The following is a 114,108-nucleotide window of genomic DNA, read 5'->3' as shown; positions in this document are numbered from 1 at the left end:
GGGAGGCGCCGCGGCTGCTGGCGCCCGGCGGCGTCCTGCTGCTCGTGCACTCGGCGCTCAGCGGTACCGAACCCACGCTGCGGATGCTGCGGGAGGCGGGGCTGGACGCCGTCGCGGTCGAGCACCGCTGTGTGCCGTTCGGGCCGGTCCTGCGGTCGCGGCAGGGCTGGCTGCACGGCCAGGGCCTGGTGGCACCCGACGAGGAGAAGGAAGAGCTGGTGGTGATCCGTGCCGAGCGAAGCGTCTGAACCGGCGGACCCCCGCGCCGTACGCCGCCTCACCCTCGAGAAGGACGGGCCGCTCCTGGTGGAGGGCCCGGTCGAGGTGCGGCTGGAGGACGGCACCGTCGTCTCCTCCGACCGCTTCTGCGTGGCCCTGTGCAGGTGCCGGCGCAGCAAGCGCTACCCCTGGTGCGACACCAGCCACCGGCGCCGCACGCGGCGCTGAAGGCACTGAAGCCACCGGCGCCGCACGCGGCGCTGACGCGCGTGCGGCGCCGGTGGCCGGCCGGCGGTCCTGTAACCCCCGGGTCAGATGCCGGACAGGAGCCCGGTCAGCGGCGCAGCGGCGGCCGGTTGCGGTGCCGGTGCGCGCCGACCGCCTCGATGAATGCCTGCGCGAACTGCTCGCTCGCCGGGCCCACCGGGTGGTGGGTGACGACGCCCTCGTCGGAGACGGTGTGCTCGTGCTCGTCGGCGGTCCGCAGCCGGGCCGGCTCCAGCATCTTCAGCACGTCGATGCCGGTGCCCAGCGCGGCGATCGCCTTGCCGTGCCGGTAGGAGTCCCGTACGAACTTCAGCACTGCCGGGTCCTGGGCCGTGCGGGGCACGGAGGAGGGGTCACCGGGCAGCACGACCGCGTCGTAGAGGACCGAGGCCACGGTGGGCAGCGCCCGGTCCACGGGGTGGGTGACGCCGTCGGAGCCGGTGAACTCGCCGTCGTGCGGCGCGAGGACCTCGACGTTCGCGCCCTGCGCCGTGAGCGCGGAGCGGATCGTGTCGACCTGGTCGGCGTCCACGCCGTCCGCGACGAGCACGGCGATCTGGCGGGTGGCGATCGAGCCGTCGCCGCGGTTGTTCTCGAAGCTCAGCGCGGGGGAGGGCGTCACGTCCGGGGTCTCCTGGCGCTCCGGCGGGGCCACGCCGACGCCCTCGGCGACCGCGACGGCCAGCGACTGGTCCACGTGTGCGAGCTGCTCGACGACCCGCGCGCGGACCTCCTTCGCGTTCACCTTGCCCAGCTCGAAGCGGTACGCCTCGACGATGTGCTGCTGCTCCCACTCGGTCATGCTGTGCCAGAACATCGCGGCCTGGCTGTAGTGGTTCTGGAAGCTGTCGCTGCGCTTGCGGATCTTGTGTCCGGAGACCGCCTCGGTCAGGTGCCGGAAGGCCGACTCGTCGGCACCGGCCACCGCGGGGCAGCCGCCGGCCAGGGAGTTCTTGGTGTAGCTGGTGGTGCCGCGGTGGATCTTGCTCTGGTGGAAGCCGTCGCGCTGGTTGGTGCGCACCGGTGCCACCGGCTGGTTGACCGGGATCTGCGCGAAGTTCGGGCCGCCCAGCCGGAGGAGCTGGGTGTCCAGGTAGGAGAAGTTACGGGCCTGGAGCAGCGGGTCGTTGGTGAAGTCGATACCGGGGACGACATTGGCCGTGTGGAAGGCGACCTGCTCGGTCTCGGCGAAGAAATTGTCGGGGTTGCGGTTGAGCACCATCCGCCCGATCGGCCGGACCGGCACCTGCTCCTCGGGGATGATCTTCGTGGCGTCGAGCAGGTCGAAGTCGAAGCTGTGCTCGTCCTCCTCCGGTACGAGCTGCACGCCCAGCTCGTACTCCGGGTAGTCACCGGCCTCGATGCAGTCCCACAGGTCGCGGCGGTTGAAGTCCGGGTCGCGGCCCATCGTCTCCTGCGCCTCGTCCCACACCAGCGAATGCACGCCGAGCTTGGGCTTCCAGTGGAACTTCACGAACGTGCCCTTGCCCTGGGCGTTCACGAAGCGGAAGGTGTGCACACCGAAGCCCTGCATCATACGGTAGCTGCGCGGGATCGCGCGGTCCGACATCAGCCACATGATCGTGTGCAGCGTCTCGGGCTGCAGCGAGACGAAGTCCCACAGCGTGTCGTGGGCCGACGCGCCGGTGGGCATCTCGTTGTGCGGCTCCATCTTCACCGCGTGCACGAAGTCGGGGAACTTGATGCCGTCCTGGATGAAGAAGACCGGGAAGTTGTTGCCGACCAGGTCGTAGTTGCCCTCGGAGGTGTAGAACTTCGTCGCGAATCCGCGCACGTCCCGCACCGTGTCGGCCGAGCCGCGCGGCCCCTGGACGGTGGAGAAGCGGACGAACACCGGCGTCTTGACGTCCGGGTCCTGCAGGAACGCGGCCCGGGTGAACTCCGCGCAGGACCGGTAGGGCTGGAAGTAGCCGTACGCGCCCGAGCCACGCGCGTGCACCACGCGCTCCGGGATCCGCTCGTGGTCGAAACGCGTGATCTTCTCGCGGAAGTGGAAGTCCTCCATGAGCGTGGGCCCGCGTTCGCCCGCCTGCAGGGAGTCATCGGTGTGGTCGACCGGCACGCCCTGGTCGGTGGTCAGTGGCCCGTCACTCGGGTCGTCCGCGTAGAACCGCTCCCGTTGCTCCTGCTTCTTGTCCGCCATCTCCGACATCTCCGGAGGCTCCTTCCCGCTCCGCGCCGTGCTGGAGTCGCCGACGAGGGCGCCTGGGGGCATGTGTCTCGGCTCGCCAGGTAACCGTTATCCGAGGCGGAGAAACCTCGGCTGGCCCAGAAGGGCGAGCCGCGAAATCCCCGTGATTCCGGGGCTGTGGCGGCCCTGGAGAGGCCCGTCGGACCGGCGCGGTGCAGCAAAGATGAACTGCATGAACTGTGGCAAAGGGGGCACCCCGAAGAGTGATGGCACCACCGCATCGGCCACCGCTTCAGCCACTGCGGCGACGACGCCCCTGAAGAGCGGAATACCACGGCCTGCGAAGCCCTCTTCGAGGCCCGTACCTGGTGATCGCCCCATTCCGAGGAGGAAGCGCCATGCGACTCTCGCTCCTGCAACCGCTCATCGAACGACCGGGACCCTGGGCGTCCGTCTACGCCGATGTCTCGCACGGCACGGAGGACGCGGCCAAGCAGCAGGAGCTGTCGGCGCAGTACGCGGCCGACCAGCTGTCGGACCAGGGCGCCGACGCCGTCACCTGCCGCGCCGTGCACGACGCCCTGATCACGCTCCGCAGGCCCGGCGAATCGCTGGCCCACGCGGGCCGCGCCGTCTTCGCCACCGGCGGCGAGGTCGTCCTGGACACCCCGCTCGCCGGGCCGCCCACGATGCGGGGCGCCACCTGGTCCCCCGTGCCCCGGCTGGCCCCCCTGCTGGACGCGCTGGGCGAGAACCCCGTCTGCCTCGTGGTGTACGTGGACCGGACCGGGGCCGACTTCGAGCTGCGCAGCGACACCGCGCACGAGAGGGCGGGCCAGGTCAGCGGCGCCGACTACCCGGTGCACCGGACGACCTCCAGCGACTGGTCCGAGCGGCACTTCCAGCTCAAGGTCGAGAACACCTGGGAGCAGAACGCCGCGGAGATCGCCGAGGCCGCGGGCCAGGCGTTCGAGCACGCCGGCGCCGACCTCCTCCTGCTGGTCGGCGACGTCCGCGAGCGCCGCGCGGTGCGCGACCGGCTCCCCGACCGGCTGCGCGGCGTCGCCTACGAGAGCGAGCACGGCGGCCGGGCCTCCGGCGCCGACAGCACACGGCTGGACCGGGACATCGCCCAGGTACGCGCCGGGCTCGAACAGGACCACGTTCTCGACGCCGTGCAGCGCTTCCAGACCGGTGAGGGCCGCAGCGACGGCCAGTCCTCGGTGACCTCCGGCGTGCCCTCCCTGATCGAGGCGGCCCGCGAACACCGCATCGACACGCTGCTGATCAGCCCCGACGGCGGCGACGCGGGCCGCGAGGTCTGGGTCGGTCCCGACCCCGACCAGCTCGCCGTGCGCGGCACGGAGATGCAGTACCTGGGTGAGGTGCACCCCGCGCCCGCCCGCGCCGACGACGCCCTGCTGCGGTCCGCCGTGGCCACGGGCGCGCAGGCCGTACTGCTGCATCACAGCGACCCGGTGCCGCCCGGCGGCCTCGGCGCGGTGCTGCGCTGGTCGACGCCCGTGACCCACTGAGCGTCCGGATCCGCCCGGACGGACTGCCGCCCCGGCGTTATCCGGAGGCTCCGGCGGGCACCCGTGGAGTGCCGGCGGGTCGGCGGGCAGGCGCACTGCCCCCGCCCCCGCCCAGGCGCTCGGCCGCCCGCACCACGCACCCCTCCCTGGAGGACCCGTGACCACGCCGCAGCCGCCGGGACGCCCCGGCACCCCGCACCCCGATCCGGTGCCGCCGACGCCGGGGCCGGGCCCGGGATCGCCCGGTCCCGAACCGGGTCCGGGGCCCGGCCCGGTGCCCGCGCCCGGACCCGACCCGGTGCCTCCGGCGCCGAACCCGCGGCCCGAGCCGGATCCGGTACCGCCCAACCCGGCACCCCCGACGCCGGGCCCGGCGCCCGGCCCCGCACCCGACCCCGTAACGCCGCCGCACACCCCCGAGGAGTCCGGCCCGGCCGGCTGACCGGCCGGGCGGGTTTCCTCGGGGGACCCGTCCGAGGAGACCGCCGATGAGCCAGACCGTCGTCGTCACCGGAGCGAGCGCGGGCGTCGGCCGCGCCGTCGTCCGGGAATTCGCCCGCCGGGGCGCCAGCATCGGGCTGCTGGCCCGCGGTCAGGCCGGCCTCGACGCGGCCGCCGGCGAGGTCGCGGCGGCCGGCGGCCGGGCCCTGGCGGTGCCCACCGACGTCGCCGACCCGGCGCAGGTCGAGGCCGCGGCCGACGCGGTCGAGGCACAGTTCGGGCCCATCGACGTCTGGGTCAACTGCGCCTTCGCCGGGGTCTTCGCGCCCTTCACCGAGGTGCGCCCGGCGGAGTTCAAACGGGTGACGGAGGTGACGTACCTCGGCTTCGTGCACGGTACGCAGACGGCGCTGGCCCGGATGGTGCCGCGCGACGCGGGCACGATCGTGCAGGCCGGCTCCGCGCTGGGCGAGCGGTCCATCCCGCTGCAGTCCGCGTACTGCGGTGCCAAGCACGCGATCCTGGGCTTCACCTCCTCGGTGCGCACGGAACTGATGCACGACAAGAGCAACGTACGGATCACCGTCGTCCAATTGCCCGCCCTCAACACCCCGCAGTTCTCCTGGGTGCTCTCCCGGCTGCCGCGGCGGCCGCAGCCGGTCCCGCCCATCTACCAGCCGGAGGTCGCCGCGCGCGGCATCGTGTACGCCGCCGACCACCCCCGGCGCAAGCAGTACTGCGTGGGCGGCTCCACCACGGCGACGGTGCTCGCCAACCGGCTCGTCCCCGGCCTGCTCGACCGCTATCTGGCGCGTACCGGCTTCGACTCGCAGCAGACGGACGAGGAAGCCACGCCACCGGCCCCGGACAACCTCTGGAAGCCGGTCGACGGCATGGACGGCCGGGACCACGGGGCCCACGGCTCCTTCGGCGACGCGTCGCACGGGCGCTCCTGCCAGCTGTGGGCCACCGAGCACGCCCGCGCCCTGGCCGTGGCCGCGGCCGCCGGGGCGCTGGCCGCCGCCGGCCTCGCGCGGCGGACCAGGACCTGATGAGGAGCTTTGATGACGGAGTACGGCTATTTCCTCTCCTGCGAGGAGCACGACCCGCGCGCACTGGTGGAACAGGCACGCATGGCGGAACAGGCCGGATTCACTTCTTTGTGGATCTCCGACCATTTCCATCCGTGGAATGACGAACAGGGGCAGGCGCCCTTCGTCTGGTCGGTGATCGGGGCGCTCGCCGAGGCCACGTCGCTGCCCGTCGAGACCGCCGTGACCTGCCCGACCAAGCGGCTGCACCCGGTGATCACGGCACAGGCGGCGGCCACCAGCGCGGTACTTCTGAACGGCCGTTTCCGGCTCGGCGTGGGCAGCGGAGAAGCGCTCAACGAGCAAGTCGTGGGCGGCGAATGGCCGCAGACCTCGGTCCGGCTGGAAATGCTGGAAGAAGCGATACAGGTGATGCGGTCGCTCTTCGAGGGAAAGGAAGTGAGCCACCACGGAAAGCACTACACCGTGCAGAACGCGCGGCTCTACACCGTTCCCGAGGAGCCGGTGCGGATCGATGTCTCCGGCTTCGGACCGACCGCCACGGAACTGGCCGCGCGGATCGGCGACGGATTCATCACCGTCGCGCCCGACGCGGACGCGATCGAGCGCTTCCGGCGGGGCGGCGGCGGGGGCAAGCCGGTGCACGGCGGCCTGAAGGTCTGTTACGGGACCGACCGCGAGGAAGCCGTGCGCACCGCGCACCGGCTGTGGGCGAATGAACAACTGCCGGGCGAACTGGGACAGGTACTCCCGACCCCGCGCCATTTCGAGCAGGCTTCGACCCTTGTCACTCGCGAGCAGGTAGCGTCCGCCGTGACCTGCGGCGACGACGTGGAGGCACATGTCGCGGCGGTGCAGGAGTACGCGGATGCCGGATTCGACACCGTCTATGTGAACCAGATCGGCCAGGACCAGCGCGGTTTCTTCGACTTCTATCGCACAAAGGTATTGCCTCAGCTCAAGGACTGAACACACCGGCCACCGGGAAGAAAACCCGCGGGGCGCATACGCAGCGAATGCAGTGCGGCGGGTCCTGCGGTGGCGGGGCATCGGCCCGCCGCCCTACCGTGGAATTTCCCCGAGCCCGAGTGACCGGATATCCGAACGGCACGTCAATGCTGCGGACCACGTGACGGGCACATGAATTCCCCGCCGGTGCGACGTGCCGGCCCGGCCGTTCAGGAGAAGCGATGTCCAGTCCTCCCCGGAGCCCCTCGTGCACTCAGTCGGGCGGCGGAGCCGTGGTGCTCCGCCCGCCGGAGTTCGACTGTGCCCGCGTCACCCAGGCCCGCGAGGAGATGCTGATCCTCCTCAACCGGGGCGCCGCGAGCCTCCTGGTGGACCTCGGCGCCTGCTCCACGGTGTGCGCGTGCTGCGGCGTGCCCGCGCTGGTCCGGGTCTTCCGGCGGGCCCGGGCCCTGGGCACGGCCTTCCACGTCATCGCGCCGCGGAGCGCGCAGGCCCGCAGGCCGCTGGAGGACGCGCAGCGGGTGAGCCGGGAGCCGTTCCCCCTGGTGACCGCGAGCGAGGCATAGGCCGGACGCCGGAACGAGAGCCGGGGCGCACACGACATCGTGCGCGCCCCGGTTCGCTGCTATGCGCCCAACGGCGGATCGAGGGCGGATCAGTACGGCTTCGCCCGCTCCCGGAACTCCTTCGCCGGCCGGGCCGACCCCGACTCCGGATAGGAGACGCGGTCCGGATCGCCGTCCGAGGTGTACCGCGCCACCGCCCCGTCGCGCAGCTCGTCCAGCCAGTGCGCGGAGCCGAATTGGGCGTCCTGGTCGTGCGCGCCCGCCGAGCGGATGCGGGGTATGCCGACCGGGTCGAAGGCGGTGGCGTACGGCGAGGGGGCCGGGCCCGCGCCGACCAGGTAGGCACCGTCGTACGCGTACCGCTCCCCGTCCGCCGCGCCCTTGACGTCCAGGCCGGGCGGATTGGGCTGAACGCCGAACGGCAGGGCCAGTGAGGTCACCTTCGCGTCCGGCACGCTCTCCTCGATGACCCGCTGGCCGGCGGCTATCTGATGCTGCGCCTCTCCTGCCGGGATGTCACGGAGGTTGGCGTGGTCCCGGGTGTGATTGCCGACCTCGAAGCCGTGGCCGTGCAGCCAGCGCAGCGCCTTCTTCGTCCCCGTCGCGGGGAACGCGCCACCGTTCACGAAGAGGGTGGCGGCCGGCTTGAAGCCCGGGTGCCGCCGGGCCACGTCGCGCAGGATGCCGACCGCGGAGTCCGCGACCGGCCGGCCGTCGTCCCCGAGCGCGAACTGGCTGTCGGTGGAGTCGTCGAAGGTGAGCACCACCGGGTGGCGCCCGGCCGGTATGTCGATCTTCCCCGCGCTGTACGCGCCCGCGGTCACCGGCACATAGCCCTCCTTCGCCAGCCGCTCCAGCTCGGCGCGGAAGTCGGCGGGCCTGCGGTCGTACGCGCTGCGCGGCTTGTCCACGATCTGGTGGTACATCAGCACCGGCACCGCACCGAGCTCGTTGGCGTGCACCGAGGCCGGGGAGTTGGGCCGTGACGGGTGTTCGGGCCGGGCCGAGGGGGAATCCTGCCGACCACTGGCAGTTTTCGGAGCCGAGGGTTCCGGCGGTGGCGCGCCACCGCGGGACTCGGCGCAGGAGACGGCCGACGCGGCCAGCGTCAGCAGGGACAGGACGACGAGGCCGGGCCGGCGGAGAGGGACCGGACGCGAGCGACGGAGATGCACGAGACCTCCCGGAAAGGGCGTGCCAATGCGGCTCAACTGGAAGACGCTTTTCTTGAATCCCTCGGATTCCTCTGCTTCCACTGATTCCACTGATTCCTCCCGTACTCGTTCCCCGCGCAGAGCGCTCGTCATTCTTCTGGCCGGTGTCCTGGCCATGGCCCTGGTCGTCGGCGGCGTGTTCCTCGTACGGCAGTACCGCGCGCCCGACGTCCGGCTGGCAGGGCTGCCCGCGGGCGGCGTGGTGAACGCCGCCGCGCTGGACAAGGGCGGGGTGGCGGTGACCGCGCCGGAGGGGGAGCGGCTGCGCGGCGCCGAGGTCACCGTGGACGGCAAGCGGGTGCCGGTGCGGGGCGCAGGGCGAGAGCTGACGGTGGGTCTGGACGGCCTCGGGGACGGCACGCACGAGCTGAAGGTCGCCACCGAGGGCTCGATGCTCGGGGGCGGCTCCGAGCTCACGCGTGAGCTGACCGTCGACACGACGCCGCCGAAGCTCGCGGTGGCCGACCCCGAGGGCCGCAGCCTGCGCGGCCCGGTCACGGTCAGGGGCCGGGCGCAGGGCGCCACTGACGTGACGGTCGCGGGCCGGAATGCGGACGTGGGCAAGGACGGCCGCTTCGCCGTCAAGCTGCCGCGGCCGCCCGCGAAGGCCACCGCCGTCGCCACCGACGCGGCCGGGAACACCGCACGGGAGGACGCGGTGGTGACGGTACGGCGGCCGCTGCTGCGCGCGGTGCACGTCAGCGGCCAGGCATGGGCCTCGGACCAGCTCCGCGAGCCGGTGCTGAAGCTGCTCGAGGAGGGCAAGCTGAACGCCGTCCAGCTCGACATCAAGGACGAGCTCGGCGAGATCGGCTACGACTCGAAGGTGCCGCTCGCGAAGCGGACCGGCGCGGCCAAGGGCTACTACGACGCGAAGAAGGCCATCAAGGAGATCCACGCGGCCGGCGGCGCGGTCGTCGGCCGCATCGTTGCCTTCCGCGACCCGATCCTCGCCTCCGCCTCCTGGAAGGACGGCCACCGCGACCGCGTCGTCCGCACCCCCGACGGCGGCCCGTACGGCGCGGGCTCCAAGTACGGCTCCCTCTCCTTCACCAACTTCGCGAACAAGGACGTCCGCCAGTACCACCTCGACCTCGCCGCCGAGGCCGCGAAGCTCGGCTTCGACGACATCCTCTACGACTACATCCGCCGCCCCGACGGCAAGCTGAGCGGCATGTCCTTCCCCGGCCTCGGCAAGACCTCGCCGGAGGACTCGATAACCGGCCTGGTCGCACAGACCCGGGCGGTCGCCCGTGAACACGGCGCCTTCCTCGGCGTCTCCGTCTTCGGCATAGCGGTCACCCGCCCGAAGGAGATAGCCCAGGACATCGGCGCGCTCGCGAAGCAGTGCGACTACATCGCGCCGATGATCTACCCCTCGCACTGGGCCGCCGGCGAGTACGGCGTCTCCGACCCGAACTCCCACCCATACCCCATCACCAAGAAGTCCCTCGCCGACTTCGTGAAGAAGACCCGCCACACCGACGCCCAGATCGTCCCCTGGATCCAGGACTTCTCCCTCGGCGTCTCCTACGGCGACGCCGAAGTAGCCGCCCAGATCCGCGCAGCGGCAGACGACGGCATCCACTCCTTCCTCCTGTGGAATCCGGGCGTGCGGTATCACGGCGGGGCGCTGAAGCCGATGCAGTGACCTCCCGACCGTCCGCCCGGGACATGGTTCCGGGCGGACGGTGGAGCGGTTCGGGGCGCTGTTAGGCTGCGGAGGTGTCCCGTGGGGGAAGTCCGGTGAGAGTCCGGCGCTGACCCGCAACGGTGTGCGTGGGTGTGTCGGACGGGCCTGTCGTAGGGGTCCGGGCGGGGTGCTTGCGTGAGTCCGATGACCCGCGGGGTGGCATATCTCCCGACTGCTCGCCGCGGACTGCGAGAGGGATGACGCAACGGAGCCCGCCCGGCGCCGGGGCGCCGCTCCCTGTGTGCACGGACGCGGCCCGAGGCGAAGGACGCCCGCCCTTGTCCGCCATCACCACCGCCGCGGCCGGACCGCCCGCGCTACGTCGGCTGCCGGTTCCCGCATCCGCTGCCGTGCTTGTTCTGTTCCTGCTCGTTTCGCTGGTGTGCGGGGTCGGGCTGGGCGCGTCCGGGGTGACGTGGGGCGAGACGCTGCACTTCCTGGGGGCCGGGCTGACCGGCGGGACGATACGGGGCGACGAGGCCGGTGCGTACGCCATCGTCTGGGAGATACGGCTGCCGCGCGCCGTCCTCGCGGCCGTGGTCGGCGCGGGGCTCGCCTCGGTCGGCGTGGCCGTGCAGGCCATGGTGCGCAACGCGCTCGCCGACCCCTTCGTGCTCGGCGTCTCCTCCGGCGCCGCGGTCGGTGCCAACGCGGTACTGCTCCTCGGCGCGTTCGCCGCGCTGGGAGTGTGGGCGCTGTCGGTGTCCGCGTTCGTCTCGGCTCTCGCGGCGATGGTGCTCGTCTACCTGGCGGCGCGTACCGCGTACGGGCTGACGCCGCTGCGGCTCGTCCTCGCCGGTACCGCGCTGTCGTACGGGTTCTCCGCCCTCACCACGCTGATGGTCTTCCGGGCCGAGCGCGGCGAGGCGGCCAGGGCCGCGATGATGTGGCTGCTCGGCAGCCTGGGCGGGGCGACCTGGGGGTCGGTGCCGCTCGCCGCCGTCACCGTGCTGGCCGGCATTCTGTACCTCGGCGCGCGGGCGGGCCGGTTGAACGCGCTGGCGATGGGGGACGAGACCGCGGCGGCCCTCGGCGTGCGCCCGGGCCGGCTGCGGACCGAGCTGTTCGTGGTGACCGCGGCCGTCACCGCCGCGGTCGTCGCCGTGTCGGGCGCGATCGGGTTCGTCGGGCTGATGGTGCCGCACGTCGTGCGGATGCTCGTCGGCGCCGACCACCGGCGGGTGCTGGTCCTCGCGCCGCTCGCCGGGGCCGTGCTGCTGGTCTGGGCGGACATCGTCTCGCGGCTGCTGCTCGCACCCGCCGAGATACCGGTCGGCGTGGTCACCGCCGTGCTCGGCGTGCCGTGCTTCCTGCTGCTGATGCGGCGCGGTGGCTACGCGTTCGGGGGCGGCCGCTGATGCGCGTCGACGTGGAGGGGGTGACGGTCGAGCTTGCGGGGGCGCGGATCGTCGAGGACATCGCGCTGCGGGCCGACAGCGGGCAGGTCGTGGGGGTGGTCGGGCCGAACGGCAGCGGCAAGTCCACGCTGCTGCGGTGCACCTACCGGGCGCTGCGGCCCGCCGCCGGCACGGTACGGCTGGACGGCGACGACCTGCACGCGATGGACGCGCGGGCGGGCGCGCGCAGACTCGCCGCACTGCCCCAGGAGTCCGCCGCCGAATTCGACTTCACCGCGGCCGAGGTGGTGGCGATGGGCCGGCTGCCGCACCAGCGCGGCGGCACCCTCCTCACCGGCCGCGCCTCCGCCGCCGACGCCGCGCTCTGCGCCGAGGCGCTGGACCGGGTGGGCGCTGCCCACCTCGCCGGGCGCGGCTTCCGCTCGCTCTCCGGCGGCGAGAAACAGCGCGTCCTGATCGCCCGCGCCCTCGCCCAGCAGCCCCGCGTCCTCGTCCTCGACGAGCCGACCAACCACCTGGACATCGCCCACCAGTTGGAGGTGCTGTCCCTGGTGCGCCGCAGCGGCCTCACCGTCCTCGCCGCGCTGCACGACCTGAACCTCGCCGCGAGCCACTGCGACCTGCTGTACGTGCTCGATGGCGGCCGCGTGGTCGCCTCCGGCCCGCCGCGCGACGTACTGCGACCCCGGCTGTTGGCCGAGGTGTTCGGCGTACGGGCGCATCGCGTCACGCACCCGGTGACCGGCGCCGTCCAACTGCTCTTCGACCGCATCGACCAGGAGTGACCATGCCCGTACGACGCCCGGCGGCCGCGTTCGCCGCCCTCCTCGCACTGACCCTGACCGGGTGCGGCGCGCAGGTGGAACAGGCCGCACCGGATGATCGCGGGACCGCGGTCACCATCGAGAACTGCGGCAAGAAGGTCACCTTCGACAAGGTGCCCGAACGGGTGGTCACCAACGACGTCGGCATCACCGAGATCATGTTCGCGCTGGGCCTGGAGGACCGGATGGCCGGGTTCGTCATGCCGGACGACAAGGGGGAGCTGAGCGGCGTGCCCTGGAAGGACGGGTACGAGAAGGCGAAGTGGCTGTCGAAGGACCGGATCACCAAGGAGCTGGCCGTCGACGCACGCGCCGACCTGGTCTTCGCGGGCTGGAACTACGGCTTCGGCGAGGACGGCCTCACCCCGGAGTCCCTGCACAAGCTCGGCATCGACTCGTACGTCCTCACCGAGTCCTGTCACAACGGGCGCGGCTCGGCACGCGGCATCATGCCGCCGCTGGAGGCGCTCTACACCGACCTCACCCAGCTCGGGAAGCTCTTCGGGGTGGAGGACCGGGCACGGAAGCTGATCGCGGACTTCAAGGCGCGGGTCGCGGAGGTGCGGAGGAAGGCGCCGAAGGGCGCGGACCGGCCGGACGTGTTCCTGTACGACAGCGGTCAGGACAAACCGTTCACGGCAGGGCGGTACGCGGCGCCCGACGACATCATCGCCAAGGCGGGCGGCCGCAGCATCACCCACGACCTCGCCGACTCCTGGACCACGATCGGCTGGGAGACCGTCGTCGAGCGGAACCCGGAGACCATCGTGATCTGCGATTACGGCGACACGACCGCCGAGCAGAAGAAGCGGTTCCTGCTGAACTACAAGCCGCTGGCGAACGTCTCCGCGATCAAGCACAAGCGCATCGTCACGCTGGACTACGCGGACCTGGTGGAAAGCCCGCGCAATGCGTCGGCGGTCGAGCGCCTGGGCGCGTACCTGCGGTAGCAGGGGCGCGGGGCGTGTCGATATGCGGCTCCGCCGCGTGGGCGCGACCAGCCACGACGGCGGGTGCGTGAGGGAACAACCGTCACGCACCCCGACCGTCGATCAGCCGTCCGCCTCGGCGGACACCGGCTTAGGAATCAGGAAGGACGTCCCGATCGCCGCAGCGATGATGACCATCCCCGCGACCATCCCGGCGGTGTAATCCGACGGCGAGGACGGATCCGCCGGTACAGCCGCCGTCTTCACGGCGTAAAGCACCGCGAAGCTCAGCCCCGCGCCCAGGTTGAACGCGCCCGCGTTCAGGCCGGGCAGGAAGCCGGGGTTCTCGCGCGGGGACAGCACGATGCCGAGCCCGTTGAGCACGATGTTCGCCACGCCCGCGTACGTGATGCCGACCAGCAGCGACATGACCAGGAGCAGCACCCGCGAGTGGCTGCCGAGGGTGAGGATCATCAGGACGACGGTCACCACCGAGCCGATCAGGCCGAACCGCAGGACGCGGCCGTACCCGAACGTCGCGGCGAGCCGGCCCGCCACCGGGCCCATCGCGAGGCCGGCGAGGGCGTACGGCGTCAGGGTCCACCACGCCGACGCCTCGGCCGACATGCCCAGGCCCGCGTGGGCGTCCTGCGCGAAGGCCGGGATCAGCCCGTTCATGACGGCGAAGACGCCGGTCATGGTGAGGACCGTGGTCAGCAGCAGGGCCCAGGTCGAGCGCTGCTTGAGGTGGTGGGTGGCGACCAGCGGGTGGCCGCTGCGGCTCTCCGTACGCCAGAACAGCGCGAAGGCAATCGCGGCGATCACGACGAGCACGCCGATCAGCGGCCAGTTCGCGGCGGCCAGCTTGCCCGCCTCGTTGAACGCGGTCAGCAGGGTGCCGACCGAGATGACGAGGAGGAGCACGCCGGGCCAGTCCATCCGGCTCTTCACGGGCGCGGTGGATTCGCGGGTCATCGTGGTGACCAGGACCGCGGCGAGCGCCGCGACGACGGCCATCGCCCAGAAGACCGCGCCGAAGCCGTACTGGTCGGCGAGGTAGCCGCCCGCGAGCGAGTCCACGCCCGCGATGCCGCCGTTGACCGCGGTGATCACGCCGAGCAGGGTGCCGTACTTCTTCGGCTCGGTGACCTCGACCCGCAGCATGATCAGGCACAGCGGTACGGTCGGGCCGCTCACGCCCTGGAGGACGCGGCCCGCGAAGAGCATCGGCACGCTCGTCGCCAGCGCGGCGACGATGCAGCCGATGACCATCAGGGCCATCATCCCGGCCAGCACCTTGCGGCGGCCGATCACGTCGCCGAGCCGCGGCAGGAAGAGCGAGAAGAGCGCCGCCGAGGTGAAGAACGCGGTCTGGGTGAGGCCGATCTCCGCCGAGGTGGCGTGCAGGCTGTCCTCGATGCTCTTCAGCGCGGGGCTGAGCATGCTCGCGTTGAGCTGGAAGGCGAAGCACGCCGCCAGCAGCGCGGTGAGCAGGACACCGACCCGGACGCCGGGTCTCTCCGTCAGGCCGCCGGGGGGCTGCCCCGTCGTGGTGGATGCGCTCATGCCAGTACGTCTCCGGGCTTCTGTGGGTTCTCGCCGATCAGCTCGGGGTCGCCCATCCGCTCCAGGGCGTCCACGACCAGGTCCCAGAAGCGGCCGTGGTCCAGCTTGACCGCGACCTGAGTGCGGCAGTCGGCCGGCGCCGGCGCGCGGAAGTCCGTCACGGTCATGCCCTTGGTCAGGGTGCCGGTCAGCTCGATGTCGACCGGGGCCCGGCGCACGGTCATCACGTCCGGGTCGATCACATACGCGACGGCGCACGGGTCGTGCACCGGCGGCGACTCGAAGCCCTGGTGGTCGCGGTAGGTGGTGCCGAAGAACTCCAGCAGCTCCTCGACGAACTTGGCGGGCTTGGTGCCCAGCGCGGCGATCCGCTCGGCCACCTCGGGCGTCGCGAGCGCCTGGTGGGTGAGGTCCAGGCCGACCATCGTGACCTGCCAGCCCGCGTTGAAGACGATGTGCGCGGCCTCGGGGTCGATGACGATGTTGAACTCGGCGACCGCGCTCCAGTTGCCCTCGTGGTAGCCGCCGCCCATCAGGACGACCTCGCGGACCCGCTCGACGATGCGCGGCTCCTTGCGGGCGGCCAGCGCGATGTTGGTGAGGCCCGCGGTCGGGACGATGGTGATCTCGCCCGGCTCGTGGGACATCACGGTGTCGATGATCAGGTCGACGGCGTGCCGCTCGTCCAGGACGCACGTCGGGTCGGGCAGCACGGGGCCGTCCAGACCGGTCTCGCCGTGGATGTCACCGGCGGTCTCGATGTTCCGTACGAGGGGACGCGGGCAGCCGGCGGCGAAGGGCACGTCGGTGATGCCCGCGATCCGCGCCACGGAGAGCGCGTTGCGGGTGACCTTCTCCAGCGTCTGGTTGCCGACCACGGTCGTCACGGCGACGAGCTCGATGTCGGGGTTGCCGTGGGCCAGGAGCATGGCGATCGCGTCGTCGTGCCCCGGGTCGCAGTCGAGGATGATCTTTCTGGCCAACGGTCGAGCCCCTTTGCCCTGTTGAACGGTGGTGCGGTGAGCCCTCCGGGAGAGCGTGGGAAATCGTTCTCCGAAAGGCCGCGAAGAGTTCACCCGTATACCGGGGTGCTTGTCAATGATTCATCCCACAGTGCCCGGCGGCTGCCCGGTGATAACGTTTGCCCGCCGTTGCCGCAGCGCACGCCGCTCGCAGGCGCGCAGCCGAGCCGAGCGAAGGGCGCCGACCGTGGCCGAAGTCACCTTGAAGGACGTCGCCCGCGCGTCGGGCTGCTCCGTCGCCACCGTCTCCCGCGTGCTCGCCGGCACCCGGCCGGTCGGCGCCGAGACCGCCCGTACGGTACGCGAGGCGGCCACGCGGCTGGGATACCGCCCCAACCACGTCGCCCGCGCGCTGCGCCGCCGGGCCACCGGCACCGTCGGCCTGGTCCTGCCGCAGATCACCAACCCCTTCTTCCCCGCGCTCGTGCGGGAGCTGGAGCACGCGCTGCACGCCGCGGGCCGGGCCCTGCTGCTCGCCGACTGCGACGACGACCCGGCGACCGAGGCGGCCCGGATCGCGGAGTTCCTGGACCGGCAGGTGGACGCGCTGGTGCTGATACCGGTCGACGAGCGGCTCAGCCGGGAAGCGGTCGCGGAGGCCGCGCGTCGGGTGCCGGTGGTGCTGCTGGACCGCGGCTGCGGCCCGGGCGTCGCCGACTCGGTCGCGGTGGACAACGCGGCCGGGATGGCGCTGGTACTGGATCACCTGGCGGCGGCGGGCCGCTGCCGGCCGTGGTTCGTGGGCGCGGCCGGCACGACCTCGACGGCGGCCGAGCGGCGCGCCGCGTACGAGGCGGGCGCGGCGGCCCTGGACCCGCAGGCCCCCGGCCGGGTCGAGCTGGGCGACTTCTCCGTGGCGTGGGGACGGGAGGCGGTCGACCGCATCTGGCCGTCCCGCCCTGACGCGATCGTCTGCGCCAACGACCTCATCGCGGTCGGCGCGCTCCAGCGGCTGCGCCAGCTCGGTGCCGATGTGCCCGCCGAGGTCGCGGTCACCGGCTTCGACGACGTGCCCTTCGCGGGCCTGGCGGACCCGGCGCTGACCACGGTCCGCCAGCCGGTCGGCGAACTGGCGGCGGAGGCCGCGAGATTGCTCGGTGAGCGGTCGGGGGACCGGGCGCCGGGCGTGGGGCCGAGCCGCACGGTCCGGCTCACGCCGGAACTGCTCGTACGGGCATCCGGCTGAGCGCACGCGCTGATTCACCCGCGCACGGGGCCGCGGAAGCACGCACTCCCACGCACCGTTCACGCGCACTCTCACGCATCGTTCACGCACACTCCCGCGCGTCGTTCAAGAGCAGGTTCGGCATCCCGACCCGATAATGTGCATATGACGGACGAAATGCTGGATTCCGTGACATTGGCCGTACGGCCCGTGGTGTGCCCGGTGTGGTGCCGGCGCGTGCACACGGCCGCCGAGGCCGGTGGCCACGACGGGATCATGCATCTGGCGGAACCGGTCGGCTGGAACCTCTCGGCGCAGCCGGAGCGGGGGTTCCCGCAGTTCCACTTCCGGATCATGTGTGAAGAAGGTGCGTCCGGCCGGACGTCGCCGGTGGTCGAGGTCGGCGTGATCGAGGCCGAGGGCCGGCTGCCGTACTCCTGCGACGCGCGCACCGCCGGCGAGCTGGACCGGATCGTCGGCGAGCTGGAGCGGGTGCTGGAGACGCTGCGCGGCTGGCGCGCGGCGCTGCCGGGTGGCGTTTCGGTGCCCTGAGCCCTCGGCGCGCCGAGCTTCCGCGGACGCGGCTGCGGCCGTGAGGTTGAGCCGCGCAGGCGGGTTTCAAAGAATCTGCACATCGCCCGCGCATCGGCGGCACAGTGTGTGCCGTCCGGCGCGCGGCGACGTGCGTGCGTCCGGGGCTTGGCGCGGGTATGTCCGGATGGGCCCGGCGTGCGCGCGCGGTCACCGGCGTGCGGGTAAACGTTCTTGTGAAGGACTCGTCACCAAGCCGTGCATAAAACTGCACGCGATCGTCCGGTGCCGGTGGAATGTGCCGACCGGCCACCGCAAGCGGGTTGGCCCGGCTACCAGTTGGCGTGCTTGGATCATTTCGGCGCGGGAGTTGTGCGAATGCCTCCCCGGTTTCCATTCGGTAAATGACCGATATGGCCGCCGGGCTATGTTCTGCCGCCGACTTCCGTGTTATTCGAGTATGACTCACAGTAATTGAAGGGAAACGCAAGTCATGGACTTCACCCCCCAGGTCGAGACCGCTGAGATCGCCGACGCCGAGCTGGACGCCATCGCCGGTGGCCTCGGCGTCTCGGGCACCGTCAACCAGGTCGTCGGCACCGTCGACGGTCTGACCGGCGGCACCGTCAGCAGCACGCTGGGCCAGGTCAACGGCACCGTGCAGCAGACCACCGGCGTCAACGCCGTGGGCACCGTCGAGGGCCTGACCCAGGGCCTCTGAGTCTCGCCACTGTCGTCGGTCGCACCGCCGCAGGCATGACTCGACCTATCGGTACATGTCCGTACCCATAGGTTTGCCGTGCGCCCCGGAGCATTTGCTCCGGGGCGCACGGATGCCATCGGCCGCCGCCTTCGCCCGTCAAGTGCGGGCTTTTCCGCCTGTGTTACGGTCATGCCTTGGTGTGCCCGAACAGCGGGTATTTTCATGGATCATTGGTGCGCCATGTCGCGCGTGTCCCATTGGGTCGCCTTTTCGTCCGCGCTGCCCTTTGGTGTATGCGTCGGCACCGAATGAGACAAAAGCAGTCGAGGGAAAAGTTCCGTGCAGTTCCGGCAAAAGGCGCTGGCCAAGCTCCAGTCGCCTGAAGAGCTCGACCTGCCCGTGCGCTACGCCCGGCCGCAGGGCGGCCTCGTCCTCGCCGTCACCGTCGTCGTGATGGCCGTCGCCGCCTTCTGGGCGGTCACCGGGTCCGTGTCCTCCAAGCAGACCTCGCCCGGCATCCTCACCCACCCCCAGGGCAGCTACGTCCTGCAGAGCCCGGTCGCCGGCCAGGTCACCGAGGTCTTCGCCAAGGAGGGCCAGCAGCTCCGGGCCGGAGCGCCGGTCCTGAAGGTACGCACCGCACAGGGCGACCGCGCCGTCCGCGCGGTGGCACCGGGCCGGGTCACCAGCCTCGTCGGCAAGATCGGCTCGGTGGTCACCATGGGCGCCGACGTCGCGAGCGTCGAGCGCGTCCAGAGCGCGCACGAACCGCTGGTGGCGATGGTGTACGTACCCAGCCGCAGCGCGGCCACCGTCCCCGTCGGCGCCACCGTCGACCTCACCGTCCAGTCCGTGCCCACGCAGCAGTACGGCGTGCTCCGCGGCAAGGTCAAGGCCGTCGGCCGGGCGCCGCAGAGCAGCCGGCAGATCGCCGGCTTCCTCGGCGACCGCGAGCTCGGCGAGCAGTTCACGGCGGACGGCCAGCCGATCGCCGTCCTGGTGGAGCTGGACCGCGCCGACACCAAGTCCGGTTACAAGTGGTCCACCGCCGACGGCCCGCCGAACGCGATCGGCTCCATGACGCCCGTCACCGGTGCGATCCACCTCACCGCGCAGCGCCCGATCGATTGGCTCCTCCCGTGACCGCGCAGCCCGAAGCCCCGGCACCGCCCCCGCTGCCGCCCGGCGGCCGCGGTCGGCACCGCCCGAACACCAGGCCCGACCGGCGCCGCTCCGGCAGCTCCGGGCCCGCCAAGAGCGCCGGCAAGACGATCCGTACGCCCACCATCCTCCAGATGGAGGCCGTGGAGTGCGGCGCCGCCTCGCTCGCCATGGTCCTCGGCCACTACGGCCGGCACGTCCCGCTGGAGGAGCTGCGCATCGCGTGCGGCGTCTCCCGCGACGGCTCCCGCGCCTCCAACCTCCTCAAGGCGGCCCGTGCCTACGGCCTGAAGGCCAAGGGCATGCAGATGGAGCCGGCCGCGCTCGCCGAGGTCCGGGCTCCGGCCATCCTCTTCTGGGAGTTCAACCACTACGTCGTCTTCGACGGCATGGGCCGCCGCTTCGGCCGCAAGGGCGCGTTCATCAACGACCCCGACCGGGGCCGCCGCTTCGTGCCCGCCGAGGACTTCGACACCAGCTTCACCGGCGTCGTGCTGACCTTCGAGCCCGGCGAGGAGTTCCGCAAGGGCGGCCGCAAGCCCGGCGTCCTCGGCGCCCTGCCGCCCCGGCTGCGCGGCACCTCCGGCACCATGCTCGCCGCTGTCCTCGCCAGCTTCCTGCTGGTCGTGGTCGGCGCGACGGTACCCGCGCTGAGCCGTACGTACATCGACATGTTCCTGATCGGCGACCAGACGTCGCTGCTCGGTGTGCTCTTCGCGTCGATGGGCACCACGCTCGTCCTGACAGCCGCGCTCACCGCGCTGCAACAGGCGAACCTGCTGCGCGGCCGCATCATCTCCTCCACCCTGAGCAGCGCCCGCTTCCTGCGCCACCTGCTCCGGCTGCCGGTCACCTTCTTCGCGCAGCGCAACCCGGCCGACCTCGTCCAGCGCCTGCAGTCCAACGACACCGTCGCCGAGACCCTCGCCAGGGACCTCGCCGCGGCCGGTGTGGACGCGGTCGTCGTCATCCTCTACGCCTTCCTGCTGTGGTCCTACGATCCGCAGCTCACCCTCATCGGCGTGGCCGTCGCGCTGCTCAACGTCGCCGCGATGCGCATCGTCGTACGGCTGCGCGCCACGGGCACCCAGAAGCTGCGCGCCGACTCCGCCCGGCTGACCAACACCTCGTACAGCGGCCTGCAGCTCATCGAGACGATGAAGGCCACCGGCGGCGAGAACGGCTACTTCCGCCGCTGGGCCGGCCAGCACGCGACCACCCTGGACGGGCAGCAGCGGCTCGGCGTGCCCAGCGCCTGGCTCGCCGTCGTCGCGCCCACCCTCGCCGCCCTCAACAGCGCGCTGATCCTGCTCGTCGGCGGTCTCAGCGCGGTCGAAGGCCATATGTCGGTAGGTCTCCTTGTCGCCTTCCAGGCGCTGGTCACCAACTTCACGGCCCCGATCACCCGGCTCAACGGCATGGCGGCCCGGATCCAGGACTTCGCCGCCGACGTGTCCCGCCTGAAGGACGTCGAGTCCTTCCCGGTCGACTCCCTCTACACCCGCCCCGAGCCGGTCGCGTCCACCCGCCGCCTCAAGGGCCACGTGGAGCTGACCAGCATCACCTTCGGCTACAGCCCGCTGGACAAGCCGCTGCTCACCGACTTCTCGCTGACCGTCGGGCCCGGGCAGCAGGTGGCCCTCGTCGGCGGCTCCGGCAGCGGCAAGTCCACCGTCTCCCGCCTGATCTCCGGCCTGTACAGCCCGTGGGAGGGCACCATCCACATCGACGGGCAGCGGCTGGAGGACATCTCCCGCGGCGCGCTCGCCTCCTCGGTCTCCTTCGTCGACCAGGACGTCTTCCTCTTCGAGGGCACCGTCCGCGACAACGTCGCGCTGTGGGACCCCTCGATCCCCGACGAGGCCGTCATCGAGGCGCTGAAGAACGCCGCGGCGTACGACATGGTGGCCCGCCGCCCCGGCGGCATCCACAGCCGCGTCGAGCAGGACGGCCGCAACTTCTCCGGCGGCCAGCGGCAGCGCCTGGAGATCGCCCGGGCCCTGGTCCGGCGCCCCTCCATCCTCGTCCTGGACGAGGTCACCTCCGCCCTGGACGCGGAGACCGAACAGATCATCATGGACAACCTGCGGCGCCTGGGCTGCGCCTGCGTCGTCATCGCACACCGCCTCAGCACGGTGCGCGACAGCGACGAGATCGTGGTCCTGGACCACGGCACGGTCGTCGAGCGCGGGCGGCACGAGGACCTGGTCGCCGCCCAGGGCGCGTACGCAGAGCTGGTCAAGGAGTCCTGAGGTGACAACCCCTCACCCCGCGGCCACCGGCACGGCCGCCGACGACACCGTGCTGCACGCCCTCGGCGGGCTCGGCACCGAAGTCGACTGCACGGGCCTGCGCAGCCTGCCGCTCGAAGGGCCGCACGTGCTGTGGCTGGTCACCGGCGGCGCCATGGACCTCTTCGCGGTCGACGCGGCCCAGCAGGGCCACTGGTACTTCCTCGGCCGGCTCGCCCCGGGCACCCTGCTCCTCGGCCCGGTCGAGGGCCCGCAGCACACCCTCGTCGCCCGGCCCCTGCAGGGCTGCACGGTCCGCCGCATCCAGCTTCGCGAGCTGTTCCGGGCCGAGTACGGCGGCGCGGAGTACGACGCGTACGGCCGGTACGTCGGCCCGGCCTGGGACACCGGCGAATACGCGTACGACAGCGCGCTCAGCCCGCTGGAGGACGCCTTCGCGCGCGGCGTCGGCCGCAGCCAGCGCGTGCTCTTCGAAGCGCCGCTGGACGGCGAGTACGGGGCGGGCGAGACCGACGGGACCGACGGGGCGGCCGACGAGAACATCCTCTGGATGCCCGTCGACCCCGGCAGCCTCCAGTACGGCGCCCACTACAGCGCCGAGGCCGCCGCCGACCTGCTCATCGACGCGACGATGTGGCAGCGGATGGTCGACCAGCAGTTCCGGCTGCTGTCCGCGCTGGACCGCTGGATCGAGCGGCTGGAGCGCGCGCACGAGGACCGCACCGCGGCCGGCATCAAGGCCGGCGAGGCCGCCCGCTCGCAGGCCGACCAGACGCTGCTGTCCTCCATCGGCTCCTCGGGACGCGGCGGCGCGCAGACCGGCGCCACCGACGACGCCACCCTCGCCGTCTGCCGCAAGGTCGCCGACGCCGCCAGGATCACGCTGACCTCGCCCAAGGAGGGCGGCACGGCGAACGACCGGCTCAGCCCCGTCGAGCGGATCGCCGTCAGCTCCCGCATCCGCACCCGCGTCGTCAAGCTCGACGGCCGGTGGTGGCGCGAGAACAGCGGCCCGCTCGTCGGCCACCGCAGCGAGACCGGCGAGCCCGTGGCACTGCTGTGGCGCCGGGGCCGTTACGAAGCGGTCGCCGCCGACGGCACCCGCACCCGGCTCTACCAGGAACAGGCGGCGGTGCTCGAACCGCGCGCCGTCATGCTCTACCCGCCGCTGCCCGACCGCCCGATGGGCGCCCTGCGGCTGATCCGCTTCAGCATGCGCGGCACCCGCCTGGACCTGCGCAACCTCGCCATCGGCGGACTCGTCGCCGTGCTGCTCGGCGCCCTCGTGCCGATCGCCACCGGCAAGGTGCTGGGCGACTACGTCCCCAACGCCGAGCGCGGCCTCATCATCCAGACGGCCGTCGCGCTGATCGTCACCAGCCTGGTCTCCGCCGTCTTCATGCTGCTGGAGAACACCTCCATCCTGCGCGTCGAAGGACGCATCGAATCCACCCTCCAGCCGGCCGTCTGGGACCGGCTGCTGCGGCTGCCCACGAAGTTCTTCAGCGAGCGCTCCACCGGCGAGCTGGCCAGCGCCGCGATGGGCATCAGCGGCATCCGCCGCATCCTGTCCGGCATCGGCTCGGTCGCCGTGCAGGCGGGCACGGTCGGCACGATGAACCTCGTCCTGCTGCTCGTCTACAGCCCCAAGCTGGCCGTCGTCGCGATCGCCATGCTGCTCTGCATCGCCACGGTCTTCCTGCTCCTGGGCCTGTGGCAGCTCCGCTCCCAGCGGCAGCTCATCAAGCTGACCAACAAGCTCAACAACCAGGCGTTCCAGACCCTGCGCGGGCTGCCGAAGCTGCGCGTCGCCGCCGCCGAGAGCTTCGCGTACAGCGCGTGGGCCGGGGAGTTCGCCCGCAGCCGGGAGCTGCAGCAGAAGGTCGGCCGGATCAAGAACCTCACCACCGTGCTCAACGCGGTCTACCTGCCGCTGTGCACCCTCGTGATGTTCATGCTGCTCGCGGGCCCGGCCCGCGGCGTCCTCTCGGCCGGCGCGTTCCTCACCTTCAACACCGCCGTCACGATGATGCTGAGCTCGGTGACCCAGCTCACCGGCGCGTGCCTCCAGGCGTTCGCCGTGCTGCCGATGTTCGAGCAGATCAAGCCGGTCCTCGACGAGCGCCCCGAAGTACGCGGCGGCTCGACCCAGCCCGGCACCCTCAGCGGCGGCATCGAGGCCCGCGGCCTCTCCTTCCGCTACTCCGACGACGGGCCGCTGGTCCTGGACGACGTGTCCTTCGAGGTGCGGCCCGGCGAGTTCGTCGCCGTCGTCGGCGCGAGCGGCTGCGGCAAGTCCACCCTGCTGCGCCTCCTCATCGGCTTCGACCGCCCGGTATCCGGCAGCGTCCTGTACGACGGCCAGGACCTGGCGGCGCTGGACCAGGCCGCCGTGCGCCGCCAGTGCGGTGTGGTGCTGCAGAACGCCCAGCCCTTCAACGGCTCCATCCTCGACTGCATCTGCGGCGCCGAGATGTTCACGCAGGAGGAGGCGTGGGCGGCCGCGGAGATGGCGGGCCTGGCTGAGGACATCAAGCGGATGCCGATGGGCATGCACACGATGCTCTCCGACGGCGGCGGCTCGATCTCCGGCGGCCAGCGGCAGCGGCTGATGATCGCCCAGGCGCTGATCCGGCGGCCGCGCATCCTCTTCTTCGACGAGGCCACCAGCGCGCTGGACAACGAGACGCAGCGGGTGGTCACCGAGAGCACCCGCACGCTCAACGCCACCCGCGTCGTCATCGCCCACCGGCTCTCCACGGTCATGGACGCCGACCGGGTGATCGTCATGTCCGACGGCCGGGTCGCCCAGCAGGGCACCCCCGCCGACCTGCTCGCCGACACCGGCGGCCTCTTCCACGAGCTGGTCCGCCGGCAGATCAGCTAGGGGCGCGGGCGGGCGGCGGGCCCGCAGTGTGGAACGTCATGTTCCGTTCCGCCGTCCGCACGTAAGAATGCCGTGTGCTCCAGCAACTGTTCACGCCCTCCGTCCAGCACACGCTCGACCTGATCGGCATCTTCGTCTTCGCGATCTCCGGCGCGCTGCTCGCCGTGCGCAAGAACTTCGACATCTTCGGCATCGCCGTGCTCGCCGAGGTGACCGCGCTCGGCGGCGGGCTGATCCGCGACCTGATCATCGGTGCCGTGCCGCCGGCCGCCTTCACCGACCTCGGGTACTTCCTCACCCCGCTGGTCGCGGCCGTCCTCGTCTTCTTCCTCCACCCGCAGGTCCAGCGGATCCAGACCGGCGTGAACGTCTTCGACGCAGCCGGGCTCGGCCTCTTCTGCGTCGCGGGGACCACCAAGGCGTACGAGTACGGGCTCGGCCTCACCGCCTCCGCCACCCTGGGCCTCGCCACGGCCGTCGGCGGCGGCGTGCTGCGCGACATCATCGCCAATGAGGTCCCCTCGCTGGTGCGCTGGGACCGTGACCTCTACGCCGTGCCGGCCATCGTCGGCTCCGCCATCGTCGCCCTGTGCATCCGCTTCCAGGCCCTCAACCCGGGCACCAGCGCGGTGGCCGCGCTCGTCGCCTTCGCCGTCCGCCTGCTCGCACTCCGCTACCACTGGCGCGCTCCCCGCGCCTGGAACCGCCGCTCCTCGGCGGTGGAGGTACCGGAGGAGGGATGAGCCCCGCCCGCCCCGCGCCGCGTGGCGCGGTCAGCCGGCCGGCTCGGCCGGCTCCGTGAAGGAGTGCCAGAGGGCCGTGAGAGTGGCGCCGAGCAGCTCGGGCAGCGGGGCGCGCGGCGCCGGGTCGTCCGGTGGGGGAGTGGCGGGCTCGACCCGGGCGCGCAGGCAGAAGCCCTCCAGGACGGCGAGGAGGGAGACGACGAAGTCGGCGACGGTGCGGCCGGGGGCCGGCCGGCGTCCCTCGCGGGCCAGCAGGCGTTCCAGCGCGGTGGCGTAGCCGATGCCGAGCTGCCGGTAGCCGCCCTGGGCGGCCTCGCGGACCTTGGGGTGTTCGCCCAGTACGTAGAAGGTCAGGTAGACGTAGGTGAGGGGGTTGGCGCGGGCGCGTTCGAGGTAGCCGGCGGCGACCGTGGTGAGGATGGCCTCGACCGGTGCCGTGGTCTCCGCCAGCGCCAGCAGCTCGGCCACCGCGTCCCGGTCCTCCGGATACGCGTCAGGTCCGAGCAGGTGGAACATCAGCTCCGTCTGGTACTCGGCCTGGGTGGGCCACAGGGGGTAGATCGCGCCGGTGGTGATCGGCTGCGCGCGGCCGACGCCGGGCTGCCGGTCCGCGGCGATCTCGGTGGCGAGCCGGGCGACCTCGGTGAGCCTGATGTGGGCCAGCGGCCCGGCGAGCGCCTGGTCGGAGGTGTCGGCGGCGTGCCGGCGCACCAGCTCCACGCCCGCTTCGAGCATCAGGGCCCGGGTCTCCTGTGGCGAACGGCGGCTCCGCCGCCCTTTCTTGACGTTTCCTGGCATCGCGGTCTTTCCCGGCATCGTGCTGCTGCCCCCTCCGTCGGCACCGTTGCCCCCATTGTCACCGTAGAAAACCTACCGTAACTTTTCTACGGAGCTTGGTCGTGGAACGCCCCATGAGCGTAGGGAGACCAGCACGATGACGCAGCCGTTGGACGAAACCCGCGCACGCGCCCTGGACGAACTGATCGCCGGGCAGGAGAAGATCCTCACCGACCGCACCGCCGGTTCGGCCCGGCTCCGCGCCGAGGCACGCGAGTCGCTCGCCGGCGGGGTCGCCTCCGCCTGGCAGGACTCCCCGCCCGTCGCCGTCTGGATCGAGGACGGGCACGCCGCGCACGTCCGCGACGTGGACGGCACCGACTACGTCGACCTGCACGGCGGCTTCGGCGTCGGCCTCGCGGGCCACGCCCACCCGGCAATCGTCGCGGCGGTCACCGGACGCGTGCGGCACGGCACCCACTTCGCCCAGCCCACCCGCGACCTGATCCCGGTGACCCGGCTGCTCGCGGAGCGGTTCGGGCTGCCCCAGTGGCGCTTCACCAACTCCGGTACGGAAGCCACGATGGACGCCGTCCATCTGATGCGGGCCGCCACCGGGCGCAAGAAGATCCTCAAGGTCGAGGGCAGTTACCACGGCCACCACGACTCGGTACAGGTCTCCGGCTACGCCCGCGTCGCCGAGGACATCGGCCCCGACGACCGGCCGCGCTCGGTCGCCTACGGCCCGGCGTACCCCACGGAGATCACCGATCTGACGCTCGTCGTGCCGTTCGGCGACCTCGCCGCGGTCGAACGGGTGCTGGCCGAGCACCCCGGAGAGATCGCCGGCATGATCATCGAGCCGGTGATGATGAACATCGGCCTGATCGTCCCGCCCGACGGCTACCACGCCGAACTGAAGGCACTGCTGCACCGGCACGGCGCCCACCTCGCCTACGACGAGGTCAAGACGGGCTTCGCGATCGCCCCCGGCGGCGCCACCGAACTCTTCGGCACCACACCGGACATCGTGTGTCTCGCCAAGGCCATGGGTGGCGGCATCCCGTGCGGCGCCGTCGGCGCCACCCGTGCGCTGATGGACCGCATCGCCGACCACACCTACGAACAGGTCGGCACGTTCAACGGCAACCCCATGATGCTCGCCGCGACCCGCGCGATGCTCACCGAGGTACTGACCGAGGACGCCTACCGCGGCTTCGACGCCCTCCGGTCACGGATGACCGGCGGCGTCGAGGCCGCGCTGCGCCGGTACGGCCTGCCCGGATACGTGGCCGCGCACGGCGCCAAGGGCTCGGTGATCTTCACCGAACGGCTGCGCAACTTCCGGGACTTCCTCGCCTACGACGACCGCTGGGGCCATCTGCACTGGCTGTACCAGCACAACGGCGGCGTCTTCCTGCCGCCCTGGGGCAAGACCGAACAGTGGACGCTCTCGGTGCAGCACACCGCCGAGGACGCCGAGCGCTTCGTCCTCAACTTCGAGCGGTTCGCGGCCGCCGTGCACACCGCACTGGACACCCCGGCCTCATGACCGGCGGCTGCCCGCGTCGGCCGTGTGCTGTGCCGCCAGCCGGACCGTGGCGTTGGCCGCCCCGTACCCCTGATAGCCGCCGCGCCGCTCCACCAGCTCGAAGAAGACCCGGCCGACGGTGACGGTGTAGCAGTGCAGGAACTCCCTGCCATCCGTGTCCCGTTCGTAGAGGACGCCCAGCTCCCGGAAGGCCGCCAGGCTCTCGGGATCGAGGCCGTACCGCGCGTCGAGGTCGTCGTAGTAGTTGTCCGGGATGGGCAGCAGGGCGGCGCCTGCCTCCCGCACCCGGCGCGCGGTCGCGAGCAGGTCGTCGGTGGCCAGTGCGATGTGCTGCGGCCGTACCTCCTGCTCGCCCGGTACGGGAGCGACGTTCAGCGCGACCCGCAGGCTGCCGGTGGCATTGGCGACGGCACGGCTGCGGAAGAGGCCGTACGGGTCGGCGAGGTCCAGGCTCTCGTTCGGCTGCAGGCCCAGCACGCTCGCGTAGAAGAGGGACGCCTCGTCGAAGTGGTGCCAGGGCTGGGTGAGCGCGACATGGTCGATACGGGTGATCCCGGCCGTGCCGCGCTGCGGCGCCGGCGTGCCGAAGTCCGCCGTCCAGCTCGGGTGGTCGTCCCGGTCCGTACGGCAGAAGAACAGCTCGGTGTCGTCCGGCGCGGCCACCGCGTCCAGCGGTACGTCCCCGGGCGCGCGGCGGCGGGGCACGACCGGTGCCCGCAGCGACTCGGCGCGGCGCACCGCGGCGGCCGGCTCCGGGCTCTCCAGCCCGAGCGCGACCAGCCCGGGGCCCTCGCGGCGAGCACCGCTCACGGTGTTGAGCAGTACTCGCGCCTCGTTCTGCTGCCACAGCTCCACCGGCTTGCCGCCGGTGTGCCGGCCCGTGCGCACGAAGCCGAGCGAGCCGAGCAGGGAGCGCAGCGGCTCGGTGTCGGCGGCGGCGAGTTCGGCGAAGGCGAAGCCGTCCGGGACGACCGGCGCGGGCAGGCTGCTGAGCCCGGCGGCCTCCTCCAGGGCGATCAGTGAACGCATCGCGTCGATGGCGGTGCGCCCCGCGTCGGCCTGCCGGAAGACATCGTTGAAGATCTCCAGCGAGAGCGGGCCCGTGTAGCCGGCGCGCAGCACGTGGCCGAGCATCCCGGCGAGGTCGAAGCCGCCCTGGCCGGGGAAGCAGCGGTAGTGCCGGCTCCACTGCAGGACGTCCATGGCCAGCTTGGGCGCGTCGGCGAGCTGCAGGAAGAAGATCTTCTCCCCGGGGATGTCCTCGATGCCCTTGGGGTCCGAGCCGCGCGAGAGGATGTGGAAGCTGTCCAGGCAGGTGCCGAGCGCCGGGTGATCGGCCTGCTCGACGATCCGCCAGGCGTGGTCGTAGGTGTTGACGTGCCGGCCCCAGGCCAGCGCCTCGTACGCGAGGCGGATGCCGTGCTCGGCCGCGCGCTCGGCGAGGGCGCGCAACTGCCGGGCTGCCAGCGCGTCGTCGTCGGCGGCGTCCGGCGAGACGCTGGAGCACACCAGCATCAGATCGGCGCCGAGCCGCTCCATGACGGCGAACTTCCGCTCCGCGCGCCGCATGTTGCGCGCGAAGACCTCGTCCGGGACCGCCTCGAAGTCGCGGAACGGCTGGTAGAGGTCGATGGACAGGCCGAGGTCCGTGGCGCGCAGCTGGATCTCCTCGGGACTGAGCGGGCTGGCCAGCAGGTCGTTCTCGAAGATCTCGACGCCGTCGAACCCGGCCGCTGCGACGGCGCTCAGCTTCTCGGAGAGCGAGCCGCTCAGCGACACCGTGGCGATGGACTTGCGCATCAGGGCCTCCTCAGACCGCGGCCGCGCCGACGAGGTCGGCGAGGTCGGCGAGCATCTCTTCGGCGTGCGGCTCCCGGCCGGTGAAGAGCCGGAAGGCGTCGGCGGCCTGGAAGACGGCCATGCCGCCGCCGTCCAGCGTCCGGCAGCCCAACTCCCTTGCCGTACGAATCAGTTCGGTCTCCAGTGGCCGGTAGACCACCTCGGCGACCCACAGGTCGGCGCGGAGCAGACCGGCCGGGAGCGGAAGGCCGGGGTGGGCTGCCATGCCGGTGGGCGTGGCGTGCACCAGGCCGTCGGCGCCGGGCAGTACGGCGGCTAGCTCGTCCGGGGCGGCGGTGGCGGCGCGGCCGGTGCCGAAGCGGGCGTTCAGCGCGTCGGCGAGCGCCCCGGCCCGTACCGCGTCGGTGTCGACAAGGACGAGCCGGTCGGTGCCGAGCGAGAGCATGGCGTGCGCGACGGCGGAGCCCGCGCCGCCCGCGCCGATCTGGACGACCTCGCGGGTCGCGGCGCCGGGCAGGCCGCGCGCGAAGGACTGGGTGAAGCCGGTGACGTCGGTGTTGTGGCCGATTGTCCGGCCGCCCCGGAAGACGACGGTGTTGACCGCGCCCAGCTCGGCGGTGCCGGGCGAGAGCTCGTCGAGGTGCTCGATCACCAGCTGCTTGCAGGGATGCGTGATGTTGAGTCCATCGAAGCCGAGCGTACGGGCGGCGCTGATCAGCTCGCCGACGGACTCGGCCGGTACGCCCAGCGTGTCGAGGTCGAGCGTCCGGTAGAGCAGCCGCAGGCCGTGCCGGTCGGCCTCCCGCTCGTGCAGGGCCGGGCTCAGCGAGGGGCCGATGCCGGAGCCGATGAGGCCGGTGAGATACGAGGGCGTGGACAACGCGACTCCCTGGTGGTGCGCTATGAACGTACTAGATAGTTAATTATGACGGCGGAGGGCCGCGGAGGAAAAGGGGGACCCGCGGCCCTCCGGGTCGGAAGCCGGCGCGGCTCCGGGACCGGAACCGGTCAGGCGGAGGCCGTGCGGGCCAGGCTGCCGCTGTCCTCGGGCACGCCCGGCTTCTCGCCGAGCAGCGCGGTCGGCACCTTGTGCGTCTCGCGGCCGGTCAGCACGGCGAGGGAGCAGATCACGCAGGTACCGGCGGTGAAGGCGGCGACGCCCAGCCAGTTGTCGCCGCCCGGGCCCGCGATCCGCTCGGCGAAGCTCACTGCGAAGCCCGCGACCGCGAAGCCGATCTGGGTGCCGATGGCCATGCCGGAGAGGCGGACCCGGGTCGGGAACATCTCGCCGTAGAACGAGGGCCAGATGCCGTTGGCGGCGCTGTAGACCACGCCGAAGAAGGCGATGCCGGTGATGAAGACCAGCGGGTAGCTGCCGGTCGAGACGGCCCACAGGTACACGAAGATCATGACGGCCGAGCCGAGCGAGCCGGTCAGGAAGACCGGCTTGCGGCCGATCCGGTCCGACAGCTTGGCCCACAGCGGGATCGCCAGCAGCGCGACCGCGTTGGAGAGCACGCCGACCCAGAGCATCGCCGACTTGTCCAGGCCGACCGCGTCGCTGGTGGCGTACGCCAGGGCCCAGACCGAGAAGATCGTGCTGACGGTGGCGATCAGGGCTGCCGCGATCACGCGCAGCACGTCGACCCAGTGGTTGCGGAGCAGGTCGGCGAGCGGCAGCTTGGCCACCGCGTCGTCGGCCGCGGCCTGCTCGAAGACCGGGGTCTCCGAGAGCTTGCGCCGGATGAGGTACCCGGCGGCCGTGACCACCACGCTGACCAGGAACGGGAGCCGCCAGCCCCAGGTGTAGAGCTGCTCCTCGGGCAGCGCGGCGACGGGGATGAAGACCAGGGTGGCGATGATCTGGCCCGCCTGGGTGCCGTTGAGCGCGAAGCTCGTGTAGTACCCGCGCCGGCCCTCGGGCGCGTGCTCCAATGTCATCGAATTGGCGCTGGCCTGCTCGCCGGCGGCGGAGAGACCCTGCAGGACGCGCATCAGCACCAGCAGGACCGGTGCGGCCGTGCCGACCTGCGCGTAGGTCGGCAGACAGCCGATCAGGAAGGTCGACAGGCCCATCAGCATCAGGGTGAAGACCATGATCTTGCGGCGGCCGAGCCGGTCGCCGAAGTGGCCGAGGAAGAGCGCGCCGATCGGGCGGGCCGCGTAGGCGACACCGAAGGTCGCGAGGGAGATCAGCGTCGCGGTCGCCGGGTCGGACGGGTCGAAGAAGACCTTGGGGAAGACCAGGGCGGCGGCGCTGCCGTAGATGAAGAAGTCGTAGTACTCCAGCGCGCTGCCGATCCAGGCGGCGACGGCGGCTTTGCGGGGCCGGGCGGGGGGCGGGGCCCCGGCCTCGGACGAGAGAGCGGACATGCCTGCTCCACGGGGGGACGGCCACCCGCGTCTTCGACGGGTGGCGGCGGGCTGCGGCTTAACTCACTAGGTAGTTAATTGCAGCGATCCTCAATCCCCCGCAGGACACTGTCAAGACATCTGGGCGAAACAATTTCCGCACGTGGCGGTGGGTGAGGGAACCGTCACCCGATCAGCCGGGAGCGGTTGCCGGCCGGCGGGAGCGGTCGCGCCGTCAGCCGGAGTGGTCGCCCGTCAGGTAGCCGAGCACCATGTCGCCGAGCATCGTGCGGTAGTACTCCCGGCGGTCCGCCGCCGTCAGGTCGCGCGCGAAGAGCGCGCCGAAGGTGTGCCGGTTGGCGACCCGGAAGAAGCAGAACGCGCTGATCATCGCGTGCAGGTCGACCGCGTCCACGTCCGCCGTGAACACGCCCTGCGCGCGGCCCTCGTCCAGGATCCGCCCGATCACCTCGATCGCGGGCGAGTTGAGCCGGCCGATCGTCTCCGAGGCGGTGATGTGCTCCGCCTCGTGGATGTTCTCGATGCTCACCAGGCGGATGAAGTCCGGGTGCGCCTCGTGGTGGTCGAAGGTCAGCTCGGCCAGCCGGCGGATGGCCGCCGCGGGGTCCAGATGCTCGACGTCCAACTGCTGTTCCTGCTGCCTGATGCCCGCGTACGCGTGCTCCAGCACGGCCGTGAACAACTGCTCCTTGCTGCCGAAGTAGTAGTAGATCATCCGCTTCGTGGTGTGAATGCGGGCCGCGATCTCGTCCACCCTGGCGCCCGTGTACCCCTGCCGCGCGAACTCCTCCGTCGCGACCTTGAGGATCTCCGCCCGCGTCCGCGCCGCGTCGCGCTGCCGGCCTGCGCTACGGGCCGGCGGGTGAACGGCGGTCATACGGCTGGCTCCTCGCGAACGGTCCACTGGTCGGCCCAGTCTAGGCAGACCTGCCGAGTGCGTGGCGAGGGCCCCGGACGGCCGCCCGTGACCCGTACGACTGATGCGGCGTCAGCTCGACGTGCACTCGCCACGCAACGTACGTACGGTGTGACGATGAGTGATGTGGCATGGCTGCAGTCCTCCCAGTCGTCCCGGCCGGCACACGTGCCCGACCTACCGGGCGCGGGACCGGATCCGGACCGGCGGCTGGCGTGGCTCGACGCGCTGCGGGGCATCGGGGCGCTGATGGTCGCGCTGCACCACGCGGGCCCGCGCTATCTGCCCGAGCTGTCCGCCACCGTACTGCGGTACGTCAACCCCGGTACGTACGGCGTCATCGTCTTCTTCCTGGTCAGCGGCTACATCATCCCGGCCTCCCTGGAGCGGAGCGGCTCGCTGCGCCGCTTCTGGGTCGGCCGGATCTGCCGCCTCTACCCGCTGCTGTGCGTCGCGCTCGCGGCCACGGCGCTGCTCGTCCTGTGGGGGCCGGGCAAGCTGCGGGAGGGGCTGGGGGAGCGCGATCCGCTGAGCGCCCTGCTCGCGCACGGGACGATGCTGCAGGACCTGCTCGGGGTGCCCAGCGCGATCAATGTGCTGTGGACCCTCTCGTACGAGATGGTGTTCTACTTCCTGGTCGCGGCGCTCTTCGCGCTGCGGCTGCACCGGCGCTCCGCGCCGATGGCCCTGGGCCTGGCCGCGCTCGGCATCGCGGCCGGCGGGGCGCTGCCCGTCGCGGCGCTGACGCGCGGGCTGGGCGGCACCACGGTGATCGCGGCGACCGCGCTCGGGGCGGCCGTCGCGCTGTGTGCCGTGGCCTCGGGGCGGGCGCCGTGGATCCGGGCCGGTGCGCTGCTCGGGGGCGCGCTGGCAAGCGTCCTGATCCTCCTCAACGGCCGCATCCCGCCCTGGCAGGGGCTCGCGCTGCTGTCCCTCATGTTCACCGGGACCGTGCTGTACCGGATGGAGCGCGGGCAGCTCGGCAGGGCCGCCGGGCCGATCGTGGCGGCCACCGTGCTCGCGGGCTGTGTGCTCTCCGCCGCGCTGCACATCGGACCCCGTCCGGACGCGGTCACCGGGGGCGGCGACCCCCGGTCCGCCGTGCGGATCTGGGCGGTCACGGCCGGGCTCGCGCTGCTCACGTTCGGCGTCGCGATGGCCCTGCGGCGGCACCGCGTACCGCGCTGGCTCGCCTTCTGCGGCGTGATCAGTTACTCGCTCTACCTCCTGCACCCGCTCGTCCTGGAGGTGTGCGACCTGGCCGTGCCGTGGCAGCAGCACGACACGCCGCTGCTGATGGCCGCCTACCTCGCGCTGCTGCTGCCGCTGGCCATGCTCGCGCACCGGCTCATCGAACTGCCGGGCCAGCGCGTGGGGCGGGTACTCGCGGGACCGCTGGGCGGCCTTCCGCTGCCCCGGGGGGAGCAGCGTGCGGGAGCGCCCGCCGCGGCGCCCGGCGAGGCCGCCTGACGGGTGGTCACCCGGGCGGCGGCCGTCCGACGGGTGGTCACCCAGCGGCCGTACGAACGTCAGCGCCCGCGCGTCGCCGCGTCCAAGTGCACCCGCAGCGCCGCGTTCACCGCGTCCGGCCGCTCGACGCCCGCCAGATGCGCGGCCCCCGCGACCTCCGCGAGCGCGGCGCCCGGGATGCCGTCGGCGATCTCCCGGGCGTGCGCGGGCGGCGTCGCCGGGTCCTGGCGCCCGGCGACGACGAGCGTGCGCGCGGAAACCGACCACAGCCCGGACCGTACGTCGTAGCCGGCCAGCGCGTCGCAGCAGGCGGCATATCCGGCCCGGTCCGCGGCGGCGAGATCGCCGAGCAGCGCCGTGCCGCGCGGGCCCGCCGCCGTACCGGGATCGGCGAACCAGCGCCCCGGCGTCGGCTGCAGCATCGCCGCCGTACCGTGCTCGCGCACCGAAGCGGCGCGCTCCCGCCAGCCCGCCGGCTCGCCGAAGCGGGCCGAGGAGCAGATCATCGCGAGCGAGGCGAGCCGGTCGGGGTGGTGCACCGCCAGGTACGCGCCGATCGCGCCGCCGAGCGAGATGCCGGCGTAGTGGAAGGTGCGCCAGCCGTGGTGATCGGCCACGTCCAGCACGAGCCGGGCCAGGTGGGCGACGGTCGTGCTGCCTGGCGCGGGGTCGGGCAGCACGCTCACCGGCGTCCCGCCGTGCCCCGGCAGGTCGAAGCGGAGCACGCGGTGGGTGCGGGTGAGTTCGGCCAGCTGCGGCTCCCACACGGCGAGCGAGGTGCCGAGGGACGGCCCGAGGACGAGTGGCGGCGCGCCCTCGGGGCCGTCCAGTACGTGATGGGGCAGCGACGTCACAGGCTCTCCTGAGTGTGCGTCGCGAGAAGCCGTACGGACGCATCCGTACGCGCGACGATCTCCTCCGGCGTGACGCCCGGCGCGGTCTCCACCAGTACGAGACCGTCCTCGGTGACGTCCAGGACGCCGAGGTCGGTGATGATCCGGTGGACGCAAGCCCGGCCGGTCAGCGGCAGCGAGCAGTCCTCGACAATCTTCGGGCTGCCGTCCTTGGCGGTGTGGTCCATGACCACGACCACCCGGCGGGCGCCGTGCACGAGGTCCATCGCGCCGCCCATGCCCTTGACCATCTTCCCCGGGATCATCCAGTTCGCCAGGTCACCGCGGGCGGAGACCTGCATCGCGCCGAGGATCGCGGTGTCGATGTGGCCGCCGCGGATCATCCCGAAGGAGAGCGCGGAGTCGAAGAACGCCGCGCCGGGGAGGACCGTGACGGTCTCCTTGCCCGCGTTGATCAGGTCCGGGTCGACCTCGTCCTCGGCCGGGTACGGGCCGACGCCGAGCAGCCCGTTCTCGGACTGCAGCACCACGTCCACGCCCTCGGGGAGGTAGCTGGGCACCAGCGTGGGCAGCCCGATGCCGAGGTTGACGTAGTCGCCGTCGCGCAGCTCGCACGCGGCCCGCGCGGCCATCTCTTCCCTGGTCCAGCCCATCAGGCGCGCACCGTCCTTCGTTCTACCTTCTTGTCCGCCGCCTGAGCGGGCGTCAGCTCGACCACCCGCTGGACGAACACGCCCGGCAGATGCACCTCGTCCGGGTCCAGCACGCCCGGCTCGACCAGCTCCTCCACCTCCGCGACGGTGACCTTGCCGGCCATCGCCGCGAGCGGATTGAAGTTGCGCGCTGCCTTGTTGAACACGAGGTTGCCGTGCCGGTCGCCCTTCGCGGCCCGGACGAGCGCGAAGTCCGTGGCGATCCCGCGCTCCATCACATACGGCACGCCGTCGAACTCGCGTACCTCCTTGGGCGGCGACGCCTTCGCTACTGAGCCGTCCGCGGCGTACCGCAGCGGCATCCCGCCGTCCGCGACGTCCGTGCCCACCCCGGCCGGGGTGAAGAACGCCGGGATGCCGCAGCCGCCGGCCCGCAGCCGCTCGGCGAGCGTGCCCTGCGGGGTGAGCTCCAGCTCCAGTTCCCCGGCGAGGTACTGGCGGGCGAACTCCTTGTTGTTGCCGACGTAGGAGCCGGTCACCCGGGCGATCCGGCCGGCGGCGAGCAGGATGCCGAGGCCGCCGCCGTCCACGCCGCAGTTGTTGGAGACCACGGCCAGCCCGCCGGCGCCGTTCTCGTACAGCGCCTGGATCAGCACGTCGGGGACGCCGCTGAGCCCGAAACCGCCGACGGCGAGCGAGGCGCCGTCCCGTACGTCCGCCACCGCTTCAGCGGCGGTGGCCACGACCTTGTCCATGAACCGCTCCGTCAGGCGTTGATGTCGGAGGGGTGCACCGCCAGCGGCGTCACCTCGATGGACATGTAGGGGAAGAGCGGCAGGCCCCAGAGGATGTCGTGCAGCTCGTCGTTGGACTCCACGTCGAAGACGCTGAGATTGGAGTACTGGCCGACGCACCGCCAGATGTGGCGCCACTTACCGGACTTCTGCAGCTCCTGCGAGTACGCCTTCTCGCGGGCGATCGTGTCGGCCCGGACGCCGGGATCCAGGTCCGCGGGGATCGCGACGTCCATCTTCACTGCGAACAGCATGTGGTTCAGCTCCGGTCCATCACGAAGTTGTAGGTGACCTCGCTGCCCGTACCGCTCGCGGCAGGGCGCGGGTCGAGGATCAGCTCGGGCTTCACGGCCGAGGCGATGTCGTCCTCGACGTGGCTGCCGCCCTGGAAGTAGAGCTGGGTGGTGATGAGCTGGTGGCCCGGCGCGGACACCTTCAGATGCAGGTGGGCCGGGCGCCAGGCGTGCCACCCGGCCGCGGCGATCAGCTTGCCGCAGGAGCCGTCGGTGGGGATCTGGTACGGCGCGGGCTGGATCGTGTGGATCTTGAAGTTGCCCTGGTCGTCGGCGACGACGGTGCCGCGCAGGTTCCACTCCGGCAGGTTCGGCGCGTACTGCGAGTACAGGCCGTCGTCGTCGGCGTGCCACATCTCCACGTGCGCGCCGGCCAGCGGCTTGCCCTCGACGTCGGTGACCTGGCCCTGGAAGAGGAGCGGGGTGCCCGCCTCGTTCTCGCGCATCGGCAGGGTCGTCTCCGCCTCGTGCTTCGGCGAGTCGGGAACGTAGTAGGGGCCCTCGATGGTGCCCTTGCTGCCCTCGCGGTTCTCGTTCGCGACCTCCTCGACGACGTGCTCGATCCACACGTCGAGGAAGAGCGGCCACTCGCCGTCCTGGCCGACGCCGATCAGCCACGCCTTCAGCGCGTCGTACTCCTCGTACGTCACCTTGTGGCGGCGGATGACGTCGTGGACCGCCGAAATGACCTCGGTGGCAAGGGTGTTGACGCGTTCCTTGCTGCTAATTGCGGTGGATCGCTGCTTCTGCCGGAACGCTTCGGTCGCCGAGGCGCCGGACGCGGCGGCGGTGGCCCGAGTGGTGTCAGTCATGGCTCTGCTCCTCTGGTCGTTCAGGTGTCCTGGCGGTAACGTGCCAGCTTTTCCGGGTCCAGCTCGATGCCGAGCCCCGCGCTCTCGCGGACGCGCAGCGTGCCGTCCTCGATCCGCAGCGGCTCGGCGAGCAGGTCGTCGCTCATGTCGAGGAAGTTGGACAGTTCCCCGGCCCGGCGGGCGGTCAGCTCGTACGCGGATCCGAAGACCGCGGTGCACAACGTGCCGATCTGGCCGTCGATCTGATTGCCCATCACGGCCTCGACGCCCAGCCCCTCGCAGAGGTGGTGCACGCGCTGGGAGTACGTGAAGCCGGTACGGGCGGTCTTGATGCTGATGGCCGTCGCCGAACCGGACAGCAGCTCGCGGGTCACCTCGCCGGGGCGGGTGGCGCTCTCGTCGGCGACGAACGGGATGTCGGTGTGCGAGACCAGCCAGCGGCGGCCCATGACGTCGTCGGCCGGGCACAGCTCCTCGGCGAGCGTCAGGTCCAGGCCGTCCATGGCGCGCAGCGCGCGGGCCGACTCCGACGCCGTCCAGCCGCGGTTGCCGTCGATGTACAGCTCGACATCGTCGCCCAGTCCCTCGCGCAGCGCCCGGCACGCCTCGACGTCGAGCATGAACGGGCGGCGGCCGACCTTCACCTTGAAGGTGGTGATGCCGTACGTGTCGCGGATGCGCTGCGCCTCGGCGACCATCTGCTCCGGCGGCGCGAAGCCCACCATGTGCGAGACCCGCATCCGGTCGGTGAAGCCGCCGAGCAGCTCGGTGACGGAGATGCCGAGCGACTGCCCGATGATGTCCCAAAGGGCCATGTCCACCGCCGACTTGGCGGTGGGGTTGCCGACCGTGCGGTTCAGCCGGGCGTGCACGGCCTCGCGTGCCGTCGGGGCGAGGCCCGTGAGCTGCGGCGCGAAGACCTTGTCGATGACGGCGGTGATCGACGCCTGGGTCTCGCCGTAGGTGAAGGGACGGGGCGGTGCCTCGGCGACGCCCACCGGGCCGTCGTCGGTGTGGACGCGTACGAGGACGTGTTCGGCCGTGTGGACCTCGCCGCTGGCGAACTTCAGCGGCTTCTTGTAGGGGATGGCGAACGGGATCGCCTCGATGGCGGTGATCTTCATCGGTCCTCGATTGCGGTGTTCTTCATCGGTCCTCGCGGTCCGGTACGAATACGTCGTGCGACTCCAGGACGCCGATCAGCGTCTCCAGCAGGGGAGAGGCGTCGTTCTCGCGCCAGGCGAGGGCGAGTCCGACGGTCTCCGCGTCCCGGACGGGCTTGAAGACGACGCCGTCGCGGGAGACCGAGCGGACGGAGTCGGGGAGCAGGGCGATCCCCAGGCCGGCGGCGACGAGCGCCAGCGCGGTCGAGGTCTCGGTGACGTCGTGTGCGCAGTGCGGGTAGTAGCCCGCCGCGAGGCAGCTCCTGGTGACCGCGTCATTGACGACGGAGCGGGAGTTGACCGCGTACATGATGAAGTTCTCGTGGCGGAGCTGGGCGACCTCGGCGCTCTCCGCGTCGCTCAGCCAGTGGTCCTCGGGGACCGCCAGTACCAGCGGCTCCCGGGCGACCTCCCGGCAGACGATGCCCTCCTGGCGGACCGGCGGCCGGAGCATGCCCACGTCGAGACGGTTCTCGGTGAGGGCCAGCTCCTGCGCCGGGGTCAGCAGCTCGGTGTGGATCTCCAGCGCCACTCCCGGCATCTCCTCCTTGACCAGCCGGGCGATCTCCGGGAGCTGCTTGTAGCAGGCGGTTCCGGTGAGCCCCAGCCGCAGAATGCCCTCCGCGCCCTTCGCGAAGCGCCGCACACGGGTGGTGGCCTCGTCGACGGACTGCAGGATGCGCACCGCGTCGGTACGGAAGACCTCGCCGGCCCCGGTCAGGGCCACCTGGCGGGTGGTGCGGGTGAAGAGCTCGACCCCGAGATCCGCCTCGAGCTGCCGGATCGCCTGGGACAGCGGTGGCTGTGCCATGTGCAGGTTCTCCGCGGCCCGGCCGAAATGGCGGGTCTCGGCGACGGCGACGAAATAGCGCAGGTGGCGCAGTTCCATGAGGGCCTCCTTGGCTTCCTGGCCGCCGGATGCGGCTCATCGTAGGCAGCCGTTCTCAGACGAGAGAAATACTCTTTTCCCGCCGATTGATATGCAAGGAATATGGATGAGGCCCTGGGTGAACCCTGGGGAAATGCCCGGGGTGGCGGCGTAACCGCCCTGTCATGGTGCTGAAAAGCGGACGTGAGCCCCAGGACGGGGGCCGTGCACGCAGGTTTGGAGGGACCATGACGCAGACGTCGGCCGGTACCCGGGCGATCCTGGACGACGCCCTGGTGGAGGACGAGGAGAACGGCATCCACCGGGCGCGCCGGAAGATCTTCACGGACGAGGAGATCTTCGAGCTGGAGATGAAGCACATCTTCGAGGGCAACTGGGTGTACCTCGCCCACGAGACGCAGATCCCCGAGGTCGGCGACTACTTCACGACGTACATCGGCCGCCAGCCCGTGGTGATCTCGCGGAGCAAGGACGGCGAGCTGAACGCCCTGATCAACGCCTGCAGCCACCGCGGCGCGATGCTCTGCCGCCGCAAGACGGACAACCGCACCACCTTCACCTGTCCGTTCCACGGCTGGACCTTCAACAACTCCGGCAAGCTGCTGAAGGTCAAGGACGGCCGCGGCGCCGGCTATCCGGAGCAGTTCAACAAGGACGGCTCGCACGACCTGACGAAGGTCGCCCGCTTCGAGAACTACCGCGGTTTCCTCTTCGGCAGCCTCAACCCGGACGTCCTGCCGCTCACCGAGCACCTCGGCGAGGCCACCAAGATCATCGACATGATCGTGGACCAGTCACCGGAGGGCCTGGAGGTGCTGCGCGGCTCCTCCACCTACACCTACGACGGCAACTGGAAGGTCCAGGCGGAGAACGGTGCCGACGGCTACCACGTCTCCGCCACCCACTGGAACTACGCGGCCACCACGGCCCGCCGTTCCTCCGGCGAGTCCGCCAACGACACCAAGAACATGGACGCCGGGAGCTGGGCCCGCCAGAAGGGCGGCTACTACTCCTTCGAACACGGCCACCTGCTGCTGTGGACCCGCTGGGAGGACCCGTCCAACCGCTCGCTGAACGAGCGCCGGGACGAGCTGGTCGCGGAGTTCGGCGAGGACAAGGCCAACTGGATGATCGAGTACTCGCGCAATCTGTGCCTGTACCCGAACGTCTACCTGATGGACCAGTTCAGCTCCCAGATCCGGCACTTCCGCCCGATCTCCGTGGACAGGACCGAGGTCACGATCTACTGCATCGCCCCCAAGGGCGAGAGCGCCGAGGCCCGCGCCAACCGCATCCGCCAGTACGAGGACTTCTTCAACGCCACCGGCATGGCCACCCCGGACGACCTGGAGGAGTTCCGCTCCTGCCAGAAGACGTACCTGGCCGAGGCCGCGCCCTGGAACGACCTCAGTCGCGGCGTCGCGCACAAGATCGAGGGCCCGGACGAGGACGCCAAGAAGCTCGGCATCAACCCCATCGCGAGCGGCGCGCGCACCGAGGACGAGACCCTCTACCCGATCCAGCACGGCTACTGGCTGGACACCATGCGCCGCGCGGTGGCGGCGGAGGACGCAACGGCCCCGCAGCAGGACCGGTAAGGACGGAGCGAGCCATGACCACCACCACAGATGTCACCCCGGATGTCCCGGTCGAGGACATCCGCCAGTTCCTCTACCGCGAGGCCCGCTACCTCGACGACCGCGAGTTCGAGAAGTGGCTGGAGTGCTACCACCCGGACGTCGAGTTCTGGATGCCGGCCTGGGCCGACGACGACGAGCTGACCCGCGACCCGCGGACCGAGATCTCGCTGATCTACTACGCCAACCGCGGCGGCCTGGAGGACCGGGTCTTCCGCATCCGCACGGACCGCTCCAGCGCGACCAGCCTCCCCGAGCCGCGCACCGGCCACCACATCGCCAACGTGGAGGTCGTCGAGCGCCGCGGCGCCGAGATCGACATCCGCTTCAACTGGCACACGCTGTACTACCGCTACCAGAACATCGACCCGTACTTCGGGACGTCGTTCTACACCATCGACTTCTCGGGCGAGACCCCACTGATCAGGAAGAAGAAGGTCGTTCTGAAGAACGACTGCATTCATCACGTGGTCGACATCTACCACATCTGATCATCCGCCCTTCCCCCCGAATCGAGTTCACCATGAGCTACCAGGTCGCCCTGAGCTTCGAGGACGGCATCACCCGCTTCGTCACCTGCGGACCGGACGAAACCGTCGCCGACGCCTCGTACAAGGCACGCATCAACATCCCCCTCGACTGCCGCGACGGCGCCTGCGGCACCTGCAAGTCCCTCTGTGAGAGCGGCAGTTACGACGGCGGGGACTACATCGAGGAGGCGCTGACCGACGAGGAGGCCGCGCAGGGATACGCGCTGCCCTGCCAGATGACCCCGCAGAGCGACCTGGTGCTCCGCATCCCCACCACGTCGGACGCCGCGAAGACGGCCGCCGCCACGTACGGCGCGACCCTGGTCGCCCTGGAGAAGCTGTCGGAGACCACCGTCGCCTTCACCCTGGAGCCGGACGACCGCGCCGCGCCGGCCTTCCTCCCCGGCCAGTACGTCAACGTGGCCGTGCCGGGCACCGACGTCACCCGCTCCTACTCCTTCAGCTCGGGCCCCGCCGCGAGCCAGGTCTCCTTCCTCGTCCGCCTCACCGAGGACGGCACGATGTCGGGCTATCTGCGGGACCGCGCCCAGGTCGGCGACCGCCTCGAATTCACCGGCCCCATGGGCAGCTTCTACCTGCGCGAGAGCCGGCGGCCCGCGCTGCTGCTGGCCGGCGGCACCGGCCTGGCGCCGATGCTGTCCATGCTGGAGAAGATGACCACCGACCCGCCGGCCCACCCGGTTCACCTGGTCTACGGCGTCTCCACCGACGAGGACCTGGTCCGCCTGGAGGCCCTCGCCGACTACGCCGCCGTCATCCCCGGCTTCACCTACGACCACTGCGTCAAGGAGTACGTCACGGCCCGGCTGCGGCCCGAGCACCTGCACGACGGCGAGGTCGACGTGTACGTCTGCGGCCCGCCGCCCATGGTCGAAGGCGTGCGGACCCACCTCCAGGAGCAGGGGATCACCCCCGCCGCCTTCCACCACGAGAAGTTCGCCCCCTCCGGCACCGCTGCCGCCGCCGAACTCGCGGGCGCCGCCCGATGACCCACTTCCCCGGCCGGTTCGCCGGCAAGAAGGCCGTGGTCACCGGCGCCGCCCAGGGCATCGGCGAGTGCGTGGCGCGCCGGCTGGCCGCCGAGGGCGCCGAGGTCGCGCTCGTCGACCGCGCGGAGCTCGTGCACGAGGTGGCGGCGGAGCTGGTCAAGGACGGTGCCACCGCGTACGGGATCACCGCCGACCTGGAGCAGTACGACGGGGCCGAGCAGGCCGTCACCGAGGCGCACCAAGCGCTCGGCGGCCGGATCGACGTCCTGGTCAACAACGTCGGCGGCACCATCTGGGCCAGGCCCTACGAGCACTACACGCCCGAGCAGATCCGGGCCGAGGTGCAGCGCTCGCTCTTCCCGACGCTGTGGACCTGCCACGCGGTGCTCCCGCATCTGATCGCGCAGCGCTCCGGCACGATCGTGAACGTCTCCTCGGTGGCCACCCGCGGCGTCAACCGCGTCCCGTACGCCGCGGCCAAGGGCGGCGTCAACGGCATCACCTCCGCGCTGGCGCTGGAGGCGGCCCCGTACGGCATCCGCGTCGTCGCCACCGCGCCCGGCGGCACCGACGCACCGCCCCGCCGGGTCGCCCGCGGACCCGCCGCGGCCGACGAGCAGGAGCGCGTCTGGTACCAGCAGATCGTCGACCAGACCGTGGAGTCCTCGCTGCTCAAGCGGTACGGGAAGCTGGAGGAGCAGGCCGCCGCGATCTGCTTCCTGGCCTCCGACGAGGCGTCCTACATCACCGGGTCCGTGCTGCCCGTGGCCGGTGGTGACCAGGGGTGACCACCCCCGCGGGAGGGACCCCGCGGGACTAATCTGAGGCGCGATGGACGATCACGACGGCGTGAACACCGAAGAGCACGGCGGGCACGACGAGGCCCCGCGCGGCCCGGCAGGCCGCCAGGCCGAGCTGGCGGCCCTGGACCGCCTGCTGGCCGCCGCCCGCGCCGGACACCCCTCGACCATCCTGGTCGAGGGGGCCTCCGGCATGGGCAAGACCGCTTTGGTCAATCATTTCTTGAGCGAGCAGGCGTCGGTCCGCGTCCACCGCGCGAACGGCGTCCGCTGGGAGAACGGCCTCGACCTCGGGGTCGCGGAACAGCTCGCCAAGGCCGCGGGCGCCACCCTCGCACCGGAACTCGACCCGCCGGCCGCCGGCCACCGACTCCACGAGATCTGGAACGAGCGACGCGGCCAGGACACCCTGGTCGTCGTCATCGACGACGCGCACTGGGCGGACGCCGCCTCGCTGCGCGCCGTCGCCTCCGCCGTCCGCCGCATGTCCACCGAGCAGATCCTGGTCGTCCTGCTGGCCGCCGATGACCGGCTGCACCAGCTCCCTGTCGACGTACTGGACTTCCTCGCCGCGTACCGGGACAGCGCGCTGCGCCTCGGCCCGCTCACCCCCGAGGACGTGCAGGTCCTCGCCTGGAGCGCCGCCCGGATCGACCTCTCGCTCGCCGCGGCGCGCATCCTGTGCCGCCACACCCGCGGCAACCCGCTGCACATCACCGACCTGCTGCAGGAGGTACCGCCCGGCATCTGGCGGGACTGGCAGCCGGCCCTGCCTGCGCCCCGGCGGTACGCCTCCGCCGTACAGCGCCGCCTCGACGGCTGCGGAGCCCAGGCCCGTACCCTCATCGAGGCATGCTCGGCGCTGGGGGAGTCGGTGCCGTTCGCGGAGGCCGCCGAACTCTCCGGCGTCGCGGACCCGCTCGCCGCCGTCGACGAGGCATGCGACGCCGGACTGCTGACCCGCACAGACGGCCCCGGGCTCACCCTCCTCACCTTCCCGCACCCCCTCGTACGGGCCGCCGTGCACGGCGCGCTCGGCCTCGTCGAACGCGGCGACCTGCACCGGCGCGCCGCCGAGACCGTCGAGGACCACGGCCGCCGCCTGATGCACCGCGTCGCCGCGACCCCCGCAGCCGACGCCGAGCTCGCCGACGACCTGGACCGCTTCGCCGCCGACCGGGCCGCCGCGGGCGCCTGGTCCGAGGCGGCCGGCGCGCTGGTCGCCGCCAGCCGGCTCAGCCCGGCCCGCACCACCCGCAGGGACCGGCTGCTGCGCGCCGTGGACGCGCTGGTCGGCGCGGGCGACCGGCCGCAGGCCGAGACGTTCGCCGCCGAGCTGGAGAGCTTCCCGCCCAGCGCCCTGCGCGACTCCGTACTCGGCTACCTCGCGATCACCCGCGGCCGCCCCGAAGAGGCCGAGGTATATCTGACGCACGCCTGGGAACGCTGCGACCCCACCCGCCGCCCCGAGCTCGCCGCCGCCATCTGCCAGCGCCGGGTCCTGCACTCGCTCGGCCGCGCGCACGCCGCCGAACTCGTCCACTGGGCGCGCAAGGCCGTCGACCTGGTCGGCCCCATGGAGCCCTCGGCCGTCGAATCCGAGGCCATCCTCGGCCTCGGACTGGCCGCCATGGGCCACCCCGAGGAGGCCGCGCACGCCTACGACGACGTCCTCGCGCGGATCTCCAGCGGCGCCCAGTCCCAGCGCGTGCAGATGGGCCGCGGCTGGATGGACCTGGCCCTGGACGACCCGGAGGCGGCCCGGCGGGAGCTGGAGGGCGCCGTGCCGACCGGCATCCGCGGCGGCTCGCTGCGCATCTCCCTGTGGGCGCAGGCATGGCTCGCCCGTACCCAGTTCGCGCTCGGCGCCTGGTCCGACGCGCTGCGGACCGCCGACCGGGCCGTCGCCCAGGTCTCCGAGGCCCGCATGGAGCTGCTGCGCCCGCTCGTGCACTGGACGGGCGCCCAGATCCACGCGCTGCGCGGCAACTGGCCCACCGCCTACCACCACGCCCGGCAGGCCACGGCCGACATGCAGCACTACGAGACGATGGTGGTACCCGCCTGCCTCGCCCGCGCCCAGGTCGTCGAGGCCCGCGGCCAGTACGAGCGGGTGACCGCGGCGCTGGAGCCCGTCCTGCGGCTGCGGCAGCGCGCCGGCATCGACGAGCCAGGCTTCTGGCCCTGGCAGGACGTCTACGCCAACGCGCTGGTGATGACCAACCGGGTGCCCGAGGCCGACGCCTTCCTGCGGCCCTTCGAGGAGCTGGCCGCCGACCGCGGCCACCGCTCCACGATGGCCAGGCTCGGCTACGTACGCGGCCGGATCGCCGGCACCGAGGGCGACCTGGACGCGGCGCGCGCCCACTTCGAAGGCGCGCTGGCCCACCTGGAGCACCTGCCCCTCCCGTACGACCGGGCACGGGTGAGCTACGCGTACGGGCAGACGCTGCGCCGCGCGGGCAAGCGCAAGGAGGCGGACGCGCTGCTCCAGAACGCCCGGGACGCGTACGTGCTGCTGGGTGCGCGCACGTATGTCGAGCGCTGCGAGCGGGAGCTGCAGGCGGGCGGGCTGAAACGGGGCGGCGCTGAGGACTTCTCCCGGCTCACCGCACAGGAGCGGGCGGTGGCCCGGCTGGTCGCGCGCGGGATGAGCAACGGGCAGGTCGCGTCGGAGCTGTTCCTGTCGGTGAAGACCGTGCAGTACCACCTCACGCATGTGTACGCGAAGGTCGGGGTGCGGTCGCGGGGCGAGCTGGCGGCCGTGTTCCGCGACTCCTGACTCGTACAGTATTCGTACAAAAATTCGAACACGGCGTAGGCTGAGTACATGCATGTGCAGAGCTCGCTCTTCGCCGCGGCCGACGAGACCGGACTCCGCCCGCTGGACGGCATCGACCGCACGCACCTCGGGCTCGGCGCCTGGATCGACGTCCTGCCGGGCTGGCTGACCGGCGCCGACGCGCTCTTCGACGAACTGGTCGGCACGGTCCCCTGGCACGCCGAGCGGCGCCAGATGTACGAGCGCGTCGTCGACGTACCCCGGCTGCTGTGCCACTACGGCGAGGACGAGGAGCTGCCGCACCCGGTGCTCGCCGAGGCCCGCGACGCGCTCAGCGCCCACTACGCCGCCGAGCTCGGCGAGCCGTTCCGCACGGCAGGACTGTGCTACTACCGCGACGGCGAGGACAGCGTCGCCTGGCACGGCGACCGCATCGGCCGCGGCCGCAGCCAGGACACCATGGTCGCGATCCTCTCCGTCGGCGAGCCCAGGGCGCTGGTCCTGCGCCCCCGGGACGGCGGCGGAGCGACCGTCCGCCGCCCCCTCGGCCACGGCGACCTGATCGTCATGGGCGGCTCCTGCCAGCGCACCTGGGACCACGCCATCCCCAAGACCGCCCGCCCGGTCGGCCCCCGCATCAGCATCCAGTTCCGCCCCCGCGGCGTGCGCTGAGGCCCTGCCCCAAGGGCTCCGCACACATGCTCATGCCGCGTCTTGTGGTCCCGCCCCACATCGGTACCGCACCGCTCGCTGCCTAAGGTGGCGCCCATGAGCGCCACCTCCACACCAGGTACCGACGTCGCAGGCCCCGACCTCGGGGGCCGCACCGCACTCGTCACCGGCGCGGCCAGTGGCATCGGCGCCGCCTGCGCCCTGCGGCTGGCCGCGGCCGGCGCCACCGTCCGCGCGCTCGACCGGGACGCCGACGGGCTCGCCCGCCTCGCGAAGCAGGCCGACGGGCTCCCCGGCACGCTCCAGCAGGTCACCCTCGACCTCACCGACCTCGACGCCGCCGAAAAGACCGCGGCCGGCGCCGACATCCTCGTCAACAACGCGGGAATCCAGCTCGTCCGCCCCATCGAGGAGTTCCCGCCCGACGTCTTCGCGACCGTACTGAAGGTCATGCTGGAAGCCCCCTTCCGCCTCGTACGCGGCGCGCTGCCGCACATGTACGCGCAAGGCTGGGGCCGCATCGTCAACATCTCCTCCGTGCACGGCCTGCGCGCCTCGCCCTACAAGTCCGCCTACGTCGCCGCCAAGCACGGCCTGGAGGGCCTCTCCAAGGTCGCGGCCCTGGAAGGCGCCGAACACGGCGTCACCTCCAACTGCGTCAACCCCGGCTACGTCCGCACCCCGCTCGTCGAGAAGCAGCTCGCCGACCAGGCAGAAGCCCACGGCATTCCCGCCGAGCGAGTGCTCACCGAGGTCCTGCTCGCCGACTCCGCCGTGAAGCGGCTCGTCGAGCCGGCCGAGGTCGCCGACGCCGTCGCCTACCTCTGCAGCCCCCAGGCATCGTTCATCACCGGCACCTCGCTGGCCATGGACGGCGGATGGACGGCGCACTGACCTCGGGGGACGCCGCGACCGGCGGCACGGGCCCGGCGGGTCCCACCGCGGCTGGCGCGCCGCGCCGTACCGGAGGTATCCCTAGGTCCATGCCACCCCAGCAGCCCGCCGAGCCGTCCGCCGAACCGGCCGAGACCCCCTTCCTCGACCTGCTCGCCACCGGCGCGCCCGCCGAGGACTTCGAACGCGCGGTACTGCGCGCCCGCGCCGCCGGCGCCTCCGCCGAGCGGCTGGCAGCGCTGGAACACGCCAAGCTGCTCGCGCTGCGCGTCCGTACCGAGCTGGAGGGCCGGCGGCGCCGCGAGGCCGAGCTGTCCGCGCTGTACGAGACCGCGCACGACCTGGCCGGACTCCGGGACCTGGACGCCGTGCTGCGGGCCATCGTCCAGCGGGCCCGCTCCCTCCTCGGCACCGAGACCGCGTACATGACCCTCAACGACCCCGTCGAGGGCGACACCTACATGCGAGTCACTGACGGCTCCGTCTCGGCCCGCTTCCAGCAGCTCCGGCTGGGCATGGGGGAGGGGCTGGGCGGCCTCGTCGCGCAGACCGCCCGCCCCTACGTCACCGACAGCTACTTCGACGACCCGCGCTTCCAGCACACCCGGGCGATCGACACCGGGGTACGGGACGAGGGGCTGGTCGCGATCCTCGGTGTACCGCTCAAGCTCGGCAGCGGCGTCATCGGCGTACTCTTCGCCGCCGACCGCCGGGTCCGCGTCTTCGACCACGCCGAGATCGCCCTGCTCTCCGCGCACGCCGCGCACGCCGCCGTCGCCATCGACACCGCCAACCTGCTCGCCGAGACCCGCAAAGCGATGACCGAGCTGGAGGCCGCCAACGAGATCATCCGCGACCGCAGCGGCGTCATCGAGCGCGCCTCCGACATCCACGACCGGCTCGCCGAGCTCGTGCTGCGCGGCGGCGGCGTACAGGACGTGGCCGCGGCCGTCGCCGAAGTACTCGACGGCACCGTGGAGTTCACCGACGCCGAGCGGGTACCGGCCGAGGCCCTGGACCGCTCCCGCGCCGACGGCCACGCCGTACGCGACGGCGACGACTGGGTGGCCGCCGTCCGCTCCGGCAGCGAGGTACTCGGCGCGCTCGTACTGCGCGGCCATCCCCGCCTGGACCCCGTCGACCAGCGCACCCTGGAACGCGCCGCCATGGTCACCTCCCTGCTGCTGCTCGCCCGCCGCACCGCGGGCGAGGCCGAGCAGCGGGTACGCGGCGAACTCCTCGACGACCTGCTGGAAGCCCCGGACCGCGACCCGCGGCTGCTGCGCGAGCGCGCGGCGCGGGTCGCCGCCGACCTGGACGTACCGCACGTGGTGTTCGCGGCTCGTATCGAGGACCCTGCCTGCGAGGGGCTGGAGGGGGCGGTCCTGGCCGGGCCGGGGCCGGTCCCGGCCGGTGGCGCCGCTCGGCCCGGTGGCCCTGAAAGCGCTGGGGCCACCGCGCGGCAGCGGCTGTGGTCAGCGGCCTCCCACCTGGCCGCGACCCGGCACGGACTGGCCGCCGCCCGGGACGCGGGCGTGGTCCTGCTGCTGCCGTTGGGCCGGGGTGGCGATGCGGGCGGTGACCAGGACGGCGGCGAGCCGGGCGAGGCCGCCCGGCGGGTCGCCCGCCAGCTCGGCGCCGCCGTGCAGGCGCCGGTCACCGTCGGTGCTTCCGCGCCCGTACCGGCCCCGGCGGCGGAGCCTGCCGCCGTCGCCGCCGCCTACGCGCAGGCCCGCCGCTGCCGCGAGGCGCTGCGGGTCCTCGGCCGCGCCGGACAGGGCGCCGCCGCCGAGGACTTCGGCTTCCTCGGGTTGCTGCTCGCCGACGGCCGGGACGTGGACGGCTTCGTCCGCCGCACGCTCGGCGAGGTCGCCGACTACGACGCGCGCCGCGGCACGGACCTGTTGCGCACGCTGCACGCGTACTTCGACAGCGGGATGAGCCCGGCCCGTACGAAGGACGCCCTCCACGTACACGTCAACACGGTCGCCCAACGCCTGGACCGCATCGGCCGGCTGCTGGGGTCGGACTGGCAGTCGCCGTCGCGGGCGCTGGAGCTGCAACTGGCGCTGCGGCTGCATCAGTTGTCGGCGGCGCTCGGCGACTAGAATTCCTGGCAGGGCCCCTCCCTCTCCCCATCCACTGGGAGAGCTTCCCACCGGTGGCAAGGCCCCTCCCCCACCTCCACCACACACCCCCCGAAGTTAGCGCGCCCCACTAACCCTCGGCCGGTTATCCACAGCCCGGGGGGAGGCCGGTACACATACCGCCCCCCGGGCTCCGCCCCCGGCCCCCACCCCTCAGCCCGTCCCCGCCTCCGCCGCCCGCGCGTCCTCCTTCGCCGCTGAAGGCTCGGGGTCGATCGCCGTCAGGTCCCGCTGGCGGGTCTCCTTGGCCGCGTACAGGGCGATCAGTGTCAGCACCGCCGCGCCCATGACGTACAGGGAGATCGGCGTGGAGCTGCCGTATTCCGCCAGCAGTGCGGTGGCGATCAGCGGCGCCGGGGCGCCGGCCGCGACCGACGAGAACTGGGCGCCGATCGACGCGCCCGAGTACCGCATCCGCGTCGCGAACATCTCCGCGAAGAACGCCGCCTGCGGCGCGTACATCGCCCCGTGGAAGACCAGCCCGACACTCACCGCGAGCAGCAGCAGCCCGAAGTTCCGGCTGTCGACCAGCGCGAAGAAGGGGAAAGCCCAGGCCGCCACGCCCAGCGCCCCGATGAGGTACACCGGGCGCCGCCCGATCCGGTCCGAGAGCGCGCCCCACGCCGGGATCACCGCGAAGTGCAGTACGGAAGCGAGCAGTACGGCGTTCAGCGCGGTCTGCTGGGACACCCCGGAGTGGGTCGTGGCGTAGACCAGGACAAACGCCGTGATCACGTAGTACGAGATGTTCTCGGCCATCCGCGCGCCCATCGCGATCAGCACGTCCCGCCAGTGGTGCCGCAGGACGGCGACGAGCGGCAGCTTCTCGGCCGCGCGCTCCTCGTCCTTGCGCGCCGCCGCCTGCGCCAGCGCCGCCTTGAACACCGGCGACTCGTCCACCGACAGCCGGATCCACAGCCCGAGCAGTACCAGCACGCCCGACAGCAGGAACGGCACCCGCCAGCCCCACGACACGAACGCCGCGTCCGGGAGGAGCGCGGTGAGCGCCGCCAGTACACCGGTCGCCAGTAGCTGTCCGGCCGGCGCGCCCGTCTGTGGCCAGGACGCCCAGAAGCCGCGCCGTCGCGCGTCCCCGTGCTCGCTGACCAGCAGCACGGCGCCGCCCCACTCGCCGCCCAGCGCGAAGCCCTGGATCAGCCGCAGCAGCGTCAGCAGCAGCGGCGCAGCCGAGCCGACCGTGGCGTGCGTGGGCAGCAGCCCGATCGCGAACGTCGCGCCGCCCATCATCAGCAGGCTCAGCACCAGCAGCTTCTTGCGGCCGAGCTTGTCGCCGTAGTGACCAAAGACCAGCGCGCCGATGGGCCGTGCGACGAACCCGACCGCGTACGTCAGGAACGACAGCAGCGTCCCCACCAGCGGATCGGATTCCGGGAAGAACAGCTTGTTGAAGACCAGCGCGGCGGCCGACCCGTAGAGAAAGAAGTCGTACCACTCGACGGTGGTGCCGATCAGGCTCGCGGCGACGATGCGCCGCAGGCCGGCGGGGGTGGGTGGAACGTGCGCTGTGGCGGACATGTCTCACTCCGGACCGGGAACGGGGACGGGGAAGGCGGTGCGATGTCGCCACACGGTAGGAAGGCCTGCCCACGCCGCGTATGTGGCCGCACCCCACACTTCCCGGCCGGGGTGTGCGGCCCGCTGCCATGCCGGGCAGCACGCCCGGGAGCGCGGGGTGTTCGCCCCCGTACCGCTGGGCGAGTGACAATGCAAGGGACACCCGCCCCTTCCGGTCGCACAGGCGATGCCGCGGGGTGAGCCTGGAAGGGGACGGTATCCGCGTACGGCTCGAACAGGAAGGTTGCACAGTGGACAGCGCGCACCAGGAGACGCAGGCGGAACACGCGCAGGAGGTCACGGTCGAGTGCAGCGGATGCAGGCCGGAGGACGCAGCGGCCATCTTCGGCGCACTGCGGACGTCCTTCGCCTCCGACCGCGAGGCCGACGACGTGCCCCACGAGACGGCCGGGGCGGGACCGAGCGTATGGACCGCGACCTTCGAGGTGAAGCGGCCCCGTGACATGCCAGGACCCACCCAGCTCTCCGCCCCCTGCACGATCTCGCTGCAGGGCGGCTACCAGGCGGTGGACGAGCTGCGGAAGGCCCTGTTGCCCGCCTTCGTCGTGTCGGTCGCCGGCACGGCGGCGGGTGATCAGGAGGAGGAGGTCCAGCTGCGCCTGGAGAGCCGCTAGGACCGTGAGAACTGTCAGGACCGTGTCGGCCGGCGGGCGAAGAAGTTCATCGCCGTCAGTGTCATCACCGGTTCGCCCCGCTGGTTGAGCACCTCGATCCCCGTCCGCACGATGCCCCGGTCCGGCTTGGACCGGGACACTCGCGCGTCGAGGATCGTCGTACGGATGGACAACGCGTCCCCCGGCCGCACGGGTTGCACCCACCGCAGCTCGTCCACTCCGGGTGACGCGAGGCTCGCCACCTTGCTCACGAAGTGATCGGCGTAGAGCCGCATCATCACGGCGCTCGTGTGCCAGCCACTGGCGATCAGCCCCTTGAACGGCCCGTCCGCCGCCGCCCCGGGATCCGTGTGAAAGCTCTGCGGATCGAACCGCCGCGCGAAGTCGAGGATTTCCTCCTCGGTGAGCACGACGCTCCCGTACGTATACACAGCGCCCGGCACGTAGTCCTCGAAGTACCGATCCGTGCTCGGCGCTGCAAAGTCCGCCCCACCCGTCACCGTCGTCGTCATGTGAGCACGGTATGACGCTGCTGACGGCCCTGTCAGGCGGGTCGCGTGACAGGGCCGTCAGGTCGACTGCCGCTCACTCCTTGCGGTAGGAGTACGCCTCTCCGGCGGCCGCGGCCACCGCGTCCAGGTCCGCGCCGGCCGACGCGGTGACCACGGCGGCCACCGCGCCCTCCACGAACGGCGCGTCCACCAGGCGGGAGCCTTCGGGCAGTTCGTCGCCCTCCGCGAGCAGCGCCTTGACCGTCAGGACGGCGCTGCCCAGGTCCACCAGGACCGCCACGCCTGCGCCGCGGTCGACCGTGCGGGCCGCCTCGGTGATCAGCTCGGCGCTGGTCCCGAGGCCGCCGTCGGGAGTGCCGCCCGCCGCCGCGACCGGCGCCTTCGCGCCGCCGCCCGACAGTCCCACGGCCAGCTCGGCGACCGACTCGGCCACGGGCCCGCTGTGCGAGACCAGCACGATGCCGACCAGCGCGTCAGCGCCGCCGGCCGCCTCCGCGCTCACGCCGTCACCTCGGCGAGCGCCGCGAACAACAACGCCGAGGACGTCGCCCCCGGGTCCTGGTGCCCCTTGCTGCGCTCGCCCAGGTAACTCGCCCGGCCCTTGCGCGCCTGCAGCGGCGTGGTGTCCACCGCGCCCTTCTCGGCGGCCTCGGCGGCAGCCGCGAACGACGTGGCCAGCGCCTCGACCGCCGGGTCCAGCGCGTCCAGCATCGTCTTGTCGCCCACCGCCGAGCCGCCGAGCTGGGCCACCGCGTCGACCCCGCCGCGCAGCGCGGCGCGCAGTTCCTCGGCGGTCACGCCGGGCGCGTCGCCCAGCGCCTTGCCCGTACGGCGCAGCAGCGTCCCGTACAGCGGCCCCGAGGCGCCGCCCACGGTCGAGATCAACTGCCGCCCCGCGGTGGTCAGTACGGCACCGGGCGTCACCGGCGGCTCCGCTTCCAGGGCCTTGGCGACGGCGGTGAAGCCGCGCTGCAGATTGCTGCCGTGGTCGGCGTCGCCGATGGGGGAGTCCAGCTCGGTGAGGCGCTCGGCCTCCCGGTCCACCAGGGCGGCGGCAGCCTGCATCCAGCGGATGAAGAGCGCGGCGTCAAGGGCCGTTTCGGTCACGTGCTGCTCCTGAGATCGCGGTACGAGTACGGATACGGGTACGAGTACGAGTGCAGGTGAGAGTACGGGTGCGGAGTACGGGAAGTCGTCGGTCGTCCGGCGTCATCGATACGGGCAGGTCAGCGACCCCACCGTAGCCCGGGTGTCTGCACCGGCGCGTCCCACAGGCGCAGCACTTCCTCGTCCGCCTGGCACAGCGTCACCGAGGCGCCCGCCATGTCCAGCGACGTGACGTAGTTGCCGACGAGCGTACGGGCCACCGGCACGCCGCGCTCGCCGAGCACCCGGTGCACCTCCGCGTTGAATCCGTACAGCTCCAGCAGCGGCGTCGCGCCCATCCCGTTGACCAGTGCCAGCACCGGCCCCGCGGGCCGCCAGTCGTCCAGGATCGCGCCCACCGCCGCGTCCGCGATCTCGCCCGAGGTCATCATCGGCCGTCGCTCGCGCCCCGGCTCGCCGTGGATTCCGATCCCCAACTCCAGCTCACCGGCGGGCAGATCGAACGTCGGGCTGCCCTTCGACGGTGTCGTACAGGCGCTCAGCGCGACCCCGAAACTCCGCGAGGTCTCCACCACCTGGCGGGCGACCGCCTCGACCCGCTCCAGCGGCTGGCCCTCCTCGGCCGCCGCGCCGGCCACCTTCTCCACGAACAGCGTCGCTCCTGTCCCGCGCCGCCCCGCCGTGAACGTCGAGTCCGTCACCGCCACGTCGTCGTTGACGAGCACGGTGGCGACCTGCACGCCCTCGTCCTCCGCCAGCTCCGCGGCCATCTGGAAATTCAGCACGTCACCGGTGTAGTTCTTCACGATGAACAGCACGCCCTGGCCGCTGTCCACGGCCGCCGCGGCGCGCACCATCTGATCCGGCACGGGAGAGGTGAACACCTCGCCGGGGCACGCGGCATCCAGCATCCCGGGCCCGACGAACCCCCCGTGCAGCGGCTCGTGCCCGCTCCCACCGCCGGACACCAGCGCGACCTTTCCCGCCACCGGCGCGTCCCGCCGTACGACCACCCGTCCCTCGACATCCACCACCAGCTCCGGATGTGCCGCGCCCATCCCCCGCAAAGCGTCCGCAACCACACTCTCCGGCACATTCATCAGCATCTTCACGGGTACCTCCTGGTGAGACTAAAGCCTGGCCTCTGAGCAGTGTTTCCGCTGGTCGCGGTGGGTATGCCCGGTTCTCGATCTTGGCAGTCCAGGTCGCTCCCGAGCCGCTCAGCCTCAGTATCGACCCCATGGCGATCGAGGTCACGGAGGATGCACTCCAGGCGCGGGCCGGATGCCTCGGACGTCCACCCGTGAAAATCACGTGACGGGGGGACACCCCCACCCCTCGATGCAAAAATATGCGCCTGATGGTATATTCTTGCAATGCTGCACCGCGCCTCATGCACGGGGCAAGGGAGTGGCCCGATCGCTGATCGCGGCCGTCGCCGCGTGGGCCCAGGACAACCAGTGCTGCCGGGTCTACTGGGTCTACTGGGTCACCCACGAGTCCAACGCCACCGCCCGCCACCTCTACGACAAGGTCGCCGACTACCGCGGCTTCCTCCGCTACCAGATCGACCTGGCGAACTAGGGGCGGTCTGCTGCTCGTTGCCAGGCCGTCATCCCGGCATCAGTCGGGGATCAGTACGGCCCGTCCTCTTACCTCTCCGCGTCGGAGCTGAGCGAAGGCGTCGTCGGCGGCCGACAGTGGGAACCGTTGCGTGGAGACACGCAGTGCCCCGGCGCGGGCGAGTGCGATCACCTCGGCCAGCTCCGGCCTGGTGCCCCAGAAGGGCAGGGAGAGGCGGAAGCCCGGCGGGAGGAGGCCCGGCTTGCGCACCGTCAGGTGTCCGCCCGCGCTGCCGACGACGGCGAGTTCGCCACCCGGGCGCAGGACGGCGGTGGCGAGTTCGAGCGTCGACCGGCTGCCGACGAAGTCGAGCACGGCGTCCGCACCCGGACCGCCGCTCTGCGCGGTGAGCGTGCGGGCCGTATCCGCCTGCATCAGGGTCCCGGCGAGCGCACCCGAGCGGTGGGCGAGAGCCAGTGCCTCCTCGCGTACGTCGACAGCGAGCACCCGGCACTGCGTGGTCGCGCGCAGGATCTGGACCGCCAGATGTCCGAGCCCGCCGATCCCGATGACCACGGCGGTGGTCCCCTCGTGGAGCAGGTGCCGTAGTCCCGCCACGGCGTGATACGAGGTCAGTCCGGCGTCGGAGAGCGGAGCCGCCTGTTCGGCGGGCAGGCCGCCGATCGGCAGCAGATGGCGGGCCGACGGAACGAGGACGTGGTCGGCCATGCCACCGTCCCGGCCGAGACCCGCCCCGTGCCAGCCGAGATCGCCGCGCCGGTCACAGTAGTTGTCCCGGCCGTCGGCGCAGCGGGCGCAGGTTCCGCAGCCCCACGGGCCGTAGAGCACTACCCGCTCACCCACCGCCGGGCTGTCGGCCGCGACCTCGGGCCCGAGCCCCGCGATGTGCCCGGCGACCTCATGGCCGAGGGTGAACGGCAGCCGGTAGGGGAGAGCGCCAGGGGCCGCGTCGGCGACATGGAGATCGGAGTGGCACAGTCCGGCCGCTTCCACCCGCACCAGGACTTCGGCCCCCCGGGGCACCGGCTGCTCGACTTCGGTGAGTTCCGGGCCCCGTCCCCAGCTTCTCAGCCGTACCGCTCTCATCGCGTCCTCACGGTCACGTTTACCGCCTCGGGTCTTGCCAGTACGTCGACCGGGACGATAACAGAGGTGAAGTCAGTTCAGTAGAAGGAGAGTGCGATGACGAGTGCGGAGACGAACGGGGCAGCGCGACCCGGCCGGTTCGAGGGGCGGGTCGCGATGGTGACGGGGGCGGGCTCGGGTATCGGCGCCGCCGTCGCCCGGCAGCTGGCCGCGGAGGGGGCGCGCGTGGTGGTCCTCGCCGATATCGACGGGGAGGCCGTGGCCACTGTGGCCAAGGAATGGAGTGGTGGGCAAGCGGTCCGGCTCGACGTGGGCGACGCCGCCGCCGTCGATGCCGCCATCGACGACCTCGTACGCGAACACGGCCGGCTCGACGTCCTGGTGCATGCCGCCGGGGTCGACGACCCCGAGGCCAAGCAGCTCATCGCGGACGCGCTGGTCGAGGGGCGGCCGGCGGAGGTCACCGACCGGCTCGGCGACTCCGCCTGGCGGCGCGTCATGCGGGTCAACCTGGACGGGACCTTCCATGTCCTGCGTGCCGCGGTCCGGGTCATGCGGCCGGTGGGCGCGGGGGCGATCGTCGTCGTCGGGTCCTCGTCGGCCTTCGATGCCCCGATCGGTTATCCGCACTACGCGGCCTCCAAGGCCGGTGTGCACGCGATGAGCCAGGCCGTCGCCAAGGAGGTCGTCGCCGCCGGGATCCGGGTGAACGTGGTCGCGCCGGGGCCGACGGAGACGGGCATGGCGGCCCGGACGCCCGCCGCGCTGCGCACCGGGTTCGCCGACCCGAAGGTGCGCCCGTACGCGTCGCCGGCGGAGATCGCCGACATCGCCCTGTTCCTGGCGAGCGACGCCGCGGCGAATCTGGTCGGCGCGGTGCTGCTCGCCAATGGCGGTCGCTTCACGGCCTGAATGGCGTGACGGGCGCCGAGGCGGAGCGCGCCCAAAACAAGTCGTGCACCGGTATTGCCCGTCGGTCCCCGCGTGCCTACGGTTCATGAATTGAGTTCAGTTCGCAGTGCGCCCGTGGGCGCCGAGGTTGTCGGGTGCGTGGGTGCCCTGTGCGAGGAGACGGTCGACGTGGATCAGCTTCTGCTCGTCCTGGTGAGCGGTCTCGCCAGTGGCGCGGTGTACGGCTTGATGGGCCTCGGCCTGGTGATCATCTATCGGGCGACGGACGTGGTGAACTTCGCCCTCGCCAGCCTGTCGGTCGTCGGGCTGTACGCCGCGCTGACGCTCTACGACAGCGGCCTGCCGCTGCTGCCGGCCGCCCTGGCGGCGATCGCCGTGACCGTGGGCGTCGGCCTCACCGTGCGGGAAACGGTCATCAGGCCGCTCGCGCACGGAGAGCTGCTCTCCGCGCTGGTGATGACCATGGGGATCTCGCTGATCGCGGAGAGCGTCATCAGTACCGTCTGGGACGATCAGCCACGCCTCTTCCCGAGCCTCGTCGAGGGGTCCGTCTCCCTCGGCGGGGCAGCGATCCCGACGCAGAGCCTGCTGACGATCGCCGTGGCGGCGGTCGCCATGGCGCTGGTGGCGTATCTCTTCGGGCGTACGACGATCGGCTCCGCCATGCGCGCCGTCGCGGAGTCCGCCCACACCGCGCAGATCCTCGGCATCGGCTCGCAGCGCATCGCCCGGATCGCCTGGGCGCTCGGACTCGGCCTCGCCGCGCTCGCCGCGTTCTTGTACGCGCCCCGGGCCGGCCTGGTGCCGACCGTGCTGAGCGCGCCCCTGTTCCGCGCCTTCGCGGGGATCTTCCTCGGCGGCCTGACCAGCATGTACGGCGCTGTCATCGGCGGCCTGACAGTGGGTGTCCTGGACAACCTCGCGGCGAGCTATGTCTCGGGTGGCTACCGCGACACCTTCGTCTTCTCGTTCACCATCCTCGTGCTCCTGATCCGCCCACAGGGGCTGTTCGGCGTGCGCACGTTCCAGCGGGTCTGAGGGAGCGGTCCATGTCTTCGCCTGTGTCTGTTTCGGTTTCTGCCCTCGCACGTTCCACCGCGACGAGAGCGGCGCTCGGTCCCCTCGCCGCGCTCGTCCTCGTCCTCGTCATGCATTCCGGGGCCATCCCGCCCTACCAGGCGTACTCCGTGGGCATCGCGGCCGTGTACACCGTCCTCGCGCTGTCCGTCGGGCTGCTCGCGGGCTGGGGCGGCATCTGGTCGATCGCCCATCCCGCGCTCTTCGCGCTCGGTGCGTACTTCGCGGCGTACGGCAGCACCCACGGCTGGTCGGTGGAGGCCGTCGTGCTCGGAGCGGTCGGTTGCGCCGCGGCCCTCGGGGCGTTCCTGGGCGGCGCGGGGGCACGGTTCTCGATGCTGTACGTGGCCCTGCTGACGCTCGCGTTCACCATGGTGTCGCTGGAGGTCATGGGGCAGTGGACCAGCGTGACCGGCGGAGACCAGGGCATCCCCATGGAGAAGCTGGACAGTGCCCTCGGCCTCGGCACGCTGGCCAGCGCCGGCACGCAGGCGCAGTACATCGCCGTGGGCGCCGCCGGAATCGCCCTCGCGGCGGCCGCGCTGGCCCGGCCGAGTGCGCTGCGGATGCGGCTCGTGGCCGCCAAGTCCCATCCGGCGGCGGCCCGTTCGGTCGGGATCGCGCCGGAGGCCCAGTCCGCCCTGGCCTTCGCCGTCAGCGCCGCGTTCGCCGCGCTGGCCGGTGTGCTGCTCGCCCTGGTCGTCGGGTTCGTCAGCCCGGACCCCTTCTCGCTGACGCTGGCCATCTCGCTGATCGCCGCGTGCGTACTCGGCGGCGCGGGCACGCTGGTGGGCGCGGTCGTCGGCGGGGCCTATCTGACCTGGGCGCCCACCGCCGCCGAGAGCGCAGGGGTGCCGCAGCCGATCCTCCAGGGCGTGGTGCTCATCGGTGCGCTCCTGGTCCTGCCCGGCGGCGTGGTGCCGTTTCTGGGACGGGTGCTGCGGCGGCGTTCGACGGCGCAGGATTCGGCCGCCGCGGAGCCTGCCGAGGAGGTTCCGGAGAAGGTTCCCGAGCCGGCCGCGACCGCCGCGGAAGTGCTGCGGCTCGACGAAGTGGGCGTCACCTTCGGTGGCCTCAAGGCGCTCGAAGGCGCCTCGATGTCGGTGCGGGCCGGGGAGACCGTGGCGATCATCGGGCCGAACGGGGCGGGCAAGACGACCCTGCTGAACGTACTGTCGGGGCTCGTCGGGGGCGGACGGGCGGCGGGCAGCGCCGTCTACGGCGGCAGGTCCCTGCTGAAGATCCGCGCCACCGCACGGCACCGGCTCGGCATCGGGCGCACGTTCCAACATGCCGAGACCTTCGCCGAGTTGACGGTCCTGGAGAACGTGCTGTGCACCCGCCGCCGGAACACCGCGCGGCACCGTGCGAGAGCGGTCGAGCTTCTGGAGGGCGTCGGCCTCGCGCATGTCGCGGACCAGCTGCCGGACGAGCTGTCGTTCGGCCTCCACAAGCGCCTCGACCTGGCCAGGGCGCTCGCCGGAGAGCCCGAACTCCTCGTGCTGGACGAGCCGTTCGGTGGCCTCGACGCCCGGGAACGTACGCTCCTCGCCCATCAGATCGTGCGGCAGCAGAAGCGCGGCACGGCCGTCGTGATCATCGACCATGTCCTCGACGACCTGTTCGCCGTGGCTCACCGGGTGGTCGCCTTCGACTTCGGCAGGCCGATCGGCGAGGGCGAACCCGGCAGGATCCTCGACGACCCCCGCGTCCGCTCCTCGTACCTGGGTGAGGGCGGCACCCGCGGTGAGCTCCCGCACAGGGACGGCACCGAGCACGTCGCCGTACGCCTCGAGGAGGTCGACCACCACTACGGCGGAGTCACCGCACTGCGCGGCATCGACCTCACCGTCCCCCAGGGCAGTGTCCTCGGCATCGTCGGTGCCAACGGTGCGGGAAAGAGCACCCTGGGCCGCATCCTGCACGGCTCGCTGTCACCCACACGCGGCCGGCGCACCGCGGCCGCCGAGTTGCGGACGGCACTGGTGCCGGAAGGACGCGCCCTGTTCAAGACGCTCTCGCTCCGGGAGAACCTGGAGGTCGCCGCGTACGCGACGGGCATCAAGGGAGCGGAACTGCGGGCCCGGCTCGAACAGACCGCCCAGTGGCTCCCGCCGAGGCTGCGCGAGCGGATGGGCGTCGCCGCCGGTGGACTGTCCGGCGGCGAGCAGCAGATCCTGGCCGTCGCCCGGGCGCTGATGGCCGGGCCCGACCTGCTGATCGTCGACGAACCGGCGCTCGGCCTGTCCCCGGCGATGGTCGACGAGGTCTACGGCCGCCTCGGCGGGCTCGCCCGCGACGGCATGACGGTCGTCCTTCTCGAACAGTCCCTTGCCCGCGCCGCGGCCGCCGGCCACGAGGTGGTCGTGCTGCACGAGGGCGGTGTCGCCGTCCGCGGCGAGGCCAGCGACCCGCTCTTCCTCGCGCGCGCCGAACATGCCTACTTCGACGGACAGGACGACGCCTCTGTGGCCCCCGCACCGATGTGACCGACCGAACCCGCATTCCCGTCGCCTGACCTGCAGGAAACGAAAGGCCGGAGGAGAGCACGTGGCCACAGGAGATATCGATCTGCTGATCATCGGTGCCGGGATGGCGGGGCTGACCGCCGGGGCCCGCGCCGTCCAGGACGGCCTGTCCGTCGTGATCACCGACACCGCCACGGACGTCGGCGGCTCGGCGCGCTTCGCGGGGTACGCGTGGACCGCCCCGAGCCACGACGTCATGGACGAGCACAACCCGCACGGAGACCGTGCGCTCAAGCGCGCGCTGGTGGACCGGTTCACCGACGGCATCGCCTGGATCCGCTCCCTCGGCGTCGAGGCCAAGGACGCCCAGCGCATCCTCAGCTTCGGCCAAGGCCACCAGTTCGACACCAACCACTACGTCGACACCTGCCGGCGCCTCGTGGCCGAGGGCGGCGGTGAGCTGCTGCTGGGGACCGAGACCGACCGGTTGGTGAAGGAGCGGGGCGCCGTCGTGGGAGCGGATCTGCGGACCGCCGACGGCGCACTCCGGCGGGTCCGGGCCCGCACGACACTGCTGGCGACCGGCGGCTTCCAAGGCGATACGGAGCTGCGCACCGCACATGTGCACCCGCGCGCCGGCCGTATGCAGCTCCGCTCCAACTCCTGCAGCCGGGGCCGTGGTTACCGACTGGCGAGGGATGCGGGCGCGGCCGCCGGTGGTGACGACGCGGGCTTCTACGGGCACCTCGTCCCCACGGGCGTTCCCTTCGCCGACCCGGCCGACTTCGTCGATCTGTCGCTCTATTACAGCGAGCACGCGCTGCTCCTCAACTTGCGCGGCGAACGGTTCACCGACGAGACGCTCGGCGACCACCTCACCGCCATGGCCCTCCTCGACCAGCCCGAGAGCCGCGGCCTGCTCATCGCGGACGCCCGCGTGTTCCGTGACTGGATCGTCGGCAGTTACGTCGCAGGGGCCGTCGCCGTCGACAAGTTCGCGCTGACGAGCAAGCGAGGCGGCCGCGCGGGACTGGCCGAGGACCTCGACGAACTCGCCTTCCTGCCGGCGGAGTGGGGCTACGACGGCCCGACCGTCCGTGACGCTGTCCGGTCCTTCAACGAGTCGGCGGCGACGGCGGAATCCGTACCCGGACGAAAGCGGGACGCCCTGCCGCTGGACGAACCGCCGTACTACGTCATCGAAACGGAGCCGGCCATCACCTTCCCCTTCCACGGCGTACGGATCGACGACCGGGCGCGGGTGCTCGCGGCGGACGGCCGCCCGATCCCGGGGCTGCTCGCCGCCGGATCGGACACGGGCGGCCTGTGGCACCGCGCGTACGCGGGAGGCATCGCCTCCGCCCTTGTCTTCGGGCTCACCGCAGCGGAGACGGCCGGCGCGACGCGTGCCGGGGCCCACCGGCCATGACCTGCCCGTCCGCCTGTCCGCCCCTTGTCTTCCCGGAGGAACGATGACCCCTGTCGACCACAAAGCCTTCTTCATCGACGGAACCTGGCGGGCGGCCACCGGTTCCGACCACTTCGACGTCGTCTCACCCAGGTCCGAGCAGCGCATCGGTCGGGTCCCGGCCGCCACCGAGGGCGACATCGACGCGGCGGTCGCCGCCGCCCGGCGCGCCTTCGACGAGGGGGAGTGGCCCCGGCTCACCCCCGCACAGCGCGCCGACCACCTCACCCGGCTCGCCGAGGGCATCGAACGGCGACGCGATGAGCTCGCCGAGCTCATCACCGAAGAGCTCGGCTGCACGCTGCTCCTGTCGCAGATCTATCAGACGGTCTCTCCCGTCATGAGCCTCAACTACGCCGCCGAGGTCGGACGCACCCTGCGGACCGACGAGGTGCGCGTGAGCGACCTGTCGCCTCTCGCGGGCGCGTCGGCCGGCGGCGGCATCATCCCGATGGCGGGATCGAGCCTCGTCGTCAAGGAACCCGCCGGCGTCGTCGCCTGCTTCCCGGCCTACAACTTCGCGCTCCCGGCGATCGGGCAGAAGGCCGGACCGGCCCTCGTCGCGGGCTGCACCGTCGTCGTCAAGGTCACCGAACCCAACCCCCTCGCGCTCTTCGTCATCGGTGAGATCTGCGCGGAGACCGGCCTGCCGCCCGGCGTCCTCAACATCGTCGCCGCCCGCGCACCCGAGTCCGAGTACCTGGTCCGCCACCCCGGCGTCGACATGGTCACCTTCACCGGCTCGGTCGAGGTGGGCGCCCGGATCGCGGCTGCCTGCGGCGCACTCGTCCGGCCCTGCGTCCTGGAACTCGGCGGCAAGTCCGCGGCCATCGTCCTCGAGGACGCGAGGATCGAGGACGTCGTCCCGACCCTGGTCGGGGCGAGCGTCGGTACCAACTCCGGCCAGAGCTGCGTCGCCCAGACCCGCCTGCTCGTCCCCGAGTCCCAGTACCCGGCCTACGCGGAGGCCCTCGCCGACGCCTTCGCCTCGCTCAAGGTCGGCGATCCCTTCGAAGCCGACACGGCGCTCGGCCCGCTCATCACCTCGGCCCAGCGCGACCGCGTCGAGTACTACGTCGATGTGGCCCGGAAGGAAGGCGCGACCATCGCCTACGGAGGGCGCAGGCCGGCCGGACGCGACCGTGGCTGGTACTACGAGCCGACCCTCGTCACCGACGCGCACAACGACATGCGAGTGTCCCGCGAGGAGATCTTCGGGCCCGTCGCTTCCCTCATCCCGCACCGCGGCGAGGACGACGCCGTCCGGATCGCCAACGACAGCGAACTCGGCCTGTCGGGATCGGTGTTCACGGCGGACACGGCCCACGGCTTCGACGTCGCCCGGCGCGTGCGTACCGGCACGTTCTCCGTCAACACCTTCGCGGCCGACCTGGGTTCGCCGTTCGGCGGCTTCAAGAAGTCCGGGCTCGGGCGCGAGCACGGTCCGGACGCCGTGCAGGAGTTCCTGCTGACAAAGACGGTCTCGACGGATCCGGGCCGTGGCCTTCCGGAGCAGGTCACCCGGGGCGTGCCGCGCGGCGGCGGGCCCGGAGCCCACTGACCGGTCCTGCCGTTGCTCATCGGCCCGCCCGTCTCTCTCTTCGCCCCTGTCCCTTTCCTGGAGCTCCCGTGAACCTTCGCCACCCCGACATCGACCCCCAGCTCCTCTCGGAGACCCACGAGCAGCGTGAACTACGGTCTGTACTACGGGAGTTGTTCGCATCGGCGAGCGGGCCCGAGGACGTACGCAAGCATCAGGCCACCCCGCGCGGGCACGACGAGGCGCTGTGGACGCGGCTCGCCGGTGAGATCGGCGTCCACGGACTTGCGATCCCCGAGGAGCACGGCGGGTCGGGCTTCACCTTCGCCGAACTCGCCGTCGCCTTCGAGGAGTCGGGGCGCGCCCTCTACTGCGGGCCGCTGCTCTCCACCGTCGGCCTCGCCGCGTACGCCCTGCTCGGCAGCGGCGACCGGCAGGCGTGCGAGCGATACCTGCCGCGGATCGCCGACGGCACCTTGACCGCCACCGTGGCCGGATTCGGCGGATGTGGCGTACCCGAGGGCACCGTTCCCGCGGTCCGTGCCGAACGTGGCGCCTCCGGATGGGTGCTGCGGGGCGAAACCGACTTCGTGCTCGACGGTGCGGGTGCCGACCTGATCGTCGTACGGGCGCACACGCCGGAAGGGGCGCGGCTGTTCACGTGCGAAGCGGCCCAGGACACGTGCGTCCGGACGCCGCGCCGTGTCCTCGACGAGACGCGCCGCCAGGCACAGGTGACGTTCCGCGGAGCGCCTGCCACGGCCATGGGGGAGTCGGGCGACGTGGAATTCGCCCTCGACGCCGGGCGGGCAGCGCTCGCCGCCGAGCAACTCGGGGGCAGTGGACACGCACTGGACGCCACCGTTGAATTCGTCTCCCAGCGCGAGCAGTTCGGGCGGCCGATCGGATCCTTCCAGGCGGTCAAGCACCGGCTCGCGGACGTCCTGGTCGCGGTCGAGGCGGCGCGCTCGGCCTCCGCGTACGCGACGGCGTGCGTGGCCGCTGCGCCGGCGCAGCTTCCCGTCGCCGCCAGTGCGGCCGCCGCGGTCTGCTCGGAGACCTTCCGCCTGGCCACGGCCGAGTACGTGCAACTGCACGGCGGCATCGGCTTCACCTGGGAGCACCCGGCGCACCTGTACGTACGCCGGGCGCGCAGCAGCGCGGTGCTGTTCGGAACGGCCGACCGGCACCGGGACCGGATCGCCGGACTCATCGGCCTGGACCGCCGGCCCGCCGCCTGAGCCGGTCGAGCCGGAAGACCTGGAAGAGAGCCGCATGACGTCCCGTACCGGTACGGATACCGCCACCGCCCCCGATCTCGCCGCACCGTTCTCCCTCGGCGCCCTCACCTTGCGGAACCGGCTCGTCGCCACCGCGCACGCCACCGCCGCCGTCGCCGACGGCGCCCCCACCGAGGCCGACGCCGCCTACTGGCGGCGCCTCGCGCAGGGCGGCGCCGCCATGGTGATCACTGGCGGCACGGCCGTGGCCCCCGAATCGACCCTGCCGCAACGGTACTTGACGGAAGCATGGCGCCCCGAGATCAAGGACGCCGTACGCCGCCGCGCCGAGGCCATCACCGACGGCGGTGCCGTCGCCATCGCCCAGCTCGTGCACCTCGGCCGCGAGACGCTCGGCGCGGGCACCTACTACGCGCCGGTCTCCGCCGCGGCCGTACGCTCCCCGCGCGAGGCGAGCGCGCCGCACGCGCTCAGCACCGAAGAGGTGCGCCGGGTCGTCGAAGCGTTCCGCGTCTCGGCGGCCAACAGCGTGGCGGCCGGCTTTCACGGCATCGAACTCCACGCGGGGCACGGCTACTTGCTCGCTCAGTTCCTCTCCGGCGTCAACAACACCCGGGACGACGCATACGGCGACCGCATCGCCCTGCTCGCCCAGGTCATCGAGGCGATCCGCACCGAGATCGGTGAACTGCCGCTCGGCGTAAGGGTGTCGGTGGAGCCGGGGGAGGACTCCGGGCTCGGCCTCGACGACCTCGTCGAGCTGCTGCCGCGCCTCCGCGCCGCCGCGCCCTTCACGTACGCCAATGTCACCACCGGGGTCCGCAACACCTACGTCCCGGACATGGCCACCACCCGGCCGCCGCTCCTCGACTCCGTGACCCGGCTGCGCGCCGCGATCGAAGTCCCCCTGCTGATCAGCCAGGGATTCCGGTCGGCCACCGACATCGGACGGGCCCTGGAGGCGGGGGCCGACCTCGTCGGCATGGCGCGGCCGTTCATCGCCGACCCCGACGTCGCCCACAAGATGGTCGCCGGCGACGAGCGGGCCATCCGCCCCTGCACGGGCTGCAACGAAGGCTGCCGCACCTTCGAACCCACCGGCTCCTGCTCGGTCAACCCCGAACTCGGCCCTCCCGGCGCGCCCGCCCGCCCCGCCGTCCCACTGCTGCTGACCCGGCGCGGCCCGAGGAACGGATCGGTCGCGGTCATCGGGGCGGGCCCGGCCGGAATGGAGTGCGCGATGGGGCTCGCACGGGCGGGCCGCGAGGTGGTCGTCTTCGAGCGCGCCGCGCAGCCGGGCGGCCAGGCGCGCCTCGCCGGCCTCGCCGCACACCGCACCGGCTGGCGGGCGCTCGTCGACTTCCAGTGGGGCCGACTCGCCGACCTCGGGGTTCGCGTACTGCTCGGCACGTCACCGTCCGCGGCCGAGCTCGCTCCGTACGACCAGGTCGTGTACGCCACGGGCGCCGAGGAGGCCGAGGTCCCCATCCCCGGCGACCTGCCGACGCGCACCAGCACGGATTTCCTCGGCCGGTACGCCGACACCGTCCCGGACGCCCGCAGGGTCGCGGTCCTCGACGACGGATTCGGCTGGTGGCAGGGGGTCAGCGCGGTAGAGTCCGCGCTGGCTGCGGGGGCGAGCGAGGTCACCGTCGTCACACCCGGCACCGGATTCGCGACCGGCCTCTCGCCGGAGAACCGCACCCAGTTGATGAACCGGCTCGCCGGTGCGCCGTTGCGGGTCATCCCGATGACGACCGTGTCCTCGACGACAGCCGCCGGCGAACTGCGGCTGAGGAGCGTCCTCGACGGGCACTCGGCCGGCCTCGGCGCCGACCTCCTCGTGACCGTCGGCGAACGCCGCCCGCGCCCGCTCGACCACGTGCCCGTCGACGGGCAGACGGTCCGCGCGGTCGGCGACTGCGTCGTACCGCGCCGTATCGCACACGCCGTCGCGGAGGGACGCGCGGCGGCACAGGACGTGGCGGACGCTGAACGGGTGTCCTGACCCGGGCCGGCCCGCCGTTTCACTCCCTGACGTAAGGAGAAGGCAATGTCACGTCGCATTGTGGTCGTGGGGGGAGGCTCTGCCGGTGGCATCCTGGCCTCCCGGCTGAGCGAAGTCCCCTCGAACACCGTTACATTGATCGAGGCCGGACCCGACTACCGCACGCCCGGGGAAACCGCGCCGGAAGTCCTCGACGCCAACCGGATCGGCTTCACCACCCACGACTGGGGCTATGTCGCGACCGACGACGTCGTCGCGGCCGACGACAGCCCGACGTTCGGCATCGTGGAGCAGGGCGTCGTGCCCGTCCTGCGAGGCAAGGTCATCGGCGGCTCCTCGTCCGTCAACGGTGCCAACGCCCTGCGCCCCACCCCCGAGGACTTCGCCCGCTGGACCGCCCTCGGCAACGACCGCTGGTCCTGGGACGAGGTCCTGCCCTACCTGAAGAAGCTGGAGGACGACCCGGTCGGCGGCGACCTGCACGGCACCGGCGGGCCCGTCCACATCCAGCGCTTCACCGAGGGCGAGGGTCTGCGCCCCGTCATGGCCGCGTTCCTGGACGCGTGCGCGCAGGCCGGGCACCCGGTCCACGAGGACATGAACGGTGCACAGCGGCTCGGCGCCGGCCCCCTCCCGCTGAACCGTCTGGACGGGGTCCGCCAGAGCTCGGCCGTCGCCTATCTGGCCCCGGCACGTGAGCGGGTGAACCTCACCGTCATCGGCGAACAGACTGTCGACCGTGTGGAGTTCACCGAGGACGGGACGGCGGCCCGCGCGGCGGTCCTCGCCGACGGCACCCGCATCGAAGCCGACCTCGTCGTGCTCTCGGCCGGGTCCATCGGCAGCCCGTCGATCCTCATGCGCTCCGGCATCGGACCGCGCGGACTCCTCGACGAGCTGGGCATCCCGGTGGTGCGGGCCCTCGAAGGCGTCGGCAAGAACCTGCGCGACCACCCGATGGTGTACCTGACCTACGAGGTCGACGAGGCAGCGGTCGGCGACCTCACCCCGCCGCTGCAGGCCGTGCTCACCTTCTCCGCGGGTGGGCCCGGCAGCGGGGGCGCGGGCGACGTGGACCTGCACGCTGTGGCCCTGACCATGGAACCCGGGCAGCTCCTGGTCCCGCTCGTCGTCTACCGCCCGTACTCCCTCGGCAGCATGGAGATCGTCTCCCGGGACCCGGAGGCCGCGCCGCGCATCAGCCTCGGGCTGTTCGACCACCCCGACGACCTGCGCCGCATGGTCGCCGGCATCCGGCACATGCGCACGATCATGGAGTCGGGCCCCTTGCAGAAGTACATCAAGGCCGAGACATGGCCGGGCCCCGACGTCACCACCGACGCCGATCTGATCCGCGCGATCCGCGAGGGCAAGAACACCTGCTGCCACGCCGTGGGCACGTGTGCCATGGGCGGTGAGGGCACCGCGACGGCCGTCGTCGACCAGAGCGGAAAGGTGCACGGAGTCGAGGGCCTGTACGTCATCGACGCCTCCGTCATGCCGGACATCCCGGCCGTCCCGACCAACACGACGACCATGATGCTGGCCGAGCGTTGCGCGGACGAACTACGCGGCGGGGTCTGACAGGTGAGCGGCCGGTCCTGTGCGGCCCGGCCGCTCACCGCTCTCGTACGACGCCTTCCTCCATGGCCCGGACCGTGACACCGAGAGCCGACGCCCGATCACGCAGCCAGTCCCGCAACGCGAACTTCTTGATCTTCCCGCTGGGTGTGTACGGGAGCGAGTCGACCAGGAAGAGACTCTCCGGGAACTTCCTGGTCGCCACCTCCCGCGCGGACAGATGCTCCCTGACCTGGGCAAGCGTCAGGTCACACCCCGGCCGGGTCACGACGAACGCGCACCCCCGCTCGCCCGTCCGCTCGTCCGGCCCGGCCACGACGGCGACCTCGGCGACAGCGGGGTGTGCACCGAGGAGGTTCTCCACCTCGTGGGTGCTGATCTTCTCCCCCGAACGGTTGATGATGTCCTTGATCCGCCCCTCGATCCGCAGCGCGCCGTGCGCGTCGAACCGTGCCAGATCGCCGCTGCGGAACCAGCCGTCGGCAGTGAACGCGGCCGCGTTGAGCGTGGCGTCCAGGTAGCCGAGACAGGTGTCGGGGCCGCGCCACAGCACCTCCCCGACGACACCCGGGCCGACGGGCTCGCCCGCGTCGTCCGCGACCACGACCTCGGTGGGGGCGAGCGGTGTTCCGTCGGTGCGGAGACGGACCCCGGCGGGATCCAGGCGGCCCGAGGCGGTCACCGAGGGGCCCTCCGTCGCCCCGTACATCCGGGTCACCAGGCCGAGCCGCCGCGTGGCACGGCGCGCGAGCTCGTCGGGAATGTCCGCGCCGCCGCAGACGAGGTGGCGGACCGTCGGGGTCGTCACGTCCGACGCCTCGGCGACAGCCAGCAGATCGGTCAGGAACGGCGTCGAGAAGATCATGAAGCTCGCCCGCTCGTGCGTGATCTGCCGCAACGCGGTCTTCGGGTCCCACCGGTCGTGCAGGACGACGGGAGCGCCGAGCAGGAACGGCAGGATCAGCGCGCAGTTCACCCCGGTGACATGCGTGACCGGCGAGGGATTGAAGATCACGTCCCGTTCATTGAGCCCGAACTGCTGGACCAGTGAGGCGTTTTCGAAGCCGAGCGTGTTGTGGCTGTGCAGTGCGCCCTTGGGTGCGGCGGTCGTCCCCGACGTGTACAGGAGCAGGCACACCTGATCGGGGTCGGGATCGGGCAGGGCGCGCACGGTGGCGGCCGGGTCGGGGCCGGCCAAGGTCAGGAACTCGTCCCAGGACGTGGTCCCCTCGGCTCCGCTCCCGCCACCGACCACCACCACATCCCGCAGCCCGGGCAGTTCGGTGCGCAGCCTGCGGTACAGCTCCGGGTAGTCGAAACCCCGGTGGTCACCCGGCACGAACGCGATGTTCGTTTGGGCCTGGCCGAGGATGAAGCGCAGCTCGTGCCCGCGGTAGATGGGAACGATCGGGTTGGCGACGGCGCCCACCTTCAGCACCGCCTGGAACAGCACCACCGCTTCGGCGATGTTGGGAAGCTGGAACGAGACGACGTCGTCCTGGCCGATCCCGCGTGCATGCAGGGCCGCCGCCAGCGCCGTCGCCTGACGGTCGACGTCGGCGAACGTGAGCCGCCGGTCGCCGTCGACCACGGCGAGCGCGTCCGGCCACACGGCGGCCGCCCGCGTCAGATACCCGCCGAGCGGACGGTCCCGCCACGCTCCACGCTCCCGATAGCGCGCGGCCGACTCGGGCGCGGGCGGATGAGTGGGCCACATGCTCTCCATCCCCTCCCTCAGGCGTCGTACGTGTAGAACCCGCGCCCGCTCTTGCGCCCCAACTGCCCTGCCGCGACCATCCGTTGCAGCAGCGGGGGAGCGGCGTACAGCGGCTCCTTGAACTCCTCGTACATCGACTCGGCGACGGCCTGCGCCGTGTCCAGGCCGATCAGGTCGAGCAGCCGCAGCGGCCCCATCGGGTGGGCGCAGCCCAGTTCCATGCCGCTGTCGATGTCCTGCGCGCTCGCCATCCCCGACTCGACCATGCGGATCGCGGCCAGCAGATACGGCACGAGCAGCGCGTTGACCACGAAGCCCGAGCGGTCGGGCGCCTGGACGACCTCCTTGCCGAGCCCCTCGGCGGCGAACGCGCGGGCGCGGGCCAGGGCCTCGGCGCCGGTGGTGAGCGCGGGGATCACCTCGACGAGCCGCTGTACGGGGACGGGGTTGAAGAAGTGCAGGCCGACCACCTGGGAGGGCCGGCCGGTGGCGACGGCGAGGTCGACGACCGGGATCGAGGAGGTGTTGGTGGTGAGCACGGCGGCCGGGTCGGTGACCACCTTGTCGAGCCGGCGGAACAGCTCCAGCTTCACCTCCCGGTTCTCGGCCACGGCCTCGATGACGAACTGCCGGTCCGCGAGCTCCTCCAGGTCGTGCGTGAAGGAGAGCCGGGCCAGAGCCTGGTCGCGGTCGGCGGCGGTGAGCTTGCCGCGCCGCAGACCGCGGTCGAGGGACGCGGTGATCCGGCCGCGGCCGGCGGCCGCCAGTTCGGGTGTCGACTCGGCGACGGTGACATCGAGGCCGCGCAGCGCGGCGACCTCGGCGATGCCGGAGCCCATCAGGCCGCAGCCGACGACACCGAGACGGGAAATATCGGACATGAAGGTCCTCTCGTTGCTGCTCAGGAGATGGAAAGTCGGATGGGCCTGCCGGATCCTCATACTGAACCGAAGTAGGTGAAGGACTCAAGGGATTCTATTGAAGTCGGTTCAGTTCGATGGGAGTCTCGGGGCGTCTGGAAGGTCCGGGCGCAAGGTCCGGACGGAACAGCCGAACCCCGGGAGGAACCGTGCTCGCCGCCAGGTTGTACGGAGTGAAGGATCTGCGGATCGAGGACATGCCCGAACCCGAGCCGGGCCCGGGCGAGGTGAAGATCCGCGTGGCGTACGCGGGCATCTGCGGCACCGATGTGCACGAGTACTTCGAAGCGCCGCGCGCCACCCATGTGCCCAACCCGCTGACCGGCGCCACGCTGCCGCAGACGCTGGGGCACGAGTTCGCGGGAACGGTCGTGGGTCGCGGTGCAGGGGTCGACCGGGTGGCGGTGGACGACCGGGTCTGTGTACGCCCGATCCGCACCTGCGGCCAGTGCCCGCGATGCACCTCCGGCCTGTCGCATCTGTGCAGCCGGCTCGCGGCGATCGGGGTGACCTCCCCGGGTGGCGGCCTCGCCGAGTACGTGGTGGTGCCGGCCGGCGCCGTGCACCGCCTGCCCGAGGGGCTGCCGCTGGAACAGGGTGCGCTCGTCGAGCCCATGGCGGTCGGGCTGAACGCGGTGGAGCGGGCCGGAGTCGGGGCCGGCGGGAGTGCGCTGGTCACCGGCGCGGGCGCGGTGGGCATGGGTGCGCTGTTCGCGCTCAAGGCGCACGGCGTCGAGGACGTGACCGTGGTCGAGCCCTCGCCGTCGCGCCGCGCGGCGGCCGAGCGGCACGGCGCCCGGGTGCTCGACCCCGGCGCGGCCGACGTGGCCGAGGAGGTGCTGCGCCGTACCGGTGGCAGGGGAGTGGACGCCGCGATCGAGTGCTCCGGGCGGCCCGACGTGCTGGACGCCGCACTCCGTTCGGTGGCCGCCCGTGCACCCGTCGTCCTGGTCGCCCTGTACCCGGGCCCGGTCGCCCTCGACACCTCGGTCCTGCGGCTGGCCGAACTCGCCCTGCTCGGTGCCGAGGCGTATCCCGACGGCGTCTTCGAGCGGGTCATCGGCCACATGTCCGACGGGCGGTATCCGACGGACGGCTGGCTCGATCACATCCCGCTCACCGAGACGGTCGCGGGGCTGCACGACGTGCGGGACGGGCGGCGGCTCAAGGTGCTCGTCGACGTTGGGGCGAGCGACGTGCTGCTGCATTCCTGAATCAGGTTCAGTTGGAGGGTTGACAGTGGGTCGGCAACTCTCCAAACTCGTAGTGAATTCAGTTCAGTTTCGGAAGTTCGGCAGAACCGGAGGGTTCAGAGATGGCAGTGGAAGACGAGATCCAGTTCGAGCGTGACGGCCACGTCGCCCGCGTCTGGCTCAACCGCCCCTGGAAGAAGAACTGCGTCACCGTGCCGATCCTGGACCGGCTCGACGAGATCATCACCGAGGTCGACGCGGACCCCGAGCTCCGTGTCCTGGTCATCCGTGGCCGCGGCAACACCTTCTGCTCAGGCTTCGACCTCGACAGTCTGAAGGCGGACTTCGTCGGCAAGTCCAACGCCATCGACGTCGCGGTCAAGTCCGCGAAGGTCTGCGACCGCCTCTACTCGATGAAGACCCCCTCGGTCGCCGTCCTGGAGGGCTACGTCACCGCGGGCGGCTTCGAGATCATGATCTCCTGCGACTTCGCGATCGCCGCCGACGACGCCAAGATCGGCGACTTCCACATCAACCGCTCGCTGTTCGGCGGCGCGGGCCCGATCTACCGCGTCCCGCGCATGATCGGCATCCGCAAGACCAAGGAGCTGATGCTCACGGGCAAGCTGCTCTCGGGCGTCGAGGCCGCCGAGTTCGACCTCATCAACAAGTCCGCTCCCGCGGAGAAGCTGGACGAGACGGTCGAGGAGTTCATCAGTCACCTCACCGACAAGAGCCCGTTCACGATGTGGCTCACCAAGATGACCATCGACCGCAGCCTGGACGCCGACACCCAGTCGCTGATGGTCATGGAGCACCTCGCCGTGGGTGTGGCGCTCAACTCCGACGACGCCGCCGAAGGTGTGTCGGCCTTCCTGGAGAAGCGCGAGCCGAAGTGGACGGGGCGCTGACCGCGATGACCACGCCTCCGCGGAGTCCGGCCGCCGGGCTCCAGGGCGCACGCTGCTCCGGCTGCTCGGTGGCCCTCTACCCCGCGGACGTCACCTGCCCGCGCTGTGGAGGGGCGGCCCAGCCGCTGGCCCTCCACGGCGAGGGCACGCTGTGGACCTGGACCGTGCAGCGCTATGCGCCCAAGTCGCCCCCGTACCAGGAACCGCCCGGCGGCTTCCGCCCGTTTGCGCTCGGCTACGTCGAGCTGGTGGACGGCGTCCGAGTGGCGGCGGTCCTCGACGTCGACGACCTCGACGACGTACGGATCGGGATGCCGCTCACGGTGACCGCCGGGGACGGGGTGCCCAGGGCCAGGCCGAACGCCCCTACAGGGGCGAACAGTCCTAGAGAGGAGGGGCCGTGAGTACCGACGTCCTGGTCTGCGGCGCCGGCCGTACGCCCTTCGGCCGCTCCGAGGCGAGCGGCCGGCAGCTTGCCGTGAGCGCGGTGAACGCCGCGCTCGCCGACGCCGGTATCGAGTGGTCCCGGGTACGGGCGGCCTTCGGCGGCAGCGACAGCGCCGGGCTCGCCGACACGCTCGTCGCCCAACTCGGGCTGACCGGTCTGCCGTTCGTGAACGTCAAGAACGGGTGCGCGACCGGCGGCAGCGCACTCGTCTCCGCGGTCAACGCCATCCGCTCGGGCATGGCCGACGTCGTCCTCGCCGTCGGATTCGACAAGCACCCGCGTGGCGCCTTCGACCCGCGCCCCGAGGACTGGGGCCTGGGCGCGGAGTACGGCAGCGACGGGCTGATGGTCACCACCCAGTTCTTCGGCATGAAGATCCAGCGCTATATGCACGACCACGGGATCACACCGCTGACCCTCGCGCGTGTCGCCGAGAAGGCGTACCGGAACGGCGAGCTGACGCCCGAGGCGTGGCGGCGCAAGCCGGTGTCCGCCGGGGAGATCCTGGACTCGGGCATGGTCAGTGACCCGCTCACCCGCTTCATGTTCTGCTCTCCGGGGGCGGGCGCCGCGGCTCTCGTCCTCTGCTCGCCCGATGTCGCCCGCACCCTGGACGGCCCGTCGGTGACGCTGCGTTCGGCGGCCGTACGCACCCGCCGCTACGGCTCGTTCGAAGTGTTCAGCCCGTCGATCCCCGGCGGGGAGCTGACGAGCGTGAGCCGCGACGCGTCCGCCGCCGCCTTCGAAGAAGCGGGCATCGGCCCCGGCGACATCGACCTCTGCCAGCTCCAGGACACCGAGAGCGGCGCCGAGGTCATGCACATGGCCGAGTGCGGCTTCTGCGAGGACGGTGAGCAGGAGCGGCTCATCGCCGCCGGCGCCACGGAGATCGGCGGCGCGCTCCCCGTCAATACCGACGGCGGGTGCATCGCCAACGGCGAGCCCATCGGCGCCTCCGGCCTGCGCCAGGTCTACGAGGTGGTGCAGCAACTGCGCGGCCGGGCCGGCGAGCACCAGGTCCCCGGCGAGCCCAGGGTCGGCTTCACCCACGTGTACGGCGCCCCGGGCGTGAGCGCCTGCACGGTCCTGTCCCGCTGAACGAAGGAGGTGTCCCGGCCCTATGAAGAGCCCCGTGAACAGTGGTGTTCCGGAACCGGAGGAGTTCCGTGCGCAGGCCCGGCGGTGGCTCGCCACGGTCGCCCGGCCGCGGGCCGCCGAAGGGGAGTGGGGCAGCGGCTCCGATTCCGTCGCCGTGTTCGAGAACTGGACCGAGGACGAGGAGCGCGCCCACACCGCCCGCACCCAGGAATGGGAGCGCACCCGCTACGACCAGGGCTGGGGCGCCCTCACCTGGCAGCAGGAGCTCGGCGGACGCGGCCTGCCCGCCTCCTACGAACAGCTCTACCGCACCGAAGAGGCAGCCTTCGACGTCCCCCAGCGCACCGAGATCTTCCCCGTGACCCAGGCGCTCGTCGCCCCCGCGATCGGCATCTGGGGCACCGAGGAGCAGAAGGCCCGCTGGCTGCCTCCCATGCTGCGTACCGACGAACTGGCCTGTCAGCTCTTCTCGGAGACCGAGGCGGGCTCCGACCTCGCGGCGGTGCGCACCCGTGCGGTGCGCGACGGCGAGAACTGGGTGCTGACCGGGCACAAGGTGTGGACCTCCGGCGCCCGCGTCGCCACCTGGGGCGTCGCCGTCTGCCGCACCGACCCGGATGCGCGCAAGCACGCGGGCATCACCGTATTCCTGGTGCGCATGGACGCCCCGGGCGTGACGATCCGCCCCATCCAGCAGATGACCGGCGGCGCCAGCTTCAACGAGGTCTACCTCGACGGCGTCGTCGTCCCCGACTCCGACCGGCTCGGCCCGGTCGGCGCGGGCTGGAAGGTCACGCTCAGCGTGCTCGCCTCCGAACGCCTGGACTCCGGCAACCTCGGGCTCGACAACGCCGACCGGGCCGTCGAGCTGGCCGGCCATCTGCCCCGGCCGCTCACCGGCGGTGAACAGCGCCAGGCCGCCGACCTCTACGTCCGCGCCCTCGTCCAGCGGCTCATCGGACTCCGGGTCACCGGCGCCCTCGTCGCGGGACGCGAACCCGGCGCGGAAGCCTCGGTCGGCAAGCTGTACGCCACCGAGACCATGCGCCGCACCAGCGACCTCGTCTCCGAGCTCCTCGGCCCGCTCCTCGTCGCGGACACCGGCGAGTGGGGCACCTACGCCTGGACCGAACACGTCCTCGGCGCGCCCGGCTACAGCATCGCGGGCGGCACCGACGAGATCCAGCACAACATCCTCGCCGAGCGGGTGCTCGGCCTGCCCAGGGAGCCCGTCCGATGAGCACGGCGATACAGATGACAGCGCTGGCGGAGCGAGTACGCAAACGACTCGGTGTGGCCGAAGGGGAGTTGAGGACGCTCCCTGGTGGTCACTCGGGGCTGACGTACTCGATCGACGCGGGCGGCGCACGGTACGTCGTCAAGGCGGTGCCGCCGGGGCAGCGGCCCGTCGGGCGCAATGACGTACTGCGCCAGGCCCGGGTCCTCGCCGCGCTCGCCGGATCACCGGTGCCCGTGCCGGGCGTCGTCGCGGTCGACGACGAGGAGCCTGGCTGGTTCGCCATGGAGTTCGCGTCCGGCGAGGCGGTCGAGCCGGTCCTCGACGAGCCCGGGATCTCCGTCATGACCGCGCGAGCCCGCATGACCGCGATCGCCCACGTGCTGCGCCGGCTGCACGCCACCGACACCCGCGCGCCCGGCCTCGACGCGCCCGACCCACTCGACGTGGCCGGTGAGCTGGAGCGCTGGAGTCGCACGATGCGCGCCGTGCCGGAGGAACTCCGGCCAGAAGCCGGTGAGTTGATGGCGCGCCTTGCCGATGAAGTGCCGGACGGCCTGCCTCCCGTACTCCTGCACGGCGACTTCCGGCTGGGCAACGTCCTGTGTGTCGGCGCGCGGCCTTCCGCCGTCGTCGACTGGGAGATCTGGAGCGTCGGCGACCCGCGCATCGACCTCGGCTGGTTTCTGCTCTTCGCCGACCACCACAACTTCCCGCAGCTCGGCCGCGCCGTCCCCGGCCTGCCCACCGAGGCCGAACTCCTCGATGCCTATCGCGACGGCGGCCCCGCCCTGCCCGCCATGGACTGGTTCCGCGCCCTGGGGCGCATGAAGATGGCCGCGATCATGGGGCACAACCTGCGCCGCCACCGCGAGGGCAAGCATCACGACCCGGATCAGGAGCGGCTGCCGCCCACCATCGCGGCGATGATCCGCACGGCGCGCGACATCCTCGGCTGACCATTCCGACCACCTGAGAACAGGAGTAACCGTGGACTTCGGACTCTCGCCGCGAGCGAGTGAACTCCAAGGCCGCATACGGTCGTTCATGGAGGAGTACGTCGTCCCGGCGGAGGCCGCGTACGACCGGCAGATCGCCGAGGCCGACGACCCGCACGCGCAACCGCCGGTGATGATCGAACTTCAGGAGAAGGCCCGCGCCGAGGGCCTGTGGAACCTTTTCATGGCGCACGGCGAGTGGGGCGCGGGGCTCACCAACCTCGACTACGCGCCGCTCGCCGAGCTCATGGGCCGCTCCATCATCGGCAACGAGGTGTTCAACTGCTCGGCGCCCGACACCGGCAACATGGAGCTGCTTGCCCTCTACGGCACCCCTGAGCAGCAGGAGCGCTGGCTGAAGCCGCTTCTCGCGGCGGAGATCCGGTCCTGCTTCGCGATGACCGAGCCCGAGGTCGCCAGCTCCGACGCCCGTAACATCCGGACCCTCATCACCCGTGACGGCGACAGCTACGTCGTCAACGGCCGCAAGTGGTACACCTCCGGGATCCTCGACCCCGACTGCAAGCTGATCATCCTGATGGGGAAGACCGACCCGGGCGCGCCCGCCTACCGGCAGCAGAGCATGCTGCTGATCCCACGCGACACCCCGGGCGTCACCGTCGTCCGCGACCTGCCGATGTTCGGCTACACCGACCGTTGCGGGCACGGCGAGGTGCTGTTCGAGAACGTGCGCGTACCCGCCGAGAACATCCTCGTCGGCGAGGGGGAGGGCTTCGCGCTCGCCCAGGGGCGGCTCGGACCGGGCCGGATGCACTACGCGATGCGCGCCGTCGGATTCGCCGAGCGTGCCCTGCAGTTGATGTGCGAACGGGTCACCGCGAGGCAGGCGTTCGGCGGTCCGCTCGCCGACCGAGGTGTCGTACGGGAATGGGTCGCGCGCAGCCGCATCGAGATCGAGCAGCTCCGACTCCTCGTCCTGAAGTCGGCCTGGCTGATGGACACCGTCGGCAACGCCGCCGCCCGCATGGAAGTCGCCGCGATCAAGGTGGCGGCCCTGGATGTCGCCCACAAGGTCGTCGACCGCGCGGTGCAGGCGCACGGCGCGGCGGGCGTCAGCGACGACACCGTCCTGGCCCGGCTCTACGCCATCACGCGGGCGCTGCGCATCGCCGACGGCCCCGACGAAGTGCACTTGCGCACCGTCGCCCGCCAGGAACTCGCCCCGTACAAGCAGAAGTTGCAGGAGAAGAACGACAAGAAGGCAGGTGCGGCAGCATGAGCGCCGACGCGACCAGGACCCCGGCCCCTGTCCTCGACGGCAGGGTCGCCGTCATCACCGGCGGCTCCCGCGGCATCGGCCTCGGCATCGCCACCGCCTACCGGGCGGCCGGCGCGCACGTCGTGATCGCCGCGCGCAAGCCCGCGGGACTCGCCGAGGCGCGCGAGGAACTGCTCCGCGTCAAGGGCGACGGCGACGTCCACACGGTCGTCGCCAACGCCGGCGAACCCGACCAGGCCGAGGCATGCGTCGACGAGACCATGGCGCGCTTCGGCCGCCTCGACATCCTCGTCAACAACGCGGCGACCAACCCGTACAACGGCGACCTGCTCGACCTGGACCTGCCGCGCGCGGAGAAGACCGTCCGCGTCAACCAGTACGGGATGATCGCCTGGACGCGCTGCGCCTGGCGGGCCTGGATGGCCGAGCACGGGGGAGCGGTCGTCAACATCGCCTCCGTCGGCGGCCTCATCGTGGACCCGCACATCGGCTACTACAACGCCACCAAGGCCGCCATGCTCCACATGACGCGGCAGCTCGCCTACGAACTCGGGCCGCGGGCCCGCGTCAACGCCATCGCTCCCGGGCTCATCAAGACCGAACTGGCCCGCGCCGTATGGGAAGTCCGCGAACCCGTCCTCACCGCCAAGCTGCCGATGCGCCGCCTCGGCACGGTCGAGGACGTCGCGCACGCCGCCCTCTTCCTGGCCTCGGACGCCTCCTCCTGGATGACAGGACAGACCCTCGTCCTCGACGGCGGCGCGACCGCCCTGCCGATCGGGGTGGAGGAATGAGCGCGCCCCGCCCGGTGGCCGAGCTCTTCTCCCTGGAGGGCAGGACGGCGATCGTCACCGGCGCCTCCGCGGGCCTCGGCGCGCGCTTCACGTCCGTCCTCGCGCAGGCCGGCGCGACGGTCTTCGCCGCCGCGCGCCGCATCGACCGGCTGAAGGACCTCGCCGACTCCCACGCGCGCATCCACCCGGTGGCGTGCGACGTCTCGCAGGAGGCCGATCGGCTGCGCCTCACGGACACCGCGCTCGCTGCCACCGGCCGCATCGACATCCTGGTCAACAACGCGGCCACGTCGGGCGAGACGCGCGCCGAGGACGAAACGCCGGAGGACTTCGCCGACGTCCTCGGGGTGAACCTCGTCGCGCCCTTCCACCTCGCCCGGCTCGTCGCCGAGTCCCCTGACGCCGGAGGCACCGGCAAGAGCGTCATCAACGTCTCCTCCATCCTCGGCCTGGTCTCCGCCGCCCCGCTCGGCGGCGCGAGCTACTCGGCGTCCAAGGCCGGACTGATCGGTCTGACCAGGGAACTGGCCGGGCAATGGGGAGGTGCCGGGGTGCGGGTGAACGCCCTCGCTCCCGGCTGGTTCCGCACCGAGATGACCGCCGAGCTGTTCGGTGACGAGCGCTCGCGACGCTGGGTCGAGCGCAACACGCTGCTGCGACGCGGCGGCGACGGCCACGAGCTCGACGGCGCACTGCTCTACCTCGCCTCGGACGCCTCCACGTACTGCACCGGACAGGTCCTGACCGTCGACGGCGGATGGACGGCGCGATGACGGCCGTACGTACCGAGATCGACGCGGGCGGCCTGGCGCGGGTGACCCTGTGCCGGGGCGAGGCGGGCAACGCCATCGGCCTGGAGACGGCCCGCGGGCTCCTCGACGCCGCCCGCGCGTGCGAGCGCGGCGCCGTACGGGCCGTGCTGCTCACCGGCGCGGGCACGGCCTTCTGCGTCGGCGGTGACCTGCGCGAATTCGCCCGGCTCGAAGGCGAGGCGCTGCACAAGCACCTCATCGCGGTCACCGACGCGCTGCACGAGGCCCTGTGCGTCTTCGCGGCGCTCGACGCGCCCATGGTGGCCGCCGTCCAGGGAGCCGTGGCGGGTGCGGGCATCGGGCTCGCGGCCGCCGCCGATGTGACGCTCGCCGCCGACACCGCCGCTTTCACCGCCGCGTACACCGGCATCGGCTACTCACCCGACGCGGGAGTCAGCCGGTCTCTGCCCCGCCTCGTCGGCCCCAAGCGGGCCCTGGACCTGCTCCTCACCAACCGGCGCGTACCGGCGGCCGAGGCCGCGGCGATCGGACTGGTCAGCCGCGTCGTCCCCGCCGCAGAGCTGTCGGACGAGGCGGAGCGCACCGCCGAAGCCCTGCGCCGGGGGCCGACCGGCGCCTTCGGCGCCACCCGCCGGCTCGTCGCCGCCGGGCAGAGTGCCGACCTGGCCGCGCACCTGGACCGTGAGGCCCGCGCGCTCGCCGCCGCGGCCGCGTCCGACGAAGGCCGTGAGGGCGTCGCCGCCTTCCTCGGTAAGCGGGCGCCCGAGTTCACCCGCATCCCCCGCGCCTGAAGTCCCCTTACTTCACCACCTCTTGGAGCCTCCCATGACGGAAGCCTTCATCGTCGGAGCCGTCCGTACCCCGGTCGGCCGCCGCAAAGGCACGCTTCAAGGCGTGCACCCCGCCGATCTCGGCGCCCATGTGCTGCGCGCCCTGCTGGAGCGAGCGGGCGTGGACCCGGGCGCGGTCGACGACGTGTACTTCGGGTGCGTCGGCCAGATCGGCGCCCAGACCGGGAACGTGGCCCGCACCGCATGGCTGTCCGCGGGCCTGCCGCAGCACGTCCCCGGCACCACCATCGACCGGCAGTGCGGCTCCTCCCAGCAGGCCGTGCACTTCGCCGCGCAGGCCGTCGGCTCCGGCGCCGCCGATCTCGTGGTCGCGGGCGGCGTGGAAGTGATGAGCCTCGTGCCGATCGCGAGCCCGATGCTCGTCGGTGAGCAGGCCGGTCTCGGCAGCCCCTACGCGGGCGACGGCTGGCGCGAGCACTTCGGGGACCAGGAGGTCTCGCAGTTCCGCGGCGCTGAGCTGATCGCCGAGAAGTGGGGCGTCTCGCGCGAGGAGATGGAACGGTACGCGCTCACCAGCCACCGTCGGGCCCTCGCCGCCCAGGCCGACGGCGTCTTCGACGACGAGATCGTGCCGTCCTTCGGGCTCACGGTGGACGAGGGCCCGCGCGCCGACACCACGCTGGAGAAGATGGCGGGCCTGAAGCCGCTCACCGAGGACGGACGGCTCACCGCCGCCGTCTCCAGCCAGATCTCCGACGGCGCGGCCGCACTCCTGATCGCTTCGGAGGAAGCCGTACGCCGCCACGGACTGACTCCGCTCGCCCGCGTCCACACCATGGCCGTCGTCGGGTCCGACCCGATCCACATGCTGACCGGCCCGATCCCCGCCACCGAGAAGGTCCTCGACAAGGCGGGCCTGACCATCGGCGACATCGACCTGGTCGAGATCAACGAGGCGTTCGCCTCCGTCGTCCTGGCCTGGCAGCGGGAGATCGGCGCCGACCCGAAGCGGGTCAACGCCTTCGGCGGCGCGATCGCGCTCGGCCACCCGCTCGGCGCCACCGGCGCGCGCCTGATGACCACACTCGTTCACCAGCTTCACCGGACCGGTGGGCGCTACGGTCTGCAGACGATGTGCGAAGGCGGCGGCATGGCCAACGCGACCGTGATCGAGACGCTCTGAGCCGACGGTGCGGTCGCCGGGGTGTCCGACCGATTGGCAACTGAGTTCAGCTTGGGTCTACCCTCGGTGGGCAGGCGTCGGGTGACGGTGCTGGACGGCAGCGCCGGGTAAGGACCAGGGTGGAGTCATGACGAGGATCGTTGAGCCGGAGGCGGGACCGCGGTCCAAGCGTGCGGCCATCCTCACGGCCGCGGTGGACTGCTTCGGCGAGGCCGGCTTCGACGCCACGAAGTGGTCGACCGTGGCCGAGCGGGTCGGTATCGGACAGACGGCCCTCTACCACTACTTCGAGTCGAAGACCCACTGCCTGCTGACCATCATGCGGCTCGAACTGGAGCGCTCACACGACCGGTTCGTCGAGGCCACCAAGGGAGCGGAGGACCCCGTCGAGGCGCTGCGGGCCGCGGTCCGGGCGGCGTACGACGTCTCCCCGCAGGAAGTACTGCAGATGCGCATCCTGCAGAACCACATGGACCTGCTGTCCGGCACGCGCCGGTCCAAGCGCGAGGAGGCCGAGCGCGTCGCGGCCCGCCAGCTCGTCCAGGTCGTCGAGCGCGACTGGACGAACCTGCTGGTGAAGGGCATGTCCCAGGGTGCCTTCCCGCTGCGGGACGCGCAGCTTCTCGGCAGCAGCGTGCTGGGTCTGATCGTCAGCGTGTGGCGCTGGTACCGCCCGTCGGGGCCCACGCCACTGGCCGAGATCAGCGAACTGATCGAGGGCGCGTGCGTGCGGATGGTCGCCACCTGACCCGCCCGGCCTGACCCGAGCCGGCGCGCCGGGCGTCATCGCGTACGCGCCTCACGGCCCCCTGACGGATGTCTTCCGTCAGGGGGCCGTTTCGTCGTCCGTGCCGTGCTGACAGGGAACGTCACCGACCATTGCCAGGCGTGTTTCCGCAGCATTAAGATCCCTCTGAACCAAACTGAACTGAACTCAGGTTGAGGTGAGGAGAGGGCATGCGACGGCTCAGGACGCGCGCGCTCATCGCCGCAAGCGTCGCGATGCTCGCCCTGGTGGCGAGTGCCTGCGGGACCGGTGACCCCGCGGCGGTGCGCGACGGCAAGGTCATCAGAATCGGTGCCTGGCACCCACTCACCGGAGCCCTCGCCTCCTTCGGCATTCCTGAACGGGCTGGGGCCGACGCGTACTTCAAGTACGTGAACGCGCACGGCGGGATCAACGGCCGCAAGATCGACTGGGTCGTCAAGGACAACGCCTCCGATCCGCAGCAGACGGTCCAGATCGCCCGCCGGCTCGTCGACCAGGACGGCGTCGCGGCGATCGTCGCGACGAACGGGACCGCCCAGACGCAGGCCACGTTCCCCTTCGTGCTGGAGCAGTCGAAGGTGCCGATCCTGAACACCCTCGGTGGCGACGCGTCGTGGTACAGCCCGTCCCGCGACGGACTGTACGGGCTGCAGACCCTGTACGAGGACCAGGCGGCCGCGCTGGGGAACTGGGTCGTGCGCGACGGAGCGAAGAAGGTCGTGGTCGTGCACAGCGACCCGGCCGCCTTCGTCAACGTGTCCAAGGAGGTCGGCCCGGCCGCCCGCAAGACCGACCCGGACGTCCGGGTGAAGCAGCTGAAGGTCAAGTTCGCGACCACGGACTACAGCCCGGTGATCAGCAAGGTGAAGGCGGAGAAGCCCGACGCCGTCGTGCTGATCCTCGCCGCCGCCGAGGCCGCGACCTACCTCAAGGAGGCCAAGCTGCAGGGGCTCCGCGTCCCCTCGTACGGCTATGCGCCCGTGGCGGCGCAGTCCACGCTGACGCTGGCGGGCAAGGCGGCCGAAGGGTTCAAGTCGGTGCAACTGGTCAAGTCGCCGCACGACGACGACCCCGCCGTCAAGGAGTTCCGCGCGGCGATGGCCAGGTACGAACCCAAGCAGCCGGCCGACTTCATCACCCTGTGGGGATGGGAGGCGGCCAAGGCATTCGTGGAGGTCGCGAAAACCATCGACGGGCCGGTCACCAGCGCGTCACTGACCCGGGCCTTCGAGAACGCGCGCCACGTCGACACCGGCGTGGGGCCGGTGCTCACCTTCTCCCCGCGAAACCACCTCGGCACCCGCGACGTACAGAAGGTCGTGGCCAGGAACGGGCGTTGGGTATCGCAGGGTGACTTCTTCACCCCGCCGAAACGGGACTGACCGACAGCGGCTGCCGCCGTCGGCAGCCCCATCCACCACTGAGAGGACCACCCATGGCCGACGTGCTGCGCGACTACATGGCGCGGATGGACACCGACACCCCGGAGCGGGCACTGGACCTCCTCGTACCCGACTTCCGCTTTCGCATCGCCCTGCCGGGCCGGGAGGAGACGGGACGATCGAAGGGGGAGTTCGCCGCCTACATCGGGGGCCGCAACGCCGTCGAGCGGGAGCACAAGATCCTCCGGTACGCCTCCGACGGGGACCTGGAGACCGCGTACGGAGTGGTGATCGAGCGGGGGAAGCCCGTCGGATCGTTCATCTCGGCAGCCGTCGTCACCCCCGACGGGCGGATGGCGCGCTACCAGTCGTACTTCACCACGACATTCGACCTCATCGACCTGCCGGAGTGACAGACGTGACCGACACCGCCACCACCGCTCCCGTGCCCGCCCCGTTCCTGACCGCATGGTTCGAGATCCTCGACGGCGACCAGCCGGACAAGATCCTGGACCTGATCAGCGACGACTTCACCCTGTCGATCCTCTTCTCCACCGGCGACGGCAACGCGACCGACTTCGCCGGTGACCGCGCCGCGCTCGTCGGCTACCTCGACCAGCGTGAGCGCGGCACCCGCACCCACCACCTCCTGTCCGCCACGACGCTCGGCCAGGACGAACTCTTCCTCGGCGAGGTCCGGCGGGCCGGCGTACCGGAGGCGACCTTCGTCGCCGCCGGGCGGGTGGGTGACGACGGCCGGCTGCAGCGGCTGCTGATCGGCCGTTCGTCCGAAATCCGATTCAACTAACAGCGTACGGAGGGTAGTGATGTACAACCTCGTCCTGCTGGCAGCCCGGCCGCCCGAGTGGGCGCACGAGCGGTTCATCGACTGGTGGCGCGGCGACCACGCCGAGCTGACCTACCGCCTGCCCGGACTGCGCGCCTGGCGGCACACGGAGATCGACCAGGCACTGGAGCCGCGTTCCGAGGGCTGGGACGGGATCTCGGTGCTGAGTTTCGACTCCCCGGAGGATCTGAAGGACGCGCTCGCGAGCCCGCAGTGGGCCGAAGCCGTGGCGCAGGTCGGGGACATGAAGGGGCGGCGCATCGCGGTGATGGGCCACGAGGCGGAGCTGTTCACCGGCTGAGCCTCCCGGCTCGGCAGCAGGTGTTCGGTACAGAGTTCGGTACGGAGTTCGGCACAGCGTAGCGAGGAAGCGGCATGCGACAGGTAGTGCGGGAGTTCCAACAACGGGCCGGGCAGGCCGACTTCGTCGCCGTCAGCGACGACGCGGGCAGGCATACGGCGCGCGAGCTGCTCGCCGAGGCGGCGAGCCTTGCCGAAGAGCTGTTCCCCGGCGCGGCGCAGGGCGAGGGCGGCACCGTCATGGTCCAGGCCGACAACTCATGGCGCACCGTGGCCGCCACGCTGGCCGTGGGCCTGCGCGGAGGCGTCCTCGCCGTGGTCAACCGGCACACCACACGGACCGAGTTCGCCGCGGCGTTCGAGGACATCCGCCCGGATGCCGTCGTCGCCGAGTCCTCGGCCATCGAGGAATGGGACGTGCCGGATATCGTCCCGGGCCGGGCGGACCGCCCGGTCCTCGACGGCTGGACCGCCCACCGCACCAACGAAACCCCCGACATCTCGCGTTGGGCGGGTGGCGTCCTCATCGGTCTGACCTCGGGCTCGACAGGGAGACCCAAGGGTGTCGTGCAGTCCGAAGCGGCGCTGCGTTACGCAGGCGAGCGCACCGTCGAGATCAACGGCCTGGCCCGCGGTGACGCGGTGGCCGCCATCGTGCCGCTGTCGTCGACGGCCGCGTACTGCTTCGGCGCTTACCTGTCCCTTCTCCTGGGCGGACCGCTCGTCCTCACGGCCAAGTGGGACCGGGCGCTCGCCCTGCGGCGGATGGCCGAGGAACAGGTGCGCTGGACCATGTGCGTACCGACCATGGCGCTGCAGATGGGCGCGGAAGCCGCCGGATCCGGCATCCTGGCCGGCGTCCGGGCGATCACCGTGGGCGGCGGCCCCATGGACCGCGGCGCCCTGGCCCGCGCCGAGCGGTCCCTGGGCACGAAGATCCTGCGAGTCTTCGGCATGTCCGAGTGCCTGGGCCACACCTCCCCGCGCCCCGATGACCCCGAAGAGCTGCGCCTGGGGCGGGACGGCCGCCCCTTCCCGGGCACCCGGCTGCGGGCGGTCACCCCGGACGGCGCGGAAGCCGGTCCGTGCGTCACGGGACGGGCGCAGGTACGCGGCCCCTCGCTGTTCCTCGGCTACGCGCGCGAAGGCCGCGTCGAGCCACCGGAGCTGACCGAGGACGGCTACTTCCCCACAGGGGATCTGCTGCTCACGCACGAGGACGGCACCGTCAGCATCATGGGCCGCGAGAAGGACGTCATCATCCGAGGCGGCCGCAACATCGACATCACCGAGATCGAGCGGGCGGTGGCCGGATACCCACGAGTGGCCCGGGCCTGCGTCGCCGCCGTCCCGGACGAGGTGCTCGGCGAGCGGGTCGCGCTGCTCGTCGTCACCGAGGACGGCGCCGGCATCACCCTGCCGGAGATCACCGGCCACCTGGAGGGCCTCGGCCTGTCCAAGACAAAATGGCCCGAATTCGTGTACGGCGTCGAAGAGCTGCCGCAGACCAAGGTCGGGAAACTCGACCGGTCCGGGGCCCGCGACCTGGCCCGGCGGCTCCGCGGCGACACGTTCCACGGTGGCACAGCAGCAAGTGAGGGAGCGTCATGACGCAGAGGTTCGATCAGGGTCCGTGGGCCGCCGCAGGAGTCCAGACCGTACAGCCCGGGGTGCACCGAGTACCGCTGCCGCTGCCCAACGACGGCCTGCACGCCGTCAATGTCTACCTGCTGGAGAACCTGGCGGACGACGACGGCATCGTCATGATCGATGGCGGCTGGGCGATCCCCGAGGCGCGCAAGGCGCTCGAGGAGGCCATGGCCGCCATCGGCCGCGACCTCGGGGACATCAGTCACATCCTGGTCACGCACATCCACCGCGACCACTACACCAACGCCGTGGAGCTGCGCCGGCTGCTCGGCTCGCGCGTGTACCTGGGCGCGGGGGAGCGGCCGGGCCTGGAGATGCTCCACCGGCTGGGCAGCGACGAACCCGCCGGATCGGTGGCGACGCTCCGTCAGGCGGGAGCAGGTGAACTGGCGGACCAGATTCAGCAGTTGGACCACGGCGGCTACGATCCGGCCGTGTGGGAGGCTCCCGACCGCTGGCTCGGCGCGGAAACGCTCAGCTTCGGCGGGGACGGCGGCGGAACGCTGAAGGTCGTCCCCACGCCCGGTCACACCACGGGACACGTGGTCTTCCTCGACGAACAACGCGGACTGCTGTTCTCCGGGGACCATGTCCTTCCCCACATCACCCCGTCCATCGGCTTCGAGCTGGCGGAGCCCGGCGGCCGCCCGCTCGCCGACTACCTGGACTCGCTGCACTTGATGACGCGGTACGCCGACGCCCGTCTGCTGCCCGCGCACGGACCGGTCGCCGACAGTGCGCACACCCGTGTCGCCGAACTCCTCACGCATCACGACAACCGGCTCGCGCAGAGTCTGAAGGCGCTCGGTGACGCCACACGGGACGCGCACGAGGTGGCGCGCCAACTGGGCTGGACGCGCAGGGAAATGCCGTTCGGTGACCTCAGCGCGTTCAACCAGATGCTCGCCATCAACGAGACGGCGGCACACCTGGACGTCCTGGTGCTGCGCGGGAAGGCCACCGTGTCCTTCGTCGACGGGGTGAACCAGTACACGCGCGTGCGCTGAGTTCAGCCGGGGGAAACGGGAGCGGGGCGCGGCAACTGCCGCGCCCCGCTCGCCTGTTCACGGTCAGCGCGCCGTCCAGCCACCGTCGACGTACACCTCGGAGCCGGTCACGAAACTCGCGTCGTCGGACGCCAGGAACGCCACCGCTCCGGAGACCTCCTCCGGCCGGCCCAGACGTCCCATGGGGGTGCCCTCCAGCATCGCGGTGTGCCGGGGCGTGCCGCGCCACAGCTCACGGGAGAGCGGCGTCTCGATGAAGCCGGGGTGGACCGAGTTGACGCGCACCCCGCGGGCGGCCCAGTGCAGGGCCGCGTTCTTCGTCATCAGGCGGACCGCTCCCTTCGCGGCGTGGTACGAGAACTGGCTGCCGAAGCCGCCGACCGTGCTGAAGATCGAGGCGATGTTGACGATCGAGCCGCCCCCCGTCCGCTCGATCGCGGGCCCGCCGTGCTTCATGCCGAGCCAGACCCCTTTCTGGGTGACCGCGACGACCTTGTCCCAGGATTCCTGGGTCTCCGTCTCCACGGTCCTCATCTCGGCGATGCCCGCGTTGTTGACGAGCACGGACAGGCCGCCCAGCTCCTCGACGACCCGCGCGACCGCCGCGCTCCACGCTTCTTCGTCGCTGACGTCGAGGGCGAGCCCGAGCGCCCGTGCGCCGGCGTCGGTCGTCAGCTCCTTCGCCAGGGCGTTGCAGCGGTCGGCGTCCACGTCGGTCACCACGACGGTGGCGCCTTCGGCGGCCAGCCGGTGCGACACGGCGGTGCCTATGCCGCCCGTGGCACCGGTGACCAGGGCCACCTGTCCGGACAGTCGGTGCTGCACGTCTCCTCCTTCGGTACGCACGACGGTGGTCACGCCAGCAGCTCGAGGCCCGAGCGCAGCAGTGCGGGGACCGCGGAGCCGACGTGTTCGAAACCGGTGCCGACGGTCTGTCCCGCGAGATAGCGGGCGTGGATGCCCTCGGCGATCACGGCGAGCTTGAAGCAGCCGAGCGCCTGGTAGAAGGCGAGGGAGCCGATGTCGCGGCCGGACAACGCGGCGTACCGCTCGGCGAGTTCGCGGCCGGCCGGGAAGCCGGGGTTGGCGGTCGGGACGTGGCGCGCCCCGAGGACCGGCTCGCAGGCCGGATCCCAGTACATCAGGAGCATCCCGAGGTCGGCGAGCGGATCGCCGAGCGTGGCCATCTCCCAGTCGACGATCGCCGCGATCCGTCCGACGTCGCCGGGAGCCAGGATCGTGTTGTCCAGCCGGTAGTCGCCGTGCACGATCGCCGAGGTGCCGCTCACCGGGAGGGAGGTGGTGAGCCGGCCGTACAGGGCGTCGAGGCCGGACAGCTCCCGGGTGGCGACCTTGTCCCACTGGCCCCGCCACCGGCGCACCTGCCGTTCCAGGTAGCCCTCGGGGCGGCCGAAGCCACCGAGCCCGGCGTCGACGGCATCCACCGAATGCAGCTCCACCAGGGCGTCGACGAGCGCCTCGGCGCTGCGGCGGGCGTCCCCGGGGGACAGCGCGGCGGCCGCCTCGCCGTCGCGCAGCACCGTGCCCTCGACGAAGTCGACGACACAGAACGGCGCCCCGATCACCTCCGGGTCCGTGCACGAGAGCACCGCGCGGGCGACCGGCACGCCGGTCCCGCCGAGCGCGGACACGACCCGGAACTCCCGGCCCATGTCGTGCGCCGTCGGCGTCAGCACCCCCAGCGGCGGCCGACGCAGCACCCAGCGGTGAGTACCGTCCGTCACCTCGTACGTGAGATTGGAACGCCCGCCCTGCAACAGGCGAAGACTCAACTCGCCCGCGCACTCGGGCACATGACGCGCGAAGTAACGCTGCAACGCGGCCATGTCCACGCCGGCCACAGCCGCCCCGGTCCCGGTCATCGCGTTTCCCTCCGCTCCGTCGCGGCCCGCACCGCCCGCTTGGCGATCGCCCAGCGGTGGGTCTCGGACGGGCCGTCGTAGATACGGAAGGGACGGACTTCGCGGTACAGCCGCGACAGCGGGGCGTCCCCCGAGATGCCGAGCGCGCCGCACACCTGGACGGCACGGTCGACCACACGGCCCACCGCCTCGGAGACGTACGTCTTGGCGATCGAGGTGTGCTGGGCGGCCGAACGCCCCTGGTCCAGTTCCCAGCAGGCCCGCCACAGCACCGCGCGGCCGGTCTCGATGTCGATCTCCGAGTCCGCCAACAACTGCTGCACCATGCCTAGTTCGGCCAGTTTTCCGCCGAACGCCGAACGGTCCGCCGCGCGCTCCAGGGCGACGTCCTGCGCCCTGCGCGCCACGCCGAGCCAGCGCATGCAGTGCGTCATGCGCGCGGGACCGAGGCGCACCTGGGCATAGCGGAAGCCCTCGTCCACCTCGCCCAGGACGGCGCTGTCCGGCACCTCGCAGCCTTCGAAGACGACCTCGCTGTGCCCGCCGAACAGACCGTGGTCCAAGGTGTCGATATTGCGGACGATCTTCATGCCCGGGTTGTCGGAGTCGACCAGGAACATGGTCGCGCCGCCCGGGTCACCCGGGCCGCCGCTGGTGCGGGCCACGCAGATGGCGAACGCCGCCCCGTCGGCCCCGCTGATGAACCACTTGCGGCCGTCGATCCGCCAGCCACCGCTGGTCCTCGTGGCCACGGTCGCCAGCGCGCGCGGATCGGAGCCGGCGCCCGGCGCCGGCTCGGTCATCGCGAAGCAGGAACGCACCTCACCCGCGGCGAGCGGCCGCAGATACCGCGCCTTCTGCTCTTCGGTGGCCACCACTTCGAGCAGATGCATATTGCCCTCGTCGGGCGCCGCGCAGTTGAGCGCGAGGGGACCGAGAAGGGAGTAACCGGCTGCCTCGAACACGACCGCCTGCCCGCGCAGATCGAGCCGGAGCCCGCCGAATTCCTCGCCGACATGCGGAGCGAACACCCCGGCCGCCCGGGCCCCTTCCTGCAGCCGCCGCCGCAGCGGCTCCGGCCCGGCGTGGACGTCCCCGTCGCACGCCCGCTCCTCGGGTATCACCACGTCCCGAACGAACTCCGCGGTGCGCCGTGCGATGCCGGCGACCCGCTCGTCGATCTCGAAGCTGATGGACACGTCTCTCCCCTGATCTTGGCTACTGACCATTAGCCATGACATGGCCGAGCAGGGTGCGGTGTCAAGGGTTCGGTCTATAGTGGCTGCTCAGGAGTGGCATGGCTGGCTAATCAGCAATAGCTGGAGGAGGGGACACGTGACTGAATCCCCACGTGAGGCATACGAGCGGCCGCATCGGCCGCCCCGCGCCGAGGGGACGCCCGCGGCCGATCGCCGGGCGGGGATCCGCGAGGCCGCGCTGAGGCTGTTCGCCGAGCAGGGCTACCGGTCCACGACCATGACCGACATCGGAGCCGCCGTCGGCATCCGCGGCCCGAGCCTGTACAAGCACGTGACGTCCAAGCACGACCTCCTCGCCGAGATCATGATCGGCACGATGGAGCAGCTCATCGCGGACAACTCGGCGGCGGTGGCGGGCGTGGACGATGTGCGCGAGCAGCTCCGCCGCTCCGTGGAGGCGCACATTCGCTATCACGCGCGCCACCGCCTGGAGGCATTCGTCGGCAATCGCGAGATCGGCAGCCTGGAACAGCCCGACCAGGCGCGGGTGCTCGCCCGCCGCAGCGACTATGAGACCCGCTTCCGTGAGCTCATCGAACGGGGTGCGGACGAGGGCGTCTTCCGTGTCCCTGCGGCCAGGATCGCCTCGTACTCCATCCTCGACATGGGTATTGGCGTGTCGAGCTGGTTCCGCGAGGGAGGGGAGTTCACCGTCGATCAACTCGCCTACCAGTACGGTGACATCGCGCTGCGCATCGTGGGAGCGCCGTAGCGGGCGCTGCGTTGTGGGCTCCGGGTCAGGTGCTGAGTAGCCAGATGAGGGTGACGGTGCCGATGAGGCCGATGGCGCCGAGGGCGGTGCCGGCGAGGGCGGTCCACAGGCGGCCGGCGCCGCGCCGGGCGTGGTGGATGCCCGTCGCGCCGAGGGTGACGGCGAGGGCTCCGGCGATGATCGTCCATGGAAGCGTGACGAACACGAGCGGGGGCACCCATGCGCCTATCGCGGAGAAGGCGCCGAGGACGAGTGCGGTGGGACCCAGGGCGACGGCGGGTGTGTCGGTCGGGTTGGGTGCGGTCGGCTCAGCCATGACGTGCTCCCCCCTTTTTTTGAACGAGTTCAAATCGTTCCGATCGTACCGCCTCCCCTCCAGCGACAGCGCGCCCGGCCCGGTGACCGCCGCCAGTCGGTATCGGTCACCGGGATCGGGCGCCGTGGCCAGGGTGGACAGGCGGTTGACTCCTTACCTGCGCAGGCCCGCCCAGGCTCCAGCCGTTCTCGGCCGGCCGGATGTCGTCCTTACGCGGTCTTCGCGCCGACGGTCCCGGTCTTCACGAGATGTTGGCGGATGGCGATCGCATGCAGCGCCGTGGCCATATCCGAGCGCGCCGGCAGCGTCGTGGTCACCTCCGAGCGCTTCCGGGCACCGCGCCGGATGGTGAGGGGAAGCCGCGGGGCCGCGGCACGTGCGCTCGGTGCCGCGGTGGAGGCCGCGAGCGAGGGGTTCAGCAGGAGTCGCGTGATGCCCAGCGGGACGGTCAGGGCTCGCAGGGCCGGCTCCGAGAGCTTGATCCACGCCTGGCCGGGGCCGAGCGTGCTGACGAGCTGCTGCAGGGTGGTGAAGCCGACGGCGGTACGTTCGCCGAGCGGCGTACGGAACAGGCGGGCCGCGTATCCGGCAGGCCCGGGCCGGACGGGTACGTACAGTGCTCCCGCCCGGCCCTGGCCACGCGCTTCCGGCTCTTCGGCCGGTGAGACGTCTGACATGGCATTTCCTCCTTGAGGAGCTGGGGTCCTCCGGGGCGCGCCAGAAACCATGTGCCCGCTGGAGCGGAAAAACGTACGCATCCTGACGCCTTGCTGACGAAATCCCGGATTCGGTGACGGAGTGCTGATGCACCCTTGCGGTGCGCGAACCTCTGGGGAGGGCTTCCTGTGGATGAGCGGCCTCTTCTGAGCGGCCTCCCGCACGGTCGCGTACGGTGGGAGAGCGGCAGCCCGTTCGCGGCCCGGCGCTGTCAACCCCCGGCAGTCGGCCAGAATTCGGGCGGAATAAGCCCTGCTGGTATTGTCCCGTTCATGACATGACGGGGGCATGATCTCCTCGCGGCATGAGACCAGCCGGAAGCATCAGGATCACCGTCGCTGCCATGGCCGCCTCAGCCTTACTGGCCGCCCTCGGCAGCACCGCACAGGCCGCCGGACCCGGTGCCGCCGAGGGCACCCGCCTTCCCGGAGTACACGTCGACCGCGACACCGCGAAGTCCAGTACGGTACGCGCCTACTGGACACCCGAGCGCAGAGCCGAGGCGATGGCCCACCCCGCCGACGCGGGCACCGCCCACGAGTCCGCCACGCGGCAGAAGAGAACCCCGACCGACGGGGCCGACCTGCCCGATGTGTCGATGTCCGCCGGTCCGACGCTCCCGAAGGGCGCCGCCGGGGACGCGGAGCGGAACGCGCGGGCGGCTGCCGACGACCCCGAGCTGTCCCGGTCGCTGCGCACGCCGTTCCCGCACCGGTCCCCGTGGCGGCAGACCGGACTCCTCCTGTTCCAGCAGGCCAACGGTAAGCCCGCACAGTGCACGGCGTCGGTCATCACGCACGACAACCGCTCCATGCTGTGGACCGCCGCGCACTGCCTCTACGACAAGGAGAGCGGCGGCTGGACCAAGAACAGCATCTTCCTGCCCGGTTCCCGGGGCGGCGACGACCCGTACGGCGGGTGGGTCAAGGACTACTCCGTCGTCCCCCAGCAGTGGATCGACGAACCCGACTACCGCTACGCGGACATGGGCGCCATGGTCGTCAAGAAGGACGCACAGCGCGGTTACCTCCAGGACGAGGTCGGCGCCTACGGGTATGAGTTCCGCTCCAACTCCCCGGACAACGACCTCGTCTTCTCCCTCGGCTACCCCGGCCGCGGCTACAACCGGCCGGACAGCGACTTCAGCGGCGAGGACCAGATGTACTGCGCCGGTGACACCGTGGACGCCTCCGAGTGGAACCCGCTGGACGAGCGGCTTCAGATGGACTGCGACATGGGCGGCGGCGCTTCCGGCGGCCCGATGGTCAAGAACCTGGTCAGCGCGCCGCAGATCGTCGGCACCAACAGCCACCGCAACGTGGACTCGTCCGGCAACTACACGGACAACCACCTGTTCTCCTCCGAACACGGCGCACAGGCCGCCGCCGTGTACCAGGCCGTCGAGTAACCACCCTTTCCAGTCAGGGAGTTGCAGTGGCCCCGGGAGTTTCAGGCAGAGGAAGTGCCCCTACTTGAACTCCCTGGGCCCGTCGTGGCGCAGGACCTCCCGCAGCTCCTGCTCCGACATCCACGACTCCCGCTCGGCCTGCGTCGGCCGCTTCACGACGGCCCCGCCGCCGTCCCTCGGAGACGTGTGAAAAGCGGTGAGGACCGCGACCCCGGCGGACGCGGCCAGGGCTCCCGCGAGGAGCCGCCGCGTACCCGGTTTCCAGTGGCGCATCGCATCTCCTGTGCGTCGGATGCGTCCAGGATGCCGTCTCCCGGCAGTACTCGTGAAGGGCCGGCCCGTCAGCCCGGCGGTGTGACGACGAGATCGGCCAGTTTCCCCCACGGTCAGCTCAGCTACCCGTCAGGTCCCGCAGCGCCTCGTTGAGTTGGAGGACGTTGACCCGCGGTTCACCCATGAAGCCGGCGATGCGGCCCTCGGTGTGGTCCTCGACCAGCCCGGCCACCCGGGCGACCGGGAGGTGATTGCGCTCCGCGACGCGGTGGACCTGGAGCCGGGCGTACTGCGGGGAGATGTCCGGGTCCAGGCCGGAGCCGGAGGAGGTGACCGCGTCGGCGGGGACTTGGGAGGGGCGTACGCGATAGCCCGGCACCGAGTTGTCGCGTACGACCGCGGCCTTGGCGTCCTTGACCCAGGTCAGCAGCTCCGGGTTGTCGGCGGAGCGGTTGGTGGCGCCGGAGAGGAGCAGCTTGTACTGGGTGTTGACGGTGTTGGTGCCGAGGCCGTGGGAAGGGCGGGGCTGGAACCACTTGAGGTCCGGCCGCGGGGTTTCCCGGCCTTTGGCGAGCGGCAAGTCGTAGCGCTGCCCGATCAGTTCGGAACCGACGACCTTGCCGTCGGCCTTGATTTCCGAGCCGTTGGCCCGGTGGGGGAAGAGGCCCTGGGCGATGCCGGTGACCGCGAGCGGGTAGAGCACGCCGCACACGACGGTCAGGAGCAGAAGGGCGCGCAGGCCCGCGCCGACGAGCCGGGCGGTGTGGGTGACCGAGTTGTTCATGACCGTGATCAGCCGATTCCGGGGATGAGGGAGAGAAGCAGGTCGATGAGTTTGATGCCGAGGAAGGGGGCGACGAGGCCGCCGAGCCCGTAGATCCCGAGGTTGCGGCGGAGCATTCTGTCCGCGCCGGCCGGCCGGTACTGGACGCCCTTCAGGGCCAGCGGTACCAGCGCGATGATGATCAGCGCGTTGAAGATGACGGCGGAGAGGATCGCGGAGTCGGGAGAGGACAGCCGCATGATGTTGAGCTTGTCCAGGCCGGGGTACACCGCGGCGAACAGTGCCGGGATGATCGCGAAGTACTTGGCGACGTCGTTGGCGATCGAGAAGGTCGTCAGCGCGCCCCGGGTGATGAGGAGTTGCTTGCCGATCTCGACGATCTCGATGAGCTTCGTCGGGTTGGAGTCGAGGTCGACCATGTTGCCGGCCTCCTTGGCGGCGGAGGTGCCGGTGTTCATGGCCACGCCCACGTCCGCCTGGGCCAGCGCCGGGGCGTCGTTCGTACCGTCGCCCGTCATCGCGACCAGCTTGCCGCCCGCCTGCTCCCGCTTGATCAGGGCCATCTTGTCCTCAGGCGTGGCCTCGGCGAGGAAGTCGTCCACACCCGCCTCGTCCGCGATGGCCTTCGCGGTCAGCGGGTTGTCACCCGTGATCATGACAGTCTTGATGCCCATCCGGCGCAGCTCCTCGAACCGCTCCCGCATCCCCTCCTTGACCACGTCCTTGAGGTGAATGACACCCAACACCCGCGCCCCGTCGGCGCCTTCGACAGCGACCAGCAGGGGCGTGCCGCCCGCCTCCGAGATGGAGTTCGCGATCTCTTCGGCGTCCTCGGGAACCGTGCCACCCTGTTCCCTGACCCAGGTGAGGACCGAACCGGCCGCTCCCTTACGGATGCGGCGCCCGTCGACGTCGACGCCCGACATACGGGTCTGCGCGGTGAAGGCGATCCACTCCGCGTGCGCCAGATCCGCCTGAGTGCGCTCGCGCAGCCCGTACTTCTCCTTGGCCAGCACGACCACGGAGCGGCCTTCGGGGGTCTCGTCGGCCAGCGAGGAGAGCTGGGCGGCGCTCGCGACCTCGGCGGCGGTGGTACCGCGTACGGGGACGAACTCGGCGGCCCGGCGGTTGCCGAGGGTGATGGTGCCGGTCTTGTCCAGCAGGAGGGTGGAGACGTCGCCCGCGGCCTCGACGGCGCGCCCGGACATCGCCAGGACATTGCGCTGGACGAGGCGGTCCATGCCGGCGATGCCGATCGCGGAGAGCAGTGCGCCGATCGTGGTCGGGATGAGGCAGACCAGCAGGGCCACCAGGACGACCATGGTCAGATGCGTGCCCGCGTACGACGCGAACGGCGGCAGGGTGGCCACGGCGAGCAGGAAGACGATCGTGAGGGACGCGAGCAGGATGTTCAGCGCGATCTCGTTGGGTGTCTTCTGCCGGGCCGCGCCCTCGACCAGATTGATCATCCGGTCGATGAAGGTCTCGCCGGGCTTCGCCGTGATCCTGATGACGATGCGGTCGGACAGTACCTTCGTACCGCCGGTGACCGCGGACCGGTCGCCGCCGGACTCCCGGATGACCGGCGCCGATTCGCCCGTGATCGCGGACTCGTCGACCGATGCCACGCCCTCGACGACGTCGCCGTCACCGGGGATGATGTCGCCCGCCTCGCACACCACCCGGTCGCCGACGCGCAGTTCGGTACCGGGGACGCGCTCCTCCGTGTCACCGGCGAGGCGGCGGGCCACGGTGTCGGTCTTGGCCCTGCGCAGGGTGTCCGCCTGCGCCTTGCCGCGGCCCTCGGCCACGGCCTCCGCCAGGTTGGCGAAGAGGACGGTCAGCCAGAGCCAGGCGCTGATCGTCCAGCCGAACCAGTCACCGGGGTCCGTGCAGGCGAACACGGTGGTCAGCACCGAGCCGACCAGGACCACGAACATCACGGGCGACTTCACCATGATGCGCGGGTCGAGCTTGCGTACCGCGTCCGGCAGCGACTTCACCAACTGCCCGGGAGCGAACAGACCGGCGCCGACGCGCCCTTGGCCCTCGTGTCCGGTCGGCGGATCCTGGCGCGGCGCGCGGGTGGGCGGGGCGGTGGGCAGGAGGGCTTCTTGCTGCGTGGTGCCGGCTGCTTGCCTCGTGGTGTCGAGTTCTTGGTTTGTGGTGTCGGTGGTCATGACGCCAGTCCTTCGGCGAGCGGGCCCAGCGCGAGGGCGGGGAAGTAGGTCAGGCCGGTGATGATCAGGATCGAGCCGACCAGCAGGCCGGTGAACAGCGGTTTCTCCGTACGGAGGGTGCCCGCGGTCTCGGGGACGGGCTGCTGCTCGGCGAGCGAGCCGGCCAGCGCGAGGACGAAGACCATCGGCAGGAAGCGGCCGAGGAGCATGGCGAGTCCGATGGTGGTGTTGAACCACGGGGTGTCGGCGTTGAGCCCGGCGAAGGCCGAACCGTTGTTGTTGGCGCCGGAGGTGTAGGCGTACAGGATCTCCGTGAAGCCATGTGCTCCGGTGTTGGCCATGGAGTGCGGCGGGGTGGGCAGGGCCATCGCGGCGGCGGTGAAGCACAGCACCAGCGCCGGAGTGATGAGGATGTAGCAGGCGGCCAGCTTGATCTGCCGCGTGCCGATCTTCTTGCCCAGGTACTCCGGTGTCCGGCCGACCATCAGGCCCGCGAGGAACACCGCGATGATCGCCATGATCAGCATCCCGTACAGCCCGGAGCCCACGCCGCCGGGCGCGATCTCGCCCAGCTGCATGCCCAGCAGGGTGAGGCCGCCGCCGAAGCCCGTGAGGGAGGAGTGGAAGGCGTCCACGGCACCGGTCGAGGTGAGCGTGGTGGAGACCGCGAAGAGGGAGGAGCCGCCGATGCCGAAGCGGGTCTCCTTGCCCTCCATCGCAGCGCCCGCGGCCTGCAGCGCCGGGCCGCCGTGGTGGAACTCCGTCCACATCATCAGCGCCACGAAGCCCACCCAGATGACGCCCATCGTGGCGAGCAGCGCGTAACCCTGCCTGAGCGAGCCGACCATCCGCCCGAACGTGCGCGTCAGGGCGAAGGGGAGGAGCAGGATCAGGAAGACCTCGAAGAGGTTGGTGAAGCCGTTGGGGTTCTCGAAGGGATGGGCGCTGTTGGCGTTGGCGAGGCCGCCGCCGTTGGTGCCCAGCTCCTTGATGACCTCCTGCGAGGCGTAGGCACCGCCCTGCCACTGCTGGTGACCGCCCAGGAACTGGCCGACCTCGTGAATGCCGGCGAAGTTCTGGATCGCACCGCACGCGACCAGGACGATCGCGCCGATGACGGACAGAGGCAGCAGGATGCGCACGGTGCCGCGCACCAAGTCGGCCCAGAAGTTGCCCAGTTCGCCGGTGCGGGACCGTGCGAAGCCGCGTACGAGGGCCACGGCGACGGCCATGCCGACCGCCGCCGAGACGAAGTTCTGCACCGCCAGGCCGCCGGTCTGCACGACGTGGCCCATGGCCTGTTCGCCCGCGTACGACTGCCAGTTGGTGTTGGAGACGAAGGAGGCGGCGGTGTTGAACGCCTGGTCCGGGTCGATCGAGGCGAAGCCGAGCGAGCCGGGCAGGGAGCCCTGCAGCCGCTGCAGCAGGTACAGGAGGAGGACGCCCGCCGCGGAGAAGGCCAGCACCCCGCGCAGGTACGCGGGCCAGCGCATCGCCGTGTCCGGGTGGGCGCCGATGCCCTTGTAGATCCACTTCTCCACCCGCAGGTGGCGCGGGGAGGAGTAGACCCGGGCCATGTAGTCACCGAGCGGGCGGTACGCGAGCGCCAGCGCGGCCATCAGTGCCAGCAGCTGGAGCACGCCGGCAAGTACGGGGCTCATGTCGCGCTCAGAACCTCTCCGGGTCGATGAGGGCGAGAACGAGATAGCCCAGCAGGGCGACGGCCACGATGAGGCCGACGATGTTTTCGGTGGTCACAGCTTTGCGACCCCCTTGGCGACGAGGGCCACCAGCGCGAAGACCGCGAGCGTGGTGACGACGAGGGCCACGTCGGCCATCGAGAGCTCCTGAACGAGTGGGAGGTGAACTGACGGTAAGAGCAAACCGCCGTTCCGAGTCCCTGCGCTCGCCGTTGACGGCTCCCTTACGGGAGCGGCCCCGTGCTTGATGTCTTTCTAACGGTTGGCCTTGCGACCTGCGGAAATGCCGACGGCCGGGTCGAGATCGACCCGGCCGTGTGCACTGGTAATCCCGCGCTCGGCGGGCCGCCGCGCCACGTCAGTCGCAGTGGTCCCGGCGCCGGGTACCCGGGCGGGTGCCCGTATCGCACATTCGCTGCCCGCCCGACGCCAAGGCGCCTCAGCCCTCCGCGAGCGCCTTGATGCCCTTCAGGGTCGCCGCCATGCCCGTGCGCAGCTCGGCGAGCCGGGCCTCGATGAGCTGCTCCTCCCGGTCGGGCATACGGGCGATGACGGCGCTGAGCCCGGAGGCGCCGGGGCCGATGCGTACCGAATGCCGTACGAGGACGTGCCCGCATGCGGGCTCCAGGACGAAACGCCAGGTCGCGAGGGACTGCGCGGGGTCCGCCACCGGTGCGCCGAACCGGCCGCCGGTGTCCAGGACGGCCCAGCAGAACTCGCGCTCGGCGGCGACCGTCACGATCTGTGAGACGGTCTGCCACTCGCCGATCTTCGGGTGGCGGTTGTGCCCCGTGAAGCGTGCGCCCGGCGCGGGCGCGGTGGCGCCGTCGAGCCATTCGACGCGGTGCAGTTCGGGGCTCATCCGGGCGGGCAGGTCGATGTCGCTGACCAGCTCCCAGACCCGCGGCGCGGCCGCCGCGATCCGAATCTCGTACTCGGCCGCCGGGCCGTCGGCATAACGCATCGTGTGTCCTCGTCTCCCTCGGTCGGGGAGAAAGTACTGGCCGCCGGGCCCGGCGACGGCGGCGGGGTGGCCTTGGGCCGGGGCCGGGCGTCCGAGGTCGGGAGTCCGGGCCCGCCGGGCGCGCGGCGGGCCGCCGCGATGCGGCCCCGCGGGCTCGCCGCGAGCGTTGCGGGACGCCTCCGGGCGCGTGATGATGGCTGCCTGGGAGCGGCCGCGCCGGGCGCGGCGCGCCGGCCACAAGGGAGCGAGCCATGGCCGAACCGGGTGACCTGCGGCAGACGTACGCATTCAGCTGCACCGGATGCGGACACGCCTGGAAGCAGACCTACGACATCGTGATCGTCACCGACTCCGCGGGCCAGCGCTCCCAGGAGTACCGCATCGAAGGGCGCAGGGTGCGTTCCCCGCTGACCTCGCCGATCTGCCCGCACTGCGAGCGGCGGCACGTGCACGCGGTGCCGGTCGGCCTGGCCGAGCGGGCCCTCGAGGCGGAGACCGCGCCGCAGTCCCGTCCCGAGCGCGATGAGCACACGCCGCACATTCCGCACGGCCCCCATTTCCACCTGCGCCGTCACTCCGGCCGGACGCGCAGCGAGGACGGCTGACGTCACTGAGGCTGACGTCACTGAGGACGGCCGGGGGCTTCCCTAGGGGCTGACCGCCAGCACGAGATACGCGGCCAGCAGGGCCAGGTGGACGCCGCCCTGGAGGGGCGTGGCGCGCCCCGGGATGACCGTCAGGGTGCCGACGACCACGGTGAGGGCGAGCAGCACCATGTGCGTCGCGCCGAGGCCGAGGACGAGCGGGCCGCTCAGCCAGATGGACGCCGCGGCGACCGCGGGAATGGTCAGGCCGATGCTCGCCATGGCCGAGCCGAGCCCGAGGTTCAGGCTCGTCTGCACGCGGTCGCGGGTGGCGGCCCGTACCGCCGCGATGGTCTCCGGCAGCAGGACGAGCAGCGCGATCACCACGCCGACCACCGAGGACGGCAGCCCCGCCGCGGCCACCCCGGCCTCGATCGTCGGCGACACGGCCTTGGCCAGCCCGACCACGCCGACCAGTGCCAGGGCCAGCAGGCCCAGGCTGGTCAGGGCCGTCCGCCGGGTGGGCGGATCGGCGTGGTCGTCCTCGTCGATCACCCTGCCGGACGAGGTCACCGGGAGGAAGTAGTCCCGGTGCCGCACGGTCTGGGTGGCGACGAAGAGCCCGTAGAGCACCACGGCCGCGAGCGCGGCGAAGATCAACTGTGCGGGCGCGAACTCCGGCCCCGGCTTGCTCGTCGTGAAGGTCGGCAGCACGAGGCTGAGCCCGGCCAGCGTGGCCACGGTGGCGAACGCCGCGCCCGTGCCCTCCGGATTGAACACCGCGACCCGCCGCCGCAACGCGCCCACCAGCAGACACAGCCCGACGATGCCGTTGCAGGTGATCATCACGGCGGCGAAGACGGTGTCCCGGGCGAGCGAGGCGGACTTGTCCCCGCCGTCGGTCATCAGGGTGAGGATGAGCGCGACCTCGATGATGGTCACCGCGACGGCGAGCACGAGCGACCCGAACGGCTCGCCCACCCGGTGGGCCACCACCTCCGCGTGGTGCACCGCCGCGAGCACCGCGCCGGCCAGGAAGCACGCCACGAGGGCCACGGCCGGGCCGGGCAGCGAACGGCCCCAGGAGAGCGCGAGCAGGACGACGGCGAGTACGGGAAGGGCGGCGGTCCAGTGGCCGGCGACCGCCCGGACGGTACGCAGCATGGCTCGACCTTCTCAGATCGCCCGGCGAGCTGCGCGCGGAAGAGGCGCGCGTCCGCCCCTTCCGTATTACTGGAACACGTTCTACCGTGCGGGCGACCCCACGGGCCGTCAGTCCACGGCAGCGACGGGCCGTCAGACCGGGACAGGAGGGGCCGTGCACCTCGAATACACGCCCGAACAGCAGCGGCTGCGCGCCGAGCTGCGGACCTACTTCGCCCAACTGGTGCCGGACAACGCGTACGCGCGGTACGCGGCGCCCGCCGAACGGAAACGGTTCTACCGCGAGACGGTCCGCCGCCTGGGCGCCGACGGCCGGCTCGGCGTCGGCTGGCCCGAGGAGTACGGCGGCCGCGGCCTCACGCCGATGGAGCAGTTCGTCTTCTTCGACGAGGCGGCCCAGGCGGGCGTGCCGCTGCCCCTGATGGCGCTGAACACCGTCGGCCCGACGATCATGAAGTACGGCACCGAGGAGCAGAAGGCGTACTTCCTGCCGAGGATCCTCTCCGGTGAGATCGACTTCGCGATCGGGTACAGCGAACCGGACGCGGGCACCGATCTGGCGGCCCTGAAGACCCGCGCGGTACGGGACGGGGACTCCTACGTCGTCAACGGGCAGAAGATCTGGACCACCAACGGCGACACCGCCGACTGGGTGTGGCTGGCCGTCCGCACCGACCCCGAAGCGCCGCCCCACAAGGGCATCAGCATGCTCCTGGTCCCCACCAGTGACCCCGGCTACTCCTGCACCCTCATCAACACCCTCGCCGGCCACGACACCACCGCGAGCTACTACGAGAACGTCCGCGTCCCCGTGAGCCGCCGGGTCGGCGCGGAGAACGAGGGCTGGCGCATCATCACCAACCAGCTCAACCACGAACGCGTCACCCTCGCCGCGCACGGCGCGATGGCCATCCGCGCGCTGCACGACGTCCAGCGCTGGGCCATGGAGACCAAGCTCGCCGACGGCCGGCGCGTCATCGACCTGGGCTGGGTCCGCACCCGGCTGGCCCGCACGCACACGAAACTGGACGCCCTGAAGCTGCTCAACCGGCGCATGGTCGACGCCCTCCAGCGCGCCGCCCTCACCCCGCAGGACGCCTCAGCCGTCAAGGTGTACGGCTCCGAGGCGCGCCGGGACGCCTACGCCTGGCTGCTGGAGGTGGTCGGCGCGGCCGGCCCCCTGAAGGAGGGCTCGGCGGGCGCGGTGCTCCACGGCGAGCTGGAGCGCGGTTACCGCTCGGCCGTCATCTTCACCTTCGGCGGTGGGAACAATGAGATCCAGCGGGAGATCATCTCCTGGATCGGCCTGGGGATGCCCCGCGTACGCAGATGATCCCGTACGGGTGAAGGGCGGTTCCGCGGTGACGGAGGGGCGGTGGGCGACGCGTACATACGGGAGAACTGCATGGCTGCCCGTCCGGTGGGGCCGGCCCCCGCCACCGCCCCTCCCGCTGGCCCCCGTACGCGCGCTGCTGTGGCGGCGGGTGGCCTCGCTGGCGTACGAGGCGCTCCCTCCGTACGCGCACGAGCTGTACGGCAGGCCGGTGCCGCCCCCTGCGGCCGTCGACCGGCGGCTGCGCGCCGCGGGACGCGTACTGCGGGCGGTCCCGCCGACCGTGCGCCGGCAGCTGCCGCCGAAGCACATCCTGCGCGCGGTGGCCAGACTCGGACCCGGCACCCGCCCGTCGGCCTACAAGCTGTGCCACCCGGCCGCCATACTGAGGGCTCACGGTGCTCAGGGGGAGCCACAGGAGTGACGACGGCGACGGGGGGCGGCAGCAGGCGATGGGGGAGAGCAGGCTGATCCACGGCCGTTACCGGCTGATCGATCTGATCGGGCGCGGGGGCATGGGCGAGGTGTGGCGGGCCCGGGACGAGTCCCTGGGCCGCCAGGTCGCGGTGAAGTGCCTCAAGCCGCTGGGGCAGCAGCAGGACCCCTCGTTCATGCGGGTGCTGCGCGAGCGGTTCCGGCGCGAGGCGCGGGTGGCCGCGGGGCTGCAGCACCGCGGCATCACCGTCGTGCACGACTTCGGCGAGGACGACGGCATTCTGTACATCGTCATGGAGCTGCTGGACGGGCGCAATCTCAGCCAGCTTCTCGACGACAACCGCAAGGACCCGCTGCCCGTACCGGACTTCGTCGAGATCGCCGACCAGGTGTCGGCGGCGCTCGCGTATACGCACGAGCAAGCGGTCGTGCACCGGGATCTGAAGCCGGCGAACATCGTCCGGATAGCGGACGGCACGGTGAAGATCTGCGACTTCGGCATCGCCCGGCTCGGCCACGACATCGGCTTCACCGCCCGCCTCACCGGCACCGGCATCGCCATGGGCACCCCGCATTACATGTCGCCCGAGCAGATCGCGGGCGGCACCATCGACCACCGCAGCGACCTGTACTCGCTGGGCTGCGTGCTGTACGAACTGGCCACGGGTGTCCCGCCGTTCGAATTCGACGACGCCTGGGCCGTGCTCGTCGGACACCGCGACACCGCGCCCGAACCGCTCCGCAAGCGCCGTCCCGACCTCCCCGAGCCGTACGAGCGCATCGTCCTCGACCTGCTCGCCAAGGACCCCGACGACCGCCCGCGCGACGCCGCCGAGCTGGGCAAGCGCATCGCCACCGCCCGCGCTCCGCAGTCGGTCGGCGCCGGGCTGCCCGCCTGGGCCACCGGCATGCGGATCGGAGCCGGCGCGCGGCCGGCCCGCGCGTCCCGCACGCCGTCCCGAGGCGCCGTCGGCGAGCTCACCGGCTCCTGGACCGCGGGCTTCGAACCCGACCGCCCCGAGGGCACCCCGCCCGCCCGGGAACGCCCCACCCCCTCGCCCGCGACGCTCGCCGCGCTCGCAGGGCGGCACAACGCCGGGCTGAGCCTGGGGCGGCTCGGGCGCTGGGAGGAGGCGGGCGAGGTGCACCGCGCGGTCGCCGCCGAACGGGAACACGTGCTCGGGCCCGACCACCGTGACACCCTCGCCAGCCGCTTCGAAGTGGCCTTCACCCTCTCGCGCTCCGGCCGCTTCGCGGACGCGCTGCGCGAGTACGAGGCGGTCGCGGCGGGCCGCGAGCGGACGCTCGGCCCCGAGCACGCCGACACGCTCGCGGCGCGCCAGGAGACCGCGTACGTCCTCGGCAGGCTGGGCCGCCACTTCGAGGCGCACCAGGTCTACACGGCGGTACTGGCGGCCCGTGACCGCACCATGGGCGCCGACCACCCCGACACCCTGCGCTGCCGCCACAACCTCGCCTTCAACCTCAGCCGCCTCGGCCGTCTGGAGGACTCCTACGAGGTGGCGTGGGAGGTCGCGGCGGCGCGCGCCCGGGTGCTCGGCGAACGCCACCCCGACACCCTCGTGACGCGCTGCGAGGTGGCCTACACGCTCGGCCGGCTGGGGCGCTGGCCCGAAGCGCTGCGCACCTACCAGGACGTGGCCGCGGCGCGCGCACAGGCGCTCGGCTCCGACCACCCCGACACGCTCGCCGCGACCTACGAGGTCGGGATAAGCCTCGGCCGGCTCGGCCGCAGCGCGGAGGCCCTGACGCTCTACCGGGACCTGGTGGCGGCCCGTACGGAGGCGCAGGGAGCGGAGGACCCGGAGACGCTGCGCGCCCGGCACGGCCTCGGCGTCAACCTCGGGCGGCTCGGGCGCTGGGAGGAGGCGCTCGCCGAAGCCCGCGAGGTGTGCGCGCTGCGCGAGAAGGTGCTCGGCGCGGAGCACCCGGACACGCTCGTCAGCCGCCGCGAGGTCGCGGTGGGGCTGGGGTGGCTGAGGCGCTGGGCCGAGGCGCTGTCCATGTACCGGGGGGTCGCCGAGGCCCGCGAGCGAGTGTTCGGGCCCGACCATCCCGACGCGCTGGCCAGCCGCACGGATGAGGCGCACTGTCTGGAGCAGCTCGGCCGCGCCGCCGAGGCGGTCGGTCTGTACCGCCGGGTGGCGGCACTGCGGCAGCAGCGGGGGACGCAGGGGCACTGAGGCGTACGGGTGACAGCCGGACCCGGGGCGTACAGGTGGCACTCGGCGTCGAGGTGTGGCGGTGGCGGCCGGTGTGGAGGGGGAGTTGATCGAACGGGCTCAGAAGTGACCGTTCCCGTTCGCTGCTGACCGGAGGAGTACCGACCTCTGGCCGGTACTGATCGCTCCGTGCTACCAAGAGACATGCCGGAACGGACGTCCTATGACGTGATCATTGTCGGCGGCGGGCACAACGGCCTCGTCGCCGCCGCCTATCTCGCCCGCGCCGGGCGCAGCGTGCTCGTACTCGAACGGCTGGACCACACCGGTGGCGCCGCCGTCTCCACCAGGGCCTTCGCCGGGATCGACGCCCGGCTCTCCCGCTACTCCTACCTCGTCAGCCTGCTGCCCCCGAAGATCGTGCAGGACCTCGGGCTGCGCTTCGCCGTTCGCAAACGCACCGTCTCCTCCTACACGCCCGCCGACCGCGACGGCCGCCCCGGCGGGCTCCTCGTGGGCGGCGGCCCGGCCCGCACCCGTGCCGCCTTCGAAGCGCTGACCGGCTCGGACCGCGAGTACGAGGCGTGGGAACGCTTCTACGGGACCACCGCCCGGCTCGCGGAGCGTGTCTTCCCCACCCTCACCGAACCGCTTCCCACCCGTGCCGCGCTGCGCGCCCGGATCGACGACGAGGACGCCTGGCAGGCGCTGTTCGAGCGGCCGGTCGGCGAGACCATCGAGAAGACCTTCGCCGACGACCTCGTACGCGGCGTCGTCCTGACCGACGGCCTGATCGGCACGTTCGCCTCCGCGCACGATCCGTCCCTGCGGCAGAACCGCTGCTTCCTGTACCACGTCATCGGCGGCGGTACCGGCGACTGGGACGTGCCGCTCGGCGGCATGGGCGCACTCACCGACGCGCTGGCCCGCGCCGCCCGGCAGGCAGGCGCCGAGATCGCCACCGGACACGAGGTGACCGGCCTGGCCACCGACGGCACGACGGCCGAAGTGACGTGCGCACAGGGCACGTTCGCCGCCCGCCACGTCCTGGTGAACGCCGCCCCTCAGACGCTGGCCACGCTCCTCGGAGAGCAGCCGCCCGAGCCCCCCGAAGGCGCCCAGCTCAAAGTCAACATGCTGCTGACGCGGCTGCCCCGGCTGCGGGACGAGACCGTCGACCCGCGCGAGGCGTTCTCCGGCACCTTCCACGTCGCCGAGGGCTACGAGCAGCTCGAGACCGCCTACCAGCAGGCCGCGGCCGGCGAACTGCCCACCGCACCCCCCAGCGAGATCTACTGCCACTCCCTCACCGACCCCTCCATCCTCGCCCCCGACCTGGTGCGCCAGGGCTACCAGACCCTCACCCTGTTCGGCCTGCACACCCCGGCGCGGCTCTTCGCGGATGACAACGACGCCGCCCGGGAACGCCTCCTGCAGGCCACCGTCGAACAGCTCGACGCGCACCTCGCCGAGCCGCTGGCCGACTGCCTGGCCCACGACGCCGACGGCCGCCCCTGCATCGAGGCGAAGTCCCCACTGGACCTGGAACGGGACCTGCGCCTCCCGGGCGGCAACATCTTCCACGGCGACCTGTCCTTCCCGTACGCGGAGGACGGCACGGAGGACACTCTGGGCACCCCCGCCGCCCGCTGGGGCGTCGCCACCGCGCACCCGAACGTCCTCCTGTGCGGCGCGGGCGCCCTCCGGGGCGGCGGCGTCAGCGGCATCCCGGGGCACAACGCGGCGATGGCCGTACTGGAGGGCTGAGGGCACTACCGGAGAGCCGAGGGCCTGCTGCTCTCTAAGGGCTGGGCGCGCACACCAGGCGCAGCACCGCGTCCAGTCCGCGCACCGCCCCTGGGGCGGCGCCGGCCGGCAGTACGTAGGACCGCAGCCCGCTGCCCGCCGCGCCGCCGTCCTTGGCGGGGTGGTCGCCCACCATCAGCGTCTCGGCGGGTGCCACGCCCAACTCCCGGCAGGCGTGCCCGAACAGCGCAGGGTCGGGCTTCTCCGTGTCGTGCTCGAAGGAGTGCACCCACACGGAGAAGTACCGGTCGAGCCCGTGGTGCGCGAAGGTCGGACGCAGATCCCAGCCCACGTCACTGACCACACCGAGCGCGATGCCCCGCCCCGCGAGGGCGTCCAGCGTCGCCGCCGCGTCCGCGTACGGGCGCCAGTGCTCCGGCGACCGCAACTGCTCGTACAGCGCCTCCGCGACCGGCACCAGGCCCGGCACGGACGCGTACCACGTCGTGAACGCGTGCCTGTGAGCCGCAGCGGACACGTCGCGGCCCCGCTGCGCCGCGACGACCGCAGGCTGCGCCAGACCGGCCTCCAGACCCGTCAGCAGGTCATCCATCGCCGCCTCGCTCACCGGGGAGCCGAGGGCGGCACGTATGCGGTCGGCGTACGACGCGATCTGGAAGAGCGTGCCGGAGAAGTCGAAGAGCACGGCACGGACGGGGGAGGGGCGGAGCGCGCCGTCCGGGGTGCGCAGCGGGCCCTCGGGGCCGCAGACAGGGAGAGGTCTCATGGCAGGGATCTTCCTCCGGCAGCCGTAAAGCCGGCGTAGAAACCGCCGTGGAAAGAACCATGGAAACTGACGTGGTGTCAGAAAATCTCTTCCCTCGTGCGGCGGGCTGCGGCATCCTGCGCGCATGCAGACGGAGTTGAGCAGCACACTGGGTGTCGAGCACGCCGTCTTCGGGTTCACGCCGTTCCCCGCCGTGGCCGCGGCGATCACCCGGGCCGGCGGGTTCGGCGTGCTCGGCGCGGTACGGTACGCCGCCGCCGACGACCTCGCGCGCGACCTGGACTGGATGCAGGAGCACACCGACGGCCTGCCGTACGGCCTGGACGTCGTGATGCCCGCCAAGAAGGTCGAGGGCGTCACCGAGGCGGACATCGAGGCGATGATCCCGGAGGAGCATCGCGCCTTCGTCGAGCGGACGCTCGACAAGCACGGGGTGCCGCCACTGCCCGAAGGCGCGGCGCCCGGGTGGCGGATCACCGGCTGGATGGAGCAGGTCGCCCGCTCCCAGTTGGACGTCGCCTTCGACTACCCGATCAAACTATTGGCCAACGCACTGGGTTCGCCGCCCGGCGACATCGTTCAACGAGCCCACGATCACGGCATTCTCGTCGCCGCGCTGGCCGGCAGCCCGCGGCACGCCCGGCACCACAAGGAAGCCGGCATCGACATCGTCGTCGCTCAGGGCTACGAGGCGGGCGGGCACACCGGGGAGATCGCCACGATGGTGCTGACCCCCGAAGTCGTGCGCGCCGTCGACCCGCTCCCCGTACTGGCCGCGGGCGGCATCGGCACCGGCGAACAGATCGCCGCCGGCCTGGCCCTCGGGGCGCAGGGCGTCTGGCTCGGCTCGGTCTGGCTGACCACCGAGGAGGCCGAGCTGCACTCGCCGCGGCTCACCCGGAAACTGCTCGCGGCCGGCCCCGGTGACACCGTCCGCTCGCGCGCCCTCACGGGCAAGCCCGCGCGCCAGCTCCGTACGGAGTGGACCGACGCCTGGGACGACCCGGCGGGCCCGGGGCCGCTCCCCATGCCCCTGCAGGGCCTGCTCGTCGCCGACGCCCTCTCGCGCATCCAGAAGTACGAGACCGAGCCGCTGCTCGGCACCCCCGTCGGCCAGATCGTCGGGCAAATGAACAACACCCGCAGCGTGCAGGCCGTCTTCGACGACCTCACCCGCGGCTTCGAACGCGCCATCGACCGCATCAACCGCATCGCGGGTCGCGTCTGATCCGCCCGAAGGGAGCTCGGCCATGTCGCAACCCCCCACCGGCTTCTGGGCCCAGGCCGCAGCGGACCCGGACCGTACGGTCCTGATCGCGCAGGACGGCGAGGAGTGGACCGCGGGCCGGCTGCACGCCGCGTGCAACCGGCTCGTCCACGGGCTGCGCGCAGCGGGCCTCGAACGCGGCGACGCGTTCGCCGTCGTGCTGCCCAACGGCGTGGAGTTCTTCACCGCCCACCTGGCGGCCTCGCAGGCGGGTTTCTACCTCGTACCCGTCAACCACCATCTGGTCGGCCCGGAGATCGCCTGGATCGTGGCCGACTCCGGGGCGAAGGCGCTGATCGCCCACGAGCGGTTCGGTGAGGAGGCGCGCGCCGCCGCGGACGAGGCCGGAATGCCCGCTGAGCGCCGCTACGCGGTCGGCACGGTCGACGGCTTCCGCCCGTACCCGGAACTCCTCGCCGGACAGCCGGAGACGGCTCCTGAGGGCCGCACGCTCGGCTGGGTCATGAACTACACCTCGGGCACCACCGGACGCCCGCGCGGCATCCGCCGCCCGCTGCCCGGCAAGCTCCCCGAGGAGACCCACCTCGGCGGCTTCCTCGGCATCTTCGGCATCAAACCGTTCGACGACAACGTGCACCTGGTGTGCTCGCCGCTGTACCACACCGCCGTCCTGCAGTTCTCCGCCGCCGCCCTGCACATCGGCCACCGGCTCGTCCTGATGGACCGCTGGACACCCGAAGAGATGCTGCGCCTCATCGACACCTACAGGTGCACGCACACCCACATGGTCCCCACTCAGTTCCACCGGCTGCTCGCCCTCCCGGAGGAGACCCGGAACCGGTACGACGTCTCCTCGATGCGGCACGCCATCCACGGCGCCGCGCCCTGCCCCGACCACGTCAAACACGCCATGATCGACTGGTGGGGGAGGTGCGTGGAGGAGTACTACGCGGCCAGCGAGGGCGGCGGCGCGTTCGCCACCGCCGAGGACTGGCTCAAGAAGCCCGGCACGGTCGGCAGGCCCTGGCCCATCAGCGAACTGGCGGTCTTCGACGACGACGGCCGCCGCCTTGCGGCCGGGGAGCTGGGCACCGTCTACATGAAGATGGCCACCGGCGGCTTCCGCTACCACAAGGACGACGGCAAGACGGAGCAGAACCGTATCGGCGACTTCTTCACCGTCGGCGACCTCGGTTACCTCGACGAGGACGGCTACCTCTTCCTCCGCGACCGCAAGATCGACATGATCATCTCCGGTGGCGTCAACATCTACCCCGCCGAGATCGAGGCCGCGCTGCTCGGCCACCCCGCGGTCGCCGACGCCGCCGTCTTCGGCATCCCGCACGACGACTGGGGCGAGGAGGTCAAGGCCGTCGTCGAGCCGGCGGACGGCCGCCTACCGGACGAGGCACTGGCCGCCGACATCCTGGCCCACTGCGCCACCCGGCTGGCCGGCTACAAGCGCCCCAAGAGCGTCGACTTCATCACCACCATGCCGCGCGACCCGAACGGCAAGCTCTACAAGAGGCGACTGCGCGCTCCGTACTGGGAGGGGCGGGAACGCGCGCTCTGAGGCGCGGCGCGGACGCGCGCTCCGAGGTGCGGCGAACGCTCGCTCTGAGGCGCGGCGCGGCGCGGCGGCTGTGGCTCCGGAGGCCGGCGCGTCACGGTGCCGCCTCCCTTGACCCGGGCGGAGGCTGGGCACAGGATCGCGCCATGGCAGGAGTGCGGAGCAGTACGGTCGACGGAATGCTGCGGCGGAGCGCGCGGCGGGTGCCGGAGCGCACGGCGGTGCGGTACGCCGAACGGTCCTGGACCTACCGGCAACTGGACGAGGCGGTCACCGCCGCAGCCCGGCTGCTCCTCGGGGAGGGACTGCACCCCGGCGACCGGGTCGGATCGTACGGGCACAACTCCGACGCGTACCTGATCGGATTCCTCGCCTGCGCCCGCGCCGGCCTCGTCCACGTCCCGATCAACCACCACCTCACCGGCGAAGACCTCCAGTACATCGTCGAACAATCCGGCAGTTCGCTGGTCCTCACCGAACCGGCACTCGCCCACGAACTCCCGGACGGCGTACGGACCCTGCCGCTCCGCGACGCCGACGACGCGCTGCTCGCCCGGCTGGCACGGCTGCGCAGAGACCCCGCGGGTCTCGCCGCCCTCCCGCCGCTCGCGGACGTCGACGCCGAAACCCTCGTCCAGCTCCTCTACACCTCCGGCACGACCGCGCTCCCCAAGGGCGCGATGATGACCCACCGTGCGCTCGTCCACGAGTACGTCAGCGCCATCACCGCACTCGACCTGGCCGAAACCGACCGGCCGCTGCACTCCCTCCCGCTCTACCACTCCGCCCAGATGCACGTCTTCCTGCTGCCCTACCTGGCCGTGGGCGCGGAGAACACCATCCTGGACGCGCCCGTGGCCGAGACCATCTTCGAACTGGTGGGCGCAGGGCGCGCGGACAGCCTCTTCGCGCCGCCCACGGTGTGGATCGGCCTCTCCCGCCACCCCGACTTCACCGCGCGCGACCTGACCGGGCTGCGCAAGGCGTACTACGGCGCGTCGATCATGCCCGTGCCGGTACTGGAACGGCTCCGCGGCCGCCTCCCCGGCCTCGCCTTCTACAACTGCTTCGGGCAGAGCGAGATCGGCCCGCTGGCGACCGTGCTGGGACCGGGCGAGCACGCGGGACGGATGGACTCCTGCGGACGGCCCGTGCTCTTCGTGGAGGCGCGGGTGGTCGACGAGGAGGGCCGGGACGTGCCCGACGGCACGGCGGGCGAGGTCGTCTACCGCTCGCCGCAGCTGTGCGAGGGGTACTGGGAGAAGCCCGAGGAGACCGCCGCCGCCTTCAGGGACGGCTGGTTCCGCTCCGGCGACCTCGCCGTACGGGACTCCGAGGGGTACCTCACGGTCGTCGACCGGGTGAAGGACGTCATCAACTCCGGCGGCGTGCTGGTCGCTTCCCGGCAGGTCGAGGACGTGCTGTACGAGCACCCGAAGGTTGCCGAGGTCGCGGTGATCGGGCTGCCGGACGACCGGTGGATCGAGGCGGTGACGGCGGTGGTCGTACGGACGGAGGACGCGGGCGACCTCGGCGAGCAGGAACTGATCGACGCCGCCCGCACCCGGCTGCCCGCCTTCAAGGCGCCCAAGCGGGTCGTCTTCGTCCCCGAGCTGCCGCGCAACGCCAGCGGCAAGATCCTCAAGCGGGAGCTGCGGGAGCGGTTCGGCAGCTGACGGTGAACGGTCGTCGCCGAGCCACCGCCGGGACGGCGCGGCATCCCGGCGGCATGCCGCCTGACCTGCGATGACGTGTCGCTGCGGGGCGACTGTCAGTGGTGCCTGCCATGCTGGAACAGCTCAGAAGAACGCACTGAAAACGCTCAGAGAATGGGCGGTGCGGTCCGTATCCGGCCGGCGGGCGCACACCGTCATGACAGCAGTTCATACGCTTCGCCTCACACCGAAGGATCTGCTCATGCTCTCGACCAAGTACGAACCGGGCGCGCCGAACTGGCTCGACCTCGGTGTCCCCGACGTGGACGCGGCCGTCGCCTTCTACAGCGAGGTGTTCGGCTGGACCTTCGAGTCCGCCGGGCCGGACGCCGGCGGTTACGGCTTCTTCCGGCTGGACGGCAGGATCGTCGCCGCGATCGGCCCGCTGGTCGAGGAGGGCGCCAGCCCCTCCTGGACGGTGTACTTCCACACGCCGGACGCGGACGGCACGGCCAAGGCGGTGGAGACGGCCGGCGGCACGGTCCGCGCCGCGCCCATGGACGTCTTCACGGCGGGCCGGCTGGCCGCGTTCACCGACCCCGACGGTGCTCAGTTCGCGGTCTGGCAGCCCGGCGACACGAAGGGGCTGGACGTCGTGATGGAGTCCAACGCCCTGTGCTGGACCGAGCTGTACACCACGGACAGCGCCCGGTCGAAGGACTTCTACCACTCAGTCTTCTCCTGGCAGTACCAGGACCTGCCGATGGGTGAGGCGGGCGCGTACACCATCGTCGTACCGGCGGGCGTCGCGGCCTCGCCCGCGTTCGGCCAGGGCGGCATCATGCAGCTCCCCCAGGAGAACCTCGACCGCGGCTCCACGTCCGAATGGCACCCGTACTTCGGCGTGGACGACTGCGACGCGACGGCAGCGGCGGCGACCGAGCGCGGTGCGGTCGCCCTCATCCCGCCGGTGGACGCGGAGGGAGTCGGCCGCCTGGCGATGTTCCGCGACCCGTACGGCGCCACCTTCGCCATCATCAAGGGAGAACCGCCCACGAGCTGACGGGGGATGGGGGCGGGGGACGGGGGACGCCGAGCGAAGAGGGGG

103 protein-coding genes and 1 pseudogene (1 of these 104 only partly in view) are annotated in these 114,108 nt (G+C 71.7%); 66 read left to right on the top strand and 38 right to left on the bottom strand.

All coding sequences use genetic code 11. The features are described 5' to 3' along the window. Together IG84_RS0125070 and IG84_RS0125065 are read left to right on the top strand one after the other, a co-directional pair. A protein-coding gene (locus IG84_RS0125070) for a HemK2/MTQ2 family protein methyltransferase (protein ID WP_031061575.1) crosses the window boundary here: on the top strand, positions 1–248 show its 3' end. It extends 406 nt beyond the left edge of the window; 248 of the gene's 654 nt are visible here — the last part of the coding sequence; its start codon lies off the left edge, out of view; it ends in the stop codon at positions 246–248. Beyond that, entirely contained in the window at positions 229–447 is a 219-nt protein-coding gene (locus IG84_RS0125065) for a CDGSH iron-sulfur domain-containing protein (RefSeq protein WP_031061574.1), read from the top strand. The genes IG84_RS0125070 and IG84_RS0125065 overlap by 20 nt, the downstream gene beginning before the upstream one ends. Before the next feature lie 106 nt (positions 448–553). On the opposite strand, the gene IG84_RS0125060 is transcribed toward IG84_RS0125065, so the two are convergent. Next, positions 554–2,650 (bottom strand): catalase, encoded by a 2,097-nt coding sequence (locus tag IG84_RS0125060; RefSeq protein ID WP_078649365.1) that lies wholly within the window; start codon positions 2,648–2,650, stop codon positions 554–556. Positions 2,651–3,036: 386 nt separating this feature from the next. On the opposite strand from IG84_RS0125060, the gene IG84_RS0125055 reads away from it, so the two are divergent. The 4 genes from IG84_RS0125055 (at position 3,037) to IG84_RS0125040 (ending at position 7,201) form a co-directional block, all read left to right on the top strand. Next, a complete protein-coding gene (locus tag IG84_RS0125055) occupies positions 3,037–4,173 on the top strand; it encodes a baeRF2 domain-containing protein (protein ID WP_031061571.1) in 1,137 nt (378 codons plus the stop codon). Positions 4,174–4,661: 488 nt separating this feature from the next. After that, entirely contained in the window at positions 4,662–5,666 is a 1,005-nt protein-coding gene (locus tag IG84_RS0125050; protein WP_031061569.1) for an SDR family oxidoreductase, read from the top strand. Positions 5,667–5,678: 12 nt separating this feature from the next. Next, on the top strand, positions 5,679–6,635 hold the full coding sequence (locus IG84_RS0125045) for an LLM class F420-dependent oxidoreductase (protein ID WP_031061568.1): 957 nt from the start codon (positions 5,679–5,681) through the stop codon (positions 6,633–6,635). A 221-nt stretch (positions 6,636–6,856) separates the two neighbouring features. Then, positions 6,857–7,201, top strand: a complete 345-nt coding sequence (locus IG84_RS0125040) for an STAS domain-containing protein (RefSeq protein WP_157847601.1) — start codon at positions 6,857–6,859, stop codon at positions 7,199–7,201. 89 nt (positions 7,202–7,290) lie between these two features. Here the strand turns inward: IG84_RS0125040 and IG84_RS0125035 are convergent, their stop codons facing one another. After that, complete coding sequence (locus tag IG84_RS0125035; protein WP_245659586.1) at positions 7,291–8,376, bottom strand: polysaccharide deacetylase family protein; 1,086 nt, start codon at positions 8,374–8,376, stop codon at positions 7,291–7,293. A gap of 154 nt (positions 8,377–8,530) precedes the next feature. On the opposite strand from IG84_RS0125035, the gene IG84_RS0125030 reads away from it, so the two are divergent. From IG84_RS0125030 to IG84_RS0125015, 4 genes are all read left to right on the top strand, one after another. Next, positions 8,531–10,066: a putative glycoside hydrolase gene (locus tag IG84_RS0125030; protein ID WP_031061558.1), complete on the top strand. Its 1,536-nt coding sequence runs from the start codon at positions 8,531–8,533 to the stop codon at positions 10,064–10,066. A 320-nt stretch (positions 10,067–10,386) separates the two neighbouring features. Beyond that, positions 10,387–11,466, top strand: a complete 1,080-nt coding sequence (locus tag IG84_RS0125025) for a FecCD family ABC transporter permease (RefSeq protein ID WP_037800837.1) — start codon at positions 10,387–10,389, stop codon at positions 11,464–11,466. Beyond that, on the top strand, positions 11,466–12,251 hold the full coding sequence (locus IG84_RS0125020; protein WP_031061554.1) for an ABC transporter ATP-binding protein: 786 nt from the start codon (positions 11,466–11,468) through the stop codon (positions 12,249–12,251). Before IG84_RS0125025 ends, IG84_RS0125020 begins: the two co-directional genes overlap by 1 nt. A gap of 2 nt (positions 12,252–12,253) precedes the next feature. Then, positions 12,254–13,240, top strand: coding sequence for an ABC transporter substrate-binding protein (locus IG84_RS0125015; protein ID WP_031061553.1), 987 nt, complete (start codon positions 12,254–12,256; stop codon positions 13,238–13,240). A gap of 102 nt (positions 13,241–13,342) precedes the next feature. On the opposite strand, the gene uriT is transcribed toward IG84_RS0125015, so the two are convergent. Further along, positions 13,343–14,785 (bottom strand): uridine transporter UriT, encoded by a 1,443-nt coding sequence (uriT, locus tag IG84_RS0125010; RefSeq protein ID WP_031061552.1) that lies wholly within the window; start codon positions 14,783–14,785, stop codon positions 13,343–13,345. Continuing rightward, on the bottom strand, positions 14,782–15,768 hold the full coding sequence (uriH, locus tag IG84_RS0125005; protein WP_037800836.1) for a uridine-preferring nucleoside hydrolase UriH: 987 nt from the start codon (positions 15,766–15,768) through the stop codon (positions 14,782–14,784). The genes uriT and uriH overlap by 4 nt, the downstream gene beginning before the upstream one ends. A gap of 226 nt (positions 15,769–15,994) precedes the next feature. On the opposite strand from uriH, the gene IG84_RS0125000 reads away from it, so the two are divergent. The 7 genes from IG84_RS0125000 to IG84_RS0124970 all read left to right on the top strand — a co-directional run bounded on the left by IG84_RS0125000 (position 15,995) and on the right by IG84_RS0124970 (position 25,249). Further along, the gene (locus IG84_RS0125000; protein WP_031061548.1) at positions 15,995–16,993 is read left to right on the top strand and encodes a LacI family DNA-binding transcriptional regulator; all 999 of its coding nucleotides are present in this window, start codon (positions 15,995–15,997) and stop codon (positions 16,991–16,993) included. 144 nt (positions 16,994–17,137) lie between these two features. Then, positions 17,138–17,524, top strand: a complete 387-nt coding sequence (locus IG84_RS0124995; protein WP_031061545.1) for a DUF6907 domain-containing protein — start codon at positions 17,138–17,140, stop codon at positions 17,522–17,524. Between the two features lie 472 nt (positions 17,525–17,996). Beyond that, positions 17,997–18,224, top strand: coding sequence for a hypothetical protein (locus IG84_RS0124990; protein WP_031061544.1), 228 nt, complete (start codon positions 17,997–17,999; stop codon positions 18,222–18,224). 321 nt (positions 18,225–18,545) lie between these two features. Further along, entirely contained in the window at positions 18,546–19,349 is an 804-nt protein-coding gene (locus IG84_RS0124985) for an HlyD family efflux transporter periplasmic adaptor subunit (protein WP_031061542.1), read from the top strand. After that, complete coding sequence (locus IG84_RS0124980) at positions 19,346–21,619, top strand: NHLP family bacteriocin export ABC transporter peptidase/permease/ATPase subunit (RefSeq protein WP_031061541.1); 2,274 nt, start codon at positions 19,346–19,348, stop codon at positions 21,617–21,619. The genes IG84_RS0124985 and IG84_RS0124980 overlap by 4 nt, the downstream gene beginning before the upstream one ends. A gap of 1 nt (position 21,620) precedes the next feature. Continuing rightward, on the top strand, positions 21,621–24,506 hold the full coding sequence (locus IG84_RS0124975; RefSeq protein ID WP_031061540.1) for an NHLP bacteriocin export ABC transporter permease/ATPase subunit: 2,886 nt from the start codon (positions 21,621–21,623) through the stop codon (positions 24,504–24,506). A gap of 74 nt (positions 24,507–24,580) precedes the next feature. Further along, positions 24,581–25,249: a trimeric intracellular cation channel family protein gene (locus tag IG84_RS0124970; protein WP_031061539.1), complete on the top strand. Its 669-nt coding sequence runs from the start codon at positions 24,581–24,583 to the stop codon at positions 25,247–25,249. Positions 25,250–25,279: 30 nt separating this feature from the next. Here IG84_RS0124970 and IG84_RS0124965 read toward each other — a convergent pair whose 3' ends face one another. After that, entirely contained in the window at positions 25,280–25,984 is a 705-nt protein-coding gene (locus tag IG84_RS0124965) for a hypothetical protein (RefSeq protein WP_031061537.1), read from the bottom strand. 199 nt (positions 25,985–26,183) lie between these two features. Here IG84_RS0124965 and IG84_RS0124960 point away from each other — a divergent pair, with 199 nt between their 5' ends. Next, positions 26,184–27,578 carry an aspartate aminotransferase family protein gene (locus IG84_RS0124960; protein WP_031061535.1) on the top strand — a complete coding sequence of 465 codons (1,395 nt, stop codon included), beginning with the start codon at positions 26,184–26,186 and terminating at the stop codon, positions 27,576–27,578. On the opposite strand, the gene IG84_RS0124955 is transcribed toward IG84_RS0124960, so the two are convergent. The 4 genes from IG84_RS0124955 to IG84_RS0124940 all read right to left on the bottom strand — a co-directional run bounded on the left by IG84_RS0124955 (position 27,573) and on the right by IG84_RS0124940 (position 32,628). After that, positions 27,573–29,378 (bottom strand): bifunctional sugar phosphate isomerase/epimerase/4-hydroxyphenylpyruvate dioxygenase family protein, encoded by a 1,806-nt coding sequence (locus IG84_RS0124955; protein WP_031061533.1) that lies wholly within the window; start codon positions 29,376–29,378, stop codon positions 27,573–27,575. The two genes, IG84_RS0124960 and IG84_RS0124955, sit on opposite strands and share 6 nt — an antisense overlap. A gap of 10 nt (positions 29,379–29,388) precedes the next feature. Beyond that, positions 29,389–30,258 (bottom strand): shikimate dehydrogenase, encoded by an 870-nt coding sequence (locus IG84_RS0124950; RefSeq protein WP_031061528.1) that lies wholly within the window; start codon positions 30,256–30,258, stop codon positions 29,389–29,391. Positions 30,259–30,386: 128 nt separating this feature from the next. Then, on the bottom strand, positions 30,387–31,751 hold the full coding sequence (locus IG84_RS0124945; protein ID WP_031061525.1) for an MFS transporter: 1,365 nt from the start codon (positions 31,749–31,751) through the stop codon (positions 30,387–30,389). Between the two features lie 214 nt (positions 31,752–31,965). Further along, positions 31,966–32,628 (bottom strand): TetR/AcrR family transcriptional regulator, encoded by a 663-nt coding sequence (locus IG84_RS0124940; RefSeq protein ID WP_031061522.1) that lies wholly within the window; start codon positions 32,626–32,628, stop codon positions 31,966–31,968. 156 nt (positions 32,629–32,784) lie between these two features. Here IG84_RS0124940 and IG84_RS0124935 point away from each other — a divergent pair, with 156 nt between their 5' ends. Then, complete coding sequence (locus tag IG84_RS0124935; RefSeq protein ID WP_078649340.1) at positions 32,785–34,137, top strand: acyltransferase family protein; 1,353 nt, start codon at positions 32,785–32,787, stop codon at positions 34,135–34,137. Positions 34,138–34,196: 59 nt separating this feature from the next. On the opposite strand, the gene IG84_RS0124930 is transcribed toward IG84_RS0124935, so the two are convergent. The 7 genes from IG84_RS0124930 to IG84_RS0124900 are packed head-to-tail and all read right to left on the bottom strand — an operon-like array spanning position 34,197 to position 39,595. Next, positions 34,197–34,991 (bottom strand): alpha/beta fold hydrolase, encoded by a 795-nt coding sequence (locus IG84_RS0124930; protein ID WP_037800835.1) that lies wholly within the window; start codon positions 34,989–34,991, stop codon positions 34,197–34,199. Further along, entirely contained in the window at positions 34,988–35,644 is a 657-nt protein-coding gene (locus tag IG84_RS0124925; RefSeq protein WP_031061502.1) for a CoA transferase subunit B, read from the bottom strand. The genes IG84_RS0124930 and IG84_RS0124925 overlap by 4 nt, the downstream gene beginning before the upstream one ends. Continuing rightward, on the bottom strand, positions 35,644–36,399 hold the full coding sequence (locus IG84_RS0124920) for a CoA transferase subunit A (protein ID WP_031061500.1): 756 nt from the start codon (positions 36,397–36,399) through the stop codon (positions 35,644–35,646). Before IG84_RS0124920 ends, IG84_RS0124925 begins: the two co-directional genes overlap by 1 nt. Before the next feature lie 11 nt (positions 36,400–36,410). After that, positions 36,411–36,692 (bottom strand): muconolactone Delta-isomerase, encoded by a 282-nt coding sequence (gene catC / locus IG84_RS0124915; RefSeq protein ID WP_031061498.1) that lies wholly within the window; start codon positions 36,690–36,692, stop codon positions 36,411–36,413. A gap of 5 nt (positions 36,693–36,697) precedes the next feature. Then, positions 36,698–37,543 carry a catechol 1,2-dioxygenase gene (gene catA, locus IG84_RS0124910; RefSeq protein ID WP_031061496.1) on the bottom strand — a complete coding sequence of 282 codons (846 nt, stop codon included), beginning with the start codon at positions 37,541–37,543 and terminating at the stop codon, positions 36,698–36,700. 20 nt (positions 37,544–37,563) lie between these two features. Then, positions 37,564–38,667 (bottom strand): mandelate racemase/muconate lactonizing enzyme family protein, encoded by a 1,104-nt coding sequence (locus IG84_RS0124905; RefSeq protein ID WP_031061493.1) that lies wholly within the window; start codon positions 38,665–38,667, stop codon positions 37,564–37,566. A 22-nt stretch (positions 38,668–38,689) separates the two neighbouring features. Then, positions 38,690–39,595 carry a LysR substrate-binding domain-containing protein gene (locus IG84_RS0124900; RefSeq protein ID WP_031061490.1) on the bottom strand — a complete coding sequence of 302 codons (906 nt, stop codon included), beginning with the start codon at positions 39,593–39,595 and terminating at the stop codon, positions 38,690–38,692. 227 nt (positions 39,596–39,822) lie between these two features. Between IG84_RS0124900 and benA the strand changes: the two genes are divergently transcribed. From benA to IG84_RS0124860, 8 genes are all read left to right on the top strand, one after another. Next, complete coding sequence (gene benA / locus IG84_RS0124895) at positions 39,823–41,193, top strand: benzoate 1,2-dioxygenase large subunit (protein WP_031061488.1); 1,371 nt, start codon at positions 39,823–39,825, stop codon at positions 41,191–41,193. 14 nt (positions 41,194–41,207) lie between these two features. Next, on the top strand, positions 41,208–41,723 hold the full coding sequence (gene benB, locus IG84_RS0124890; protein ID WP_031061486.1) for a benzoate 1,2-dioxygenase small subunit: 516 nt from the start codon (positions 41,208–41,210) through the stop codon (positions 41,721–41,723). A 32-nt stretch (positions 41,724–41,755) separates the two neighbouring features. Beyond that, positions 41,756–42,772: a benzoate 1,2-dioxygenase electron transfer component BenC gene (gene benC / locus IG84_RS0124885; RefSeq protein WP_051862349.1), complete on the top strand. Its 1,017-nt coding sequence runs from the start codon at positions 41,756–41,758 to the stop codon at positions 42,770–42,772. Further along, positions 42,769–43,560, top strand: a complete 792-nt coding sequence (locus tag IG84_RS0124880; protein WP_031061481.1) for a 1,6-dihydroxycyclohexa-2,4-diene-1-carboxylate dehydrogenase — start codon at positions 42,769–42,771, stop codon at positions 43,558–43,560. Before benC ends, IG84_RS0124880 begins: the two co-directional genes overlap by 4 nt. Positions 43,561–43,603: 43 nt before the next feature. Then, on the top strand, positions 43,604–46,354 hold the full coding sequence (locus IG84_RS0124875; protein ID WP_078649338.1) for a helix-turn-helix transcriptional regulator: 2,751 nt from the start codon (positions 43,604–43,606) through the stop codon (positions 46,352–46,354). 48 nt (positions 46,355–46,402) lie between these two features. Next, positions 46,403–47,026, top strand: a complete 624-nt coding sequence (locus tag IG84_RS0124870) for an alpha-ketoglutarate-dependent dioxygenase AlkB (protein ID WP_031061475.1) — start codon at positions 46,403–46,405, stop codon at positions 47,024–47,026. Positions 47,027–47,122: 96 nt separating this feature from the next. Next, positions 47,123–47,920, top strand: a complete 798-nt coding sequence (locus IG84_RS0124865) for a 3-hydroxybutyrate dehydrogenase (protein WP_031061472.1) — start codon at positions 47,123–47,125, stop codon at positions 47,918–47,920. Between the two features lie 89 nt (positions 47,921–48,009). After that, positions 48,010–50,028 carry a helix-turn-helix domain-containing protein gene (locus tag IG84_RS0124860; RefSeq protein WP_037800834.1) on the top strand — a complete coding sequence of 673 codons (2,019 nt, stop codon included), beginning with the start codon at positions 48,010–48,012 and terminating at the stop codon, positions 50,026–50,028. Between the two features lie 192 nt (positions 50,029–50,220). On the opposite strand, the gene IG84_RS0124855 is transcribed toward IG84_RS0124860, so the two are convergent. Continuing rightward, the gene (locus IG84_RS0124855; protein WP_031061466.1) at positions 50,221–51,603 is read right to left on the bottom strand and encodes an MFS transporter; all 1,383 of its coding nucleotides are present in this window, start codon (positions 51,601–51,603) and stop codon (positions 50,221–50,223) included. Between the two features lie 290 nt (positions 51,604–51,893). Between IG84_RS0124855 and IG84_RS0124850 the strand changes: the two genes are divergently transcribed. Beyond that, positions 51,894–52,277: a hypothetical protein gene (locus tag IG84_RS0124850; RefSeq protein WP_031061463.1), complete on the top strand. Its 384-nt coding sequence runs from the start codon at positions 51,894–51,896 to the stop codon at positions 52,275–52,277. A 14-nt stretch (positions 52,278–52,291) separates the two neighbouring features. Here the strand turns inward: IG84_RS0124850 and IG84_RS0124845 are convergent, their stop codons facing one another. The 4 genes from IG84_RS0124845 to dhaK all read right to left on the bottom strand — a co-directional run bounded on the left by IG84_RS0124845 (position 52,292) and on the right by dhaK (position 55,008). Continuing rightward, on the bottom strand, positions 52,292–52,789 hold the full coding sequence (locus tag IG84_RS0124845) for a MaoC family dehydratase (RefSeq protein WP_031061460.1): 498 nt from the start codon (positions 52,787–52,789) through the stop codon (positions 52,292–52,294). Between the two features lie 73 nt (positions 52,790–52,862). Then, positions 52,863–53,291: a PTS-dependent dihydroxyacetone kinase phosphotransferase subunit DhaM gene (locus IG84_RS0124840; protein ID WP_031061458.1), complete on the bottom strand. Its 429-nt coding sequence runs from the start codon at positions 53,289–53,291 to the stop codon at positions 52,863–52,865. Continuing rightward, a complete protein-coding gene (gene dhaL, locus IG84_RS0124835; protein WP_031061455.1) occupies positions 53,288–53,854 on the bottom strand; it encodes a dihydroxyacetone kinase subunit DhaL in 567 nt (188 codons plus the stop codon). The genes IG84_RS0124840 and dhaL overlap by 4 nt, the downstream gene beginning before the upstream one ends. Before the next feature lie 161 nt (positions 53,855–54,015). Continuing rightward, positions 54,016–55,008 carry a dihydroxyacetone kinase subunit DhaK gene (gene dhaK, locus IG84_RS0124830; protein ID WP_031061451.1) on the bottom strand — a complete coding sequence of 331 codons (993 nt, stop codon included), beginning with the start codon at positions 55,006–55,008 and terminating at the stop codon, positions 54,016–54,018. Positions 55,009–55,180: 172 nt separating this feature from the next. Here dhaK and IG84_RS42385 point away from each other — a divergent pair, with 172 nt between their 5' ends. Then, the gene (locus IG84_RS42385; protein WP_078649336.1) at positions 55,181–55,480 is read left to right on the top strand and encodes a GNAT family N-acetyltransferase; all 300 of its coding nucleotides are present in this window, start codon (positions 55,181–55,183) and stop codon (positions 55,478–55,480) included. A 39-nt stretch (positions 55,481–55,519) separates the two neighbouring features. Here IG84_RS42385 and IG84_RS0124820 read toward each other — a convergent pair whose 3' ends face one another. Then, the gene (locus IG84_RS0124820) at positions 55,520–56,566 is read right to left on the bottom strand and encodes an NAD(P)-dependent alcohol dehydrogenase (RefSeq protein ID WP_031061446.1); all 1,047 of its coding nucleotides are present in this window, start codon (positions 56,564–56,566) and stop codon (positions 55,520–55,522) included. A gap of 96 nt (positions 56,567–56,662) precedes the next feature. Here IG84_RS0124820 and IG84_RS0124815 point away from each other — a divergent pair, with 96 nt between their 5' ends. The 8 genes from IG84_RS0124815 (at position 56,663) to IG84_RS0124780 (ending at position 68,864) form a co-directional block, all read left to right on the top strand. Then, positions 56,663–57,478, top strand: coding sequence for an SDR family NAD(P)-dependent oxidoreductase (locus IG84_RS0124815; protein WP_031061443.1), 816 nt, complete (start codon positions 56,663–56,665; stop codon positions 57,476–57,478). A 168-nt stretch (positions 57,479–57,646) separates the two neighbouring features. Next, a complete protein-coding gene (locus IG84_RS0124810; protein ID WP_031061441.1) occupies positions 57,647–58,516 on the top strand; it encodes a branched-chain amino acid ABC transporter permease in 870 nt (289 codons plus the stop codon). A gap of 11 nt (positions 58,517–58,527) precedes the next feature. After that, positions 58,528–61,044, top strand: a complete 2,517-nt coding sequence (locus IG84_RS0124805) for an ATP-binding cassette domain-containing protein (RefSeq protein ID WP_051862344.1) — start codon at positions 58,528–58,530, stop codon at positions 61,042–61,044. A gap of 61 nt (positions 61,045–61,105) precedes the next feature. Then, positions 61,106–62,452, top strand: a complete 1,347-nt coding sequence (locus tag IG84_RS0124800; protein ID WP_031061433.1) for an FAD-binding protein — start codon at positions 61,106–61,108, stop codon at positions 62,450–62,452. A 43-nt stretch (positions 62,453–62,495) separates the two neighbouring features. Beyond that, complete coding sequence (locus IG84_RS0124795) at positions 62,496–64,052, top strand: aldehyde dehydrogenase (RefSeq protein ID WP_031061430.1); 1,557 nt, start codon at positions 62,496–62,498, stop codon at positions 64,050–64,052. Positions 64,053–64,120: 68 nt separating this feature from the next. Next, entirely contained in the window at positions 64,121–65,272 is a 1,152-nt protein-coding gene (locus IG84_RS0124790; RefSeq protein WP_031061425.1) for an acyl-CoA dehydrogenase family protein, read from the top strand. A 34-nt stretch (positions 65,273–65,306) separates the two neighbouring features. Further along, on the top strand, positions 65,307–67,280 hold the full coding sequence (locus IG84_RS0124785; RefSeq protein WP_031061421.1) for an oxidoreductase: 1,974 nt from the start codon (positions 65,307–65,309) through the stop codon (positions 67,278–67,280). A gap of 45 nt (positions 67,281–67,325) precedes the next feature. After that, positions 67,326–68,864 carry a GMC family oxidoreductase gene (locus IG84_RS0124780; protein WP_037800833.1) on the top strand — a complete coding sequence of 513 codons (1,539 nt, stop codon included), beginning with the start codon at positions 67,326–67,328 and terminating at the stop codon, positions 68,862–68,864. 34 nt (positions 68,865–68,898) lie between these two features. Here the strand turns inward: IG84_RS0124780 and IG84_RS0124775 are convergent, their stop codons facing one another. Next, positions 68,899–70,578, bottom strand: a complete 1,680-nt coding sequence (locus IG84_RS0124775; protein WP_031061416.1) for an AMP-binding protein — start codon at positions 70,576–70,578, stop codon at positions 68,899–68,901. A gap of 17 nt (positions 70,579–70,595) precedes the next feature. Next, a complete protein-coding gene (locus tag IG84_RS0124770; RefSeq protein ID WP_031061414.1) occupies positions 70,596–71,459 on the bottom strand; it encodes a 3-hydroxybutyryl-CoA dehydrogenase in 864 nt (287 codons plus the stop codon). Between the two features lie 212 nt (positions 71,460–71,671). Here IG84_RS0124770 and IG84_RS0124765 point away from each other — a divergent pair, with 212 nt between their 5' ends. The 18 genes from IG84_RS0124765 to IG84_RS0124680 all read left to right on the top strand — a co-directional run bounded on the left by IG84_RS0124765 (position 71,672) and on the right by IG84_RS0124680 (position 88,119). Further along, positions 71,672–72,712 (top strand): alcohol dehydrogenase catalytic domain-containing protein, encoded by a 1,041-nt coding sequence (locus IG84_RS0124765; protein ID WP_211266513.1) that lies wholly within the window; start codon positions 71,672–71,674, stop codon positions 72,710–72,712. A 101-nt stretch (positions 72,713–72,813) separates the two neighbouring features. Then, positions 72,814–73,602, top strand: a complete 789-nt coding sequence (locus IG84_RS0124760) for an enoyl-CoA hydratase/isomerase family protein (protein ID WP_031061409.1) — start codon at positions 72,814–72,816, stop codon at positions 73,600–73,602. A 5-nt stretch (positions 73,603–73,607) separates the two neighbouring features. Further along, complete coding sequence (locus IG84_RS0124755) at positions 73,608–74,006, top strand: Zn-ribbon domain-containing OB-fold protein (protein WP_031061406.1); 399 nt, start codon at positions 73,608–73,610, stop codon at positions 74,004–74,006. Continuing rightward, entirely contained in the window at positions 74,003–75,148 is a 1,146-nt protein-coding gene (locus IG84_RS0124750) for a thiolase family protein (RefSeq protein WP_031061404.1), read from the top strand. Before IG84_RS0124755 ends, IG84_RS0124750 begins: the two co-directional genes overlap by 4 nt. 34 nt (positions 75,149–75,182) lie before the next feature. Beyond that, positions 75,183–76,388 (top strand): acyl-CoA dehydrogenase family protein, encoded by a 1,206-nt coding sequence (locus IG84_RS0124745; protein WP_245659575.1) that lies wholly within the window; start codon positions 75,183–75,185, stop codon positions 76,386–76,388. Next, positions 76,385–77,344: a phosphotransferase family protein gene (locus tag IG84_RS0124740; protein WP_031061400.1), complete on the top strand. Its 960-nt coding sequence runs from the start codon at positions 76,385–76,387 to the stop codon at positions 77,342–77,344. The genes IG84_RS0124745 and IG84_RS0124740 overlap by 4 nt, the downstream gene beginning before the upstream one ends. 31 nt (positions 77,345–77,375) lie before the next feature. Then, positions 77,376–78,623, top strand: a complete 1,248-nt coding sequence (locus IG84_RS0124735; RefSeq protein WP_031061398.1) for an acyl-CoA dehydrogenase family protein — start codon at positions 77,376–77,378, stop codon at positions 78,621–78,623. After that, positions 78,620–79,417 carry an SDR family oxidoreductase gene (locus tag IG84_RS0124730; RefSeq protein ID WP_031061396.1) on the top strand — a complete coding sequence of 266 codons (798 nt, stop codon included), beginning with the start codon at positions 78,620–78,622 and terminating at the stop codon, positions 79,415–79,417. Before IG84_RS0124735 ends, IG84_RS0124730 begins: the two co-directional genes overlap by 4 nt. Continuing rightward, the gene (locus IG84_RS0124725) at positions 79,414–80,190 is read left to right on the top strand and encodes an SDR family NAD(P)-dependent oxidoreductase (protein ID WP_031061393.1); all 777 of its coding nucleotides are present in this window, start codon (positions 79,414–79,416) and stop codon (positions 80,188–80,190) included. Before IG84_RS0124730 ends, IG84_RS0124725 begins: the two co-directional genes overlap by 4 nt. Continuing rightward, complete coding sequence (locus tag IG84_RS0124720; protein ID WP_382467476.1) at positions 80,187–80,981, top strand: enoyl-CoA hydratase/isomerase family protein; 795 nt, start codon at positions 80,187–80,189, stop codon at positions 80,979–80,981. The genes IG84_RS0124725 and IG84_RS0124720 overlap by 4 nt, the downstream gene beginning before the upstream one ends. 34 nt (positions 80,982–81,015) lie before the next feature. Continuing rightward, positions 81,016–82,164, top strand: coding sequence for an acetyl-CoA C-acetyltransferase (locus tag IG84_RS0124715; RefSeq protein WP_031061387.1), 1,149 nt, complete (start codon positions 81,016–81,018; stop codon positions 82,162–82,164). A gap of 127 nt (positions 82,165–82,291) precedes the next feature. Continuing rightward, entirely contained in the window at positions 82,292–82,912 is a 621-nt protein-coding gene (locus IG84_RS0124710) for a TetR/AcrR family transcriptional regulator (RefSeq protein ID WP_031061384.1), read from the top strand. 209 nt (positions 82,913–83,121) lie between these two features. Then, positions 83,122–84,315, top strand: coding sequence for an ABC transporter substrate-binding protein (locus tag IG84_RS0124705; RefSeq protein ID WP_031061382.1), 1,194 nt, complete (start codon positions 83,122–83,124; stop codon positions 84,313–84,315). A 53-nt stretch (positions 84,316–84,368) separates the two neighbouring features. Next, positions 84,369–84,728: a nuclear transport factor 2 family protein gene (locus IG84_RS0124700; RefSeq protein ID WP_078649331.1), complete on the top strand. Its 360-nt coding sequence runs from the start codon at positions 84,369–84,371 to the stop codon at positions 84,726–84,728. A gap of 5 nt (positions 84,729–84,733) precedes the next feature. Next, positions 84,734–85,123, top strand: a complete 390-nt coding sequence (locus IG84_RS0124695) for a hypothetical protein (RefSeq protein WP_031061377.1) — start codon at positions 84,734–84,736, stop codon at positions 85,121–85,123. Positions 85,124–85,142: 19 nt separating this feature from the next. Further along, positions 85,143–85,463 carry an EthD family reductase gene (locus tag IG84_RS0124690; protein WP_031061374.1) on the top strand — a complete coding sequence of 107 codons (321 nt, stop codon included), beginning with the start codon at positions 85,143–85,145 and terminating at the stop codon, positions 85,461–85,463. A 74-nt stretch (positions 85,464–85,537) separates the two neighbouring features. Then, positions 85,538–87,073: a class I adenylate-forming enzyme family protein gene (locus tag IG84_RS0124685; protein ID WP_031061370.1), complete on the top strand. Its 1,536-nt coding sequence runs from the start codon at positions 85,538–85,540 to the stop codon at positions 87,071–87,073. Beyond that, entirely contained in the window at positions 87,070–88,119 is a 1,050-nt protein-coding gene (locus IG84_RS0124680; protein ID WP_031061366.1) for an MBL fold metallo-hydrolase, read from the top strand. The genes IG84_RS0124685 and IG84_RS0124680 overlap by 4 nt, the downstream gene beginning before the upstream one ends. A 63-nt stretch (positions 88,120–88,182) precedes the next feature. On the opposite strand, the gene IG84_RS0124675 is transcribed toward IG84_RS0124680, so the two are convergent. Genes IG84_RS0124675 through IG84_RS0124665 form a run of 3 tightly spaced genes read right to left on the bottom strand, consistent with a single transcriptional unit; the run spans position 88,183 to position 91,201 of the window. Further along, the gene (locus IG84_RS0124675) at positions 88,183–88,944 is read right to left on the bottom strand and encodes an SDR family NAD(P)-dependent oxidoreductase (protein WP_031061363.1); all 762 of its coding nucleotides are present in this window, start codon (positions 88,942–88,944) and stop codon (positions 88,183–88,185) included. A gap of 29 nt (positions 88,945–88,973) precedes the next feature. Then, complete coding sequence (locus IG84_RS0124670) at positions 88,974–90,002, bottom strand: phosphotransferase family protein (protein ID WP_031061360.1); 1,029 nt, start codon at positions 90,000–90,002, stop codon at positions 88,974–88,976. After that, on the bottom strand, positions 89,999–91,201 hold the full coding sequence (locus tag IG84_RS0124665) for an acyl-CoA dehydrogenase family protein (RefSeq protein WP_031061358.1): 1,203 nt from the start codon (positions 91,199–91,201) through the stop codon (positions 89,999–90,001). Before IG84_RS0124665 ends, IG84_RS0124670 begins: the two co-directional genes overlap by 4 nt. 136 nt (positions 91,202–91,337) lie before the next feature. Between IG84_RS0124665 and IG84_RS0124660 the strand changes: the two genes are divergently transcribed. Further along, positions 91,338–91,973, top strand: a complete 636-nt coding sequence (locus tag IG84_RS0124660; RefSeq protein ID WP_031061356.1) for a TetR/AcrR family transcriptional regulator — start codon at positions 91,338–91,340, stop codon at positions 91,971–91,973. A 25-nt stretch (positions 91,974–91,998) separates the two neighbouring features. Here IG84_RS0124660 and IG84_RS0124655 read toward each other — a convergent pair whose 3' ends face one another. Together IG84_RS0124655 and IG84_RS0124650 are read right to left on the bottom strand one after the other, a co-directional pair. Next, positions 91,999–92,289, bottom strand: a complete 291-nt coding sequence (locus IG84_RS0124655; protein ID WP_037800832.1) for a hypothetical protein — start codon at positions 92,287–92,289, stop codon at positions 91,999–92,001. A gap of 209 nt (positions 92,290–92,498) precedes the next feature. Beyond that, positions 92,499–92,966: an SAV_915 family protein gene (locus IG84_RS0124650; protein WP_063761845.1), complete on the bottom strand. Its 468-nt coding sequence runs from the start codon at positions 92,964–92,966 to the stop codon at positions 92,499–92,501. A 383-nt stretch (positions 92,967–93,349) separates the two neighbouring features. On the opposite strand from IG84_RS0124650, the gene IG84_RS39015 reads away from it, so the two are divergent. Further along, entirely contained in the window at positions 93,350–94,414 is a 1,065-nt protein-coding gene (locus IG84_RS39015; protein WP_051862340.1) for a trypsin-like serine peptidase, read from the top strand. Between the two features lie 60 nt (positions 94,415–94,474). Here IG84_RS39015 and IG84_RS0124640 read toward each other — a convergent pair whose 3' ends face one another. The 7 genes from IG84_RS0124640 to IG84_RS0124610 all read right to left on the bottom strand — a co-directional run bounded on the left by IG84_RS0124640 (position 94,475) and on the right by IG84_RS0124610 (position 100,315). After that, positions 94,475–94,687 carry a hypothetical protein gene (locus tag IG84_RS0124640; RefSeq protein WP_031061344.1) on the bottom strand — a complete coding sequence of 71 codons (213 nt, stop codon included), beginning with the start codon at positions 94,685–94,687 and terminating at the stop codon, positions 94,475–94,477. Positions 94,688–94,805: 118 nt separating this feature from the next. Then, positions 94,806–95,471 (bottom strand): potassium-transporting ATPase subunit C, encoded by a 666-nt coding sequence (locus tag IG84_RS0124635; RefSeq protein ID WP_031061342.1) that lies wholly within the window; start codon positions 95,469–95,471, stop codon positions 94,806–94,808. Positions 95,472–95,479: 8 nt separating this feature from the next. Next, positions 95,480–97,651, bottom strand: a complete 2,172-nt coding sequence (gene kdpB, locus IG84_RS0124630; protein ID WP_382467475.1) for a potassium-transporting ATPase subunit KdpB — start codon at positions 97,649–97,651, stop codon at positions 95,480–95,482. Then, positions 97,648–99,312, bottom strand: coding sequence for a potassium-transporting ATPase subunit KdpA (gene kdpA / locus IG84_RS0124625; protein WP_031061334.1), 1,665 nt, complete (start codon positions 99,310–99,312; stop codon positions 97,648–97,650). The genes kdpB and kdpA overlap by 4 nt, the downstream gene beginning before the upstream one ends. Before the next feature lie 7 nt (positions 99,313–99,319). Continuing rightward, a complete protein-coding gene (gene kdpF, locus IG84_RS39315; RefSeq protein ID WP_037800831.1) occupies positions 99,320–99,409 on the bottom strand; it encodes a K(+)-transporting ATPase subunit F in 90 nt (29 codons plus the stop codon). Next, the gene (locus tag IG84_RS42670) at positions 99,406–99,534 is read right to left on the bottom strand and encodes a hypothetical protein (RefSeq protein WP_281179373.1); all 129 of its coding nucleotides are present in this window, start codon (positions 99,532–99,534) and stop codon (positions 99,406–99,408) included. The genes kdpF and IG84_RS42670 overlap by 4 nt, the downstream gene beginning before the upstream one ends. A gap of 256 nt (positions 99,535–99,790) precedes the next feature. Then, positions 99,791–100,315, bottom strand: coding sequence for an SRPBCC family protein (locus IG84_RS0124610; RefSeq protein WP_031061331.1), 525 nt, complete (start codon positions 100,313–100,315; stop codon positions 99,791–99,793). Between the two features lie 251 nt (positions 100,316–100,566). Between IG84_RS0124610 and IG84_RS0124605 the strand changes: the two genes are divergently transcribed. Continuing rightward, positions 100,567–100,920 carry a hypothetical protein gene (locus tag IG84_RS0124605; RefSeq protein ID WP_031061326.1) on the top strand — a complete coding sequence of 118 codons (354 nt, stop codon included), beginning with the start codon at positions 100,567–100,569 and terminating at the stop codon, positions 100,918–100,920. A gap of 42 nt (positions 100,921–100,962) precedes the next feature. On the opposite strand, the gene IG84_RS0124600 is transcribed toward IG84_RS0124605, so the two are convergent. Then, on the bottom strand, positions 100,963–102,063 hold the full coding sequence (locus IG84_RS0124600; RefSeq protein ID WP_031061323.1) for a calcium:cation antiporter: 1,101 nt from the start codon (positions 102,061–102,063) through the stop codon (positions 100,963–100,965). Between the two features lie 154 nt (positions 102,064–102,217). Between IG84_RS0124600 and IG84_RS0124595 the strand changes: the two genes are divergently transcribed. From IG84_RS0124595 to IG84_RS0124580, 4 genes and pseudogenes are all read left to right on the top strand, one after another. Then, positions 102,218–103,396 (top strand): acyl-CoA dehydrogenase family protein, encoded by a 1,179-nt coding sequence (locus IG84_RS0124595; protein WP_031061320.1) that lies wholly within the window; start codon positions 102,218–102,220, stop codon positions 103,394–103,396. A gap of 94 nt (positions 103,397–103,490) precedes the next feature. After that, positions 103,491–103,820: pseudogene (locus IG84_RS0124590) on the top strand (oxygenase MpaB family protein); the annotation flags it as partial. A 28-nt stretch (positions 103,821–103,848) separates the two neighbouring features. Then, complete coding sequence (locus tag IG84_RS0124585; RefSeq protein ID WP_031061317.1) at positions 103,849–106,035, top strand: serine/threonine-protein kinase; 2,187 nt, start codon at positions 103,849–103,851, stop codon at positions 106,033–106,035. 183 nt (positions 106,036–106,218) lie between these two features. Then, entirely contained in the window at positions 106,219–107,781 is a 1,563-nt protein-coding gene (locus tag IG84_RS0124580) for a phytoene desaturase family protein (RefSeq protein ID WP_031061314.1), read from the top strand. Between the two features lie 34 nt (positions 107,782–107,815). On the opposite strand, the gene IG84_RS0124575 is transcribed toward IG84_RS0124580, so the two are convergent. Next, positions 107,816–108,547 carry an HAD family hydrolase gene (locus IG84_RS0124575; RefSeq protein ID WP_031061311.1) on the bottom strand — a complete coding sequence of 244 codons (732 nt, stop codon included), beginning with the start codon at positions 108,545–108,547 and terminating at the stop codon, positions 107,816–107,818. Positions 108,548–108,671: 124 nt separating this feature from the next. On the opposite strand from IG84_RS0124575, the gene IG84_RS0124570 reads away from it, so the two are divergent. The 4 genes from IG84_RS0124570 to IG84_RS0124555 all read left to right on the top strand — a co-directional run bounded on the left by IG84_RS0124570 (position 108,672) and on the right by IG84_RS0124555 (position 114,063). Next, positions 108,672–109,775, top strand: coding sequence for an NAD(P)H-dependent flavin oxidoreductase (locus tag IG84_RS0124570; protein WP_031061307.1), 1,104 nt, complete (start codon positions 108,672–108,674; stop codon positions 109,773–109,775). 22 nt (positions 109,776–109,797) lie between these two features. Further along, complete coding sequence (locus tag IG84_RS0124565; protein ID WP_031061304.1) at positions 109,798–111,348, top strand: acyl-CoA synthetase; 1,551 nt, start codon at positions 109,798–109,800, stop codon at positions 111,346–111,348. A gap of 143 nt (positions 111,349–111,491) precedes the next feature. After that, positions 111,492–113,021, top strand: coding sequence for an acyl-CoA synthetase (locus tag IG84_RS0124560; RefSeq protein WP_031061302.1), 1,530 nt, complete (start codon positions 111,492–111,494; stop codon positions 113,019–113,021). A gap of 241 nt (positions 113,022–113,262) precedes the next feature. Then, positions 113,263–114,063, top strand: coding sequence for a VOC family protein (locus IG84_RS0124555; RefSeq protein ID WP_031061297.1), 801 nt, complete (start codon positions 113,263–113,265; stop codon positions 114,061–114,063). Positions 114,064–114,108: the final 45 nt, after the last annotated feature.

It is taken from the genome of Streptomyces ochraceiscleroticus (assembly GCF_000720485.1).
GTDB lineage: Bacteria > Actinomycetota > Actinomycetes > Streptomycetales > Streptomycetaceae > Streptomyces > Streptomyces ochraceiscleroticus.
This window is presented reverse-complemented; position numbering and strand designations above follow the sequence as displayed.

Coding starts and splice junctions, on each gene's coding strand:
- IG84_RS0125060 (WP_078649365.1), bottom strand. CDS start 2,650: ATGGCGGACAAGAAGCAGGAGCAACGGGAGCGGTTCTACGCGGACGAC.
- IG84_RS0125055 (WP_031061571.1), top strand. CDS start 3,037: ATGCGACTCTCGCTCCTGCAACCGCTCATCGAACGACCGGGACCCTGG.
- IG84_RS0125050 (WP_031061569.1), top strand. CDS start 4,662: ATGAGCCAGACCGTCGTCGTCACCGGAGCGAGCGCGGGCGTCGGCCGC.
- IG84_RS0125045 (WP_031061568.1), top strand. CDS start 5,679: ATGACGGAGTACGGCTATTTCCTCTCCTGCGAGGAGCACGACCCGCGC.
- IG84_RS0125040 (WP_157847601.1), top strand. CDS start 6,857: ATGTCCAGTCCTCCCCGGAGCCCCTCGTGCACTCAGTCGGGCGGCGGA.
- IG84_RS0125030 (WP_031061558.1), top strand. CDS start 8,531: ATGGCCCTGGTCGTCGGCGGCGTGTTCCTCGTACGGCAGTACCGCGCG.
- IG84_RS0125020 (WP_031061554.1), top strand. CDS start 11,466: ATGCGCGTCGACGTGGAGGGGGTGACGGTCGAGCTTGCGGGGGCGCGG.
- IG84_RS0125015 (WP_031061553.1), top strand. CDS start 12,254: ATGCCCGTACGACGCCCGGCGGCCGCGTTCGCCGCCCTCCTCGCACTG.
- uriT (WP_031061552.1), bottom strand. CDS start 14,785: ATGAGCGCATCCACCACGACGGGGCAGCCCCCCGGCGGCCTGACGGAG.
- IG84_RS0124995 (WP_031061545.1), top strand. CDS start 17,138: ATGACGGACGAAATGCTGGATTCCGTGACATTGGCCGTACGGCCCGTG.
- IG84_RS0124990 (WP_031061544.1), top strand. CDS start 17,997: ATGGACTTCACCCCCCAGGTCGAGACCGCTGAGATCGCCGACGCCGAG.
- IG84_RS0124965 (WP_031061537.1), bottom strand. CDS start 25,984: ATGCTCGAAGCGGGCGTGGAGCTGGTGCGCCGGCACGCCGCCGACACC.
- IG84_RS0124960 (WP_031061535.1), top strand. CDS start 26,184: ATGACGCAGCCGTTGGACGAAACCCGCGCACGCGCCCTGGACGAACTG.
- IG84_RS0124955 (WP_031061533.1), bottom strand. CDS start 29,378: ATGCGCAAGTCCATCGCCACGGTGTCGCTGAGCGGCTCGCTCTCCGAG.
- IG84_RS0124945 (WP_031061525.1), bottom strand. CDS start 31,751: ATGTCCGCTCTCTCGTCCGAGGCCGGGGCCCCGCCCCCCGCCCGGCCC.
- IG84_RS0124940 (WP_031061522.1), bottom strand. CDS start 32,628: ATGACCGCCGTTCACCCGCCGGCCCGTAGCGCAGGCCGGCAGCGCGAC.
- IG84_RS0124935 (WP_078649340.1), top strand. CDS start 32,785: ATGAGTGATGTGGCATGGCTGCAGTCCTCCCAGTCGTCCCGGCCGGCA.
- IG84_RS0124925 (WP_031061502.1), bottom strand. CDS start 35,644: ATGGGCTGGACCAGGGAAGAGATGGCCGCGCGGGCCGCGTGCGAGCTG.
- IG84_RS0124920 (WP_031061500.1), bottom strand. CDS start 36,399: ATGGACAAGGTCGTGGCCACCGCCGCTGAAGCGGTGGCGGACGTACGG.
- catC (WP_031061498.1), bottom strand. CDS start 36,692: ATGCTGTTCGCAGTGAAGATGGACGTCGCGATCCCCGCGGACCTGGAT.
- catA (WP_031061496.1), bottom strand. CDS start 37,543: ATGACTGACACCACTCGGGCCACCGCCGCCGCGTCCGGCGCCTCGGCG.
- IG84_RS0124905 (WP_031061493.1), bottom strand. CDS start 38,667: ATGAAGATCACCGCCATCGAGGCGATCCCGTTCGCCATCCCCTACAAG.
- IG84_RS0124900 (WP_031061490.1), bottom strand. CDS start 39,595: ATGGAACTGCGCCACCTGCGCTATTTCGTCGCCGTCGCCGAGACCCGC.
- benA (WP_031061488.1), top strand. CDS start 39,823: ATGACGCAGACGTCGGCCGGTACCCGGGCGATCCTGGACGACGCCCTG.
- benB (WP_031061486.1), top strand. CDS start 41,208: ATGACCACCACCACAGATGTCACCCCGGATGTCCCGGTCGAGGACATC.
- benC (WP_051862349.1), top strand. CDS start 41,756: ATGAGCTACCAGGTCGCCCTGAGCTTCGAGGACGGCATCACCCGCTTC.
- IG84_RS0124880 (WP_031061481.1), top strand. CDS start 42,769: ATGACCCACTTCCCCGGCCGGTTCGCCGGCAAGAAGGCCGTGGTCACC.
- IG84_RS0124875 (WP_078649338.1), top strand. CDS start 43,604: ATGGACGATCACGACGGCGTGAACACCGAAGAGCACGGCGGGCACGAC.
- IG84_RS0124870 (WP_031061475.1), top strand. CDS start 46,403: ATGCATGTGCAGAGCTCGCTCTTCGCCGCGGCCGACGAGACCGGACTC.
- IG84_RS0124865 (WP_031061472.1), top strand. CDS start 47,123: ATGAGCGCCACCTCCACACCAGGTACCGACGTCGCAGGCCCCGACCTC.
- IG84_RS0124860 (WP_037800834.1), top strand. CDS start 48,010: ATGCCACCCCAGCAGCCCGCCGAGCCGTCCGCCGAACCGGCCGAGACC.
- IG84_RS0124855 (WP_031061466.1), bottom strand. CDS start 51,603: ATGTCCGCCACAGCGCACGTTCCACCCACCCCCGCCGGCCTGCGGCGC.
- IG84_RS0124845 (WP_031061460.1), bottom strand. CDS start 52,789: ATGACGACGACGGTGACGGGTGGGGCGGACTTTGCAGCGCCGAGCACG.
- dhaL (WP_031061455.1), bottom strand. CDS start 53,854: ATGCAGGCTGCCGCCGCCCTGGTGGACCGGGAGGCCGAGCGCCTCACC.
- IG84_RS42385 (WP_078649336.1), top strand. CDS start 55,181: ATGCCTCGGACGTCCACCCGTGAAAATCACGTGACGGGGGGACACCCC.
- IG84_RS0124820 (WP_031061446.1), bottom strand. CDS start 56,566: ATGAGAGCGGTACGGCTGAGAAGCTGGGGACGGGGCCCGGAACTCACC.
- IG84_RS0124815 (WP_031061443.1), top strand. CDS start 56,663: ATGACGAGTGCGGAGACGAACGGGGCAGCGCGACCCGGCCGGTTCGAG.
- IG84_RS0124805 (WP_051862344.1), top strand. CDS start 58,528: ATGTCTTCGCCTGTGTCTGTTTCGGTTTCTGCCCTCGCACGTTCCACC.
- IG84_RS0124795 (WP_031061430.1), top strand. CDS start 62,496: ATGACCCCTGTCGACCACAAAGCCTTCTTCATCGACGGAACCTGGCGG.
- IG84_RS0124785 (WP_031061421.1), top strand. CDS start 65,307: ATGACGTCCCGTACCGGTACGGATACCGCCACCGCCCCCGATCTCGCC.
- IG84_RS0124780 (WP_037800833.1), top strand. CDS start 67,326: ATGTCACGTCGCATTGTGGTCGTGGGGGGAGGCTCTGCCGGTGGCATC.
- IG84_RS0124775 (WP_031061416.1), bottom strand. CDS start 70,578: ATGTGGCCCACTCATCCGCCCGCGCCCGAGTCGGCCGCGCGCTATCGG.
- IG84_RS0124770 (WP_031061414.1), bottom strand. CDS start 71,459: ATGTCCGATATTTCCCGTCTCGGTGTCGTCGGCTGCGGCCTGATGGGC.
- IG84_RS0124760 (WP_031061409.1), top strand. CDS start 72,814: ATGGCAGTGGAAGACGAGATCCAGTTCGAGCGTGACGGCCACGTCGCC.
- IG84_RS0124755 (WP_031061406.1), top strand. CDS start 73,608: ATGACCACGCCTCCGCGGAGTCCGGCCGCCGGGCTCCAGGGCGCACGC.
- IG84_RS0124740 (WP_031061400.1), top strand. CDS start 76,385: ATGAGCACGGCGATACAGATGACAGCGCTGGCGGAGCGAGTACGCAAA.
- IG84_RS0124730 (WP_031061396.1), top strand. CDS start 78,620: ATGAGCGCCGACGCGACCAGGACCCCGGCCCCTGTCCTCGACGGCAGG.
- IG84_RS0124725 (WP_031061393.1), top strand. CDS start 79,414: ATGAGCGCGCCCCGCCCGGTGGCCGAGCTCTTCTCCCTGGAGGGCAGG.
- IG84_RS0124720 (WP_382467476.1), top strand. CDS start 80,187: ATGACGGCCGTACGTACCGAGATCGACGCGGGCGGCCTGGCGCGGGTG.
- IG84_RS0124715 (WP_031061387.1), top strand. CDS start 81,016: ATGACGGAAGCCTTCATCGTCGGAGCCGTCCGTACCCCGGTCGGCCGC.
- IG84_RS0124710 (WP_031061384.1), top strand. CDS start 82,292: ATGACGAGGATCGTTGAGCCGGAGGCGGGACCGCGGTCCAAGCGTGCG.
- IG84_RS0124705 (WP_031061382.1), top strand. CDS start 83,122: ATGCGACGGCTCAGGACGCGCGCGCTCATCGCCGCAAGCGTCGCGATG.
- IG84_RS0124700 (WP_078649331.1), top strand. CDS start 84,369: ATGGCCGACGTGCTGCGCGACTACATGGCGCGGATGGACACCGACACC.
- IG84_RS0124690 (WP_031061374.1), top strand. CDS start 85,143: ATGTACAACCTCGTCCTGCTGGCAGCCCGGCCGCCCGAGTGGGCGCAC.
- IG84_RS0124685 (WP_031061370.1), top strand. CDS start 85,538: ATGCGACAGGTAGTGCGGGAGTTCCAACAACGGGCCGGGCAGGCCGAC.
- IG84_RS0124680 (WP_031061366.1), top strand. CDS start 87,070: ATGACGCAGAGGTTCGATCAGGGTCCGTGGGCCGCCGCAGGAGTCCAG.
- IG84_RS0124670 (WP_031061360.1), bottom strand. CDS start 90,002: ATGACCGGGACCGGGGCGGCTGTGGCCGGCGTGGACATGGCCGCGTTG.
- IG84_RS0124655 (WP_037800832.1), bottom strand. CDS start 92,289: ATGGCTGAGCCGACCGCACCCAACCCGACCGACACACCCGCCGTCGCC.
- IG84_RS0124650 (WP_063761845.1), bottom strand. CDS start 92,966: ATGTCAGACGTCTCACCGGCCGAAGAGCCGGAAGCGCGTGGCCAGGGC.
- IG84_RS39015 (WP_051862340.1), top strand. CDS start 93,350: ATGGCCGCCTCAGCCTTACTGGCCGCCCTCGGCAGCACCGCACAGGCC.
- IG84_RS0124640 (WP_031061344.1), bottom strand. CDS start 94,687: ATGCGCCACTGGAAACCGGGTACGCGGCGGCTCCTCGCGGGAGCCCTG.
- IG84_RS0124635 (WP_031061342.1), bottom strand. CDS start 95,471: ATGAACAACTCGGTCACCCACACCGCCCGGCTCGTCGGCGCGGGCCTG.
- kdpB (WP_382467475.1), bottom strand. CDS start 97,651: ATGACCACCGACACCACAAACCAAGAACTCGACACCACGAGGCAAGCA.
- kdpA (WP_031061334.1), bottom strand. CDS start 99,312: ATGAGCCCCGTACTTGCCGGCGTGCTCCAGCTGCTGGCACTGATGGCC.
- IG84_RS0124610 (WP_031061331.1), bottom strand. CDS start 100,315: ATGCGTTATGCCGACGGCCCGGCGGCCGAGTACGAGATTCGGATCGCG.
- IG84_RS0124605 (WP_031061326.1), top strand. CDS start 100,567: ATGGCCGAACCGGGTGACCTGCGGCAGACGTACGCATTCAGCTGCACC.
- IG84_RS0124600 (WP_031061323.1), bottom strand. CDS start 102,063: ATGCTGCGTACCGTCCGGGCGGTCGCCGGCCACTGGACCGCCGCCCTT.
- IG84_RS0124585 (WP_031061317.1), top strand. CDS start 103,849: ATGGGGGAGAGCAGGCTGATCCACGGCCGTTACCGGCTGATCGATCTG.
- IG84_RS0124580 (WP_031061314.1), top strand. CDS start 106,219: ATGCCGGAACGGACGTCCTATGACGTGATCATTGTCGGCGGCGGGCAC.
- IG84_RS0124575 (WP_031061311.1), bottom strand. CDS start 108,547: ATGAGACCTCTCCCTGTCTGCGGCCCCGAGGGCCCGCTGCGCACCCCG.
- IG84_RS0124570 (WP_031061307.1), top strand. CDS start 108,672: ATGCAGACGGAGTTGAGCAGCACACTGGGTGTCGAGCACGCCGTCTTC.
- IG84_RS0124565 (WP_031061304.1), top strand. CDS start 109,798: ATGTCGCAACCCCCCACCGGCTTCTGGGCCCAGGCCGCAGCGGACCCG.
- IG84_RS0124560 (WP_031061302.1), top strand. CDS start 111,492: ATGGCAGGAGTGCGGAGCAGTACGGTCGACGGAATGCTGCGGCGGAGC.
- IG84_RS0124555 (WP_031061297.1), top strand. CDS start 113,263: ATGCTCTCGACCAAGTACGAACCGGGCGCGCCGAACTGGCTCGACCTC.